The organism is Roseateles sp. GW821-FHT02E12 (genome assembly GCF_059421665.1).
The window spans coordinates 1-109425 of the sequence record NZ_JBWKVK010000001.1 but is presented as its reverse complement, the minus strand read 5'-3'; the positions used below and the strand labels follow the sequence as shown (position 1 = coordinate 109425).

Sequence of the window (109425 nt, the reverse complement as noted above, 5' to 3'; positions counted from 1 at the left end):
GCACCTCGACGGGCCGGCCGGCCACCGAGCTGGCCGTGGCCGTGCGGCGGAATTCCTCGACGACGGCCTCGCTGGCCAGCACGCCGATGCGAAACGGCTCGCCCACGGCGCCCAGCGTCTGCGATGGCCAGTCGATGTAGTTGCCGAACTTGCAGACGAAGGCGGCCTTGACCTGGTATTCGACGAGGCTGTCGTCCTCGCCGGCGTGCACCACCCCCACCGAACCCGTGACGGCCAGCGCCGCGATCAGCAGCGTCCGGCGGGTGAGGGGGGCGGCCGTCATCAGAAGAAGCGCATGCGCACCTGGAGCCTGAGGTTGCGGCTGAACTCGGTGCGGGTCTGGACCGAGGTGAACTCGCCGTGGCTGCCGAACAGGTTCTGGGCCACCAGCGCGAGCTCGACATCGGAGCCGATGCGTCTGCCAAGGCGCAGGTCCACGGCCGTGTAGGCCGGCACATCGGGCGCACTCAGGGCGCCGGCATGGCGCAGCATGACATCCAGCTCGGTATCGCCCGGCAGGTTGAAGGCCGCACGCAGCCGCCACACCTGGCGCGGCATCGCGCCCTCGGCGGCGGTCACGGAGTCGGCGGTGTCGATGCTGCCCGGCTTGAGCTGCAGGCGCGGCTTCAGCAGCGTGACCCCGCCATGCAGGCGCAGCCAGGTGGCGGCCTGCAGGCTGGCCCAGGCCTCCAGGCCGCTGACGCGGCCTTTCATGCCGTTGCCGAAATAGACCGACGTGCCGCTGGGCGCCAGCTCCTGCGTGTGCAGATGGTTGTAGTCGCCATGAAAGGCGGTGGCCGACAGCGTCAGCGCCGGCAACGGCTGGCCCCGGTAACCCAGCTCCAGCACGTTCGCCGTTTCCGAACGGAAGGCCGGCCCGCCGTTGAGGATGAAGGGCGGTTGGGCGGGGATGTAGGCGTCGCGGTCCAGGCGCGTGGGTGCGCGCACCGTGCGTGCGGCCGAGGCCCACCAGAGCTGGCCGGGCGAGGGCTTCCAGGCCAGGCGCAGGTTGGGCAGCAGCTCGTTGCCCGTGTAGTCGTTGCGTTCGATGCGTGCGCCCAGCGTCAGGCGCAGGGCTTCGGTCAGCGCGATCTCGTCCTGGGCATACAGGCTGGTCCAGGCCTGGTTCAGGCGCTCGGGCAGGAAGGCGAACTCCGGCGCGTCGTGGCCGACCCGCTCCTGCGAGCGGCGGTGGTTGGCGCCCAGCACCACGGTGTGGGCCGGCGTGGGCCGCAGCGTGTACTGGACCTCGAAATCGGCAATCTCCAGCGTCTCGTTGAAGGTGGGCGGGTTGGCGCGCACGGTGCGGTCCAGATAACCCTGCACGCTGAGCTCACCGTTGCCGACCGGTCGCTCCCAGCGCGCCAGCAGATTGGCACCGGACACCACGATGGTGTCCAGCGCGAAGTTCACGCCCGTGATGTTGATGCTGCCCGGCAGCGGTTGGCCGTGGTTGCCGCGGTAGGCATTGCCCTGCAGCGTGACGCGGTCGTTGCTGCGGCCCCAGTCGGCGCGAAAGCCACCCCTGAACATGTGGCCCGCGTCCTCGACGCGCGTGCCCGCCGCCGTTTCGGTGCGGTCCTGGGTGGTGTGCTTGACGTACAGCCGCATGTCGCCGTCGTTGCCCAGCGACCAGCCGTGGCGCAGCATGGCCGCGCGCTCCTGGTTGCCGGCGGCAACGGAGGCCAGCGTGCCGCGCGTGCCTGCCGCGCTGCGCGTGATGATGTTGATGACGCCGTTGACGGCGTTGACGCCCCACAGCGTGCTGCCCGGGCCGCTGCTGACCTCGATGCGCTCGACGTCTTCCAGCGCCACGTCCTGCACATCCCAGAACACGCCGGCGAACAGCGGCGTGTAGACCGACCGCCCGTCGATGAGCACGAGCAGCTTGTTGGCGGAGTTGGCGTTGAAGCCGCGCGCGGTGATCGCGTAGGCGCCGGAGTACACCTCGGCCACGTGCAGGTTGGGCGCCAGGCGCAGCGCCTCGGGCAGGCGGGTGACGCCGGAGCGGCGGATGTCGTCGGCCGTGATGACGAAGAGGGAGGCTGCCGCATCGCCCAGGCGCTGCTCGCGCTTGGCGGTGGAGGTGATGGTGACGTTGCCCAGGTCTTCCAGGCTGAGGTCGACGAGGGGGGGCTGCGCCATGGCGGGGCCTACCCATAGCGTGGCGGCCGCAACGCGGCAGGCCTTGCTCGGTGAGATTCCCATGCACCCTCCCACCGGCGACCTGGTTGGCGCACGATAACGCAGCGATCGAGTGGCGGCAACGCAACGCCGGGTGGCGAAGTGCCCAGTGCGTCACGATTGGCGGGTCGGCTGGCGACCCACGAGCGTCATGCGGCGCTCAGGCGCGGCAGGTGGCGCGTGGCCTGGAGCGCATGGCGGCCGCCACGTCGGCCAGCAGCAGGTGCAGGGCGAGCGTGGCGAGCAGGGTGGGCGCCAACTCGGCCTCGGGGCCGGTGACCAACTGCACTGCCGCAGTGGCGTGGGCGCTTTCGGTGATCCACACGCCTGGCGTCCCGGGCCGTGGTCCCGCCGCCGTACCCAGGGCCAGGTAGACGGCGGGCCTGGCCGGCACCAAGTCGCCCGGCAGCAGGGGCCGCGCGGCGATGCCGGCGCGCCACAGCGCCTGCAAGGCCATGTCGCGCAGCGGCGCGTGGGTCGCGTCGGCCAGCACATCGACCTGCTGGGCGCTGGCCAGCGTTTTGGCGGCGAGTGCGAGGGTCGCGCGGTCCAGGCCGCGCAGCGCCTGGGTGCTGCGCGCCAGCAGCGGGTGGCCGACGGGTGCCTCGCTACCGCCGCTGGCCAGACTCTCGGCCAGCGCGCGCTTGAGGCTTTTCACGCCGTCGTAGCCCAGCGCTCGGCAGAAGCGGATGACCTGGGGCTGGCTGACCTGGGCGGCCTCGGCCAGGCGCGCCGTGGCCGTTTCCAGCGCGGCCCGGGGGTTGGCGAGCACGACATCGGCCACGCTGCGCTCGCAGCGCGTCAGCCGGGCGTAGGCGGCGCGGATCTGTGCGCACACGGCCCCCGTGGCGGGGGGCGTGTGCAGGGCCAGGTCCAGCGCGCGGGCGGCGCCCGTCCAGCCGGAGGGGTCTTCCGGCGCTAGGCGAAGCGCACGAGCCCACGGCACCGTGCACAGCGTGGCCAGGCCCAGGCGCTTGCTCAGCGCATCGGCCGCCATTTCGGTGTCGGTCATCAGCACGGCATGGTGCACGGGGCGGTGCAACGAGGCGAGCACGTCGGCCAGTGCAGGCGCCAGTTGAGCCCCGTCGTGGATGGGCTCGTCGTGCGCATGGGCGCGGCGCCCGTCGGCATGCAGCAGCACCGTGCGCAGCCAGCCGTCTTGCCAGCAGGCAAGCAGTCGCGGCCAGGGCTGGGGGTCGTCCATCAACGGTCGAAGAGACGCGTGTTGAGCCAGCCGTAGGCGGCGATGCCGGCATAGCAGAGCGCGGGCGCGCCAAACGACGCCTGCAGGCCGATGACGTCGGCCGCGTGGCCTTGCAGCAGCGGCAGCAGCGCGCCGCCGACGATGGCCATGCACAGCAGGCCCGAGCCCTGCGCCGTCTGCCCGGCCAGTCGATGCACGGCCATGCTGAAGATGGTGGGGAACATGATGGAGTTGCACAGGCCGACGGCCAGCAGCGCCCACATCGCGATGGGGCCCTGGGTGGCCACGCCGACGCCGATCAGCAGCACCGCCAGCGCCGCGTGCACGGCCAGCAGTCGGCCGGGTGCCATGACGCGCATCAGCGCTACGCCGACGAAGCGGCCCACCATCGCGCCGCCCCAGTACAGGCTGAGGTAGGGCGCGGCTTGTGCGGCGGTGAGGCCGCCGGCCTCCTGCATGAAGTTGATGAGCAGGCTGCCGATGCTGACCTCGGCACCGACGTACAGAAAGATCGCGACGACACCCCACAGCAGGTGCGGGTGGGCGCGTGCCACGGCCAGCGCCGACCCGGCGGCGGGCGTGGCCTCGTCGGCGATGCGTGGCAGGCGCGCCAGCGCGAAGAAGCCGGCCAGCGCCAGCAGCGCCAGGGCGAGAGCAAGGTAGGGGCCTTGCACGCTGCCGCTGGCACCCTCGGGCAGGATCAGCACGCCCAAGGCGGGCGCCACGGCCGTGCCCAGCGAGTTGAAGGCCTGCGTCAGCGTGAGCCGGCTGGACGCCGTGCGCGGGTCGCCCAGCGCAGCCACGTAGGGGTTGGCCGCCACCTGCAACACCGTGATGCCGGCGGCCAGCACGAAGAAGGCGAACAGGAAGAGGGCGTAGCCGGCGCTGACCGCGGGCAGGAACAGCAGGCAGCCGGCGGCGGCGACCACGAGGCCGAAGACGGCGCCGCGTTGGTAGCCCAGCCGCTGGATGAGCCGGCCGGCCGGCAGCGAGACAAGGAAGTAGGCGCCGAAGAAGCAGAACTGCACCAGCATGGCCTGCAGGTAGCTCAGCGTGTAGAGCGCCTTCAGGTGCGGGATCAGCACGTCGTTGAGCGCCGTCAGCAGGCCCCACATGAAGAAGAGCAGCGTGACGATGGCGAGCGGTGCGCGGCTGTCGGCCGGCGCAGACACCGGCAGAGCGGAGGAGGGGACAGACATCGGTTTACTTCGGCAAGGGGGTGAAGCGGATCGCCTGGCCGCCACCGGGAGCGAGGCGCAGGGGGAGGGTGTCGGTGGACTGCACGGTGACCTGCTCGGTGACGAGGTCGAAGCGGCGCTTGTCATCGCGGTAGTCGGCGTTGTCGCCGTCGCGGTAGATCTCGGCGCGGTAGCGGCGGCCGGCGTCCAGGAAGGTCAGCGGCAGCGTCAGGCGGCGGCCGTCGCCGTTGGTGATGGCACCCACGTACCAGTCCTCGCTGCGGCGGTCCTTGCGGGCAATCGTCGCCACCTCGCCGAGCTCGCCATGGATGACTTTGGTGATCTCCCAGTCGGTCGGCACGTCCTTGATGAACTGGAAGGCCTTGGGCCAGCGCTCGTAGTGCTCGATGAGGTCCGGCACCATGACGACGGGCGAGTACAGCGCCACGTACAACGCCAGTTGCTTGGCCTGCGTGGAGTTGAGCTTGCGGTCACCGGCGCCGTTCAGGCTCAGCACGCCAGGCGTGTAGTCCATCGGGCCGCTGAGCATGCGCGTGAAGACGAGGTTCACCTCGTGGTCCACCGGGTTGATGGGGTCGCCCCAGGCGTTGAACTCCTGGCCCCGCGCGCCTTCGCGCGAGACCCAGTTCGGGTAGGTGCGGCGCAGGCCCGTGTCCTTCACCGGCTCATGGGTGTCGATGGCTATTCTGTGCTTCGCGGCCTCCTGCACGGCCTTCAGGTAGTGGCGCACGCCTTCCTGTGATTCGGTGAAGCCGAAGTGGGTGCCGTTGCCGTTCGCGTTGGCGAACTGCGCGGTGCCGATGTCGGTCACGTAGCCGGACTTGATGACGTCCACGCCGTGCTTGGCGTAGAGCGCGTAGGCGGCGTCCATCTGCGTCTCGTAGCGGGCGATGTTGCCGCCGGTCTCGTGGTGGCCCACGATGCGCACGCCTTTGGCCTTGGCGTAGGCGGCCACGGCTTCGAGGTCGAAATCGGGCATGGCCTTCGTGTGATCCATCGCCGATTGGCTGCCGACCCAGTTGCCATCCCAGCCGAGGTTCCAGCCTTCGACGAGCACGCCGCGAAAGCCATGGGCCGCCGCGAAGTCGATGTGCCGCTTCGTGTTGGCCGTCGTGGCGCCGTGCTTGGCGCCGCCGGACCAGCTGGACTTGTCCAGGTGCATTTCCCACCACACGCCGGCGAACTTGCCGGGCTGCACCCAGCTCACGTCGCCCAGCTTGTTGGGCTCGTTGAGGTTGAGTTCCAGGTTGGACTCGTAGAGCCCGGCGGCGGAGTCGGCTACGCGCAGCGTGCGCCACGGCGTGGCGAAGGCGCCTTGCTTGAAGACGCTGGCGCCGCTGGCACTCGGCGCCAGTTGCGCGCGCAGCTTCTGGCCGCTGACCTTGCGCACCCACATGGAGGCGTAGTCCACCAGTGCCGCCTCATGCAGCGCCAGGTGCACGCCGCTCTTGGTGCGCATCGTCAGCGGCGTGTTGGCCAGACCCACCTCGGCCAGCGGCGTGCGCTGCGTGACGTACTCCAGCACCAGCGCTTCGCCGGCCGGGATCCACCAGGCCATGGCCGGCTCGGCGATGTCGAACTCGGTCAGCTCGTCGCTGATGCGGGCGATGGGCAGCTGGGCCTGCTGCGGCAGTTCGTAGCGAAAGCCGAAGCCATCGTCGAAGACGCGAAACCGCAGGCCCATGCCGCGGCCGCCCTGGCCGGGCTGCGACAGCTCCACCATCAGCTCGCGGTAGTGGTTGCGCACGCGGCGGCTCTCGCCCCAGGGCTGCTCCCAGGTGTCGTCGTGGTCGGTTGTCCGCTGGCCGACGAGCTTGAAGCCGCCGTCCAACTGGTGGGCGTTGGTCAGCAACAGCCCCAGGCGCGAGGCGTTGACGAGCGGCTTGCCCGCGCGGTCCACGCGGTAGGCCAGGCGACCTTCGCCGGTCAGCTGCAGCGTGACGACGAGCTGCTTGTTGGGCGAGGTGACCGTGGCCAGCGTTTCGTCGGCGTGGGCGGTGGTGCAGAGAACGAACGAGAGGAGCGCGAAGAGTCGACGGGTCAACATGTCTCAAGATCCTTGGCGGCGGCGCAGTGGGCCTGAATGAAGTCCGCATGGCTGGGCATCTTTGCGACGCAACGCTGGATGACGGCCTGGGTGTCGCCGAGATAGTCGCTGATCTCGGCCTCCGACAGCGCCTCGGCCAGCGGGTGATGCCCTTGCGGCTTGATGCCTTGGCCGTGCAGCACCTGCAGCCAGCCCACCTCGGAGAACAGCTCGTCACCGTGGCGCACGATGCGGCCGCTGGCGCGCCAGAGGGCCAGCTTGTCCTGCAGCGTCTGCGGCACGTCCATCGTGCGGACGTGGTCCCAGAAGGCGCTGTCGCTGCGCGTGGTGGCGTGGTAATGCAGGATCAGGAAGTCGCGGATGCGCTCGGTCTCGAAGTCGCTCTGGCGGTTGAACTCGGCGATGTCGGCCGGGTTGAAGCCGTGGTCGGGGAAGAACTGGATCAGCCGCGCGATGGCGGACTGCACGAGGTGGATGGAGGTGGACTCCAGCGGTTCCATGAAGCCGCTGGACAGGCCGATGGCGACGACGTTGCGGTTCCAGACCTTGCGCCGGCGCCCGCTCTCGAAGCGCAGCACGCGGGGCTCGGCCAGCGCTTCGCCATCGAGGTTGCGCATCAGCAAAGCCGCGGCTTCGTCGTCGCTCATGGCCTGGCTGGCATAGACGTGGCCGTTACCGGTGCGGTGCTGCAGGCCGATGCGCCATTGCCAGCCGGCCGGCCGCGCGGTGGCGCGCGTGAAGGGCGGCAGCTCCTTGGCCAACGCGCTGGGCACGACGACGGCGCGGTCGCAGGGCAGCCAGTGGTTCCAGTGCTCGTAGCCGGTCTTCAGCGTCTGCTCGATGAGCAGGCCACGGAAGCCCGAGCAGTCGATGAAGAGGTCGCCCTCGATCGCGGCGCCGCTGGCCAGGCGCACGCTGCGCACATGGCCGTTCTCGTGCAGCTGCGCGTCCAGCACGCGGCCCTCGGTGCGCTGCACACCCAGCTTCTCGGCGTAGCGGCGCAGGTAGCGCGCGTAGAGGCCGGCGTCGATGTGGAAGGCGTGGACGATCTCGGCCAGCGGCGAGTGGCCGAGGCTGGCGTCCGCGCGCATGAAGCGGTGGCCGCGCGCGGCGGCGCCGTTGATGGAGTAGGCCCACAGGTCCGGCGCCCGGCCGGCCTGCTGAATGCGCAGCCAGTAGTGGTGGAAGGGCAGGATGCTGGAGCGATGGCCGATCTGGCCGAAGGCGTGCAGGTAGCGGTCGCCGATCGAGCCCCAGTCGCACAGCTCGATGCCGAGCTTGAACGTGGCCTTTGTCTCGCGCACGAACTCGTTCTCGTCGATGCCGAGCAACTGGTTGAACTGCCGGATCATCGGGATGGTGGACTCGCCCACGCCCACGGTGCCGATCTCCTCGGACTCGACGAGCTTGATCGTCACGCGGCCGTTCGTGACCTTGGCGAGCGCGGCGGCCGCCATCCAGCCGGCGGTGCCGCCGCCGACGATGACGACGGTGTTCAGGTTCTGCTGCATGGACACCTCACTGAACCAGGACGCGCCAGCCCCAGGCGGGCAGGCTGAGCGTGGCGCCGTCGTCGAGCTTGACCTCGGCGCCGCCGTTGAAGTCGAGATAGCGGCCGGCATGGCGCGGGCCTTTCAGCGCCACGTCAACAGGCTTGGCCGAGAGGTTGAACACCGCGACGACCTTGTCTTTGCCGTTGCCGCGCACAAAGCTGAAGACCTGCTTGGGCGCGCTGTTGGCAACGGGCTCCATGACGGCGCCGTCCGCGCCATTCCACAGCGCCGTGTTGCGCTTCTTCAGCGCGATGAGGCGGCGGAAGAGGTCGGCCTCGGGCGCGTCCTTCCAGGCGATGGGGTCACGCTCGAAGAAGGCCAGGCGCTTCCTGTTGCCGGCCTCCTGGCCGTTGTAGATCAAGGGCAGGCCTTCGCTGATGAAGCTCAGCACCGTCACCGCGTCCACCGCGCCGCCGAAGATCTCGTGCTCGGTGCCCTCCCAGGCGTTCTTGTCGTGGTTGGTGGTGTAGAGCAGGCGGTAGGCCTCGCGCGGGAAGAACTTGCGGTTCCACGCGTAGTAGGGGTAGAGCGAGGTTGCGTCGGCGCGGCCCTCGGCGATGAGCTTCATCGCGTCCCACCACGTCCAGGCATAGGTCGCGTCGAAGGCCTTGGCATGCAGGTCGCGGCTTTCCCATTCGGCCAGCAGGAAGACGGGCTTGATGGCGCGCAGCTCCTTGGCCGCCTGTTCCCAGAAGTCCAGCGGCGACAGGCCGGCGGCGTCCACGCGGTAGCCGTCCACGCCCACGTCGCGCACCCAGTACGTCAACGCCTGCGTCATGTAGCGGCGCAGCGCGGGCTTGTCGTAATCGAGATCGATGATGTCGTCCCAGTCGTACCAGGGCGTGGGGGTGAAGCGGCCCTGCTCATCGCGGGCGTACCAGTCGGGGTGGCTCTTGACGAGCACGTTGTCCCAGGCGGTGTGGTTGCCGACCCAGTCGAGGATGACCTTGAGGCCAAGGCCGTGCGCTGTGGCGACGAAGTGCTTGAAGTCGGCCAGCGTGCCGAGCTCGGGGCTCACGGCGAGGTAGTCGCTGACGGCATAGGGGCTGCCGAGGCTGCCCTTGCGGTTCTTCTCGCCGATGGGGTGGATGGGCATCAGCCACAGGATGTCCACGCCGAGGTTCTTCAGCCGCGGCAGCTGGGCCTCGGCAGCGCGGAAGCTGCCCTCGGGCGTGAACTGGCGCGTGTTGATCTGGTAGAGCGTTGCGTTGCGCGCCCAGGCCGGGTGCTGAACGTGCACATAGGGCTTGGGTTGGTAGGCGGCGAGCGGTGCGGCGGCGGCGGGAGCGCAGGCCAGCGCAAGCAGGAGGTGCGCGAGCGCGCGAAGTGAGGAGGTCACGATGAGGCGGATCTGAGCGAAGAAGGCCGCGCCCGACCGTGATCGGCGGGCGCGGCAACGGAGCCGGTTTCAGTACCGGTAATTCAGACCCAGTCGATACGTCTTCCCGTACACCACCTTGTTGGTGATGATGTTGCGGTCCGTCGTGTACTCCTGGAAGGGCGTGTTGGTCATGTTGTGCCCCTGCAGCAGCACGGACAGGCCCTTCAGCCAGCCGTCCTGGAACTCATAGCCCAGCTGCGTGTCGACGATGGTCTCGCCCTTGATGAAGGTGAACTGCGAGTCGCTGCGGTAGTCCAGGATCTGGCCGATGAAGTCCGAGCGCTTGTGCGCGGCCCAGGCGAGCTGGAAGCCGTGCTTCTCGTAGTACAGGCGCAGCGTCGTCACGTTCTTGGACAGGCCGGGCAGGCCGATCTCGCTGACCGAGTCCTTGAACACCGGGCCGTTCTGCGGCGACACGAAGCCGCTCGTCGGCAGCCGGATGGAGCTTGCCGTGTACGAGTGGTTGACCTGCGCGCCGAAGCCGTCCAGCCAGTCCGAGGCCATGCGGCCCGGCAGGTTGATGGCCAGTTCGAAGCCATGCATGTTGCCGCCCTGGCCGTTGACCGGCTGGGTCAGGAAGCCGATGGTCGAGCCCTTGTAGGGGCCCTTGTCCGGCAGCGGCGTGTTGGCGCTGGTGTAGGGCTTGAAGTCGAACTCGCGCGGCGCGTTGATGACGTAGTTGTCCAGCTTCTTGAAGAAGCCCGCCAGGCTGATGTAGCCGTACTTGTCGAAGTACTTCTCGTAGGACACGTCCAGCGCCTTGGCCGCGTAGGGCTTGAGCTTGGGGTTGCCGGAGAAGCCCGTCAGCGCCGGCGACACGGCGGTGGCGTTCTGCACGCCGAAGTCCAGGCTGGCCTTCATGTTGTCGAGGTTGGCGCGCGCCACCTGCTTGCCGGCACCCAGGCGCAGCAGTTGCTGGTTGCCGAGGTCGAAGGTCAGGTTCAGCGACGGCAGCAGATGGTTGTAGCTGGTGCCGTCGGTGCGCAAGACGTACGGGCAGGTGTCGACGGTGATGCCCGTGCACTTGGCCAGGTCCACCTGGTTGCCGGTGGCGTTCTGGTCGGTGTGCACCAGCTGCAGGCCGATGTTGCCGGTGTAGGGGATGCCGCCGAGGTCGCCGCTCAGGTCGGCCTGCGCGTAGGCCGTGGCAACCTTCTCGCCCACCGTCCAGTTGCGTGACAGCACGGTCGCGTCCACCCAGCGGTTGATCGCGTAGATGCTGCCCAGCGAGCCCGTCGGGTCCCAGGACGCGACTTCGATGCCCGAGGAGCCGGCGATCGCCGTGTCGCTGCCGGGGATCTTGGCGCCCGCGTAGCCGTCAGCACCGTTCAGGATGGACAGGCGGCCTTCATCGCCCAGGCGGGACTTGTCGCGCTTGCTCAGGTTGATGCCGAACTTGCCGCCGACGATGGGGCCCCATTCGAGGTCGTGATGGGCCGTCAGGCGCAGGCTGGTCAGCTTGTCGTCGATGGTGGGCAGGGCCGCATAGCCGGCCTGCGGCGTGGCGGGGCCACCGCCCCAGCCGTCCACGTCGGTCAACAGCGCGAAGTTGCGGTCGGCGAAGTTGCCGCTGGTCTTGTACTTCACGTCGGCGAAGTTGCTGCCGTTGAAGCCCGTCCAGCTGATGGTGGCGAGCTGGGCGGCCGGCGTGTTGCCCGGCTGGCCAGCGGTCGTCTCGAAGTTGCTGATGTTCTTCACGCCGTGGGAGCGCGACAGGTCGGCCTCCCAGCGCCAGTCGCCGGTGCGCAGCTCGCTGTTCACGCCCAGGGACAGCAACCGGTCCTTGTTCGAGAACATGTGGTTGCGCACCACGCCCTTGTAGTTGCTCAGCGTGCCGCTGGTGGCCACGCCGTTGCTGATGGTGGCGTTGCTGAGCGCGCCGTTGGGGTCGTAGATGCCGGCGCCGTAGGCGATCGCGCCCTCCAGGCCGGTCTGCTTGGTCTTCTCGGTGCCGGCACCGTAGAAGACGTCGGCCGTCGTCTTGAACTCGCTGTTGGGCTTGTATTGCAGCGTCAGCGTGGCACCGTCACGGGTGCTCTGGCGGCGCTGGGTTTCGTACTTGAAGCCGCCGGGCACGGCGACCTGCTGGCCGTTGACGTCGATCTGCGGTGCCCAACCGCCCCAGCTGTCGAAGCGCTGCTCGCCGCCGTTGTCCTCACGCGCGCGGCTGAGGGCCACGGCCACGCCGAGGGTGCGATTGGCGAACTGGTCGACGTAGACCAGGCTGGTGCGGTGGCCCGAACCCACCTCGACGCCGGAGTCGACGCCGATGCGCTCCTTGCGCACGTTGGCCGCGAGGGTGCGCTTGCCGTAGTCCAGCGGGCGGATGGTGCGCAGGTCGACCGTCGCCGACAGGCCCTGGCCCACCAGGCCGGCGTCAGGCGTCTTGTAGATCAGGATGCTGCTCAGCAACTCGGCGGGGAAGAGGTCGAACTCGGGGCTGCGGGCATCGCTGGTGGAAGCCAGCTCTCGGCCGTTGAACAGCGAGCCGCCGAAGGCGGGCGCCATGCCTCGCACGCTGACGCCGGCGGCCTTGCCGTTGACCTTGCTGCGCTGCACCGCGATGCCGCTGATGCGGCCGAGCGATTCGGCCACCGTCACGTCGGGCAGCTTGCCGATGTCCTCGGCGGAGATGGCCTCGACGATGGAGGAGTTGTTGCGCTTGGTGGCGATGGAGTCCTCGACGCTCTTGCGGATGCCGGTGACGACGACCGTGTCCAGCGTCTGCGGCGTGGCCTGCTGGGCCTGCACGGCTGGGGCGCCGAGCAGCAGCAGGGCGCAGGCCTGTGCGACGGGAAGTGTGGGGTGGAACCTGCGCGCTCGCGGCTGGCGCGGCGCTCGTGCAGCTGGCAGATGAGCCATGGGTTTGCCTCTCGAATGTTGTAGTGGTCGGGTCCGGTTCTGCTGACGGCGACCGGATCGCGAGTCCGATGTGTCCAGCGAACGGTCGCCATGCTCCCGGCCGCGAGGATGTCGCGCAATCCGGAGCGTGAGCCGCTGAAGCTTCCCTATAGACAACTTTCGAACAGCGCTGAAGAAATCCTGAAGATTCGGCGTTTGGCCTTTATCCATCGGCTTTCTGGCCAGTTGATGCGGCCGCCTGCGCGTTTCGCCCAAGCCACAGTCAGGGCATGCGCCGCTAGACTTATCCGCGTGAAGATCTATCTGATTGAAGACGATCTGAACATTGGCCAGGCTCTGCTGACGGTGTTCAAGGACGAGGGCCATGAGGTCGTCTGGGTGCGCATGGCAAACGATGCTGTCGAGCGGCTCCAGGCCGAGGACTTCGACGCGGTGCTGCTCGACCTCGGCCTGCCCGATGGCGACGGCAACGAGTTGCTCAGGCACCTGCGCGCCGCCGGCGTGACCGTGCCCGTCCTCATCATCACAGCGCGCGACGGCCTGCAGGACCGCCTCAAGGGTTTCGACAACGGTGCCGACGACTACCTCATCAAGCCCTTCGAGATCCCCGAGCTGCTGGTGCGCCTGCGTGCCATCCTGCGCCGCAGCGGCGCCCATGGCGAGGCCGAGGCGTTGTGGAACTTCGGCAACCTGGCGCTGGAAGAGAAGCGCATGCGCGTGACGCTGGACGGCTCGGCCATCACGCTGTCCAAGACCGAATACGCGCTGCTGCTGACGCTGATGAAGCAGAGCGACCGCGTGTTGACACGCGCCGAGCTGGAGCGCCGCGTGCTGCCCTTCAGTGACGGCGCGACGCTGGATGTCCACATCTCCAACCTGCGCAAGAAGATCGGTGACGGCCACATCCGCACCGTGCGCGGGGTGGGCTACATGATGCAGCGTGACCGCGTCGCCTGACCAGTCTTCGTCGCTGTTCCGGCGTCTGATGCTGGGCTTCAGCGCCGTCATCCTGTTCGTTGCGCTGGGTGGTTTTCTGTACGTGGCGTGGGAGGCCAAGGCCACGCAGGCCTCACGCACGGCCAGCGAGAACGCGGCGCACACGCGCGAGCTGCTGCTGCACCTGTCCGACATCGCCGACCGGCCCGAGCGCATCCGCCAGACCGCGCGGACGCTGGAGGTCGTGCGCGCCGACATGTTCCGCCAGCTCGACTACCACTCGCGCGTGCGGGTGCGCGTCTGGCAGCGTGGCGCGCTGCTCTACAACTCCCTGCCCGAACTTCCCGATGCGCTGCCGCTGCCCGACAGCCCCGCGGCGCGCGATGCCAACGCCTGGGTGCGGGCCGTGGAGAAGGACGAGCCCACCGGCCTGGTCGTGGAACGCAGCCACGAGGTGGACGACCGCTGGATGCAGAGCTTCTCGGGCGTCAGCTTCCTGCTGCGCTCCACCATCTTCAGCCTGCCGCTGCTGCTGCTGCCGGCCTGGCTCATCGTCGGCATCGGCCTGAAGCCGCTGCGTTCCATCGCGGCGGTCATCGAGAACCGCTCCGACCAGGACCTGACGCCGCTGCCCGTGTCCACCTACCGTGAGCTGTCGCCCCTGGTCGCGTCCATCAACCACCTGATGGCAAGGCTGCGGCGGCGCATCGAGCACGAGCACGAGTTCCTGTCCGACGCCGCCCACGAGTTGAAGACGCCGCTGGCCGCCATCCAGATCAACGCCCATCTGCTGCAGACGCGGGGCGACGACACCAACCGCCATGCCGAAGCCAGCGCCCGGCTGCGCGACGGCGTGGCCCGCGCCAACCACCTGGTGCAGCAGCTGCTGTCGCTGGAGCGGGCGCGCTCCGACGCCGGCGACGACGCGCCCCTGCCACTGCTGTCCCTGGAAACGCTGGTGCGCGACCGCCTGGCCGCCGCTGCACCCCTGGCGGTGCAGCGTGGCATCGAGATCGACTTCCACGCCGAGGGCGGCTGCGACCGCCCGCTGCACCAGGAGACGGTCTGGGCGCTGGTGGACAACCTCATCAGCAACGCGATCAAGTACTCGCCCGAGCACGGCCGCATCGTCGTGCTGCTGAAGCCGGGCGCCGACGGCGGTTGTTCATTGAGCTTCAGCGACCAGGGCCCCGGCATCGCGGAAGGCCTGCGTCAGCACGTCTTCGAGCGCTTCTACCGCATCCCCGGTCAGGCCCAGGGCGGCAGCGGCCTGGGCCTGGCCATTGCCGAGCGGGCCGCCGCGCGCAACGGCGCCAGCATCCGGCTGGATGCCGGGCCGGATGGGCGCGGCCTGCTGGTCACGGTCGCGTTCGTTTGATCTTCCAGATCAGCACGCAGACGATCAGCGTCGTGCCGATCAGCACGTTGCCCACCCAGGGGAAATGCTCCAGCCTGCCGTCGGCGGCAATCGTCACGATGTGACCGGACACCAGCGCCGCGAGGCCGCCGGCGAGCTGCTGCAGGGCCGCGTTGATGGCCGTGAAGGCACCACGCTGCTCGGGCGCCGGGATGCCGGCGACGATGACCTGCCAGGGCACCATGCGCGAGAAGATGCCGGCAAACATGACGACGTTGATGACGATCAGCGTCGTCAGCGATGACGGCCCCAGCCGCGTGTAGATCACCACCATCGCGACGGTGATGGCGCTGCCGGCGTAGAACACCGGCAGCGGGCCGAGGCGGTCGGCCAGTCGCCCCACCAGCGGCGCGACGAACATCGTGCTGATGCCGGTGACGAGGTAGACGATGGGCAGGTGCTCCAGGTCGATGCCGACGTTGTGCACCGAGAAGGCGCTGGCGAACGGCATGATCATGAAGCCACCCGTCGTCAGCAGCGCCGTGATGGCGAAGGCGTGCAAGTGCCGGCGCTGCGCCACGGTGTGCAGCAGGTGGGCGAAGGCGCTGCGGTCGTTCTTCAGCGCGAGGTGGGCGTTGACGGGCTTCATGCGCCAGGCGATCAGCAGGCCGCCCACGGCCCCGAAGCCGGCCAGCGCCAGAAAGGGCACGTGCCAGTTCCACCGCGTGGCGAGCAACAGGCCAAACGGCATGCCGAGCACCTGGCTGGCCGCGAAGCCGCCTTGCAGCAGGCCCATCACACGGCCACGCAGCGCCGGCTCGAAGAGGTCGGCCGCGATGGCCATGACGATGGAGCCGATGACGCCGCCGAACAGGCCCGTCACGATGCGCGCCAGCAGCAGCGATTCGAAGCTCGTGGCCAGGCCGCACCACAGCGTGCCGAGCAGGAAGCCGCTGTAGAAGAACAGCAGCAGCTTCTTGCGGTCGAAGCGGTCGGCGAAGCCGGCCGTCAGCAGGCCGGCGGCGCCAGCGCTGAAGGCATAGGCCGACACGACGAGGCCGAACTGCTGGGCCGTCATCGACATCGCCGGCATGATCATGGCGCCCAGCGGCGACATGATCATGAAGTCCAGGATCACCGCGAACTGCAGCAGCGTCAGCAGCCCGGTCGCGAAGCGCTGGTAGGGCGTGAAGGTGGCCGGCGAGGCGAGAGGTTGGGCGAGGGGTTGGGCGTCGGGCATGGGCGGGGAGTGTGCGTCAGGGTGCGCTCAGATGTGGCAGCAGGGGGTATCGGGGCGCTGGCGGCACCGTCCTACGAGCCGTTGCGCCGCAGGCTCACGGCGCGCAAGCCCGCATGGCGCCAGAGTTGCAGCATCGCTTTCTGCGGAGTTCGCACCATGAACATGACCACGGACTGCCCATCCGAAATGGCGGCAAAAGAGAGGCCGCAACAGGCCAATGTCCTGATCTGTGTCGTCGGCACGGCCGAGGTCATGGAGAGTTCGGAGGACGACCTGGCCGTGCTCGCGATGGACCGGCGCGTGCACCGCGTGAACTGGCGGCTGGATGACGACTTCGGTGAACCGCCCGTTGAGGCGGACTGGGCCGACGGGCTCATCGTGCTGAACTCCGACTCCTGGGCCGCGCCGACAGGCTGCGCCCGGCTGCAGGCCCTGCTGAAGATGGCCTGGCGTTGTGGCCGCACGGTGGCCCTGTGTGGCGACGCGATGAATTCGCTCGGTACGCTGGGTTTTGCGACCGATGTGCCTGCCGAGGCCGAGGGCCTCTTCCTCTGCCCGCAAGGGCCTTGCGTCGGAACGCTGCGCGAGTTTCTCGACGCGGTTCAAGACCAACCTCACCGGAGCCGGTGAGGTTGAAGCCTCTCGGCCAAGGAATACCTTGGCCGGTCTCCCGAGGGGACGGCGATTCTTGACGGCTCGACCGTCAAGAACATCGCCATGCGGGCCGGCTTGGGGCGGCCCGGCGCTCGGCCCAAATGCCAAACACCAAACACCAAAAAAGGCCCTGAGTCATCAGGGCCGTTTTGCTGAGCGGTTGCCGCCTCTATCTGCGGATCAGGCCGACCACCAGGCTGACGATGGCCAGGATGATGAAGCCGTAGAACAGCAGCTGGGCGATGCCCGCGGCGCTGGCGGCGATGCCACCAAATCCGAACAGGGCGGCCACGAGGGCGATGACGAAAAAGATGATGGCGTAACGCAGCATGAGAGGTCTCCTTGAGAGGCTTGGAAATGAGGCTGTTGGCATCGTTAATCTAGGGCGCGGCCTTTGTCCGGTGTGCCGGCCCCGGCCGCGCTGCCGGGTAGGAGGCCGCCGACGCCGCGGGCCTGGCCGCCGGTTCCGTGCGGGGCGCCGCCGCCGTGCCGTCGCAGCTGACGGGCGGCAGGTCTTCGCCGGGGTCGACGAAGGCCAGCAGTGCGGCCGGCGGGGCCAGCGCACCCAGCGCGATGGCGGCCAGGGCCTTGCCGCCCAGCGCACGGCCTTCCAAGGCAACGCGCGGGTCGGCCAGCGTGCCCTGCACGCGCAGTGGCGAGCGCAGCGTCAGCAGCGAGAAGTCCTTGGGGCGGGCCACGAGGCGCAGGTCCAGCGTCTCGTCGGCCAGGTTGATGCGGCCGTCGATGTCGATGCGGCTGTCGCGGTTGTCGACGACGGCCGAGCGCGGCCGCAGCACGCCGGCCTTGAAGCTGCCGTCCAGCTGCGCGCAGTTCATCGCCAGCTTGCGGTCGCCACGCAGCCACACGGCCAGCCCCTGGGCCAGGTCCAGCCCGACCGCTTCGGTCAGCAGATGGGAGATGCTGCCCTTTTCGATCTGCAGGCGCACCGGACCGCTCAGGCTGCCCAGCAGCTCGGCGGTGCTGCGGCCGCGGCCCTGCACGTCGATGTCGGCGCGCAGCCGGCCCGTCACCGGGTCTTCGGCCAGGCTCTTGGACTGGAACTTCAGCCACTGCTCGATGGCCATGTTGCGCACGTCCAGGCCAACCGTCCACAGCGGTGGGCTGTTGCGCGTGTCCAGTTGGGCCGAGCCCGACAGCTCGCCACCCGCGATGCCGGCGTTGATGTTGCTCAGGCTCAGCACGCCGTCTTCCAGCACGAGGCTGGCATTGACCGGCGCCAGCGGCGCGAGGTTGGCGGTACCGAGATCGAGCTGGCTCAGCGCGATGGCGACGCGGGCGTCCATCACCTTCAGCGAGGGGATGTCCAACTGCCGGTCAGGCAGCACGCGGCCCGCGCGGCTGGGCGGGGCATCCGCGCCGACGGCCGGGCCCAGGTCGGCCAGGCGCAGCGGGCCGCCGCGCAGCAGGCCGCTGAGCTGCTTGCGGGCACCCCGCGTGTCGAAGGCGAAGTCGCCGCCCAGCTGGCTCTTGCCCACGCGTGCCTTCGCGCCGGTGAACTGCCAGACGCCCGAGGCATGCTGCAGCCGCCCGCTCAGGTCCACCGGCGGCGTGTTGGGCAGCGTGACGCCGAAGGGCCGGCCCACGTCGGCCAGCGAGTTGCTGCGCACCTGCAGCTGGCCGTCCAGCGCGCGGGCGTCCAGCAGCGAGGCGGCCGTGCCGGCAAAGCTCAGATGGCCGTCGCGCTGTGTCAGCTCTGCGCGCAGTTGCACCGGCGGCAGGCCGGCCTCGGCGGGCGCGAGCAGGGCGAGGCCGGCGCCGGCCTCGGCTTTCAGCGCCAGTTGCTGGCCGCGCAGCAGGCCCTTGAGATCGGCCGTCCAGCGGCCGTCGGCCTGGGTGGCGAACCGGGCATCGCCTTTCAGCAGCAGCGGCACGTCGTCCAGCTGGGCGGCGCCCTGGCGGATGACGAGGTGGTCGATCTGCGGCAGTTCGGCCGGCTCCTGGCTCTTGCCGCCGGGCTGCACGGGCCAGGCGGTGCGGCCGGCGGCGTCGCGCTGCCAGTTCAGCTGCAGCGTGTCGGCCTGCACCAGGCGCAGGCGCAGCGGTGCGCCCTGGCGCCAGGCCCAGATGTCGCCCCACTGCCAGTTCAGCAGCACGCCTTGTGCATCGGCCAGCGGTTCGCCGCCGTGGCCGGTCACGCGCAGCTGCGTCGCTTCGAGGCGGGGCTTCCACAGCAGATGCACGCGCGAGCCGCTGTCGATATCCAGCCCACGTTCGGCGCGGGCGGCCAGCCAGGGCGCGAGGCCGGGCCAGCCGGCCCACTCCATGCCCGCCGCGGCGGCAATGACGGCCAGCACAGCGGCGCCGGTGGCTTTGACGGCGAGTTTCATGAGCCGATGCTGGTGGCCGCCAGGCGTTGGCCGCGTGGGAGGAGCGCGCCCACGCGTGTAGGACTCGGCCTGTGCGCACTCCGCGCGAATGAGGGCGCCTTTGCTTCGCCCGCCGCGGCATGCCGTCCGACAGGAGCCGGCCGCCCGGCTCGCTAGCCTTGCTTACACAACTCACACCTCCTCTCATGGCCGCTCCCGCCTCTGCGCTGAAACGCTTCCTGACCGTGGCCAGGCCTTACTGGATGGGCGACCGGCGGGTGTGGGCCTGGTGCTTCCTGGCCGGCCTCATCGTGCTGATGCTGGCCGAGACCCAGTTCGCCGTGCTGCTGAACAACCAGACCGGCGAGCTGACGTCGGCCCTGGCCGCGCGCGACGAGCCGCGCTTCTGGGCGGCCGTGCACGCCATGCTGTGGATCATGGCCTTCGCGGTGCCGATCTTCGCCATCTACTACTACGCCCGCGACGCCTACGCCAACGACTGGCGCAAGTGGCTGACGCAGCGCTTCTTGGACGGCTATCTGCGCGAGCGGCGCTATTTCCACCTCGCCGCTGACGAGATCGACAACCCCGACCAGCGCATCGCCGAAGACGTCAACACCTTCACCAGCCGCTCGCTGCACTTCCTGCTGATCCTGCTGGGCTCGCTGATGCAGCTGGTGGCCTTCAGCGCCGTGCTGTGGAGCCTGTCGCACATGCTGGTGGGCTTTCTCGTCGCCTATGCGCTGGCCGGCACGCTGTTGTCGCTGGGCCTGTTCGGGCGGCCGCTGATCCGGCTCAACCACTGGCAGCTCAAGCGCGAGGCGGACTTCCGCTTCCGGCTGATGCGGGTGCGCGAGAACGCCGAGTCCATCGCCTTCTACGGCGGCGAAGAGCAGGAGCGCCACCAACTGCAGCAGCGCCTGCGCGCCACGCTGCTGAACACGAGCAAGCTGATCCGCGCGCAGTTCGGGCTCAACCTCTTCCAGCGCGGCTTCAGCCAGCTGAGCCTGCTGGTGCCGGCCGTCGTGCTCGCGGCCGACGTGCTGGGCGGCCGGCTGGAGGTGGGCCAGGCCGTGCAGGCCGGCGGCGCCTTCGCGGCGGTGCTGGGCGCGGTGTCGCTCATCATCGACAACTTCGAGAGCCTCTCCCGCTTCGTCGCCGGCATCGACCGCCTGCACGTGATGACCGAGGTGCTGGACGCCGCGCCGCCCGAGGCCGGCATCGACCGCCAGGAAGGCCGCGACCTCAGCATCAAGAATCTCACCGTGAATGCGCCGGGCAGTGACCGCGTGCTGGTCGAGAAGCTGAGCTTGAGCGTGCCGGAAGGCGGCTCGCTGCTCATCACCGGTGCCAGCGGCTGCGGCAAGAGCTCGCTGCTGCGCGCCATCGCGGGGCTGTGGACACAGGGCAGCGGCCAGGTGTTGCACCCGCCGCGGGAGGATGTCTTCTTCCTGCCGCAGCGGCCCTATCTGCAGGTGGGCACGCTGCGCAGCCAGCTCATTTACCCCAGCACCCAGACCGAGCTGGACGACGACGCGCTGATGAAGGTGCTGGACGAGGTGCAGCTGCGCCACCTGGCCGAAGGCGAGGGCGGGCTGGACCGCAGCCACGACTGGGAGAAGCTGCTCAGCGGTGGCGAGCAGCAGCGCCTGGCCTTTGCGCGGCTGCTGGTGCATGCGCCGCGCCTCGCCATCCTGGACGAAGCCACCAGCGCGCTGGACGATGCCAACCAGAAACGCCTGTACGAGCGGCTGCGCGAACGTGGCACGACGCTGATCAGCATCGCCCACCGTGCCGCGGTGGCGGGCTTTCACCGCCGCGTGCTGAAGCTGACCGGCGGCGGCCGCTGGACGCTGACCAAGACACCGGCCGAAGGCACCGAGAAGCCAGGGGACTGAGTGAGCGAGCGAGACTGGCCGGCGTGACCACTGGGTGAATTACCGACCGCTCGGTCGGCAAACCACCGATACCATGGTGCGCCCTCACCACGCACCGCCATGGACCTCACGATTGCCGCCATCCTCGGCCTCGACGGCCTGACCAACGGAGCCATCTACGCCCTCGTTGCCCTCGCGCTTGTGCTGGTGTTCTCGGTCACCCGGGTCATCTTCATCCCCCAGGGCGAGTTCGTCGCCTTCGGCGCACTGACGCTGGCGTCGCTGCAGATGGGCAAGGTGCCGGGTACGGTGTGGCTGCTGCTGATGCTGGCTGTTGCCGTCGCGGTGCTGGACGTGGTCCAGGCGCTGCGCGAGCGCTGGCGGCCGTCACGCATTTTCTTGAGCCTGCTGGGGACGCTCAGCTTTCCGGCGGCGATGGCCATCGCGATGCCCATGTTCGTGCAGACGTCGCATTCCCTGGTTGTGCAGGTATTCCTGACCCTGGCCATCGTCACCGCCATGGGCCCGCTGCTCTACCGCCTGGCCTACCGCGCCCTCTCCGGCGCCAGCGTGCTGACGCTGCTCATCGTCTCGGTGGGCGTGCACTTCGCGCTGACCGGCATCGGCCTGGTGTTCTTCGGTGCCGAGGGCTACCGCACGCCGGCGTTCTGGGAGGCGCGCTTCGATGTCGGGCCGCTGAGCTTCACCGGGCAGACGCTCATCATCTTCGGCGCGTCCATCGTGCTGCTGCTGGCGATGTTCGTCTTCTTCGAGCGCACGCTGATGGGCAAGGCGTTGCGCGCCACGTCGGTCAACCGCACCGGTGCGCGGCTGATGGGCATCTCTGGCGACGCGGCCGGGAGCTTGAGCTTCACGATGGCCGCCTTCATCGGTGCGCTGTCGGGGCTGCTGATCTCGCCGTCGACGACGATCTATTACGACACCGGCTTCCTGATCGGCCTCAAAGGTTTTGTCGCCGCGGTGTTTGCCGGCCTGGCCAGCTTCCCGATGGCGTTGGCGGGCGCCATTGGTGTCGGGCTCATCGAGAGCTTCGGCTCCTTCTGGGCCAGCGCCTTCAAGGAAGTCATCGTGTTCACGGTGATCCTGCCCATCCTCCTCTGGCGGTCCTTCGTGGACCCGCACCACGAGGAGCATTGAACATGAACCGAACTCATCTGTCGGTTGCGGCCGCCGTCGTGCTGCTGGTGCTCCCCTTCGCCCCGGTGCCCGACTTCTGGATCACCCAGCTCAACTACATCGGCCTGTTCTCCCTCGTCGTGCTTGGCCTCGTGCTGCTGACCGGCGTGGGCGGCCTCACCTCCTTCGGCCAGGCCGCGTTCGCCGGCATCGGCGCCTACGCCACGGGTTATCTGACGACGGTGCTGGGCCTGTCGCCCTGGCTGGGCCTCATTGCCGGCCTGGCCGTCACGCTGGTGCTGGCCCTTGTCATTGGTGCGCTGACGCTGCGCATGTCGGGCCACTACCTGCCGCTGGCCACCATCTGCTGGTGCCTGGCGCTGTACTACCTCGTCGGCAACCTGGAGGCCCTGGGCAAGTACGACGGCCTGCTGGGCCTGCCGGCGCTGGCCATCGGCGACTTCAGCTTCCAGAGCGAGCGCCGCATCTATCTGCTGATCTGGCTGGCGGCCCTGCTCGCGGCCCTGGGAGTCACACGGTTGCTGGACTCGCGGCCGGGCCGCATCATGCGCGCGCTCAACACCAACCGCGGCGGCGGCTCGACCATGCCCGAGGCCATGGGCGCATCGACCTTCCGCTACAAGCTGATCATGTTCGTCGTCGCGGCCCTGCTGGCCTCGGTGTCGGGCTGGCTCTACGCCCACATGCAGCGCAGCGTGAACCCCTCGCCCTTCGGCATCAAGTTCGGCATCGAGTACCTCTTCATGGCTGTGCTGGGCGGCATCGGCACGGTGGGCGGCGCCTTCACCGGCGCGGCGCTGGTGAAGCTGGCCGAGGATCAGCTCAAGGTCGTGCTGCCGCTCGTCTTCGGTGGCTCGGGCAACTACGAAATCATCGTCTTCGGCGTCGTGTTGGTGCTGGTGCTGCGCTTTGCGCCGGATGGCCTGTGGCCGCTGATCGCGCGCTGGCTGCCGGCGCCAGGCAAGCGCGCCGTGGATGAGAGCGTGCCGGCCCTGAGCGCGCGCAGTCACCCGCCGCCAGGCGCTGCGCTGCTCGACGTGCGCAAGATCCGCAAGCAGTTCGGTGGGCTGGTCGCCGTCAACGACATCAGCTTCGCCATCCGCGCCGGCGACATCGTCGGCCTCATCGGCCCCAACGGCGCGGGCAAGAGCACCACCTTCAACCTCGTCTCCGGCGTGCTGCCGCTCACCAGCGGCGAGGTCGAGCTGCTGGGCCAGCGCATGGACGGCCGCGAGAGCCGCGACATCGCGCGTGCCGGGTTGAGCCGCACCTTCCAGCATGTGAAGCTGGTGCCTGACATGACGGTGCTGGAGAACGTCGCGCTGGGTACCTACCTGCGCACCAAGAGCGGCACGCTGAGCGCCATGCTCGGCCTGAACAAGGCCGAGGAGGCGCGGGCGCGCGCCGAGGCCATGCGCCAGTTGCGCCGCATCGGCCTGGCCGAGCAGGCCCATGAACTGGCCGGCAATCTCGCGCTTGGCCCACAGCGCCTCGTCGAGATCGCCCGGGCCCTGGCCAGCGACCCCTCACTGCTGTTGCTGGACGAGCCCGCCGCCGGCCTGCGCCACAAGGAGAAGGAAGCCCTCGCCGAGGTGCTGAAGCAGCTCAAGGCCGAGGGCCTGTCGCTGCTGCTGGTCGAGCACGACATGGACTTCGTCATGAAGCTGACCGACCGCATCGTCGTCATGGAGTTCGGCCGCTACCTGATGGATGGCACGCCCGCCGAAGTGCAGGCCAGCCCGGCCGTGCGTGCCGCCTACCTGGGAGCAGACGAATGAGCGCGCTGCTCGAAGTTACCGATCTCCACGCCGGCTATGGCCGCGCCGAGGTGCTGCATGGGCTGAGCTTCTCGGCACCCGAGAAGAGCGTCGTCACCGTCATCGGCCCCAACGGTGCCGGCAAGTCCACGCTGCTCGGCGCGCTGATGGGCCTGATCCCGTCGCGCAGCAGCACGCTGCGTTTTGCCGGCGAAGACATCGCCAAGCTGACGCTGGAAGAGCGCGTGCTCGCCGGCCTGGCCCTGGTGCCCGAGAAGCGCGAGCTGTTCGGCACGATGACGGTGGAGGACAACCTGCTGCTGGGTGGCTGGCGGCCCAAGAAGCTGGGAGACAAGCGCTGGCGCGATGGCATGGACAGCGTCTACACGCGCTTCCCGCGGCTCAAAGAACGCAGCAAGCAGCAAGCCGGCACGCTGTCCGGCGGCGAACGCCAGATGCTGGCCCTGGGCCGCGCGCTGATGGGCCAACCCAAGCTGCTGATGCTGGACGAGCCCAGTCTGGGTCTCGCGCCGCTGATCGTGCGCGAGATCTTCACCATCGTCGAGGACCTGCGCGCGAGTGGCGTCAGCATCCTGCTGGTCGAGCAGAACGCCCGCGCCGCGCTGCGCGTGGCGGACCATGGGCATGTGCTGGAGACGGGGGAGTTCGGGCTCAGCGGGCCGGCGGATCAGCTGGCGGCGGATCCGCGGGTTATCGAAACCTACCTCGGGGCGGGGCGCAAGGAGTGAGCGTTGGTAGCCAGCCTCAAGGCTGAACGGGCCGACATCACGAAGCTGGCCGTTGATGTCATCGTCAACGCGGCCAACTCGTCGCTGCTGGGTGGCGGTGGCGTGGATGGTGCGATCCATCGTGCGGCTGGGCCGGACCTGGTGCACGAATGCCGCTTGTTGGGCGGCTGCAAGACAGGGGAAGCCAAACTGACGCGCGGCTATCGCCTGCCGGCTCGCCACATCGTCCACACCGTAGGCCCCGTGTGGCGTGGCGGTGCACATGGCGAGGCCGAACTGCTGGCTTCCTGCTACCGGAACAGCCTGAAGCTGGCCGCTTCCCAGCAGGCAGTGACAGTGGCCTTCCCTAGCATCAGCACGGGCATCTTTGGTTACCCGATCGAGCAGGCAGCGCGCGTTGCCATCGAGACCGTGCGCGCAGAGGCCGCCTCGCACGGCAGCATCCAGCAGGTCATTTTTTGCTGCTTCTCGGCAGGCGATCTGCAAGTCTACGAACAGGCATTCGCCTCGCCCTGAGGCCTGATCTCGCAACGACTGGTGAGCCTGCGCGACGAAGAGATGACGGAAGCGACTGGGAGACAGATGAGCCGCTGTGGCGTGCTCGCAGATCAGCCGTTTCGTTCAAGCCAGCGACTCCCTTGGTGAACAGAATTCATTCCACGGACAAGCCAGTCCGCATCTTGTTCACTCAACGGAGTCATTCATGCAACAACCCACCACCGCCTCCTGCCAATGCGTCGACTGCCCTGGCGCCGCCTGCAGCTGCGGCTGCCAGGCCTCGGCAAACCCGCAACAGTCGGCGGCCATGAGCTGCGCCTGCGCAGCCGGCTGCGCTTGCCAATCGGCTCAAGCGGCCTGCCGCTGCAGCAAAGGCTGACGCCGGCGGCACTGGCGCAGAGCAGTCAGATCGGCCGCAGGAAGAGCCCCACCGTCAGCGCCACGCCGAGCGCGACGATGGCGATGCGCAGCGCCTTCTCGTTGACGTGATGCAGCGCCCAGGCGCCCGCCAGCCCGCCCACGACGGCGCTGCCGCCGAGCACCACGGCCTGCAGCCAGTGCACTTCGGGTGACAGCACGAACAAGGCCACGGCCGATGCGTTCATGACGCCGGCCAGCACGTTCTTCGTCGCGCCGGCGTTGCGGGTGGGCATGCCCGCCACCGTCAGCGCGGCCAGCATCAGGAAGCCGATGCCGCCGCCGAAGTAACCGCCGTAGATGGCGATGAGGAACTGCATCACCGCGGTGGTGCGGGCGCTCAGGTGATGGTCGGCCGCCGGTGCCTTGCGCAAAAAGCTGCCCCAGGCGAACACGCTGGTGGCGAACAGCACCAGCCAGGGCACCAGGCGCGCGAACACCGAGGACGGTGTGTTGAGCAGCAGCCAGGCGCCCACCGCGCCGCCGAGCAGGCTGATGATGACCAGGGCACGGAATGACAGCGTCGCCGTGCCGACCACCAGGCGCCTTCCGGCCCAGCCCGAACTGAGCTGGCCCGGGAACAGCGCCACGGTGGAGGTGATGTTGGCCGCCAGCGGCGACATGCCCGACAGGATCAGCGCCGGCAGCGTGACGAAGGAGCCGCCACCGGCCAGCGAGTTCTGCAGGCCGGCCCAGAGGCCGGCGAGCACGAGAAGTCCAAGAAGCATGTCGGGGAGAAGGGATCAGGCGGCGTCGGCACGCGCCCAGGCCAGCAGCATATTGTTGGCCGGCATGGCCAGCGTTTCGCGCAGGCAAAGACCGGCCGCCGCGGCCTGCGTGGCCACGTCCGTCAGGCGGCGCAGGCCCCAGGCGGGGTTGCGCTGGCGCAGGTCGGCGTCGAAGGCGAGGTTGCTCGGCGCCGTCTGCATGTCGTCGAGGATGTAGGGGCCGTAGGTGATCAGCAGGCCTGTAGGCGCCAGATGCCGCGCAGCGCCCTGCATCAGCCCCGCCGTGCAGGCCCAGGGCGCGATGTGGATCATGTTGGCGCAGTAGATCGCATCGACCTGTGCGGGCACGCCGGGCCAGTCGGCATCGAGCACATTCAGCGTGATGGGCGGGCGCACGCGGGCCAGGCCTTCGCACCAGGCGGCAATCGACGGCAGCGACGCTGCATCGAAGTCGCTCGGCTGCCATTGCCAACCGGGCAGGCCCTCGCTGCAGAAGGCGGCGTGCTGGCCCGTGCCGCTGGCGATCTCCAGCAGCAAACCCGTGGGCGGCAGCAGGCGCTGCAGGGCCGCGAGGATGGGCGGGCCGTTGCGTTCGGCGGCGGGGCTGTGGCGGCGAGGGTTGTCCATGGCGGCATCTTGCCCTGGCTTCGCTAACCTTGCCGCCATGGCTTATCTGCACCGTGACGCCATCGCCGACGACCTGCCGCGCATCGTCGACATCTACAACTTCGCCGTCGCCACGCGCACCTGCAGCTGCGACCTCGAACCGACCACCGTGGCCCGGCGCCGCACGTCCTTCGAGCAGCACACGCCCGGCCAGCGGCCGCTGTGGGTGGCCGAGGACAGCGACAAACCCGGCCAGGGTGCCATCGGCTATCTCGGCTTCTTCCACTTCATGAACGAGAGGCCGGGCTACTTCATCACCGCCGACCTGGCCGTCTATCTGCACCCGGACTACCAAGGCAAAGGCCTGGGCAGCTATCTGCTGGCACAGGCCATTGCACGTTCGCCCGCGCTGGGCATCGAGACGCTGACGGCGACCATCTTTGCCTCCAACATCGGCAGCCTGCGCCTGTTCGAAAAGCACGGCTTCGAGCGCTGGGGCTTCATGCCGCGGGTGGCGCGGCTGGAGGGTGTGGAGAAGGACCTGGTGCTGGTGGGGCGCCGGTTGGACTGAAGACTCCCGTCGGCGGCGGAAAGAATGACTTGCGGCGCGCGCCGTTTCGCTGCGGGGTGGCGCTGGGCACAGTGGCGCCATCTGCAACGGAGCCTTCCATGACCCTCAAGCTTTACCGCCACGCCCTGTCCGGCCACGCCCACCGCGCCGAGCTCGCGCTGTCCCTGCTGGGTCTGCCGCATGAACTCGTCGACGTGGACCTCGCGGCCCGCGCGCACAAGACGCCTGAGTTCGTCAGCCGCCATCCCTTCGGCCAGTTGCCGCTGCTGGAGGACGACGGGCACTTCGTCTGGGACAGCACGGCCATCCTCGTCTACCTGGCCGGCAAGTACGACCCCGCCGGCCGCTGGTTGCCGCAGGACGCCGCCGGCCGTGCCGCGGTGCAGGCCTGGCTGTCGGTGGCCTCGGGGCTGATTGCCTTCGGGCCGGCGGCGGCCCGCCTGGTCACGGTGTTCGGCGCGCCTTTCAATGCCGACGAAGTCATCGCCCGTGCCCATGGCCTGTTCAAGGTCATGGAGGCCGAGCTGTCGCGCAGGCCCTTCCTGGTCGGCGATCACGCCACGCTGGCCGACATCGCCGGCTACAGCTACATCGTCAACGCGCCCGAGGGCAATGTGGACCTGGCACCTTACCCCGAGCTGCGTGCCTGGTTGGCCCGGGTCGAAGCGTTGCCGGGCTTCGTAGCTTTCAAGACCACGCCGGCCGGCCTGCGCGCCGCGGCCTGACCGCCATGGACACCGCCCCCTTCCACGCCGGCGAGGTCGCCGTGCAAACGCGCCTCGGCGTGGCCGAGCGCATGGACGAGATCGGCCGCCGCGTCGTGCGCGACCACATGCCCGAGCAGCACCAGCGCTTCTACGAGCAACTGCCGCTGATGCTGGCCGGCAGCGTCGATCCTGCAGGCCGCCCCTGGGCCACGATGTTGGTGGGGCAGCCGGGCTTCGTGCAGGCGCCGGATGCCTGGCATCTGACCTTCGCCGCCACGCCCATCGCGGGCGACCCCGCCGCGGCCGGCATGACGCCGGGTGCGCCGCTGGGCCTGCTGGGCATCGAGCTGCACACGCGCCGGCGCAACCGCGTCAACGGCGAGCTGGTGGCGGTTGGCCCCGAGGGCCTGCGGCTGCACGTGAGCCAGACGGTGGGCAACTGCCCGCAGTACATCCAGGGCCGCGAGGTCGAATGGGTGCGCGATGCGGCGGACACGCGGCCGCGCGCCATCGAGCGCGTGGACAGCCTGGACGGCGACGCGGCCTGGCTGATCGCCGCCGCCGACACCTTGTTCATCGCAACGCATGCGGGCTCGGCCGGGGCGGATGTGTCGCACCGCGGCGGTCCGGCAGGCTTCGCCATGCAAGAGGACGCACGCACGCTGCTGGTGCCCGACTACTCGGGCAACCGCATGTTCATGACCCTGGGCAATCTGCAGCTCGACGGCCGCGCCGGTCTGCTCTTCATCGACTTCGAGCGCGGCGATCTGCTGACGCTGACGGGCCGCGCGGAAATCGTCTGGGACGGCCCGGAACTGGCCGCGCTTGACGACGATGCCGAGCGCGCCTGGCGCTTCCATCTCGACGAGGGCTGGTGGCTGCGCGACACGCTGCCGCTGCGCTGGCGTTTCCGCGACTGGGCCTCGCAGAATCTCCGCGGCTAGCGCAGGGCTGGATTTGCCCTCAGCGTGTCCACCGCGAGGTCCACGAAGGCGCGCACCTTCTGCGTCATGTGCCGGCCCTCGTGATGCACGACGTGGACGGGGATGGTCGCGGGCTCGAAACCCTCCAGCAACGGGATCAGATCGCCGCGGGCCAACGCATCGGCGGCCTGGTAGCTGAGCAGGCGCACGATGCCCAGGCCCGCCAGGGCGAAGGAGCGGGCCGCGTCATTGGTCGTCGTGCGCAGCCGCGGCCGGATGCGCTGCACCAGCGGCCGGCCGCCCTCGGCAAAGCGCCATTCGGGGTAGGGCGCGACCTGCGTGGGCTGGATCAGCACATGCTCGCTCAGGTCCTCGGGCCGTTCCGGGCGGCCATGCGCGGCGAGATAGCCGGGCGAGGCCAGCAGCATGCGTCTGACCTGGCCGACGCCGGCGGCGCGTAGCGAGGAGTCGGGCAGCTCGCCGATACGCACGGCCACGTCCAGGCCCTCGTCGACGAGGTTGACGACGCGGTCGACGAAGACGCATTGCGCGTCGACGTCCGGGTAGCGCCGCAGATAGTCGGTGACGATGGGCGTGACATGCAGATTGCCGAACAGCACCGGCGCCGTGACGCTGAGCAGGCCCTTGAGCTGGCTGCGGCTGCCACTGGTGGCGGCCTCGGAATCGCTGACGTCGGCCAGGATGCGCCGGCAGTCATCGGCATAGCGGGCGCCGGCCTCGGTCACGCGCACGCTGCGGGTGGTGCGTGTCAGCAGGCGCAGGCCGAGCCGCTCTTCCAGCTCGGCCACGGCGCGCGTGACGACGGGGGCCGACAGGTCCAGCTTGCGCGCCGCGCTGGCGAAGCCGCCGCTGTCGACGACGGCGACGAAGACTTCCATGGCTTGCAGGCGATCCATGCCGGGCATTTTGGCCCGGCATGGAGCAGCGATCAGGCGAGTCGGCCCGCCTGGAAGTCGCGCACCGCCTGCACCAATTCGGCCTCGGTGTTCATGACGAAGGGGCCGTACTGTGCGATGGGCTCGCCCAGCGGCTTGCCGGCAATCAGCAGCGCGCGGGTCGGCTTGTCGCCGGCCTGCAGGCGCACGCCGTCGCTGCCGGGCGTGTTGGCCAGGATGGCCATGCGGCCTTCGGGCTGCAGGCAGCCGCTGTCGAACTTCAAGGCGCCTTCGTAGACATAGACGAAGGCATTGAACTCGGGCGGCAGCAGCTGCTCGAAGCGGGCGCCGGGCGCGAAGTGCAGGTCCAGATACAGCGGCTCGGTGTTGTCGCGCTGCACGGCACCGGTCACGCCATGGCTGTCGCCGGCGATGACGCGGGCCTTGACGCCATCGCGTTCGAACTCGGGCACCTCGTTGCTGGCCACGTCGCGATACCAGGGCGCGCGCATCTTGTCCTTGGCCGGCAGGTTCAGCCAGAGCTGGAAGCCGGCCATGCGGCCCGCGTTCTGCTCGGGCGTCTCGCTGTGGATGACGCCGCGGCCGGCGGTCATCCACTGCACGCCGCCATCGCTGATCAGGCCTTCATTGCCGGCCGAGTCGCGGTGGCGCATGCGGCCGTTGAGCATGTAGGTGATGGTCTCGAAGCCGCGGTGCGGGTGGTCGGGAAAGCCGGCGATGTAATCGTCCGGGTTGTCCGTGCCGAAGGCGTCGAGCATCAGGAAGGGGTCCAACCGGCGCTGCAGGTTCTGCGTCAGCACGCGGTTGAGTTTGACACCGGCACCGTCGCTGGTCGGCTGACCGGCGACAAGGCGCTCGACCTCACGCGGTTGGGTCAAAAGGGACGTAGCGACGGTGCTCATGGCTTTCTTTCAGGCTGCGAGGAGTTGGGTGATTTGCGAACGGGCGGCGGCCAGGCCTTGTTCGGCGGCGAAGGCCATGCCCTCGGCGTAGACGAACTCGACGTCGGTCATGCCCAGGAAGGCCAGCACGGTGCGCAGATAGGGCGTCATCTGGTCGCTCGGCTGGTCGCGGTGGATGCCGCCGCGGCTGGTGACGATGAACACCTTCTTGCCGGTCAGCAGGCCGACCGGGCCCTTCTCGCTGTACTTGAAGGTGACGCCGGCGCGGGCGACCGCGTCGATCCAGTTCTTGAACTGGGCGGTGACGTTGAAGTTGTACATCGGCACACCGATGACGACGGTGTCGGCAGCTTGCAGTTCGGCGATCAGCGCATCGTCCAGCGCGACACGGGCGGCTTGCTCGGGGCTGCGCTTGTCGGCCGGCGTGAACAGGGCGCCGAGGGCGGCTTCGTCGAGCACGGGTTGGGGCGTCAGCGTCAGGTCACGCACGGTGACGGTAGCGGCTGTGTTGCCAGCGCGCAGGCCGGCGGTCAGCTCATTGGCCAGGCGGGTCGAGACCGAGCCGTCGTTGTCGGTGGCACGGCGGGCGCTGGCGTTGATTTGCAGGATGTTCATCTGGGGCTCCGAAGGGTGGGGTTGCGATGGGATGAACTCTAGGGTTGCGCAATCAACACCGGAAGCCGTCGATTTGCATAAGATTGTTCCGCCTATGGATCAATGAGGGATGATGAATGGAATCCGATGCCGACGACCTGCTGCTGTTTGCCCGCGTGCTGGAGGCCGGCAGCTTCAGTCGCGCCGCCGAGCGGGTGCACTGGCCCAAAAGCACCGTGTCGCGGCGCATCGCGGCGCTGGAGGCGCGGCTGGGCGAGAAGCTGCTGCAGCGCACGACGCGCAAGCTGACGTTGACGGACTTCGGCGCCGGCGTGCTGGAGCACGCGCGGGCCGTGGCGTCGGAGGTTGACGGCGCGTTGGCGCTGGCCCTGCACCGCCAGCGCAAGCCCAGTGGCCGGCTGCGCGTCAGCATGCCAGCCGACTTCGCCCAGCAGGTGGCCGCCGGCATGCTGGCCGAGTTCGCCCTGGCCTATCCCGAGGTGCAGCTGGAGCTGGACCTGACGCCGCGGCGCGTGGACATCATTGGTGAGGGCTTTGATCTCGCCATCCGCATGGGGCCGCTGGGCGAAGAAAGCCAGCTCACCGCGCGGCGGTTGGCGACGACGCATTGGGGGCTGTATGCGTCGCCGGGCTACCTGGAGCGCGTTGGCGAGCCGCTGCTCCCGCAGGCGCTGGACACGATGCACGGGCTGATGCTGCTGACCCGCACCGGCGAGCCCGTGCCCTGGCATCTGCAGCGCGAGGGTGCGGAGCCCTATGTGGCCCGGCCGGCGCAGCGCACGCTGGCCAATGCACCCAGCCTGCTGGCGCAGCTGGCGGAGGGCGGTGTCGGCATCGCCGGTATCGACCGCCTCATCGTCAGCGACGCGCTGGCCCTGGGCCGGCTGCAGCGCGTGCTGCCGGACTGGCATCTGCCCGGCTCGACCTGCTGGGCGGTGTTCCCGGAGCGGCGGCTGATGCCGCTGCGCACCCGGGTGTTTCTGGAGGCGATGTCAGCCTTGCTGGACACCTGCCCGGCGCCGCCGGCTTGAAGCAGCAACGACGAAGAGGCCGATCGCGAACAGCGCCGCCACGTCGGGCTCAGGCACGGCCGCTGCAAGCACGGCGTTGGCCAATTGCTGGTGCGCCAGCGTGGTCGGGTGGATGCCATCCCAGAACAACGAGGTGTTGACGTCGCAGGCGTTGACCGCCGCGGCGCAGGCATTCGTCCAGTTGCTGAAGCCCGAGGCCGGGCCCGCACCGACGACGCCAGTCATGAAGCTGAACAAGTCGAAGGTCTGCACGCCGGTGCCGGCCAGTGCGCCCGCCAGGGCTGTATCCATCGCGAAGCTCAGGCCCGTGGCAAAGCTGCCAATGCCCATGGCATTGGCCAGCGGCGTCAGGCCAAAGTTGGGCGTGTTCACCACCAGCACATGATGGGCGCCTGCCGTCTTCAGGTCGGCAACCAGGCCGGCCATGTCGGCCGCGTAGCCTGCCACCGTGGCAGCTGCAGTGGCGTTGAGATCCGCGCCGGCTGCAATGGCCTCCAGTGCCACCCGGATGTTGTTGCCGCCGCCGGCCACGATGTAGAGCGCATTCGGGTCGGCCAGATTGCTGGTGGCGCCGAGATAGCTGTTGACCTGGGTGCGCATGCTGAACGGGAAGCCCGGGATGGCCGGAATCTCCGTGCCATCCACGCCGGTCAGTGCGCCACCGAAGGCGAAGTTGGTGCCGCCCGCCAGCGACGGCGCAAACGCGACGCCGAGAGACTGGGCCAGGTATTGCGTCCACACCATGCCGTTGGAGTAGGTGCCGGCGCTGGACGGGATCTGGCTGTAGGTGCCGTCGTTGGCGATATTGACGGGCGGCAGCGGCTGGGTGCCGAAGTTGCTCAGCAGCAGCGCGTTGTTGCCGCTGTCGGAGATGCTGTCGCCGAAGACGACGAGGCCGGAGTAGGGGCCGGCCGAGACCGACAAGGCGGCCGCACAAAAGCCGAAGCCCGCGAGCGCGCGGGCGAGCATACGGATGGACATGGAAACTCCCTGAAGATTGCCGCAGAACTGCTGGCAGCTTAAGGGAGCATCTCCGGCCGCGGCCGCCGCGTCAATACGTGGCGCTCCGAGACTGAAATCAGTCGCTCTCGCTGTTGAAGGCGACTTCGACGGCCGCCTCGCGGGCCTTGCGAATGGGGGCGAAGCGCCATTGGCGAACGGCGTCGATGGCGGCGTTGCCCAGGCGCGAGTGGCTGGCCTTGATGACCGAGGCCTGCTGGACCGAGCCGTCAGGAGAGACGGTGAACTGCACCTGGGCATAGCCGTTGCGCACGGCGCCCTGCTGCAGCTGGCGGGGAATGGTCGGGTCGACCTTGGACAGTAGCTTCAACGGCTCCTCGACCTCTTCCTGGGCGGCGGCCTTGGGAGGAGGTTCCACGGCCTGGGCTGCAGCGGCCATCGGTGCCGCGGGAGTGGGCATCGGCGCTGCGGAGGCGAGCATGACGGGCGCGCGATCGGGCTCGGGCTCCGCGGTCGCAATGACGGGAGGCGGCGCAGCAACGGCGGTGGTTGCGGCGGCAATTGCGGCCGGTGCGGGCGAAGCGCTGGGTGCGGGTGCCGGCCTGGGCGCGGCGGCCACGGGTGCCGGCTTCTTGGGAGCGGGTGCAGGGGCGGGAGCCGGTTGCTGCCGGCTGGCGCCCTTGTCGGCATTCAGCTTGATCCAGTGGAAGACCGCATCGGCGGCCTTCTGCGCGCGCTCGAGGCTATCGGCCTTCGGGGCTTCTTGTTGTGCGCTGGCGGGTTGGGCCAGCATCAGCAGGGCGCCCGCGATGGCGGGCAGGGCGAGCGCCAGGGAGGGGCGCGGTCCGAGTGTCATGACAGCTCCACAAAGACATGTCGGCCAGTGGCAAATGCCACCCCGGTCGAGGGGCGGACTCTAGTCAGACTGTGGGACGGCGTCAGCGGGGTTTGTCCCCCATGCGACGCAATTAGAGGCCTCTCCCGGCAAAGCGTCACGCTTGGCCGACGACTCAGGCCCCCAGCAAGGCTCGGCAGCGCTTCTCGTGCTGCTGGATCTCAGCCAGCGTGACTTCGATGTCGTGGCGCTGTTGTTCGAGCTGGTCACGGTGCTGGGCCAGGATGACCAGGAAGGCGCGCAGCTGCGGCGCGGCGCTGGCCTGGCTGTCGTACATGTCGACGAGCTGCTTGATCTCCTGCAGCGCCAGGCCCAGGCGCTTGCCGCGCAGCGTCAGCTTGAGCCGGGTGCGGTCGCGCGGCGTGTAGACCCGGTTGCGGCCCTTGCGGCCGGGCTCCAGCAGGCCCATGTCCTCGTAGAAGCGGATGGCGCGCGGCGTGATGTCGAACTCCGCGGCGAGTTCCGTGATCGTGAAGGTGGTTTCGGTCGCAGCGGCGACAGGCTTGCGGGAGGGCATGGCTACACTCAATTGACGTTAACGTCAGTCTAAGTCCAGCCGAGCAGCACCATGGCCAACGCACGCGAATCCGAACTTCATTACCCCTTGGGCGAAACCCTGCCCGGCGCCGGCGAGGCGCTGGACCTGGCGCCCGGCGTGCGCTGGGTGCGCATGGGCCTGCCCTTCGCACTGGACCACATCAACCTGTGGCTGCTGCGCGATTCGATCGAAGGCCGCGAGGGCTGGACCATCGTCGACTGCGGCATTGCCAGCGACGAAACCAAAGCGAACTGGGAAAAGGTCTTTGCCGAACGTCTGGACGGCCTGCCGGTGCTGCGCGTCATCGCAACGCACTTCCATCCGGATCATCTGGGCCTGGCTCACTGGCTGACAGAGCGCTGGGCCTGCCGCCTGTGGATGAGCGCCACCGACTTCAACCTCGCCCGCCTGGCCAGCAGCTCGACGGTGGGCATGGGCGGCGCTTCGGCCGCGGCCTTCTTCGGCAGCCATGGGCTGACCGACCCCGAGGCGCTCGAGAAGATCCGCGCCCGCGCCGACTACTACCCCAAGATGGTGCCCGCCGTGCCGTCCGCCTTCCGGCGGCTGATGGACGGCGGCGAAGTCGAGATCGGTGGGCGCGTCTGGCATTGCATCGCCGGCTACGGCCATGCGCCGGAGCACATCAGCCTGTTCTGCGGCAATGACGAGGGGGCCAGCCTGCTGATCAGCGGAGACATGGTGCTGCCGCGCATCTCGACGAACGTGTCGGTCGTCGACGTCGAACCCGAGGCCGACCCGCTGACGCTCTATCTGAACTCACTCGCCCGCTATCTGGCGCTGCCCGCGGACACGCTGGTGCTGCCCTCGCACGGCAAGCCCTTCACCGGCCTGCACCAGCGCATCGACCAACTGCGCGAGCATCACGACGAGCGCCTGGCCGAAGTCGTGGCCGCCTGCGCTGCCGAGCCGACGCATGCGGCCGGCCTGCTGCCGGTGCTGTTCAAGCGCAAGCTCGACCTGCACCAGACCACCTTCGCGATGGGCGAGGCGATTGCCCACCTGCATGCGCTGTGGCTGCAGGGTGACCTGAAGCGCGAACTGGGCGCCGACGGCGTCTACCGCTTCCTGCCCGGCTGATCGGCCTTCGGATCGAACCAGAGCCGGCTGTCGGCCAGCGGCGTCTCGCGCGGCAGCAAGGGGTTGTCCAGCTTCAGCAGCCGCCTCTCGCCGAGGCGCGCGTGCCGGATGGCGTCGCCGTGATAGCGCCAGAAATGCGCATCGAAACTGCCGTCGTCCAGCATCCTGCGCAAGCCCTGCTCGATGCGCTGGGCCAGCGCCGGATCGCGCCGGTTGACGAAGAAGTAGTAGGGCTGCGGGTAGTGGATCAGCAGTGAATCCTCGACGGCCAGCTCGGGCAACTCGGCGGCCCGCGTCGCGACTTCGCCGTAGACCTCGTTGACGCCGCGCGGGAACAGGTCAAAGCGACCGTTGACCAGCATGCGGAACAAGGCCTCGTAGCTACCGGAATGGACCTGGAAACCCAGTTGGCGATACATCTGGGTTTCGGGCCAGTTCGGGCCCTGGCCCAGCGAGTAGGCGCGCAGGTCGTCCAGGGTCCGGATGCGGCGGAATTCGGCCTGCCGCTGTCGGTGGATGAGGGCAATGCGATAGCCGATCAGGCCGCGCCGCAGCGGGATGCGGATGGGCAGCAGGCGCAGTTCCCGGTCCGCCGTCGCCGAGGCCCACACGACATTGGGCAGCAGGCCTTGCTCCATGCTCAGCAACTGGCGGTCCTCGCTGGCCACGGCGGACGCCGGGGCCAATTCGAAGGGGCCGTGGCTGGCTTCGGTGTGTTGCAGGGCGCTCCTGAGCAGGACGACCAGGTCCTCGGAGCGCTTGTCCAGCGCTGACTCAGGCGCCGGATAGACCACCTTCAGCGCCGTGGCGGCCCGGGCCTCGGGCACGGCGAGCAGCGGTGTTTGCAGGAGTAGCCGGCGCTTCACCATGTTGGGCTGCAAGGGGCTGGGTTGGCCCATGAGCGCGAAGATTGTTCGCTGGGGCGGACGATTGTGCGCCCGGCGCCGCATCCTTTTGGTGCAAAGAGAAACGCCGCCGACGATCAATGATCGGCGGCGGCGGTCTGGTCTTGCCTGGTACCTTCACTCCCGCCGGCTGGGCCGGCCCCTGGGTACCTGTGGTGACAGCGTCGAACGGAGTGTTGCTGAACGTGAAGGCGCCCGGGTGACGGCGGCGCGGGAATATTCACAAGCAATCCATTGCAGGCCGGCCAGAGGGGCCGTTCACTGCACGACGATGGATTCCTCGCGCAGCGCCTCGCGCGAGCGCTCGAAGTCGGGCAGCACGGAGCGCACGGTGTCCCAGAAGGCGGGGCTGTGGTTCATCTCGCGCAGGTGGGCCAGTTCGTGGGCGACGACGTAGTCGATGATGGCCGGCGCGAAGTGGACGAGGCGCCAGTTCAGGCGAATCGAGCCGTCGGCGCTGGCGCTGCCCCAGCGGGTTTGGGCCGACGACAGGCGCAATGCCTTCATCGACACGCCCAGCAGTTCGGCAAAGCGCCGGCAGCGCGGCAGGAAGTCCTCGCGGGCGCGCGCCTGCAACCAGGACTGGGTCAGGTCGCGGATCTGCTCGGCCGAAGCGCCGCCGGGCAGCGGCAGGCGCAATTGGCGCGTGGCCTCGTCCCACATCACCTCGCGTTCGGCAGGCGCCAGCACCAGCGTCAGCGGCGCACCCAGATACGGCAAGGTGCCGCCATCCATCCACTCGATGCGCGAGGCCTGGACGCGTTGCTGGCGTTCGCGCTGCTCGACGAGCTTGCGCAGGATCCACTCGCCCTTGTGGTGCAGCGCGCGCTCGATCTCGACCACCGGCACCCAGCGCGGCGCGCTGACGCGCAGGCCCTGCGGCCCGACGACAAAGCCGATGCTGCGCCGGCGGGCGCGCTTGAGCTCGTAGCCGATGCGGTGCTGGCCCAGCCACAGCTCGCGCCGCGAGCGCGGCGTGCCGGGCTCGGCGGGCGTGATCTCCGGCGCCACGTCGAACAGCGACAGCTGGCTGTCCTGCAGGAGTGGGGCCGGGCGCTTGGCGGGCATGCGGGTCAGTGTTGGTTGGCGGTCGGGTTGCCGGGCAGGCCGGCGGGCGGAGGGTTTTGGTAGGCCTCCGGGTCGAGGCGGCGCATCTCGCTCTCGATCCAGTCCTTGACCTCGTTCATCAGCTCGGCCGGCGAGCGACCCTCGGGACGGATCTGCTTGCCAATCGAGATGTCGACGACACCCGGGCGCAGCAGGAAGCTCTTGCGTGGCCAGCAACGCGCCGCGGTCGCCGCAATGGGCACGACGGGCAGGCCGGCCTCGATGGCCAGGCGGGTGCCGCCCGTCTTGTACTCGCCCACCTCACCGCGCGGGATGCGTGTGCCCTCGGGGAACATGATGACCCAGTTGCCCTGGCCACCCAGGCGCTTGCCCTGGCTCAGCACCTTGTTCCAGGCTTCGGTGCGGCGGCCGCGGTCGATGTGGATCATGTCCATGCGCGCCATTGCCCAGCCGAAGAAGGGCACGTAGAGCAGCTCGCGCTTGAAGACATAGGCCAGCGGATGGCTGAGCAGGGCCGGGTAGGCGAAGGTTTCCCAGGTGCTCTGGTGCTTGGACAGCAGCACGACACCGGCGCGGCGGTCCGAGGCCGACGGCAGGTTCTCCATGCCCTGGATGCGCCAGCGGATGCCGCAGATGATGCGCGCGCTCCAGATGGCGACCTTGAGCCAGCCGGCGCAGGCCCAGTAGATCGGGTCACCGCGGCGGAAGATGGACAGGATGACGACGGCCGTGGCCCAGGGGATGACGGTGACGACCAGGACGAGGACAAAGATCAGCGAGCGGATGGCGCTCAGCAAGTTGGACATCAGTTCAGGTCTCCGGCCTGGGTGTCTGGGGTAAGAACCTGGCCGCGCTGCACGGCAACGCGGCGGCGCTCTTCCTGGATGATGGCCTCGGCGAAGCTCATCAGGTCGTCGTGCACGCGGGCCGTAGGCACTTGCACGAGCAGATTGGCCAGTTGCTCGGTGCTGAGGCTGCCGAAGGGGCCGGTCAGCACGAGGTGGGGCATGCAGCCGGCGTTCTGAGCCGTCAGCAGGTCGGTCAGCGATGCACCGACCATGTGGATGGTGGGGAGCTCGACGTCAAAGCGCTCGCCGATCTGCTTGATGAGGCCGGGCAGCGGCTTGCGGCAGTCGCAGCCCTCCTCGGGCGTGTGCGGGCAGAAGAAGGCCGCGTCCAGCCGCCCGCCCTTTTCGGCGAGCAACTGGTTCAGGCGGATGTGCACCGCGTTCAGCGAGGCCATGTCCAGCAGGCCACGGCCGATGCCGGCCTGGTTGGTGGCCAGCACCGTGTGCCAGCCGGCATGGTTGAGGCGGGCGACGGCCTCCAGCGCGCCGGGCAGCGGGTCGAGCTCCTCGGGGGCCTTGACGTGATCGTCGCGGTAGCGATTGATCGTGCCGTCGCGCCCGAGGATGACGAGCTTCATGCCGTGGGCGTGGTCGGCGCGCATCGCGTTTTTCTTCAAGTGGCCAGGCGCGACAGGTCGGCCACTCGGTTCATCGCTGCATGCAGACGGCCCAGCAGCGCCAGCCGGTTGGCGCGGAGTTGCGGGTCTTCGGCATTGACCATCACGTCGTCGAAGAACGCGTCGACGGGCGTCTTCAGCGCGGCCAGGGCCTTCAGCGAGCCGGTGTAGTCGTGCTGCTCGAACAGGCGGTCAGCGGCGGGTTGCACGTCGGCAATCGCGGCGGCCAGGGCCTGCTCGGCGGCTTCCTTCAGCAGCTCGGGGCTGATGACCGTCGGCAGCTCGCCTTCGACCTTCTTCAGGATGTTGCCGACCCGCTTGTTGGCGGCGGCCAGCGACGCGGCTTCGGCCAGCGCAGCGAAGGCGCGCACGGCTTCGAGCCGGCGCGGCACGTCGCCCAGTCGCGTGGGGTTGAGGGCCAGCACTGCGTCCACTTCCTGGGCGCTGTAGCCCTGGTCGCGCAAGGACACCGCGAGACGGTCGGCGAAGAAGGTCAGCAGCGCGCCGCGTGGGTTCTCGATCAGCTCGCCGAAGGCCGGCACGGCCGCGTCGATCAACTCCGGCAGGTCCAGCGGCAGGTTCTTCTCGACCAGGATGCGGATGACGCCCAGAGCGTGACGACGCAGCGCGAACGGGTCCTTGTCGCCGGTGGGCAGCTGGCCGATGCCGAACAGGCCCACCAGCGTCTCCAGCTTGTCGGCCAGCGCCACGACCGTGCCGGTGTGGTTGCGCGGTAGCGCGTCGCCGGCGAAGCGGGGCTTGTAGTGGTCCTCGATGGCGATGGCGACGCCGTCGCGCAGGCCTTCGTGGCGGGCGTAGTAGCCGCCCATGATCCCTTGCAGCTCGGGGAACTCGCCCACCATGTCGGTCAGCAGGTCGCACTTGGCGAGCTGGCTGGCCTGCTGGACCTTGCTGTCCAGCACCTTGAACTCGTCGTCGGCCTCGACCGTGTAGGGCAGCGTCGCCATGCTCAGCTGCTTGACTATGGCATGCGCAATGGAACGCACGCGCTCAGCGCGTTCGCCCTGGCTGCCGAGCTTGCCGTGGTACACGACCTTGGCCAGGCCGGGCAGGCGGTCTTCGAGCTTCTTCTTCCGGTCTTGATCGAAGAAGAACTTGGCGTCGGCCAGGCGCGGGCGCACGACGCGCTCATTGCCTTGCGTGACGGCGCTGGCGTCGGCGGGCGCGATGTTGCTCACCACCAGGAAATGGCGCGTCAGCTTGCCGTGCGAATCGAGCAACGGGAAGTACTTCTGGTTGGCCTTCATCGTCAGGATGAGGCACTCCTGCGGCACGGCCAGGAACTCGGCTTCGAAGGCGCAGCTCAGCACGTTGGGGCGCTCGACGAGGGCGGTGACTTCATCCAGCAACGCTTCGTCGTCGATGGGCGTCAGGCTCAGCGCGTCGGCGGCACCCTTCAGCTGTCGCGAGATCTCGGCGCGACGCTCGGCGAAGCTGGCGATGACGGCGCCTTGCTCACGCAGTTGCGCGGCGTAGCTGTCGGCGGATTCGATGCTGACCGTCGCTTGGAAAGCTTCAAACCGGTGGCCGCTCGTCGTGCGGCCCGAAGTCAGCCCGAGGGCCTGGACGGGCACGACCTCGCTGCCGTGCAACGCGACCAAGCCGTGCGCCGGGCGCACGAACTTCACGTCGCTCCAGCCATCGGCGAGCTGGTAGGTCATGACCTTGGGGATGGGCAGCTTGGCGAGCGTTTCGTCCAGCGCCTTCTGCAGGCCCTGAGCGAGCGTGGCGCCGGGCTGGACGCTGTCCCAGAACAGGGCCTCGGCCTTGCCATCGGGCTGGCGCTTGAGCTGCGACACGACCTCGGGGCCGGCGCCGACGGACGCGAGCTTCTTCAGCAGCGCGGGCGTGGCCTGGCCATCGGCGGTGAGCGCCACGGCAACGGGCATCAGCTTCTGCTGCACGGCCTTGTCGACGGCCTTGGCGGCGACGCCGGCGACGTGCACGCCGAGACGGCGCGGCGACGCGAACGATGTGACGGCGGCGTCGGCAGCGGCCAGGCCCTGAGCCTTCAAGCTGTCGGCCAGCACGTTGGCGAAGGACTCGCCCAGCTTCTTCAGCGCCTTGGGAGGCAGCTCTTCGACAAACAGTTCAACGAGCAGATTCATCAGGCCGCCTTCTTGCTGTTCTTCAGTTCGATCTGCGCGACGACTTCGTCGGCCCAGGCCTTGGGTGCCATTGGGAAGCCGAGCCGTGCGCGGCTGTCGAGATAGCTCTGCGCCACGGCGCGCGCGAGGTTGCGGATGCGGCCGATGTAGGCGGCCCGCTCGGTCACGCTGATGGCGCCGCGCGCATCCAGCAGGTTGAAGCTGTGGCCGGCCTTCAGCAGCTGCTCGTAGGCGGGCAGCGCGAGCTGCTGTTCCATCAGGTTCTTGGACTGCTTCTCATGGGCGGCAAACGCGCCGAGCAAGAAGTCCACATCGCTGTGCTCGAAGTTGTAGGTCGACTGCTCGACCTCGTTCTGGTGGAACACGTCGCCGTACGTCAGGCCGTCGGTGTAGACCAGGTCGTAGACCGATTCCTTGCCCTGCAGATACATCGCCAAGCGTTCCAGCCCGTAGGTGATCTCGCCGGTGATGGGCTTGCAGTCGATGCCGCCGACCTGCTGGAAGTAGGTGAACTGCGTGACCTCCATGCCGTTCAGCCACACCTCCCATCCCAGGCCCCAGCAGCCGAGCGTGGGGTTCTCCCAGTCGTCCTCGACGAAGCGCACGTCGTTCTTCTTCAGGTCGAAGCCCAGCGCCTCCAGCGAGCCGAGGTACAGCTCGAGGATGTTGGCCGGTGCGGGCTTCAACACGACCTGGTACTGGTAGTAGTGCTGCAGCCGATTCGGGTTGTCGCCGTAGCGGCCGTCCTTGGGGCGGCGGCTGGGCTGCACGTAGCCGGCCTTCCAGGGCTCGGGGCCGAGGGCGCGCAGGAAGGTGGCCGTGTGGCTGGTGCCGGCCCCGACTTCCATGTCGTAGGGCTGGAGCAGGGCGCAGCCCTGTTTGGACCAATAGTCCTGAAGCGTCAGGATGATTTGCTGGAAGGTCAGCATGAGTCGGCACGAAAAAGGGGTGGCCGATTCTATGGGGCGGCCCTCTTGAGTCCGATCAGGGTCAACAGCGCGATCGCCCAGAGCGGCCACAGGCCCAGCGCCGCCAGCCAGCGGGCGTAGGGCGTGGCGCCCGCGCGGCCCTCGGCCGTCGCCTCCAGCACGCCGCGCTCCAGCACCGGCATGCGGGCCGTGATGCGGCCGAGGTGGTCGATGACGGCGGTCGCGCCCGTGTTGGTCGAGCGCACGACGGGACGCTGGAATTCCAGCGCCCGCATCTGCGAGAACTGCAGGTGCTGGTCCTGGATCATGACGGTGCCGAACCAGGCCAGGTTGCTGACGTTGACGAAGACCGTGGCCGCATCCGGCCCGACCGCGCTCTGCACGACGTCCTCGCCGAACAGATCCTCGTAGCAGATCAGCGGCCGCAGCCGCTGGCCGGCGACGGCCCAGGCGCGCTGGTGGTCGCCGCGGGCCTGGTCGTCCAGCGGGATGTTCATGGCATGCACGAACCAGGCGAAGCCGGGCGGGATGAATTCGCCGAAGGGCAGCAGGTGGCGCTTGCCGTAGGAATAAGGCGAAGCTGGCGGCGGGCTCTCGAGCGCGAGCAGCGAATTGACGTAGCCCTCCTCCTGGCTGCCCAGGAAGGTGCCGAGCAGGACCGGCTGCCCCGGCCGGGCGAGGTTGTTCACATAGTCGGCCGGCAGTTCGCGCAGCGGAATCGGCACGACGGACTCCGGGGTCACGATGACCTGGCCTTTGGCGGCGTGGATCAGCGCGGTGAGCGCGGCCATGTTGGCCACGTAGCGCTCGGGGTCGAACTTCTGGTCCTGCGGGATGCTGGGCTGCACCAGCGACAGCGCGATCTGGCCGGTCGACGTGGTGAAGTCCTGGGGCAGCAGCGCGCCGGCCAGCGGCAGCAGCAGAGCCGGCGCGGCGAATGCCCAGGCCCTCTCGCGCAGCAACCCCAGGCCAGCGGCCAGCAGCGCGGCCAGTGCTGTGATGCCGTAGACGCCGATCCACGGCGCCCAACCGGCCAGCGGGCCAACCGTGTGTGCGTAACCCGATGCGATCCACGGGAAGCCGCTGAGCCATGTGGCCCGCGCGAGTTCCGCCAGCAGCCAGGCCGGCACGAGGGCCAGCAGCCGCCAGCGCCCCGGGGCGATCCACCGTGCCGTCAGGCCCAGCGCCAGCGCGTAGTAGCTGCAAAGGAAAGCCGCCAGCAGCCCGATGGCCAAGGCGGCCAGCAGCCAGGGAATGCCGCCGAACTGGTGCATGCTGATGTGCAGCCACCACAGGCCCGAGGCCAGCCAGCTCCAGCCGAACAGTGCGCCGCAGAGGGCGGCGACCTTGGGTGTGCTTCGAGCCACGATGCCGAACAGCAATGCCAGCGCCAGGATCTGCGCCCACCAGGCATCGGTTGGCGCGAACGACGCCGTCTGCAGCAGGCCGGCGGCCAGCGCGGCCGCGGCGGCCACCGCCGCCTTCACCGGCCTCACGCCTCGGTCTCTTCTTCGGGGGCGCGCGTGACCTTGAACCAGCGCACCGCGCCGCCGCGGGTCAGCATGACGGCGAAGTTCAGGCCCGCCACCTGCACGGTCTCGCCGCGCCGCGGCACGCGGCCGTGCTCGTGGGCCACGAGGCCGCCGATGGTGTCGAAGTCGTTGTCGGGCAGGGCCAGGCCGAAGGCGCCGTTGACGGCAGCGATCGTCGCGTCGCCGGCCACGCGTTGGCTGCCATCGGCCAGCGTGTAGAGGCCGGATTCGCCGTCCTTGTCGTCGAACTCGTCCTCGATCTCGCCGACGATCTCCTCCAGCACGTCCTCGATGGTGATGAGGCCGGCGGTGTTGCCGAACTCGTCGATGACGATGGCGAGGTGGTTGCGGTTGGAGCGGAAATCGCGCAGCAGCTCGTTCAATCCCTTGCTCTCGGGCACGAAGACGGTCGGCCGCAACAACGCGCGGATGTTGAGCTCGGGGGCGCGCTGCATCTTCAGCAGATCCTTGGCGAGCAGGATGCCGATGATGTTGTCCTTGCTGTCTTCGTAGACAGGGAAACGCGAGTGGCCGGTGTCGATGACGAGACCCAGCAGTTCGTCATAAGGCGCGTCGATGTCCAGCAGGTCCATGCGCGGGGCGGCCACCATGGCGTCGCCGGCCGACAGCTCTGCCATGCGCAGCACGCCTTCCAGCATCTGGCGCGACTCGGGCTCGATCAGCTCACGCTGCTCGGCGTCGGCCAGGGTTTCGATCAGTTCGGACTTGGAGTCTGGGCCGGGGTGCAGGAACTCCAGCATGCGCTCCAGCAGGCCACGCGCCTCGGGCGGTTGTTTGGCGGCCCCGCGACTTGGGGGCCGGCCTGAATGCGGTTCGCTCAAGGGGAGCTGTCAAGGTATTGCGGAAGGGACAGAATAGCCGATTGGTTTGACAAGACCTTGTTTCGGGGCGCCTAGCCCCTATATCTGCTGCCTTCCTTGAAAAACGGCCCCACCATGTCCACTGCTGCCCAAGGCCTCATTCCCGCGACCATCCTGACCGGCTTTCTCGGTGCCGGAAAAACCACGCTGCTCAAGCGGGTGCTGACCGAGGCCCACGGCCAGAAGATCGCCGTCATCGAGAACGAGTTCGGTGAGGAGAACATCGACACCGACATCCTCGTGTCCGACACCAACGAGCAGATCATCCAGATGAACAACGGCTGCGTCTGCTGCACGATCCGCGAGGATCTGCGCACCACGCTGTCCGACCTGGCCGCCAAGCGCCGCAAGGGCGAACTGAGCTTTGACCGCGTCATCATCGAGACCACCGGCCTGGCCGACCCCGGCCCCGTCGCCCAGACCTTCTTCATGGACGACGAGATCGCCGAGAGCTATCTGCTGGATTCCGTGCTGACGCTCGTGGACGCCAAGCATGCCGACGAGCAGCTCAACGCGCGCCAGGAGGCGCGCATGCAGGTGGGCTTTGCCGACCAGATCTTCATCAGCAAGAGCGACCTGGTCGAGCCAGCGGCCGTCGAGGCGCTGGTGCATCGCATCAAGCACATGAACCCGCGTGCGCCCATCCAGAACGCCCATTTCGGCGAAGTGGCGCTCAACAAGGTGTTCGACCTGCGCGGCTTCAACCTGAATGCCAAGCTGGAGATCGACCCCGACTTCCTGAAGGCGGATGCCCACGACCACCATCACCACCATGATCACGATCATGAGCATGGCGAGCACTGCGATCACCCGCACCACCACGCCCATGACGACGATGTGAAGAGCTTCGTGTTCCGCTCCGACAAGCCCTTCAACCCGGCCAAGCTGGAGGATTTCCTCGGGGCCATCGTTCAGGTCTATGGCCCCAAGATGCTGAGATACAAGGGTGTCCTACACATGAAAGGCACCGAGAAGAAGGTCATCTTCCAGGGAGTTCACCAGATGATGGGCTCCGATCTTGGCCCGCGCTGGATGCCGGGCGAGAAAAAGCAGAGCAAGATGGTGTTCATTGGTATCGACCTGCCGAAAGAGGTTTTGATGCAAGGCTTGGAAGGCTGTTTGGCGTGATGTTTTTTCGCCCCCCGGAGCACTGTTTTCGGGGGGTGAGGGCCGATGAATCCCTGTGGCTACAATCCGCCGCGCTCAAAATTGGGCCGCCGGCTGAAAAGCAGTGGGATCAAGGTCTGACACCGCGCCGAAGCAAGCCCTGAGCGAGGAGATGACTGTGAGCAAGACCCCGGCCCCTAAAACCGCCAACGCGACCACCAAGGCTGCAAAAAAAGCCGACGCCGACGCCAACGTCGCGATGTTGGAGGCGCCCGCACCAGCGAATCGCTTCGCCGACCGCTTCGCGCCGCCGAAACCGCCCGCGCGCGGTGCCGGTGTAGTCGACGAAACGCCACGCGTGGCCGCCAAGGGCGACCCCAAGCTGGCCAACGCCTGGAAGAGCAAATCGGGTGCCGAGCTGACTGACGCCGAAGTCCTGGCCATGCCGGACTCGGAGTACATGAACGCCAAGCAGATCGAGTTCTTCCGTGCCAAGCTGACCGAGCTGAAGGACGGCGTGCTGTCCAACGCGGGCGAGACGACGGAGCATCTGCGCGAGGACACGACCATCGTGCCCGACCCGGCAGACCGCGCGACGATCGAGGAAGAACACGCCCTCGAACTGCGCACCCGCGACCGCGAACGCAAGCTGCTGAAGAAGATCGTGCAGTCCATCACGCGACTGGACAGTGGCGACTACGGCTATTGCGACGAGACTGGCGAGCCCATCGGCCTCGGCCGCCTCATCGCCCGCCCGACCGCGACGCTGTCGCTCGAAGCGCAACAGCGCCGCGAGCTCAAGCAGAAGATGTTTGGCGATTAATCTCCACGCAATCCATGTCCGAGTCCAAGCCCGCAGACCCCAAGGAAGGCGACAGCTTCTTCCGCAAGGTTGCGCGCTTCGTGGCCAACCCCACGACGGACTGGGCAGAGATCAATTCGCGCCAGGACGACCCCGAGGGTGACCTCGCCAAGGCCGAACTGCGCGCGATGGTGGAGCGCAAGCGCCGCAACGACTTCGTGCGCAAGCGCGAGCTCGACATGCTGCGCCGCATCCGCCGCGAAGGCCTGACGCCCGAGCAGCTAGCCGCCCTGGCCTCGTCGCCGTCCCGCCTGGGCGACGACGAGCGCATCAGCGAGCCCAATTCCAAGATCGACCTTGGTGTGAAAGCCAAGATCGACGAGATCGAGCAGCAGATGGTGGGCGAGAGCTTTGCGACGACGCAGGCCGTGCCCAAGCAGCAGCCCGGTTTCTTCGACACCAGCACGCGGCCCGTGGCCTTCTCGTCCACCGTTGCCGCGCCGCCGCCATCGGACGCCAATGGCGGCCGCGTCAGCGAGTTCTCCACGCCGCGTGAAGTCCAGCGCCTGCAGGCGCCGACGCCACCGGCGGCCGTGACGATGGGCGCGGCCATTCCGCCGTTGTCGGATTCGCCGCCCAGCCGCCTGCCCGACCTGCCGCCGCTGGACATGCCGCTGTCCTTCACGCTGGCCGAGTCCACGCCCGATGTCGAGGTGCAGGAGGTCGTGCACGACCCCGAACTCGACGAGGCCGTCATCGCCTTCGCCAACGCCGACTACGAGACCAGCGAGCGCGCGCTGACCGAGCTCGTGCGTCCCGGCGGCAGCCGCAATCTGCACGGCGAAACCTGGCTGGTGCTGTTCGACCACTACCGCGCCACCGGTGCCCAGGGCAAGTTCGAGGCGCTGGCCGTCGAGTACGCCCAGCAGTTCGGCCTGTCGGCGCCGCAGTGGTTCTCCATGCCCCGGCTGGTCGCCGAATCAACGCGGCAGTCCAACCGCTCGCCGATGGCCAAGGCCAACCAGGTCAGCTGGACGGCTCCGTCCGCACTGACGGCCGAAGACGTGGCTGTGCTGCAAAAGCGCAGCGAGACGCTGCCCATGCCCTGGGTGTTCGACTGGGGCGCGCTGGATCATGTCGAGATCGATGCGGCCATTCAGATGCGCCAGTTGCTGCGGTCCTGGGCCATGCAGCAGGTCGACCAACGCTGGATCGGCGGCGACCGCTTCCTGAACCAGCTCAAGGAACTCGCGCCCGTCGGCGAGCGCGATACCGACCCGGCGCTGTGGATGCTGCGCCTGGAGGCATTGCGCCTGGCCAACCGGCCCGACCAGTTCGACGAAGCCGCCATCGACTACTGCGTGACCTACGAGGTCTCGCCGCCGTCCTGGGAGCGCGCCAAGTGCCGCGTGCGCATCGGCAGCGATGGCGGGTCGACCAACAGCCCCGCCACGAGCACGATGCAGAGCGAGGCGCAGTCCACCTTCCTGGATACCGGCCTGCCCGAGTCGGCCGGCATGGCCGTCCAGCTCGAACTGATGGGCCAGCTCAATGGCGACATCTCCGACACGCTGCGCGTCATGGCTGCAGAAATCGGCGAGGCCAGCCTCATCAACATCTCCTGCACCAAGCTCATCCGCCTGGATTTCATGGCTGCTGGCGATCTGTTGAACTGGGTCCTGTCGCGCCGCAGCGAGAACCGAGGCGTGGTCTTCACCGACGCGCACCGCCTGGTCGCGCTGTTCTTCGGCGCGATGGGCATCAACGAACACGCGAAGGTCAAGGTGCGGATCAACTGATCTTGCATCGCGGGCCTCCGCCCCAAGCTGGAGCCCCTATGTCTTCCGATTCCTCCTCCGCCGTCTATCACGGCACCACCATCATCTCGGTGCGTCGCCAGACGCCCACCGGCTGGCAGGTCGCCATCGGCGGCGACGGCCAGGTGACCCTCGGCAACACCATCGTCAAGGCCAGCGCGCGCAAGGTGCGCAAGCTCTACCGCGACCAGGTGCTGGCGGGCTTTGCCGGCGCCACGGCCGACGCGTTCACGCTGTTCGAGCGCTTCGAGGCCAAGCTGGAGAAGCACCAGGGCCACCTGGTGCGCGCTGCCGTCGAGCTGACGCGCGACTGGCGCACCGACCGCGTGCTGCGCCGCCTGGAAGCCATGCTGGCCGTTGCCGACAAGACGGCCTCCCTCATCATCACCGGCAACGGTGACGTGCTGGAGCCCGAGCAGGGCATCGTCGCCATCGGTTCCGGCGGCGCCTTCGCCCAGGCCGCGGCCAAGGCGCTGCTGAACCACACCGAGCTGAGTGCCGCCGACATCGTCAAGCGGTCCCTCGAGATCGCCGGCGAGATCTGTATCTACACCAACCAGAACCACACGCTGGAGGTTCTGGAATGAGCAGCATGACCCCCCAGGAAATCGTCTCCGAGCTGGATCGCCACATCGTCGGCCAGCAGGCCGCCAAGCGGGCGGTCGCCATCGCGATGCGCAACCGCTGGCGCCGCCAGCAGGTCGATGAAAAGCTGCGCGGCGAGATCACGCCCAAGAACATCCTGATGATCGGCCCGACCGGCGTCGGCAAGACCGAGATCGCGCGCCGCCTGGCCCGGCTGGCCGGGGCGCCCTTCATCAAGGTCGAGGCCACCAAGTTCACCGAGGTTGGCTACGTCGGCAAGGATGTGGACTCCATCATCCGCGACCTGATCGAAGTCGCCGTCAAGCAGGAGCGCGAGGTGGCCGTGCGCCGCTGCCAGACGCGCGCCGAGGACGCCGCGGAGGACCGCATCCTGAGCGTGCTGTTGCCGGGCAGCGAGCCCGACAACGCGACCCGCCAGACCATGCGCAAGCGCCTGCGCGAGGGGCAGCTCGACGACAAGGACATCGAGCTCGACCTGCTCGCTCCCAAGCCGACGATGGAAGTGCTCGGCCCCTTCGGCAACCAGCCGGGTATGGAGGACATGGCCGAACAGCTCAAGGGCATGTTCAGCCAGTTCGGCGGCACGCAGAAGAAGACCCGCAAGCTCAAGATCGCCGACGCGATGAAGCTGCTCGTCGACGAGGAGGCCGCCAAGCTCGTCAACGAGGAAGAGATCCGCGCCGCAGCATTGAGCAATGCGCAGGAGATGGGCATCGTCTTCATCGACGAGATCGACAAGGTGGCCTCGCGCAACGAACACGGCGGCGCCGAGGTGTCGCGCCAAGGCGTCCAGCGCGACCTGTTGCCGCTGGTGGAGGGCACGACGGTGTCCACCAAGTACGGCCTCGTGAGGACCGATCACATCCTCTTCATCGCCAGCGGGGCCTTCCACCTCGCCAAGCCCAGCGACCTCATCCCCGAGCTGCAGGGCCGCCTGCCCATCCGCGTCGAGCTGGACTCGCTGTCCGTCGCCGACTTCGAGGCCATCCTGACGAGCACGCACGCCAGCCTCGTGAAGCAATACCAGGCGCTGCTCGCGACCGAAGGCGTTACGCTGGATCTGCAGCCCGACGCCATCCGCCGCCTGGCGGAGATTGCCTTCGAGGTCAACGAGCGCACCGAGAACATCGGCGCGCGGCGGCTGGCGACGGTGATAGAGCGCCTGCTCGACGAGATCAGCTTCGACGCGCCGCGCAATGCGGGTCAGACGGTGTCGCTGGATGCGGCGGCGGTGGATGCCAAGCTGGCGGCGTTGGCGGCCAACGAAGATCTGAGCCGATTCATTCTCTGAAGCCCGGCGGGGTGGGCGCTGTCAGCGGATGGCCGTCGCCCACCGGTCGAGCCTTGGCGTCATCCGCCACCCGTCCTCGCCCAGCCAGTCTGCCGCCACGAGGATGTGGTGCGCGCGCCCGATGAGCTTCTCCCTCGGCACGGTGCCGATGAAGCGCGAGTCCTCGCTGTTGTCGCGGTTGTCGCCGAGCAGGAAGTACTGGCCCGCCGGCACGGTGATCTCGGCGAAGTCGCGCCGCGCCCGCAGCGTGGGCAGGAACTGCACGGTATGCGGCCGGCCGGCCAGGTCTTCGGTGGCGCGCACGGCGTCCACCACCCAGCCGGGCGCGATGCTCTCGCCGCGCGTCTGGTTGTCGCTGTAGCCCAGCGGCTGGCCGTTCAGGATCAGCACGTTGCCCTGCATCGCGATGCGGTCGCCCGGCAGGCCGACGATGCGCTTGATGAGCCGCGTGCCGCCGGCCGGCGAGCTGAGCGTGACGACGTCGCCGCGCTGTGGTTCGCTCAATGGCAGCAGCACGACGTCGGTCAGCGGCAGCTTGAGGTCGTAGGCCAGGCGGTTGACGAGCACGACATCGCCTTCCAGCAGCGTCGGCCGCATCGAGCCCGAGGGGATGGGGTTCCAGTCGGCCACCGCGGTGCGCAGCAGCGCGAAGCTGAACAGGAAGAGGATGAAGCCGCGGTTGTCGCGCAGGGTGTGTCGGAGGTTCATGCCGGCCATGCTGCCCGCCAGGCCCGGCGGCTGGCCACCCGAGCGGGCGAACGGCCGGCCCGATGACATGAATGGCGTGAACGGCGGCTTCAGCCGTCCAGCGGCACCGGCAGCGCCAGCCCGCGCTTGAGCACGCTCATCGCGACGCTCGTCGTGTAGCGCTTCACGTTGGGGTTGTCGGCCAGCAGGCTGGCCATCAGCGCCTCGTAGGCCTCGGCATCGGCGGCGGTAACGACGAGGATGAAGTCGGCCTCGCCGGTCACGTAGAAGGCCTGCTGCACCTGGGGCTGGCCGGCGATCCAGGCGCGCAGCCCGGCCATCTGGTCAGCGCGCTCGCTGTCCAGCTGCACCGAGGCGATGAAAGACATGGGCCGGCCGACCTGGGCGGGGTCGAGCACGGCAACCTGGCGCGTGATGACACCTTGCTCGCGCAGGCGCTTGAGCCGGCGCTGGATGGCCGACGGCGACAGGCTGACCTGCTCGGCCAGCTGCTCGGCGGTCAGGGCGGCGTCCTGCTGCACGAGGTTCAGCAACTGGCGGTCGAAGCGGTCGAGCTCGGGCATGGGAAGCGAGGATCAAATTGCGGCCGAACGGCGTGCGGGCGGCGCATCTTGCCGCAAATCGTCGCGGTGGGCTGCCTAGCATGGGCGCTCTGGACCTGGAGCCCCTTTCGATGATCGACCATGTTTCCCTGGGCACGCAGCGCTATGCCGACGCGGTGACCTTCTACAGCCGCGTGCTTGCGCCGCTGGGCTTGCAACTGCTGCGCGACACCGGCGCCGAAGCCGCCTTCGGTACGCCCGAGCGGTGGTGCTTCTTCCTCTACCCCGTGCCCGAGGGCGAGACCGTGGCCGCGCGCGGCGCGCACGTGGCGATGGGCGCACCCGGGCGCGACGCGGTGGCGGCGATGCACGAGGCCGCGCTGGCGGCGAGCGCACGCGACATCTTCTCGCCCCGGCTGCGGCCCGACATCAGCGACACCTATTTCGGCGCGATGTTCCACGACCTGGACGGCCACAGGATCGAGGTGCTGACGAACGCGAGCTGATACCCGGCGGCGGGTTCCACCCGTTGCCGACGCGATCCTGGCTCTCGCCCGGCCATTCAGGCCGGAGGATCCTTGGCCCGCGTGCGGGACACCGCCATCATGATGCCGATGCCAGCCACGATGAGGCAGGCGATGGCGACGTAGGTGACGGCGAGGCCCGCCGTGATCAAGGCCCACGCAATGCCGCCCAGCAGCACGGCGAGCCCGAGGATGTAGAGCGCGAACGACATGGTGTCTCCTGGCGTCGATGGAGCGCCAAGCCCCATCCTGTCGGATCACTCTAGTGGCGCGGCTTGCCGCGGGCGGTCGGACGCCGGTCAGGGTGACGGTAGGCGGCCTCCTACCGGCTTTGCGGGCTTGCGCCGGCGCCAGATGCGCGGCCGGCCCGGCTATCGTCACGGCAACCCCCACGCCGGAGACAAGGCCATGCAGCTGTCCCACCGCTCCACGCCGCAGCAGGCCCTCGCGCTGCTGGCCTGGCTGGCCGTCGTGTTCATTGCCGCCGCGCTGGGGGCCGCCGCCACCAGCAACGCGCCCACTTTCTATGGCCAGCTCGCCAAGCCGGCCTGGGCGCCGCCAGCGGCTGTGTTCGGACCGGTCTGGTCGGTGCTTTATCTGCTGATGGCCGTTGCGGCCTGGCTGGTGTGGCGCGAGCAGGGCGCCGCGGAGCGGGGCAAGGCGCTGGGCCTTTTCCTGCTGCAGCTCGGGGCGAATGCGTTGTGGTCCTGGCTGTTCTTCGCCTGGCACGACGGCGCGCTGGCCTTCATCGGCGTGCTGGCGCTGCTCGCCCTCGTCGTCATGACGGCCGCTGCCTTCTGGCCCATCCGCCGCGCGGCGAGCGTGCTGCTGCTGCCCTACATCGCCTGGGTGGGCTTCGCATCGGCGCTGACCTGGGCGGTCTGGCGGGGCAACCCGCAGCTGCTGTAGGCCCTGGTTTGCGCGGGGCGCAGAGAATCCCCGCATGACCATCTCCTCCCCCAGCGTTTACATCAAGGACACCGGCACCTCCAAAGGCCGCGGTGCCTACGCCTCGCGCGCGCACGCTTCAGGGGAGACCGTCGAGGCCTGTCCCGTCGTGCTGTTCTCCGGGACCCACGCTTCGGTGCCCGAGGAGGTCCGCAAGCTGCTCTTCAACTGGGGCGTGCTTGCCAACACCACGAGCGGCCACTGCCTCGCGTTGGGCTACGGCAGCATGTACAACCACGAGAACCCGGCCAACATGCGCTACGAGGCGGATGCCGAGGCCCGGGTGCTGCGCTTCGTGGCCATCCGCGACATCGCCGCGGATGAAGAGCTGACGGTGAACTACAACGCCGTCGGCGGCGGGCACGAGTCGGAGCGCGACACCTGGTTCACCAACATGGGCATCGAGCCCTACGCGGCCTGATCGCGCTTGTTGCGCCTATTGCGCCGCCTTGGCTTCCGGCGCGTCCTGCGCCACCCAGCGCAGCAGCGCGTCCAGCACGCCGCGGGCGCCTTGAGCCTGCGGGTGGTTGATCACCGCCACCAGCACCCAGCGCTTGCCCGACGGGGCATCGACGATGCCGGCCAGCGCGACGACGTCGCGCAGCGAGCCAGTCTTGAGATGCGCGCGCCCCGCCGCCGCGCCGAAGCGCCCCGGCTGGCGTGACAGCGTGCCGTCCAGCCCCGCCACCGGCAGCGAGGCCAGCAGCTCGGGCATCCACGGCTGGCCCCAGCCCCAGCGCAGCAGTGCAGCCAGTTGGCCCGGGCTGAGCCGCGTCTCGCGGGCCAGGCCCGAGCCGTTGACGACGCGGGTTGGCGGCGCGGTGCCGGCATGCGCGTCCAGCCAGGCCTGCAGCCAGACCGCGGCCGTGTCGGGTGAGGGCGCGGGCACGCCGCCTGCGCGGGCGGTGCTGAGCAACACCTGCTGGGCGATCAGGTTGCTGCTGAACTTGTTCATGTCGCGCAGCGCCTCGGCCAGCGTCGGGCCAGGCCAGAACAGCGTCGGCGCGGCGAGCGGGGGTGGGGCATCGACTGTTGTTTCGCCGCGCCAGGTGATGCCGGCGTCGCGCAGCAGCAGCGTCAGCAGCCGGGCCGGGTAGGTGGCCGGGTCGGGGTCGGCCAGCGTCCAGGTCTGCTCGCCGCAGGCCGCGGGAAAGTTGCCTGTAAAGCGCGGGCGCTGGCCCGGCGCCCACAGCAGCTTCAGTGCACCGCGCCAGTCGCCGCAGGGGGCGGAGGTCGTCGGCACGGTCTGGGGCGGGTCCAGAGGCGGGTCGGCGGTGATGCGGGCCTGCACGCCCTCGATGCGGATCGTGTAGCTCACCGCCTTGGCATTCAGCAGCAAGGCCTCGGGCTGGGCGTTGCCGACGCGCCAGGGCTCGCCGTCGAAGTCGCCGGGCTCGGCGGCACCGGGCGTGAAGGCGCTGCGGTCCAGGCGCAGCGGGCCGCGCAGCTCTGTCACGCCCAGCCGCCTGAGCCCGGCCCACAGGCGCTCGGTGGACAGCCGCGGGTCGCCGCTGCCCTGCAGGGCCAGGCCACCGTCCTCGGTCAGCCACACCGGCGTCTGCCATTGCCAGGCCGGGCCCAGCGTGTCCAGCGCGGCCATGCTGGTGACGAGCTTGGTCAGCGAGGCCGGGTTCAGCGGCGTGGTGGCCTGCCAGGCCAGGCGCGGGCGGGGTTCGTCCAGTGCCTGCACGACGACGCCGAGGGCCGTCGGCGGCAACTGGGCCTGCCGTAACGCGACCTGCACCGACAGGGGCAGCACGTCCGCGCCCGCTCCCGAAATCAGCCCCGCCAACAGCAGTCCCACAGCCCTTTTGCTCATGACCCGAAAGTTACACTGGTCCGATGCCCTCTCTCCTGGCTCTCGACAGCTCGACCGACACGATGGCCCTGGCCATCGTGACATCCGGGCAGACGAAAGTTTTCGAGGCCGCGGGCGGCGCCCAGGCCTCGGCGCGCATGCTGCCCGAGGTCAAGGCCTTGCTGGCCGGCGCCGGCCTCGCCATGGACGATCTGGACGCCATCGCCTTCGGCCAGGGCCCCGGCGCCTTCACCGGCCTGCGCACGGCCTGTGCCGTCGCTCAAGGTCTGGCCTTCGGCCTGTCCAAGCCCGTGCTGGCCATCGACAGCCTGATGCTGGTGGCCGAGGACGCGCGCGCTCAAGGCGCGGGTGACGACGTCTGGGTGGCCATGGATGCGCGCATCGGCGAGATCTATGCGGCCCACTACCGCTGGGCGGCTGGCGGTTGGCAAGTCGTCGAGGCGCCGGCGCTCTACGCGCCCGAGGCCCTGGCCGCCCACTGGGGCGAACCGGTCGCCGCGGCCGGCACGGCGCTGACCGAGTACGCCGCGGCGCTGGGCACCTTGCCGCGCGCCTGGCCCCAGGCGCGCTCGCGCGCCGAGGCACTGGGTGCGCTGGCCCTGGCGGCGTGGCAACGCAGCGAGACGCGCGATGCCGCCGAAGCCCTGCCCGTCTACGTGCGCGACAAGGTGGCGCTGACAACAGCCGAGCGGGAGCTGAAGAAATGAGCGCCCTGCTGGAACGCAGCCTGCCGCCCTTCGAGGCCGCGCCGATGCGGGTGCCCGACGTGACCGAGATCATCGCGGTCGAGCGCCAGGCCTACCCGGTGCCGTGGACGCACGGCAACTTCGTCGACTCGCTGGCAGCGGCCTACCCGGCCGAGGTGCTGCGCGGGTCGCGTGCCGAGCTGCTGGGCTACTGGCTGGCCATGCCGGGCGTGGACGAGATGCATCTGCTCAATATCACCGTCGTGCCGGCCTGGCAGGGGCGGGGCCTGGCCGTCGCCATGCTGGACCGGCTGGTGATCGAATGCCGCCGCCGTGGCCTGACCCAGCTGTGGCTGGAGGTGCGCGTCGGCAACGAACGTGCTCGCGAGGTCTACCGCCGCTACGGCTTTACCGAGGTCGGCAAGCGCCGCGCCTATTACCCGGTGCAGCAGGGGCCGCGTGAAGACGCCGTCCTGATGAGCCTGATGGTCGATCTATGAGCTGGGATGCGCGCCAACGGGCCATGCTGGCCGAGATGGGGTTCCGGCTTCCGGCTGCGACTGTGGTGGCTGCCGAGGCAGCTGCTGATGTCATCGAGGCCGAGCCCGAACCCATCGTCGTCGCCGCACCGCCGCCGGTTGTCGTGCGCGTGGTGGCACCTGTGGCGCCGTCGGGCTTCTCGGGCCTCGGCTTCCCCGCGCTGCGCGAGGCCGTGTCCACCTGCCGCGCCTGCGGGCTGTGCGAGCAGCGCCGCAATGCCGTCTTCGGCAACGGTGCGCTGCGGCAAGCGCAGTGGCTGGTCGTCACCGACCCGCCGGACGAGGCCGACGACACGGCCGGCGAGGCCCTCGTTGGCGACGCGGGCCGCCTGCTGGACCGCATGCTGCTCGCCGCCGGCCAGCGCCGCACGGGTGACGAGGCCACCGCCTTCGTGACGCCCATCGTCAAGTGCCGCCCGCCGCGCGGCCGGGCACCGCAACCGGCCGAGTTCGATGCCTGCGAGGCCGTGCTGGCCCGGCAGGTCGAGCTGCTGCAACCCCGCCTCGTGCTGGCCATGGGCCTGCAGGCGGCACGCCGATTGATCGGCCAGCCGGGGCTGGCCGAGCCGCTGGGCAAGCTGCGCGGGCGCGTGCACACCTGGCGCGGCCTGCCCGTCGTGGTGACCTACCCGCCGGCCTACCTGCTGCGTTCACCCACCGACAAGGCGGGCGCCTGGGACGATCTGTGCCTGGCCCGCAGGACGGCAGGAACATGACCGCACCTGTCGACATCACGGGGTATGCGACCGAGGCCGCGCGCTTCAAGCTGCTGGCCGACTACCTGCCGGCCTGGATCGCTCTCTACGACGCCAAGACCCAGGTCTGCCTGTTCGCCAACCGCGGCTATGCCGAGGCCTTCGGGCTGACCGAAGCCGGCATCCTCGGCAAGACCTTTGCCGAGATCATCGGCCCCGAGGCGGTGGCGCTGATCCAGCCCTCGGTCGACCGCGTGCTGTCCGAGCGCGTGGCCGTCAGCTACGAGCGCGAGCTGCCCCAGCCGGACGGCACGCCCCGCTGGATCGAGGTCCACCTCATCCCCCAGCTCGGCGCCGATGGCGAGCCGGTGGCGAGCTGCGTGCTCATCAACGACATCACCAAGTACCGCCTGGCCGAGCGCCAGGTGCGTGAGTCGCAGGCGCGGCTGGACAAGTTCATGCAGGCCACGGTGGAGGGCATCCTGTTCCACAAGGACGGCATCACCACCGACGTGAACCCGCCCTGCTGCGAGCTGGTGGGCTACACGCTGGAGGAGATGGTCGGCCGGCATGTGCTGTCCTTCATCGCCGAGGACGAGCTGCCCAAGGTCAAGGAAGTCATGCGCCTGGGCCGCGAGGTGCGCTACGAGACGGCCGTCATGCACAAGGACGGCACGCGCATCCCGGTCGAGTTCATCGTGCGCACGCTGGAGCGCGACGGCGAGAAGCTGCGCATGACCATCGTGCGCGACATCCGCGACCGCCTCGCCAGCGAGGCCCGCATCCAGCACCTCGCCCACCACGACGGCCTGACCGGCCTGCTCAATCGCCCGGCCTTCATGGACCGCATGGCGCTGCTGATGAAGCGCGCCGAGCGCAAGGGCGAGATGCTGGCCCTGCTGTTCATCGACCTGGACAACTTCAAGCGTGTCAACGACTCGCTGGGTCATCTCGAAGGCGACCAGGTGCTGACGACGGTGTCCGAGCGGCTCGTCGGCGCGCTGCGCGGCAGCGACCTGGTGGGCCGTTTCGGCGGCGACGAGTTCGTCGTGCTGCTGAGCGACCTGGAGAGCCGCGCCGACATCGTCGTCGTGCTGGAGGCGCTGCTGTCGGTCGTCGAGGTGCCCGTCAAGGCCGACGGCCGCGCGCTGTCCGTCACGCCGTCCATCGGTGTAGCCGTGTACCCGGACGATGGCCGGCTGGCGGAAGACCTCATCCAGCACGCCGACACGGCCATGTACCGCGCGAAAGCGCGCGGACGCGCGACCTATCAGTTCTTCGAGCCGGCGCTGGCCGAGACGGCCCTGCGCGACCTCGTGCTGGAGGACGAGCTGGCGCAGGCCCTGACGCGCAACGAGTTCGAGCTCTTCTTCCAGCCCCAGGTCGAGGCGACGACCGGCCAGCTCTCCGGCGCCGAGGCCCTGCTGCGCTGGCGCCACCCGCAGCGTGGCCTGCTAGCGCCGGATGCCTTCATCTTTGTGGCCGAGCGGCACCGCCTGATGCTCGCGCTGGGTGAGTGGGTGATGCGCGAGGCGGCCGCCACGGCGCGGCGCTGGCGCGAGAAGGGGCTGACCCAGGGCCACGGCCCGATGCGCATCGCCGTCAACCTGTCGCGCATGCAGTTCAACCTCGACGGCTTTGCCGACACGGTCAAGCGCGTGCTGGCCGACTCCGGCGCCAAGGGGCAGTGGCTGGAGCTGGAGCTGACCGAGCGCATGCTCATCGAAGACATCGAGCACGCGCCGGCCACGCTGGCCCAGCTGCGCGCCTTGGGGCTGACGGTGTCGGTGGACGACTTCGGCACCGGCTACACCTCGCTGGCTCATCTCACCGAACTGCCGCTGGACAAGCTCAAGATCGACCAGAGCTTTGTTGCCCGCCTGCCCGACGACGTCGGCGCCCAGGCCATCACGCGGGCCATCGTGCAGATGGCGGTGGGGCTGGGCCTCACGGTGACGGCGGAAGGCGTGCGCAGCGCCGCGCAGTGGCAGCTGCTGGCGGGCTGGGGTTGCCAGCAGTTCCAGGGCGAACTGGTCGGCGCGCCGATGCCGGTGGCCGAGTTCGAAGCCTGGGTCAAGGCCCGATGAGCGCACGATGAGCCTTGTCGAAAAGATCCACGCCGAGATCGGCGGCAACGGCGGCTGGCTGCCGTTCGACCGCTTCATGAGCATGGCGTTGTACGCGCCGGGTCTGGGCTATTACGCCGGCGGCCGGCGCAAGTTCGGCCAGATGCCCAGCGAAGGCTCCGACTTCGTCACGGCGCCGGAAATGTCGCCGCTGTTCGGCCGTGCGCTGGCGCGCCAGCTCAAGCAGGCCATGGACGCCAGCGGCTGCCGCGACGTCATCGAGTTCGGCGCCGGCTCGGGCGCGCTGGCCGCCCAGCTCATCGCCGAGCTGGATGCGCTGGACGCCGGCCTGGCGCGCTACCGCATCGTCGAGCTCTCGGCCGACCTGCGCGAACGCCAGCGCGAGCGGCTCGCGCACTGGGGTGATCGCGTCGAATGGCTGGACGCACTGCCGCCCGAGCTGGAAGCCGTCGTCATCGGCAACGAGGTGCTGGATGCGATGCCGGTGCAGCTGGTCGCCTTCGACGGCCAGGTCTGGCGCGAGCGCGGCGTCATTTCGGCAGGCGAGGGCTTCGTCTTCGAAGACCGCGACACCATGCTGCGCCCGCCGCTGGAGACGGGCCTGGTGCCCGGCACCGTCACCGAGATCCACCCGCAGGCCGAAGCCTTCATCGCCACGTTGGCCCGCACGCTCAAGCGCGGCGCGGCCTTCTTCATCGACTACGGTTTCCCCGAGGCCGAGTACTACCACCCGCAGCGCCGCGGCGGCACGCTGATGTGCCACCAGGCGCACATGGCCGACGCCGATCCGCTGGTGGCGGTGGGCGACAAGGACATCACCGCCCACATCAATTTCACCGGCATCGCATTGGCCGGCCAGGACGCGGGCCTTGTCGTGCTGGGCTATACCAGCCAGGCCAATTTCCTGCTCAACTGCGGCATCGCCGATCTGCTGGGCGGCGCGAGTCTCGGTGAGCGCGCCATGGCCCACCGCCTGCTGGCCGAGCACGAGATGGGCGAGCTGTTCAAGGTGATCGGCTTCGCGCCGCTGAACGCGCCTTTTGACGCGCTGGGGTTTGAACGCGGAGACCGCTCGCACAAGCTCTGAGGAGTTGTCGATGAAGGCCTGGTTTCTGCTGCTGCTCTGCGCGCCCGCGTTGGCACAAGACCTCAACGTCGGCCGCAGCCTCGCGGCCACCTGCGCGAACTGCCACGGCACCAACGGCCGCCCGCGCGGCCAGGTGATGCCGCCGCTGGCCGGCATGAAGGCCGAGGTCATGCTGGAACTGCTGGCCGATTACCGCAGCGGCCGCCAGCCGGGCACCGTCATGCCGCAGATCGCCAAGGGCTACACCGAGGAGCAGCTGCGCCTCGTTGCGGCCTACTTTGCCGCGCAGGCCAAGCCATGATCGCGCGGCGCCAGTTGATCGCGGCCAGTGGCCTTGCGCTTGCGGGCTGCGCGACGCCGCCGCCCGCGCTGGGCCGCGTCGTCGTCGTGGGTGGCGGCTTTGGTGGGGCGACGGCGGCGCGCTACCTGAAGCTCTGGGGCGGCGCGGCCATCGACGTGACGCTGGTGGAGCGCAACGAAGGCTTCATCTCCTGCCCGATGTCCAACCTCGTCATTGCCGGCGCGCGTGACGCGATGAGCATCGGCCACGGCTATGCGGGCCTGGAGGCGCAGGGCGTGAAGCGCGTGCGCGGCGAGGTCGTGGGCATCGACCCCGCGGCCAAGACGCTGCGCCTGGCTGACCGCAGCACGATGGCCTGGGATCGCCTCATCCTCGCGCCCGGTATCGACTTCATGCTCGACGCCATCCCCGGCCTTGCCGCCGCCTTCGACAGCGGCCGCGCCGTGCATGCCTGGAAGGCCGGCGCGCAGACGCTGGCGCTGCGCCGCCAATTGCAGGACATGCCGGACGGCGGCGTCGTGCTGATGAGCATTCCCAAGTCGCCCTACCGCTGCCCGCCGGGGCCCTACGAGCGCGCCTGCCTGATCGCGTCCTACCTGCGCCGCACCAAGCCGCGCGCCAAGCTGCTGGTGCTGGACGCCAACCCCGAGATCCAGAGCAAGAAGGCGCTGTTCGAGCGGGCCTTTGCGCAACACCACGCGGGCGTGCTGGAGTACCGGCCGAATGCCGAGCTCAAGGAAGTGGCGGGCGGCGTGGCGCGCTTCGAGTTCGAGAACGTGAAGGCCGACGTGCTCAACCTGATCCCGCCGCAGCGCGCCGGTGACCTCGCACGCGACTTCGCCAACGTGAACGGCCGCTGGGTCGGCATCGACTGGCTGACGATGCAGGCTCAAGGCCAGCCGGGCGTGCACGTCGTCGGCGACGCGATCTTCTCGGCGCCGGGCATGCCCAAGTCGGGCCATCTCGCCAACCAGCAGGCCAAGCTCGCCGCGGCGGCCGTGCTGCAGTTGCTGAAGGGCGAGGCCGTGAACCCGACGCCGGTGGTGATGAACACCTGCTACAGCTTCGTCACGCCGGCCGAGGCCATGCATGTCGCGTCCGTCCACCGGTACGACGCGGTGGAGAAGACGATGAAGACGGTGCCCGGCGCGGGCGGTGTGTCCCCCACCGCGAGTGCCGCCGAGGGCACGATCGCGCTGGCCTGGGCCGAGAACATCTGGGCCGACACCCTGGCTCTGTGGAGTTAGGGAGTTGGGGAGCTAGGGCAGCAACCCGCCCAGGTTGCCCAGCGTTGGCGCCGGCGCGCCCGGCCCACGCGCGGCGGCCAGTGGCGCCCAGGCGGCGCGCACGGCCGGATCGTCGTCGCGGCCGGCGGTGAGGCGGGCCTGCAGCCAGCGGGTGACGAGGTCGAGTGGGTGGCCGTCGGGCAGGTTGGTGGGCCGCACCTGGCGAGCCTGGGCCAGCAGGTTGGCGGCCTCGGGCGAGCCCTGCAGCACCGCGGTTAGCGTGGCGTCGATGCGGTATGCCCACGCGTGCACGCGGCCGATGCCGCGCACCTGGCCCAGCAGTTCGGCGCTGCGGCCCAGGTCGCCCTGGGCGCGGGCCAGCCGGCCTTCGACCCTGGCGAGCCGGCTGCCGGGCATGGCGAGTGAGGCCGACAGGGGCTTGGCGCGCACATGCTGCACGGCTTCGGCGGCCAGGCCGAGGTGGCCCGCTGCCAGGGCGGCATCGGCCACCAGCAACAGGCAGCGGCCGCGCGGGCCGCCGTCAAGCGCGGCAGCCTCGGCCACCAGGGCGCGCATGCCGGCCAGGTCAGGCCTGCCGATGCGCGCCTGGGCGAACAGCAGCTCGGCACGGTAGTTCAGCAGCGAGTCCGGCGCCAGGCCGTCGGCGCGGGCGCCATCCAGCAACGCCTGCCGGGTGCGCACCTCGTCGGCGTGCCGGCCCTGGAGCTGCAGCGCCTCCGCCCAGCCGTTGGCGGCTTGCAGGCCGAGGTCGTTGCCGGGGCCGAGCTTGCTGCGGATGTCGGCCAGCAGCGGGCCGGCGCGTGCATCGATGCCGTCGAACAGCGCGTTCAGCGTCAGCATGGAAATCTCGCTGTGGCGCAGCACCAGCACGGGCAGGGTCAGCCGCGGGTCGGTGCTGGTCCACAGCGGCTGGGTCTGGCGCGTCAGCTCCAGCGCTTCGGCCAGGCGGCCCTGGCGCTGGCGCAGCACGCCGAGGTTCTGCGCGTAGTCGGCCCGTTCGTAGTCGTCGCCAGGGTGGAGCTTGTCGGTCAGCACGCGCACGCGCTCCAGGGCTCGTTCGGCATCGTCCAGGCGCCGGGTGTGCATGTAGTCGGCCGCGAGGCTGTACTGCTGCAGGCGCACCTCCTCGCTGTCGGGCCCGAAATGACGCGCGAGCGGCGCCGCGATGGGCTCCAGCAGTGCGATGGCCTCGTCGTCGTTGCCCATGATCTGGTGCACCTGGCCCAGGCTCAGCCGGGCCTGCAGCACGGGGGCGGCGTCCTCGCCATGCTGCTGGCGGGCCAGGGCCAGCCATTGCTCGCCAAGCGGCAGCGCGTGGTCGAACCGGTTCAGGGCCATGTAGGTGCGCGACAGCACCTCCAGCAGCCGCTGGCGTGTGGCGGGGTCGTCGGCGAACTGGCCGAGCTTGCCGCTGCTGTCGTCCAGCAGTTCCAGCACCGTGGGCGCGGGGCCGCGGCGCGGGCGGCTGCCGTCGGCGAGCAGTTCGGTGACGAAGCGGGTGACGCTGTCGCTGCGCTGGCGTGCGGCTTCGGCCTCGCGCCACTGCCAGCGGCTGGCGACGATGCCGGCCGTCAGGCTGGCCAGCACCACGGCGCCCAGGCTGAAGGGCAGCGCATGGCGGCGCAGCAGCAGCACGCCTCGGTGGCGCAAGCCACGGTCGCGCCGGGCCGCAACGGGGCGTTGCTGCTGCCAGCGCCGCAGGTCTTCGATGAGGGCATGCACGCTGACGTAGCGCTCGGCCGGCAGCTTGCTCAGGGCCTTGGCGGCGATGGCTTCCAGGTCGCCCCGGGCGCGGCGGGCGTCGCGCGGGCGGCCGGGGCCGAGTTCGTCGGCCGGGGCGGCCAGCAGGGCCGAGAAGCGCCGCGGCGGCTGGTGCAGCACGGCGTGCTCCATCCCCACGCGGCTGTCGTCGCGGTGGCCGAAGGGCAGGCTGCCCGTCATCAGCTCGAACAGCATGACGCCCAGCGCAAACACGTCGACGCCCGTGCCGGTGTCGTCGTCAGTGATGAGCTCGGGCGCGGCATAGCCCGGCGTCAGCCCGGCGCGGGCGCCGAGCATGTCTTCGCCCGGCGATGCGGCGAGGCCGAAGTCCAGCAGCTTGGGCACGCCCGCTGCTGTGACCATCACGTTGGCGGGCTTGAGGTCGCGGTGGACGACGAGGCGGCCGTGGGCGTATTCGACCGCCTCGGCCACGCTCAGCAGCAGGGCCACGCGTGCGGCCACGTCGAGGCTGCGCGCATGCTCGGCCAGCAGCCGGCCCTCGACGAGCTCCAGCACGAGATAGGCGTGCGGCGGCTGCACGCCGGCGTCGAGCAGGGCGGCGATGCCGGTGTGCGTGAGGCGGCCCAGCGCTGCCCGCTCGCGCATGAAGCGCCGCGCGATGGCCGGCGTGGCGCTGTCGCCATGCAAGAGCTTGATGGCGGCGCTGGCCTGGTAGAGCCCGTCGTCGCGCTCGGCTTCCCAGACGTCGCCCAGGCCACCGCTGCCGATGCGGCGCCACAGCACCCAGGCGCCCAGCCGCAGGCCGGTCAGCGCTGCGGGGTCGTTGTCGTCGTCGGCCTGCGCCATGCAGGCAGGATTACCAGCTGCCGGTGTTGGGCATGGACGCCCAGGGTTCGGCGGGCGCCAGTGCAGGGCCGGCCTGCAGCAGCTCGATGGAGATGCCGTCCGGCGAGCGCACGAAGGCCATGCGACCGTCGCGCGGCGGGCGGTTGATCGTCACGCCGTGGTCCGCCAGCTTCTGGCAGGCGGCGTAGATGTCTTCCACCGCGTAGGCCAGGTGGCCGAAGTTGCGGCCACCGGTGTAGGCCTCGGCCTTGCCGTCGGCATCGGGCCAGTTGTAGGTCAGCTCGACCTGGGCGTCGTCGTCGCCAGGTGCGGCGAGGTAGATCAGCGTGAAGCGGCCGGCGGCGCTTTCCGAGCGCTTGACCTCGTGCAGGCCGAGGGCGTCGCGGTAGAAGCGCATCGAGGCGTCGACGTTCTCGACGCGGACCATGGTGTGCAGGTATTTCATGGCCGCGATTGTTCGTCAAACCGGCCTGGCCGTCTCCGCATTGGCCTTCATCGCGCGCAGTCCGTCTTCGATCATGCCGGCGACGGCCGGGGCCAGCGCGTGCGGCAGCAGGTCGGCGATCCAGACGACGCGGCAGCGCGTGCCACCTTCGTCAAAGATTTGCGTCGAGGCGTTGTGATGCGTCAGCCGCCCGCCCGCAGCCGACCAGGCGACGCGACGGGCCTGGTCATCGATGTCGACGATGACTTCGCGTGCCGTCAGCCCGTTGGCGAAGCGGATCTGGCGCGCGTCGGCGCCGTCCATCGTGCAGTCTGCGATGAAGCCGGGCGCGAGGCGGGTGTGCAGGGCGCCGACGTCGCGCATCGCGTCCCAGAGGGCGGCGGCGGGTGCTTCGACGACGGTTTCGCGGTGGATGGAGGCCATGGCTGTTCCTGGGAGTGATGGCCCATTCTGGCCAGCACGCCTTGCGCGCACCGGCCGGATTCGGACATCTCCAACCGCGTGGCGACCGCGGTCAGCGCGGCGGCCAGGTTGGTGCGGTGCGAGAGGCGGGCAGGCGCAGCGAGCGCGAACGCATCTCATGGACCCAGGCCGGGCATTGGCCGTCTCCGGAGCCGGCGAAGCCGCCCGAGGGGGCGCAGATGAAGCGGCCCTCGCCGTCGTAGAGCCGGTTGAACTGGTCGCAGCAGTCCGAGATGAAAAGGTAGACGGGCTGGCCATCAGGTGCCGCGAAGGAGAGCAGGTTGACGTTGAACCGGCCGGTGCCCGCCTCGAAGGTGCGGATGTGTTCGCGGATGGCCGGGTTGGGCGCGGCGAGGGACAGTGGCGCGACGACTTCGTTGGCGAGGCTGGCCATGGTGGCCAGGCCGCCCAGCAGCAGCACGCCGGCAGTGACGGCGACGGCGGCGTACCCGCGAGCGGATGGCGTGGGCTTGAAGCTGGGCATGGCGGTTCAGTATCGATGCGGTCGTCAGTAGTCCAGCCACTCCATCGGCGCGACGAGCGCCCCACCGCGGATGCGTTCCAGCGTGCCGGTCAGCACGTCGATGTTGTTGTCGAAGCTGCCATGGCCGGCGTCGATCTGGTCGCCGGCCTTGGTGATGCGGACCTTGGGCGAGGTGACGCGGTTGAGCAGGGCGCCGGCGGGCCAGAGCTTGAGCCAGGCGGCGACGTCGGCATTGGGTGGGCCAACCCACTGGTCGTCCACCCAGGCCGGGTCGGGCTTCACCAGCGCGCGCTCCATGCCGAGCAGCGGCTGCTTGCGCACGTCGTCCAACGCCCGCGACACGAGGTAGAGCAGGGACTTGCCGTAGATGTCGCGCCGGGCATCGGGCAGCCCGTCGCAGCGCTCGTTGGCGTCGGTCAGCACGTGCAGGCGCAGCGTGTTGAGCGACAAGACGCCGGCCTTGTCGGCTGCGCCGTAGTGCTGCACGGCAAAGCCGCTGGAGCAGGCGGCGGCGTAGAGCTCGCAGCTGGCGGCGGGCACGATGTTGGCGCCACCGAGCCGGCCGAGCAGGTGGCCGATCAGGATGGAGCCGGCGGAGTGGCCGACGAGGTGGACCTCCAGCGTCTTGCCGCTCTTGGCCAGCGTGTCGCGCAGTTCGCGCAGCATGCGGGCGGTGAGGTCGAGGACATGGTCGGCCGTGGCGCCGCCCTCGGCGTTCTCGCGCATCTCGCTCCAGATGCCGCGCGCGAACTGGCGGCCCATGGCCTCGATGGCGCGGTCCTTGGCCTCGGCAGCCACTTCTCGCATGCGGTCCAGCCAGCCCGCGCTGCGGTCGGCGCCGTCGACGATGCGGTGCTTGAGGTCCTCCAGCATGTCGTTCAGCGTCTCGCCGGGGCCGGTCTTCCAGGTGAAGAACAGCGGGTAGATGCCGTTGGCGAGGAAGTAGGGCGCCAGCACGCGGATGCGCTGGACGGAGCCGATCTCGTTGTTCAGGCCACCGTGGGCGTAGAGGACAAGCTTGACGGTCTTGTCCTTGCTGGCCTTGAACCAGGCCGCGGGGCGTTCGACCACGATTTCTCGAGCCAGGCCTTCGCGGTCGTTGCGGGCGCGGGTGAAGTCGGTGGACATCAGCTGGCCGTCGTTGCCCGACACCAGCGTGTGGGTGTAGGCCTCCTCGGTGCGCAGCGGCTGGTAGGGCTTGTGCGCGAAGACGTGGTTGAAGGGCCAGGGGTCGTCGCGCGGGTTGTCGTCCTGGCGCAGCGTGGCGCCCACGTCCGACAGGCCGCGGCCGGCCATGACGCGAAAGCCGCCGGCCACGCGTGCGGCCTTCGCCGCCTTGCCGCCCTTGGCCGCCGGGGGCTGGCGTCCCTTGATGTCCGACAGGTCCTGCGGCACGCCCAGGGCCACGGCCCAGGCGTCGGTGCCGTTGGTGATCCAGTCCTCGTAGCTGAGGATGGCGAAGCCGCTCGCCCCCCAGCCAGTGCCCCAGCTGTTCTGCACGACGAAGCCGCGTTCGTTGTAGCCCACCAGCGCAAACGCGTGGCCGCCGGTCTTCTTGGCCATGCGCTCGATGCGCGGCAGTTTGTCGTGGCTGGCAGGCATGTCCGATTCATCGAGCGTCCAGCCGTCGTGCACGTCGCCCGACACGTAGATGGCGCCGATCTCGTAGATGGCGGCCTGCATGTCGACGACGCTGCGCTTGTCGACGCGGTAGTAGACGCCCAGCGCCCGGGTCGTCGCGTCATCGTCCCAGCCCGCGCCGGGGCGTTCGAAGACGCCGTTGCCGTCGCGGTCGAGCGGGTAGGGCCACAGCGTGGACGAGCACACGCCGTGCTTGTGCCAGCCCTTGAGCGCGCCGCGGCAGGAGGAGCCCTCGTAGTCCTGGCCGGGCCATTCGTCGTAGAGCTTGGCCAGCTCGTAGAACATGCGCGGGCTGACGGTCTCGGGCGGCGTGCGGCCGCGCGGCGTGGCGATGTGACGCAGCCAGTAGAGGTAGTTGGTCACGCAGGCCAGGCCGAAGCCCGTGCAGGCGCCTTCGTTGCCCTGGTTGAGGATGCGGCCAGCCTTCACGTAGGCGGGCAGCAGGCGCTTGAGGTCGGCATCCTGCGGCCAGCGGGCGGGGAGCGAGCGCAGCGGCGCGCGGTAGACCAGGTCGCGCAGGTCCAGGCGATCGGGGCGGGCGTCCAGCTTGGGCGCGGGCACGGCGTTGGCGGCGGCTTTGGTGGCAGCCGTCTGCTTTGCGGCGGGCTTGCGGGTCTTGGTGGCCATGGCGTCTCCTGGACTGTCTTCGTGACAACGGCGGATGATGGCCGCGCGCCTGCGCCGCGACAAGCGCGCAGGTGAGACTGACCCCCATGATTAAGGTCGGCGTCGTCGGCCTGGGGCCTCAATAGGGCAGCTTGCCCGCGTGCCGCTTCCAGTGGCGCGCCACGTCACCCTTGCGCATGGCCTCGGCGAAGGCGGCATCCAGGCGCGGCAGCAACTCAGCTGCCGCACTGCCGCGCGCGGCGACCAGATGGAAGGCCGGTGGCGGCACGTCGGGCAGCGGCGCGTGGGCCAGCCCCGGCGTGGCCAGGTGATCGACCTTGCCGAGCTCCCATTGCGCGATGACTTCGAGCTCTTCGACGAAGTAGTCGCAGCGGCCGAGCAGCAGTTTCTCGATCAGCTGCTGGTAGTTGCGCGCGCCCTGGTCCAGGTCGTTCGGGCCCAGCCCGTAGTGCGCGTAGGTCGACCCGTTCTTTCCGCAGCCGCGCCAGCGCTTCAGCCCGGCGCGGTCGGCGATCTTCAGCGGCTGCGCCGCACGGAAGAAGACCTGGGGCGTGAAGGTCTTGTAGGGCTTGGAGAAGGCCAGCGTCTTGGCGCGCTCATCGTCGTAGTAGGCCGCGAGCGCGAAATCGATCTCGCCGGATTCGACCGCGCGCAGGCAGCGCTTGAAGGGCAGGTCACCGATCAACTTGAGCTCGACACCGAGCTTGGCGAACAGCGGCGGCCAGAGATCGACGAGGAAGCCGCTCAACGGCTGCGTTTGATCCGGCGTGCGGTACAGCCAGGGCGGCCCGACGCCGGGTTCGCCACAGGCGGTGAGGGGCTTGGCCTGGGCGCCGGTGGCCGCGGCCACCGCGCCTGCTAGCCAGGCCATTGAGCGCACCCAGCGGCCGCACAGGATACGAGAGGGACGAATCATCAGCGTGCGAGTCTATGCCCGCCGCTAACGGGATTCATGGCCTGACACGCGCCCAGCGTTCGTGATCGCGCCAGCGCCCGGCGATCTTCAGATACCTGGGCGAATAACCCTCAAGCGCGAAGCCGCAGCGCCGGGCGAGCGCAAGGGACGCCAGGTTGCCAGGCTGGATATTGGCCTCGACGCGGTGCAGGCCGAGGTCCTTGAAGGCCAGGCGAACGACGGCGTTCAGGCCCTGGGTCATCAGCCCGCGGCCCTCGAAGCCCTGGAAGGCGAAATAGCCCAGGTAGCCGCTGCGGAAGGCGCCGAGCACGATGTTCGTCAGGTTGATGGCGCCGGCCAGTTCGCCATCCGCCTCGACGACAAAGCCGTGGTGGGCGTGGCCATCGAAGCGGGCCAGATAGCGCTCGAAGGCCGCGCCGTCGCAGGGCGCCGTGGCCCAGGGGCGGTGCAGCGTGCGACTGCGGCGCGCGGCGGCGGTGAAGGCCTCGGCATCCGCCGCGGTAACCCGCCGGATCACCGGCCGAGCGGCGCGATGCCCAGCCACGCGGCGTGCGCCCAGAACGCGAAGAACGCCCAAAGGGCCACGCCGACGACGACCGTGGCCGCAGTCCCTGCGACGGTGCCAGGCGCCGCTGCCGGCCCTGGGCGGCGGCGTGCCGCGCGGAACACGAGGATGGACCAGACGAGGAAGCTGCCGAACAGCATGACGTCGGCCAGCGTGTTGTTGGCAATCAGGTGGGCGAAGGCCCAGACCTTGACCGACAGCGTCATCGGGTGCTGCAGCTTGGCCTTGAAGTGGTTGCGCGGCACGTAGGCCGCGGCCATCAGGATCATGGCGACAAGCACCAGCAGCGAGGCGAGGTGGTTCATGCCGCGGATGGACGGCCACAGCACGACGGGCTCGAGCCTTGCGCGCGAGAAGCCCCACAAGATCAGGCCGAAGCCGACGATGGAGACGACGGTGTACAGCCCCTTCCAGGCCTTGTCGCCGAGCCGGGCGATCTGCGCGTCGCGCCATTGCGGCGCCAGCGCACGCGCCAGGTGGATGCCGAGGAAGAGGGTGAGGCCGAGGGCAAGCCAGATCATGGAAGTCTCCCGTTCAGGTTTGTCTGTCGACGCGCAGTGCCAGCACGACCGAGCTGTTGGTGCGCAGCACACCGTCGATGTCGCCGATCTCGTCGAGCAGCGCGTCGAGCCGGGCCGTAGTGTCGGCGCGCAGGAGCGCCATGTAATCGAACTCACCACTGACGGACGCGAGCTGGCGCAGCTCGGGCAGTTCTGATAAGCGCTTGACGACCTCGCGCCCGGCCTTGGGGCTGACGGTGATGCCGACAAAAGCCTGCACGCTGCGGCCGGCCTCGTCGCCACCCAGCCGCGCCGTGTAGCCCACGATGCGGCCGCTGGCCTCCAGCCGGGCGAGGCGTGCGACGACGGTGGTGCGCGCCACGCCCAGCTTGCGCGCCAGCGTGGCCGTGCTCTCCCGCGCGTTGGCCTGCAGCAGCAGGATCAGGCGGCGGTCGAGGTCGTCGGGTGAGGCGATCGGGTTTACCCGTAATTCATCCATAACGACGAATCATCGCGACGAATCGTCGAAACAGCAATTGCTTTCGTCGGAGTAGTGCTTTCTTTCGTCATCACCCCTGCCTAGAGTTCGGCCCAACGCAAACACCTGCCTGGAGCTCCTCATGAAGATCGCCCTGCTCGGCGCCGGCCACATCGGCCAGACCATCGCCCGCCTGCTGCACGCCACCGGCGACTATCAAGTGACAGTGCTGGACAAGAACCCCGGCTACCTGAAAGTGCTGGCTGCCGAGGGCATCGCCACGGCCGAAGTCGACAGCGACAACCGCGCCGCCCTGGCCGCCCAGTTGCGTGGCAAGGATGCCGTCGTCAACGCGCTGCCCTACCACCTGGCCATCACCGCCGCCGAGCTGGCGCTGGAATGCGGCTGCCACTATTTCGACCTGACCGAGGACGTGGCCGCCACCAAGGCCATCATGAAGATGGCCGAAGGCGCCAAGACCGCCTTCATGCCGCAGTGCGGCCTGGCGCCGGGTTTCATCGGCATCGTGGCCCACCACCTGTCCAGCGGCTTCGACTCGGTGCGCGACGTGCAGATGCGCGTCGGCGCCCTGCCGGCCTTCCCGACCAATGCGCTGAAGTACAACCTGACCTGGTCGGTCGACGGCCTCATCAACGAGTACTGCCACCCCTGCGAAGCCGTCCACGAAGGCGAGACCATCTCTGCGCTGCCGCTGGAAGGCCTGGAGCACTTCAGCCTGGACGGCACCGAGTACGAGGCCTTCAATACCTCCGGCGGCCTGGGCACGCTGTGCGAGACCTGGGCGGGCAAGGTGCGCAACCTCGACTACAAGACCGTGCGCTACCCCGGCCACCGCGACCTGATGCAGTTCTTGCTGGGCGACCTGGGCCTGAAGGGCGACCAGAACCTGCTGAAGGACATCATGCGCAAGAGCATGCCCGCCACGATGCAGGACGTGGTGCTGGTGTTCGTGACCGTGTCCGGCCAGAAGAATGGCGTGCTGCTGCAGGAAGTCTTCGCCCGCAAGATCTTCGCCACGCGTGATGGCGCCCAGCCGCTGTCGGCCATCCAGATCACGACCGCCGCCGGCATCTGCGCCGCCGTCGACCTGTTCCGCGAAGGCAAGCTGCCGCAGAAGGGCTTTGTCCGCCAGGAAGAGGTCAAGCTGCCCGACTTCCTTGCCAACCGCTTCGGCTCGGCGTATCAACAGTCCCGTCAAGTCGAATCGATCTCTTGAGGACAATGTTCGTCATGAAGCAACAAACCCTTTCCGTCCTCGACGCCCTCGGCGTCCACCTGCCGGGTTCCGGTGACCTGACCGTGCGCTCGCCCATCGACGGCAGCGTGCTGACCCAATTGCCCACCGCCAGCGCGGCCGACATGAAGGCGGCCGTCGGCCGTGCGCATGAGGCCTTCAAGGCCTGGCGCGTCGTGCCGGCCCCGAAGCGTGGCGAGCTGATCCGCCTGTTTGGCGAAGAACTGCGTGCCCACAAGGCGCAACTGGCCCAGTTGGTTTCCATCGAGGCCGGCAAGGTGACGAGCGAAGGCCTGGGCGAAGTCCAGGAAATGATCGACATCTGCGAGTTCGCCGTCGGTCTGTCGCGCCAGCTGCATGGCCTGACCATCGCCAGCGAGCGCCCCGGCCATCGCATGATGGAACAGTGGCTGCCGCTGGGCGTCGTCGGCATCATTTCGGCCTTTAACTTCCCCGTGGCCGTTTGGGCCTGGAACTCGGCGCTCGCGCTGGTCTGCGGCGATGCCTGCGTCTGGAAGCCGTCCGAGAAGACGCCGCTGACCGCGCTGGCCACGCAAGCCCTGTTCGAACGCGCGCTGAAGGCTTATCGCGCTGCTGGCAACACCGCGCCTGACGGCCTGTCCGAGCTGATCATCGGCCGCGCCGATGTGGGCGAAGCGATGGTGGACGACACCCGCGTGGCTCTCGTCAGCGCCACCGGCTCCACCCGCATGGGCCGCGCTGTCGGCCCGCGCGTTGCGGCGCGCTTCGGCCGCTCGCTGCTGGAGCTGGGTGGCAACAACGCCATCATCGTCACGCCCAGCGCCGACCTGGACCTGGCCGTGCGCGGCATCCTGTTCGGCGCCTACGGCACGGCCGGCCAGCGCTGCACGACGACGCGCCGCGTCATCGTCCACGAGAGCATCCATGACGCACTCGTCGACCGCCTGGACCGCGCCCGCGCGCAGCTGCCCATCGGTTCGCCGGTGGAGCCCGGCACGCTGATCGGTCCACTGATCGATGCCCAAGCCTTCGACGCGATGCAATTCGCGCTGAGCGCCGCACGTGAGCAAGGCGGCTTGGTGAGCGGTGGCGAACGTGCGTTGACCGACCGTTTCCCCGAGGCCTACTACGCCGCACCGGCGCTGGTGCGGATGCCGTCGCAGACCGAAGTGGTGTGCCACGAGACCTTCGCGCCCATCCTGTACACGCTGAAGTACAAGACGCTGGAAGAAGCCATCGAGCTGCAGAACGGCGTGCCGCAAGGCCTGTCGTCGGCCATCTTCACGACCGACCTGCGCGAGGCCGAGCGCTTCATGAGCGCGTCGGGTAGCGACTGCGGCATCGCCAACGTCAACATCGGCACGTCCGGTGCGGAAATTGGTGGCGCGTTCGGTGGCGAGAAGGAAACGGGCGGCGGCCGCGAGAGCGGGTCCGACGCGTGGCGCGCCTACATGCGCCGCACGACCAACACGGTGAATTACTCGAGCGAGTTGCCTCTTGCTCAGGGAGTGAAGTTCGACATCTGAGTCGACTTCGTCAGCGGGGGCTGAGAACTGGGCTATAGTCCGGCCTCCCTGAAAGCCCAGGTGGCGGAATTGGTAGACGCACTAGTTTCAGGTACTAGCGGGTAACTCCGTGGAGGTTCGAGTCCTCTCCTGGGCACCAAACAAAGAAAAAGGCCAGCACGCAAGTGCTGGCCTTTTTGCTTTGGTGCCCAGGAGAGGACTCGAAAGGCGTGTCGTCGTGGACCGAGGACAAGCCCTGCGGCTTGTCCGACGCCTCGGTGAAGGCTTCGCGCCTCTGGCGCGTTGCCGGCCGCCGGGGGCGCCGGAGGTGACCGAGTCCCCGCTAAGGTGCCCTCGATGGGCGCCTTAGCGAGTGGTGGCGGAAACCGAGCCCGCATCGGTGGCGCCAAACCACCGCTCCTCAAACTTCGCCGCCGGCACGCCCTTCCCAAACCACCACCCCTGCCCCCAGTCGCAGCCCATCTCCCGCAGCGCCGCCATCTGCGCCTCGGTCTCCACGCCTTCGGCCACCACGTCCATTCCCAGCTCATGCGCCATCGTCACGATGGCCCGGCACAGCGCCAGCGCCTTGCCACCGCCCTCGAGCCCGGCAACGAAGCTGCGGTCGATCTTGACGGTGTCGATGTCGTGATGCTGCAGATAGCTCAACGATGAATAGCCGGTGCCGAAGTCGTCCAGCGAGATGGCCATGCCCGCTTCGCGCAGCGCACGCAGCCGCTCGGCCACGGCTTCGTCGCGCTCCAGCAGCAGGCCCTCGGTGATCTCCACCGCCAGCGCGTCGCCCGGTAGTCCCATCCCGCGCAGATGCGTGACCCAGTCCGGCGGCATGCGGTGGCTGCGTTCGCTGAGGAACTGCACCGGCGACTTGTTGATGCTGATCTGGAATCCGTCATGCCCCGCGGCGCGCCAGGCCTGCGCTTGCGCCGCGGCTTCGCGGAACACCCAGTCGCCGATGTCGACGATGAGGCCGCTGGTTTCCGCCAGCGGAATGAACTGGGCGGGGCTGACTTCGCCCAGCGTCGGATGGGTCCATCGCAACAGCGCCTCGGCCTTGCGCGGCGGGGCCGTCGTATCGCGCAGCGACAGGATGGGCTGGTAGACGAGGCTGAACTGCCCGGCCGGCAGGGCTTCGCGCAATTCGCTGGCCAGGCGGGCGCGGCGCTGCGCGGCCTCCTGCAGGGCCGGCGTGAACAGGCTCATGCGGTTGCGGCCGGCGCCTTTGGCCTCGTACAGCGCCTGGTCGGCATGCTTGAACAGCGCCTCGATCTCGACACTGTCGCGCGGCGCGAGGCTGACGCCGATGCTGGCCGATACATAGACTCGCTCGCCCCCGACGTCGAAGGCCGCCGACAACGCCTCCAGCAACTCCTGCCCGACCCGCGCGGCGGCCGACGCCGCGTTCGCGGTGGCCAGCAGCACGGTGAACTCGTCGCCGCCCATGCGTGCCACCACGCCGGTCGTTGCGCCGCCCGAGGGCATGCAGTCTTGCAGCCGGCCGGCCACCTGCACCAGCAGCGCATCGCCCACGTCGTGGCCCAGCGAGTCGTTCACTTCCTTGAAGTGATCGAGGTCGACGAACATGACGGCCAACTCCTCGCCGCGCATCGCGCGCAGGGCCAGTGCGCGTTCGATGCGTTCGCGCAGCGAGCGGCGGTTGGGCAGGCCGGTCAGCGTGTCGACCCGGGCCTGCTGCCAGACGACAGCCTCCTGGCGTTTGCGGTCGGTGATGTCGGTGTGCGTGCCCACCATGCGCAGCGGCTTGCCCGCCGCGTCGCGTGCAATCACCATGCCGCGGCTGAGGATCCATTTCCAGGTGCCGTCCTTGGCCAGCACGCGGTGCTCGTTGCGGTAGATGGCGTTGCGGCCGGCGAAGTGGTCCTCGCGGTCCCTGTCCATCTGGGCCAGGTCGTCCGGGTGGGTGCGGGCATCGAACGCCTCGGGCGTCGCGGCCACATCGCCGGGCTCGAAGCCGTGCAGGCGCAGATAGCGCTCGGAGAAGTGCTCGATACCCTGCTGCACATGCCAGTCCCAGACGCCGTCGCCGCTGCTTTCCAGGGCCAGCTTCCAGACCTCGTCGGACTCGCGCAGCCGCACCTCCGCGGCGCGCCGCGCGGCGATGTCGGTGTGCGTGCCCAGCCACAGCGGCGAGTCCGGCAGGCGCTGGGCCTGGGCCAGCACCCAGTTCGCGCCGAGCCGGTATTCCATCTCGAAGCGGCCCGTGGCCTGGGCTGCGGCCCAACGCGCGGTGAAGGCGGTGCGGTCGTCCTCGTGGAGCCACTGGGCCAGCGGCGTCGGCAGCGCGGGGCGATGCAGTGCTTCGGCGAGCCGCGCATTCATCCACAGCAGGCGGCCCTGCGCATCTGACTTCCAGACCTGTTGAGGCAGGGCGTCGAGCAGTGAGGCAAAGTGCACAGGCGGCGGCATCGTCGATGGATTGGGGACTCTGCGGACTGTATGCCCGTCGCCATGCGCCACAATCTCGCCCGCCCGAGCCGTTCGGGCGCGTTTTTTGGATGAGACCCCCCGCATGAACAAGACCGATCTGATCGAACACCTGGCCGCCAAGCATGAGCTGAGCAAGGCCGAAGCCGGCCGCATCCTCGAGACCCTGCTGGACGCCGTCGTCACCACCGTGAAAAAGGGTGGCGCCGTGTCGATCCCGGGCTTCGGCTCCTTCAAGCAGCACGCCCGCGCTGCACGCAACGGCGTGAACCCCAGCACCGGCGCCAAGATCAAGATCGCCGCCGCCAAGCTGCCCAAGTTCACCGCCGGCGCTGGCTTCAAGGCTGCTGTCGACCCCAAGGCTGCCGCCAAGAAGGCTGCTGCCAAGCCGGCCGCAAAGCCCGCAGCAAAGCCGGCCGCCAAGGCCAAGAAGAAGTAATTCTTCGCCATCGTGAGCTCACGCAGCGGCAGTCCCACCATCGTCGACGTCGCCCGCGAAGCGGGCGTGTCGATCAAGACCGTATCGCGTGTGCTCAACCATGAGCCCGGCGTGCATGAAAGCACCCGGGATCAGGTGCTCAAGGTAGTGGAGGCGCTGCGCTACCGGCCCAAGCAGTCGGCACGCAGCCTCGCAGGTGGACGGTCTTTCCTGATCGGCCTGCTCTATTACGACCCCAGCGCGATCTTCGTCGGCAGCGTGCAGCAAGGTGCCACGCTGCGATGCCGCGAGCTGGGTTATCACCTCGTCGTCGAGTCGCTGCACAACGACGCGCCCGACCTGCGTCAGCAGATCGACCGCATGGTGATGGCGCTGCGGCCCGACGGCATGATCCTGACGCCGCCGCTGTGCGACAACCCCGAGGTGCTCGCCGCGCTTCGCGAAAGCGGCACGCCCTGCGTGCTGATGTCGCCCGAGCGCGATCTGCGCGGCGTGCCTTCCGTGCGCATGGACGACGTGCATGCGGCCGAAGAGATCACCAACCTGCTGCTCAGCCTCGGCCACACGCGCATCGCCTTCATCAAGGGCCCGCCGGACCAGTCGGCCAGCGCGGCGCGCTACCAGGGCTTCGTCAATGCGCTGCGTGCGCATGGCCTGGAGCCCGATCCCGAGCTGATCCAGCCCGGCACGTTCACCTTCGCCAGCGGCCGCGATGCCGCTCACCAGTTGCTCAGCCGCCGCCAGCGCCCGACGGCCGTGTTCGCGAGCAACGACGACATGGCCCTCGGCGTGCTCGCTGCGGCCCAGCGCCTGGGGCTGCCGGTGCCGAACGATCTGTCGGTTGCCGGCTTCGACGATTCGCCGACGGCAGCCCTCGTCTGGCCGCCGCTGACCACCGTGCGCCAGCCAGTCGCCGAGATGGCGCGCGCGGCTGTCGAGATGCTCGTGTCGGTGCAGCGGCCCGACATGGCCGCGCCCGCCGAGGAGGCGGATCTGCACAAGGTACTGCCGCACGAGCTCGTCGTGCGCGACTCCACGCGAGCCCGCTGAGCCGGTCTCGGCGCCTAGGCGCCAGGCGGTGGCGGGCTCGTCCGCATGCTGGCGCTCCGACGATCTCCGCCGCACTTCCCCGCAGTTCCTCATGACGCCGCGCGACGCTCCAGGTATCGCTATCAGCGCGTATTGACAACGCTGTCAGTGATCGGCAAGATGAGCTCACTGGATCGGCAAATCCAGTGCATCGGCACCTACCGACTCTCCACGGAAGTCCCGACGCCTGCTGAGCTCCGGCTCGGTCTGCGCGCCCCGCCGCCACGTCTATCCCACGCCGTTGCCCGGCCTGCCCGCTCACCATGAATCTCCCCGATACCGCTCGCATCGACCCCGCCACCCTCGCCCAGTCTTTTCCGCCCGATTTCCTCTGGGGCGTGGCCACCAGTGCCGCCCAGATCGAGGGCGCCGCCTTCGAAGACGGCAAGGGCGCGTCCATCTGGGATGCGTTCTGCCGCCAGCCCGGCCGCATCAAGGACGACTCCAACATCGACGTCGCCTGCGACCACTACCACCGCTTCCGCGATGACGTCGCGCTGATGAAGGGCCTGGGCCTGGACTGCTACCGCTTCAGCTTCTCCTGGCCGCGCGTGCAGCCGCTGGGGCAGGGCGCCTGGAACGAAGCGGGCTTCGCCTTCTACGACCGCCTCATCGACGCCCTGCTGGAAGCCGGCATCCAGCCTCACGGCACGCTGTACCACTGGGATCTGCCGCAAGCGCTGGAGGAGAGCATCGGCGGCTGGCTGTCGCGCGACATCGTCGGCCGCTTCGCGGACTACGGCGCCGAGATCGCGCGCCGCTTCGGTGACCGCCTGGCCAGCATCGCGACACACAACGAACCCTGGTGCACGGCCACCCTCGGCTACGAGACCGCCCAGTTCGCGCCCGGCCGCACCAGCCGTGCCGAAAGCCTGCAGGTGGCCCACCACCTGATGCTGTCGCATGGCGACGCCATCCAGGCGATGCGCGCCGTCACCAAGACCAAGCTCGGCATCGTCCTCAACCACACACCGTCCTTCCCGGCCACGCCCAACGAGGCCGACCGCCGCGCTGCGCGCATCGACGACGGGCTGAATGTGCGCTGGTACATGGACCCGATCTTTCGCGGCGCCTATCCCGCCGACGCCTTCGAGCACGTCGGTGCCGACGCGCCCAAGATCGAGCCCGGCGACCTGGACCGCATCCGCCGGCCGCTGGACTTCCTCGGCATCAACTTCTACACGCGCAGCCTGTTCGACGCCGAGGGCAACACGGTCAAGGGCCCCGGCAAGCGCGGCTTCACCGACATGGGCTGGGAGATCGTGCCCGAGGTCTTCGCCCAGCATCTGGTGCGCCTGGCCCGCGAGTACTCGCCGCCACCGATGTTCATCACCGAGAACGGCATGGCCAATGCGGATCGCATCGTCGACGGCCCCGAGCCCCATGTGCCCGACGCCGAGCGCATCGCCTACCTGTCCAGCCACCTGCAGGCCCTGGCCACGGCCATGAGCCTGGGCGCCGACGTACGCGGCTATTTCTACTGGAGCCTGCTCGACAACTTCGAGTGGAACTCCGGCTACGACAAGCGCTTCGGCCTCGTCCACGTCGACTACGCGAGCCAGCAGCGCCTGCTCAAGGACAGCGCCCACTGGTACAGCGACCTCGTCGCCCGCCACCACGCGCGACGCTGAGGCCGTGCGCCAGCCCGACGTCGATGACGTCGTGGCTCACTGCACCCTCAGGCCCCTGAGAGCCCTTGCAATGCGTTGCAAGGGTCACGGGTCATGCATTCCTCCGCGTTTGCCCCGACAAAGGCACGGAAATTCGGTCACGATCAGGCGCTAAGCTCCGAGTTGCGTTTTGCTAGGGGATTTTTCCCGGATAGCGGCAAGCGCAATAGGCCAAATTGAAGTACAGACGGAGGCCGGCTCAAGGACTGTGGCGCGGTTGCCGTAGCTTGGGTCGTGTCGAGGAGTGCCCGGCGTATGGGTTCTGAGTGAATGCAGGATAGAACAAGCGATCCTCTGATTGATGTCAGCCAATTGACTGTCGGGATGTTCATTCATCTGGACCTCGGCTGGATGTCGCATCCGTTTCCTTTGTCGAGCTTCAAGATCGCCTCCAGCGATCAGCTCCTCATCCTGCGTCGCCTGGGCCTGACCCAGGTGCGCTGGAGCCCGGCCAAGAGCGACCTGACGCTGCCGTCCTCCGGCACCGATATCCCGCTGCCCACCGATGCGGCCGCCGCCGCCGCCGCTGCGGCTGCCGGCACGCCCGCTGAACCTACGCCCGAGGAACTCGCCCGCGAAGCCCATCGCCGCGCGCTGGCCGCTCAGCGCGAGGCCTTGCGCCTGTGCGAAGAACAGTACGGCGAGGCCGCCGATGGCTTTCGCAGCGTCATGGACAAGGTCCAGTCCGATCCCCACGAGGCGCGCACCCAGGCCGAGAGCCTGACCGCCGCCCTGCTCGACAAGATGTTGGTCGAGGGTGATCTCAATATGCGCCTCCTCAACGAGGCAGCCGGCGACCGCAGCACGGCGCACGCGTTGAACGTCTGCATCATTGCTCTGCTGCTCGGCCGCGCCTTCGGCCTGGGCCGCGACGAGATGATGGATCTCGGCGTCGGTTCGCTGCTGCACGACGTCGGCAAGCTCGAGGTGGCGGCGCGCCTGCGCCACCGCGATGAGAGCTTCACCGCCGCCGAGACCCAGGCCTACCAGCAGCACGTCGTCAAGGGTGTGGCCATCGCCCAGACCATGGGCCTGGCGCCCGGCCCGTTGCTCATCGTCGCCCAGCATCACGAGCATGCCGATGGCAGCGGCTTCCCGCAGCGCATCAACATGGACCGCATGAGCACCGGCGCGCGCATCGTCGCGCTGGTCAACCGCTTCGACGGCCTGTGCAACCCGCTGATCACTTCCAAGGCGATGACGCCTCACGAGGCGCTGTCGCTGATGTTTGCGCAGGGGCGCAACCGCTTCGACGCGACCATGCTGAACGCCTTCATCCGCATGATGGGCGTCTACCCGCCGGGCTCCACTGTGCAGCTGACCGACGACCGCTACGCCCTCGTCGTGTCCGTCAACTCGGCGCGGCCGCTGAAGCCCCGCGTCATGGTCCATGACATCAAGGTGCTCAAGGAAGAGGCCCTCATCCTCAATCTTGAAGAGATGCCCGACCTGGGCATCCGTCGTAGCCTCAAGCCCCAATTCCTGCCGCGGGCGTCACTGGACTATCTGAGCCCCCGAGCGCGCATCGCCTACTTCTTCGATGCGGTCGCCACAGGTCCAGGGGAGCTGGCGGCGTGAACGCCAGCCGCGAGGCGCAGTCGTCACTGCCTCGCAATCCCGAGGCGCCATCCGTGATCGGCGTGTTGCTGGAAGGCCTGCCCGAGCCGGCCTGGCTGGTGGATGGCGACAGCCTCACCGTCAGCGTCATCAACCGCGCCGCGCTGCGCCTGCTCGGCCTCAAGCCCGAGCGCGCCTTTGGCCAGCCGCCGGCGGCGCTGTGCGGGTCACTTGAAGACGAGGCCTTCTGGCAGGGCGCTGCACGCGACCCCTTCGCGCGCATCCGCTCCGACACCGTACTGACCCACAGCGACGGCCAGCCGCGCTGGGTCAGCCGCAGCATCAGCCCCATCCATACGCCCGAAGGTGGACGCTACTGGCTGGTGCTGCTGCACGACCAGACGCGCCGCCGCCGCGCCGAGGCCGAGCGCGAGACGCTGCTGGCCGAACTGCGCGCCACGCTCGAATCCACGGCCGACGGCATCCTTGTCGTCGACCTGGGCGGTCGCGTGCGCAGCTTCAACCGCCGCTTCGCCAAGCTCTGGGGCCTGGCCGGCGGCCTGCTGCACGAGCCCGGCGACGCGGGCCTGTGGCTGAGCCTGCAGCGCGTCATGCGCGACGGCGAGCAGTACCGGCTGCGCATCGAGGCGCTGCTGGACGCGCCGCTGATGCGCTCGAGTGACATGCTGCGCCTGGCCGACGGCCGTGTGCTGGAGCAGGTCTCGCTGCCGCAGATGAGCCGCGGCGAGCCCATCGGGCGAGTCTTTTCATTCCGCGACCTGAGCGAAAAGCTCGCCGCCCACCAGCGCATCGAGGAACTCGGCCGCTCTGACGTGCTGACCGGCGCACCCAACCGCCGTGCGCTGGCCGACCGCATCGTGCAGCAGATGGCAGCCGTCAACACCGGCGAACCGGCGCCTGCCTTTGCGCTGTTGCACCTCGACCTCGACCGCTTCAAGCAGATCAACGACACGCTGGGCCACAGCTACGGCGACCGTGTGCTGCGTGACGTCGTCGAGCGCCTGCGCGGCGCCGTCGGCACCAACGACACGCTGGCCCGCCTCGGCGGCGACGAGTTCGCGCTGCTCATCGACGGCGCCCAGATGTTCGAGGCCGAGGTCGCCGCCCGCCGCGTGCAGCAGTTGTTGGCCCAGCCCTTCAGCTTCGACACGCTGAGCTTCACCGTCACGGCCAGCTGCGGCATCGCGCTGTACCCGGGCGATGGCAACAGCCCCGACGAGCTGATGGCCAGCGCCGAGCGAGCCATGCACTGGGTCAAGGAAAGCGGCCGCGCGGGCTTCCGCTTCCACGTGCCGCGCAAGGAAGTCGACCTGCTGTCGCGCATGCGCCTGGACCACGACATGCGCCAGGCCCTCGCCGAGGGGCGCTTCCGCCTGCACTACCAACCCCAGGTCGAACTGGGCAGCGACCGCGTCATCGGCGCCGAGGCGCTGATCCGCTGGCGCGACCCGCAGCGCGGCGACATCTCGCCGGGCGAATTCATCCCGCTGGCCGAGGAGAGCGGTTTCGTCGTCGCCATCGGCGACTGGGTGCTGCGCGAGGCTGTCGCGCAGGCCGCCCACTGGCTCAGCCGCGGCTTGCGCATGCCGGTGGCCGTCAACGTGTCGGCCCTGCAGTTCCAGCAGGCCCGGTTCGTCGAGACCGTCGCCGAGGCGCTGCGCGAGGCCATGTTGCCGGCCAGCATGCTGGAGCTGGAGCTGACCGAGAGCGTGCTGCTTGGCGACGCCGAGGAAGGCCTGCGCCGCATGCGCTCGCTCGCGGCGCTCGGCGTCACGCTGTCCATCGACGACTTCGGTACCGGTTATTCGTCGCTCGCCTACCTGAAGCGCTTCCCCATCCAGCGCCTCAAGATCGACCGCAGCTTTGTGCAAGGCTTGCCGGGCGACGCCAGCGACGTCGGCATCGCCAACGCCATCGTGCAGATGGGCCGGGCACTGGGCCTGCAGGTCATCGCCGAGGGCGTCGAGACCGAGGCGCAGCGTGACTTCCTGGCCCAGGCCGGCTGCCACGAGTTCCAGGGCTATCTGTTTGCCAAGCCGCTGCCGCCGGATGAGTTCGAGCGGCGTGTGCGCCCGCGCCGCCACGTCGTCGACGCGCCGGTGTCCGGCTGGCTGGGGCTGGCCAGCGGCTAGTAGCCCGCAGGCGCCTGGCCCGCGGCCGCGCGCACAATGCGGCCATGCTCTACCGCTTCAAATCCAAGGCTGGCGCCGACGTCATCATGATGGCCGACTCGGCCGACGCCGTGCTGCGCCTGATGGGGCGCGAACCTGCGCCGAAAGGCATCCTCGAAGCCGCATCGCTGCCCGGGCTGATGCAGGCGCTGGAGGCCGGCGTGGCCGCCGATGACGCGCAATTCCAGCGCGCCGTCGACGATGCCAAGGCTGCTGGGCAGGCCGTTCCGCGCCGCCAGGGCGTGTCGTTGCGCCAGCGCGCCTGGCCGTTGCACGAATTGATGCAGCGCAGCGCGAAAGAGAACGCCGACGTCGTCTGGGGCGTCTAGTGCTGGAAGAGGTCACCCGGCTCGTCCTGATTCGCCATGGCGAGACGGCCTGGAACCGCGCGACGCGCATCCAGGGCCACACCGACATCCCGCTCAGCGCCCTCGGCCTTGCCCAGGCCGAGCGGCTGGCCGAAGCCCTGGCCGACGAGACTTTCGCCGCCATCTATTCCAGTGACCTCAGCCGTGCGCGCCAAACCGCCGAGGCGCTGGCTGCCGCACGGGGCCTGCCGATCCACTTCGACGCCGCGCTGCGCGAGCGCGCCTTCGGGCGCTTCGAAGGCCTGAGCTGGCAGGAAATAGATCAGGGTTATCCCGATGATGCGGCGCGCTGGCGGCGTCGTGAACCCGACTTCGTTGTTGGCGGCGGCGAGAGCCTGACCGTCTTCAGTGCCCGCTGCCTTGAGGCGGCACGCCGCGCCGCCGCCGCGCATCCGGGTCAAAGCATCGCCCTGGTCGCCCATGGCGGCGTGCTGGACTGCCTTTATCGCGCCGCGACCCGGGTTGCGCTGGACGCACCGCGCAGCTGGCAGTTGGGCAACGCCACCATCAACCGTCTGCTGGCGACGCCCGACGGCTTCACGCTGATTGGCTGGAACGACGACCGCCATCTGGCGGGCCTGAGCGCGGACGACATCGCCGCTTGAGGGCGGCGCGCGCAATTCAAGGCCCTAGTGCCACTGTTGCATCCACGCGTCGGTCGTATCGGGTGCGGCAAAAGCCGCTTCTATACTGGTTGTCACTTGTCCTTCTAGGCAGGGCCTAGGCCCCGTCCAACCTCTCTGTAAAGGCAAACGATGAAGAAGATTGCACTCGTCGCCGCTCTGGCCGCTACCGCCGCCGCTCCGGCTTTCGCACAAAGCGTGACCCTCTGGGGTCGCCTCAACACCACCGTCGAAAGCCAGAAGTTCGGCACGCAAGACCGCAAGGTCGTCGTGCAAAACAACTCTTCGCGCCTTGGCTTCAAGGGCAGCGAAGACCTCGGCGGCGGCCTGAAGGCCTCCTTCGCGCTGGAACACGGCGTGAACAGCGACACCGGCGTTGCCACCGGCGGCACCACGTTCTGGAACCGTCAGTCGTCCGTCGAACTGAGCGGCGCCTTCGGTGCTGTGCGTCTGGGCAAGTGGTTCCCTGGCTCGTACTACGCTACGGCCGACTACGTCAGCAACCACAACCACGATACCGGCACGTCTTCTGACGCGCTGTACGCCACCCAGTTCCAGACCAACAACAAGGTCTCGTACTTCACGCCCAAGGCTGGTGGTTTCTCGGCCGAGCTGTCGGTGAGTGCTGGTGAAGGCGCAACGACCCGTGCCACGGACGTCGCCGTCAACTACGACGTGGGCCCGGCCCACGCTGGCTTCGGCTACGAAAAGAAGGGTGACTTCACCCAGTTCGCCGTCCGCGGTCTGTACGAATTTGGCCCGCTGATCGTTGGTGGTTACATCCAACGTGCTGAGAACACCTTCGGTGCGAACGGCAAGAAGAACTGGAACGTGTTCCGCGTCTCCGGCATGTACGTCATGGGCCAGTCGGAGTTCCACCTGAACTACGGCAAGGCTGACGACATCCTGGTCGACGACGGTGCCAAGCAGCTGACGGTTGGCTACAACTACAACCTGAGCAAGCGCACCAAGGTGTACGGCTTCTGGACGAAGACCGACAACCAGTCCAAGGGCAACTACTTCACCGGCGTTGCTGGTCAAGACTTCTCTTCGCTGGCCGCTGGTATCCGCCACAACTTCTGATCCTTCGGGACCGGAAAGAAAAAGGCGCCCTCAGGGCGCCTTTTTTCGTCGCACGTATGCCATGCGGCAAACAAGAAAGCGCCCCGCGGGGCGCTTTTTTCATTGGCGACTTCGGTCGCCGGCTTACGCCCGAATCACTCCCCAAAGAGGTCGGGTGAGCCTTTGCCGCCCGGCGGCGTCAGGCCAAGGTGGCGCCAGGCCGCCAGCGTCGCAACGCGGCCGCGCGGCGTGCGTTGCAGAAAGCCCTGCTGGATCAGATAGGGTTCGATGACGTCCTCGATGGTGCCCGCCTCCTCGCCGATGGCTGCGGCGACGTTCTCCAGGCCAACCGGCCCGCCGTCGAAGCGGTGCACGATGGCCTCAAGCAGCTTGCGGTCCATCAGGTCGAAGCCCTGCGGGTCGACGTCCAGCATGATCAGCGCCTTGTCGGCGATGCCGGCGACGATGCGGCCGTCTGCCTTGACCTCGGCGTAGTCACGCACGCGGCGCAGCAACCGGTTGGCGATGCGGGGCGTGCCACGCGAGCGGCGGGCGATCTCCAGCGCGCCGTCGGCGTCGATCGGCGCACCCAGCAGGCCGGCCGAGCGGGTCACGATGCGTTGCAGTTCGGCCGGCGTGTAGAACTCCAGCCGGGCAACGATGCCGAAGCGGTCGCGCAGCGGGTTGGTCAGCATGCCGGCGCGCGTCGTGGCGCCCACCAGCGTGAAGGGCTGCAGGTCCAGCTTGATCGACCGGGCGGCCGGGCCTTCGCCGATCATGATGTCGATCTGGTAATCCTCCAGCGCCGGGTAGAGGATTTCCTCGACGACCGGGCTCAGGCGGTGGATCTCATCGATGAAAAGAACATCGTTCTTCTCGAGGTTGGTGAGGATGGCCGCCAGGTCCTTGGGCTTCTCCAGCACCGGGCCCGAGGTCTGGCGCAGGTTGACGCCCAGTTCGGCCGCGATGATGTGGGACAGCGTCGTCTTGCCCAGGCCCGGCGGGCCGAACAGCAGCACGTGATCCAGCGCCTCGTGACGCTTGCGGGCGGCACCGATGAAGATCTCGAGCTGCTCGCGGGCCTTGATCTGGCCGACGTAGTCGTCGAGCAGCTTGGGGCGCAGCGCGCGCTCCATCGCCTCCTCGCGGCTGGATTCCGGCGCGGCGCTGATCAGCCGCGGCGCTGGGGCGAAGTCGTCGGTCTGGATGCTCATGAGAGCTTCTTGAGTGCGAGCTTGATGCCGTCGCTGACGCCGACGTCAGGCGGCAACACCTTGAGCGCCGCAGCCGCGTCCTTCTCGCTGTAGCCCAGCGCGATCAGTGCCTGCAGGATGTCGGCCTGCGCGTCGTTCGCGATGGTGGCGGGCAGCGCCAGATCGGCGCCGAGCTTGCCCTTGAGTTCCAGCAGCAGTCGCTCGGCCGTCTTCTTGCCAATGCCGGGCACCTTGGTGAGGCGGCCGGCTTCCTGGCGCGACACGGCCTGAGCCAGTTCCGCAACGGACAGGCCGGACAGCAGCCCCAGCGCCATCTTCGGGCCGACACCGCTGATCTTGATGAGCATGCGGAAGGTGGCGCGCTCCTCGTGCGTGAGGAAGCCGAACAGCTGGTGCGCGTCCTCGCGCACGGTCAGGTGGGTCAGCAGCACTGCCCGCTCGCCCAGGCCGCCGAGGTTGAAGAAGGTGCTCATCGGCACGTCGACCTCGTAGCCCACGCCCGCCACGTCGATGACGACCTGCGGGGGCGATTTCTCGGCGATGACGCCGCTGAGTCTTCCAATCATCGGCCCATTATCCGGGCCGGTTCAGGCTCAGTTACGACCGAACAAACCCAGGCGCTGCGCTTCGAGAGCCGCTTCCGCACGCGAGCTCACATTGAGCTTGCGGTAGATCTGCTTCACGTAGTCCGCAATCGTGTGGCGGGAGAGGCCCAACTGCACGCCAATCTCCGGCAGCGTATAGCCCTTGGCCACGCGCAGCAGCACTTCGGTCTCGCGATCGGTCAGCGACACCTCATGCAGCAGGGCCTGCGAGCTGGGTTTCTTTTGAGCCGCGAAGTAGGCAATGACCTTGCGCGCGATGGACGGCGACAGCGGGGGCTCGCCGCCGCTCATGCGCTGCAGCTGCTCCACCAGCAGCTCGCGGGACTGTTCCTTCAGCAGATAGCCGAAGGCGCCGGCCTGCAGCGCGGGGAAGAGATGTTCGTCGTCGTCGTGAATGGTGACGATGACCGACTGCACCTCGGGCTGCTTCTCGCGCAGCGCGGCGATGACCTCGACGCCCGAGCCATCCGGCAGCCCCAGGTCCAGCAGGGCCAGCGTGAAGCGCTGGCCGTTGACCAGCGACAACGCGTCCTGCACCCGCGAACACTCCGTGATCTGGGCGTTGGCGAACACCTGCTTGACCAGCGCCTTCAGCCAGGCACGGATCTCGGGGATGTCTTCGAGCAGCAGGATGTGGTTCATGGCGGGCCTCGGAATCAGAGCGAAATTACAGCGGGATGGTCAGACGAATGACAGTACCCCAGCCAGGGCCGGATTCCACCAAACACTGGCCATGCATCTGCTTGGCGCGTGATTTCATGCTCGCCATGCCGTGGCCTCTGTCCAGGCGACCATCCAGTTCGGTCGGGATGCCCTGGCCGTTGTCCTGGATGGTCAGGATGAAATCACCATCCTGTACGGCGCTGGAGATGGTCGCATTCGTGGCGCCGCTGTGCTTGATGATGTTGGACACCGACTCGCGCAGGATGCGCGTCGTCTGCACGTAGGAACGGGCCTGGAAGGTGTGTTCGATCTCCTCGGCAGGGCTCTTCCACTCGGCCAGGATGTTGGCCTGGCCCAGGCGCATCACGACCTCGGCGCGCCAGTCGCCCAAGGCGTCGATCAGGTGCACCGGCTTGCCGGTCAGCCCCCGCACCGACAGGCGCATCTCCTCGAGCGCCTCGCGGGCCAGCGTGGAGATGCGGTCGGACTCGCTGGTGTGCACGATGGTCAGCAGCTTGGCCCCCAGGTCGTCGTGCAGGTCGGCGGCGATGCGCTTGCGCTCGCGCTCGGTGACCTGTTCGAGCTTCTGCTCGGCCAGCTGGCTGTGGCTGCGTTCGACCTCGGCGATGCGCTCGGCCATGCGCTGCTCGATGTTGGCGATGCGCTTCTCCGCGTCCACGCGGGCATGCGCAACGCTGTTCACCAACTGCAGGCCCAGGGCCAGCATCAGCACCGGCAACATCAGGCCCAGCCAGGGCGAGGCCGTCCACCACAGCGATTCGCTGGTGGCTGCCAGCACCATCTCGGCAACCAGGGCCACCATGGTCGGCAGCAGCAGCACCGCCATCAGGCTGAAATCGCGGGCCTGGGCCGCATCGGCGCCGGCTTGCAGGCGCAGGCGGCGCAGCCACAGCGCCCATCCCATGGCGGCGACGAGCTCCAGGCTCAGCACCGCATGCCAGACCGTGCCGAGGATGGCGACCTGGCCGCCCGTCAGCAGCAGGCTGGCGGGGACCACGAGGCACTGGATCAACAGCGCATGGTCGATCCAGCTGCGCTTCCAGTTCATCTGCCGCAGCAGGTATTGCACGCCGCACAGCACCAGCAGCGTCATCAGCAGCGGCCTGAGGCCCGCTGCGCCTGGCGCGGTCGCGGCGCGCAGCACCACCCAGCTCAGCATCATGCCGATGAGGAAGCTGGCCGGCCGCTCGCGGTGGTGCAGGCCCGACACCAGGCCGACGACAGTTGCCATCAAGGCCAGCATGGCGGCCACCCAGCCGTGCAGCGTGGCAGCCCAGTACAGGCCCGTCGGCACCTGGGCCTGCGCGGCCAGGGGGCAGAGCAGGACCAAGGCGAGCAGAAGAGAAAGGGGCAGGCGCCGAGCCACGAGGGCCTTCGGCGCAATGGGAGACGTCATGGGGCGGCATTGTGCGGGAGCGCCCGCTGGGCGTGCGCCGGGGAATGCACCAGCGATCCGCGTCTTGCAAAGAGCCAGCGACAATTCCCATCCACTCTTTTCAGCCTATCGTGATCCTGCGCTTCGCCCTGGAACCCGCCGACAACACCCGCCTGGCTCGCGTCTGCGGCAGCCTGGACGTCCATCTGCGCGAGATCGAGGCCGCCCTCAGCGTCAAGCTGAGCCGGCGCGACGCCGAGTTCCGCGTCGATGGCCCCAAGGCGGCGGTGGAGCGGGCCAGAAGCCTGCTGGAGGCGCTCTACGAGCGTGCCCGCAGGCCCATGGCAGCCGAGACGATGCAGCTCGCGCTGGTCGAGGCCAAGGGGCCGTCAGCAGCGCCGCCGGTCGGTGAGGAGGGGGGGCTGGTGCTGCGCACCCGCCGCACCGACCTGTCTGCGCGCACGCCGCGCCAGCACCAGTATCTGCAGCAGATCCTGTCGCACGACATCACGTTGGGCCTCGGCCCCGCCGGCACGGGCAAGACCTTCCTGGCCGTTGCCTGCGCCGTCGACGCGCTGGAGCGCGCCAGCGTGCAGCGGATCATCCTGACCCGTCCTGCCGTCGAGGCCGGCGAGCGACTGGGCTTCCTGCCCGGCGACCTGACGCAGAAGGTCGACCCCTATCTGCGCCCGCTCTACGACGCGCTGTACGACCTGCTCGGTTTCGACCGCGTGACCAAGGCCTTCGAGAAGGGCCAGCTCGAAGTCGCGCCGCTGGCCTTCATGCGTGGCCGCACGCTGAATCACGCCTTCGTCATCCTCGACGAAGCGCAGAACACCACGCCCGAGCAGATGAAGATGTTCCTGACGCGCATCGGCTTCGGCAGCCGCTGCGTCGTCACCGGCGACACCAGCCAGATCGATCTGCCGCGCGGCCAGCAGTCCGGCCTCATCGACGCAGAACACGTGCTGGCCAAGGTCAAGGGCATCGCGATGACGCGCTTCACCAGCGCCGACGTCGTGCGCCACCCGCTGGTGGCCCGCATCGTCGAGGCCTACGAGGCCCGCGCCAAACGTGAGGCGAGAGAAGTATGAGCAGACCCGAGCTGAGCCTGTCGCTGCAATTCGCCGACCCGCGCCACCGTGCGCTGCTGCCGCGCCACAAGGTGCAGCGCTTCATCCGTGCGGCACTGGAGCTGCCGGGCGAGATCGCCGTGCGCATCGTCGGCGCCGAGGAAGGCCGCGCGCTGAACCGCGAGTACCGGGGCAAGGACTACGCGACCAATGTGCTGACCTTCGACTACGCCCGCGAGCCGGTCGTCGGAGCCGACCTGGTCATCTGCGCCGAGGTTGTCGAACTTGAAGCGGCCGAGATGGGCATCCCGCTGCTGGATCACTACGCCCACATGCTGGTGCACGGCACCCTGCACGCCCAGGGCTATGACCACGAGGAAGACGACGAGGCCGAGTGCATGGAGGCGCGGGAGACCGAAATCCTTGCGGCAATCGGCGTGCCCAACCCCTACCGGCGCGAGGGTTAAGCCCACGTTCTTGGGGAGAAATAGCGACCTAGGGGTGGGCAGGCGTAGACACCGAAGAGGCAGGCGAGTAATTTCCAGCAGTCGCGCAACCTCCTTCTCGCCAGGAGCTTCCCATGATTCGAGTTCTGCGTCGTATTTCAGTCGCTGCGGCTCTGGTGGCCAGCGGTATGGCCAATGCCGTCGTCGTCAGCGGCGTCGATCTGCCGATCGGCTCGGTGTTTGCAGTGGCCCAGACCTACCAGAACAGCGTGACCGGTCTCGGCGACGTGCTCAGCGGCTACGGCAAGATCGACTCCATCAACTCTATCGCCGTGTCCAGCCTGTGCTCCGGCTGCGAACTGACCTACGTCTTCGGCGGCTACACCGTGTCTTCCCTGAGCGCCACCGAAGTCCGGTTCAGCGGCGGCTGGCTGAACGTCTACCTGGGCACCGGCGCGACCAACGACTTCAACACGGGTAATGCGGGCGGCTCGGCCGGCGACCTGGTCGAGGCCAGCAACGGCGCGCTGTTCGTGGCCATGAAGGGCCATGCCATCGACGCAGCCGGCAACACGCTGGTCGGCACCGGCGTGGGGATAGGCACCACCAGCCCGGTGGGCTTCAGCTCGGGCCTGCTGGACGTGGACACCACCGCCGGCGGCGCGGCCAACGGCAACTTCAACACCAATGCGCTCGCCGCCCTCTTCGGCGGCCCTGCGGACTTGCAGATCAGCTCGTCCTTCACGGCATTCGGCCCGCTCTATCCGGGCGAATGCCCGGGCGGCGCCGCCTGCGTTCGGGGCAGTTCCACGGTCATCGCCACGGTCGTGCCGGAACCGGGGATGGCCGCGCTGCTGCTCGGCGGTTTGGGCGTCATCCTGACGGTGGCACGCCGCCGCCTGCGCTGAACTCTCGCAGCCTCTTGTCTGGGCGGCCGGCCTAGCGCCCGCTGCCCAAGTAGCGTTTGCGGCGGAACAGGAACCACAACCCGAAGGCCACGGCCAGCATCAGCAGGGCCGCGTCCCAGAAGCCGCCGGCGTTGTGGATCAGCGGCATGGCATCGAAGTTCATGCCGAAGACGCCGGTGATCAGGTTCAGCGGCAGGAAGATGGCGGTCAGCACCGTGAGGGTGCGCATGATGCCGTTGGTGCGGTGACCCAGGGCACTGAAATGCATCTGCACGGCCGACTCGGCCGAAGACTCCAGCCGGCGCACATGCGTCAGCACGCGCTCCACATGCTCCAGCACGTCGCGTGAACGCACGCGCAGCAGCTCGCGCTCGCGGGTGACGACCTGGTCGCCATCGGCCGGCCATTCGTCCAGTGCGTCTATCCATTCCTGGATGGCGGCGCGCTGGTCCTCGCAGGTGTCCTCCAGCCGGTGCAGCGCGTCGCGGCTTTCCAGCAGCAGCGGCCAGTCGTCGAACTCGCTGTTCTGGTCCAGCAGCACTCGCTGCAGCGTGCCGAGCTGGCGCGTCAGCAGGCGGCGCAGCTCCAGATAGCTGTCCACCATGTGGTTGACCATGCGCAGCATCAGGTCGGCCGGGCTGGCTGGCAGGCGGGCACCGCCGCGCGCATCGCGCTTCTCGCGGCCTTCGGTCAGCCGGTCGAGCTTCTGCGCGAAGAACTCACGCACCTGGCAGTCGGTCGGGTGCACCGTGACCAGCACGCGGTCGAACACGGCGAAGCCGACCGGGCTGGTGTCGATGGCGCGCAGCGCACGCTGGGCCGAGGCCAGCGTGCCATGCTCGTCGTCAACGAAGAGGTCCTGGCTGCCTGGTGCCGCGGCCAGGCGGCGGAACACCAGCATGTCGTACCAGGACGTGTAGTCGAAGTGCGAGGGCAACTGGTTGTTGATGAGGTCGGACACATGCAGGTCGACGATGTTGCCGCAGCCCCAGCGCACCAGCGCTTGCTGCGCCGCCGCCTCGCCCACCTCGAACTCACGCCGGCCGTAGCCCAGCCACAGGAAACCGCGCTCGGGCAGGGCGTCGGGCAGGGCCGCCAGCTCGCGGAAGCTGTCAGTCTCGATGTGGAAGACCCGCATGGGTTCACGCCTTTTTCAGCAGCCGCGCGGCGTCGAGCGCGAAATAACTCAGCACGCCGTCGGCGCCCGCGCGCTTGAAGGCCAGCAGCGACTCCATCATGACGGCGTCATGGTCCAGCCAGCCGTTGGCCGCGGCGGCCTTGAGCATCGCGTATTCGCCGCTGACCTGGTAGGCAAAGGTCGGCACGCCGAACTCGTCCTTCACGCGGCGCACGATGTCGAGGTAAGGCATACCGGGCTTGACCATCACCATGTCCGCGCCTTCGGCCAGGTCGGCCGCCACCTCGCGCAGCGCCTCGTCGCTGTTGCCCGGGTCGACGTAGTAGGTCTTCTTGTCGGCTTTTCCCAGGGCCGATCGCGAGCCCACGGCATCGCGGAACGGGCCGTAGAAGCTGCTCGCGTACTTCACGCTGTAGGCCATGATGCGCGTGTGGATATGCCCTGCGCCTTCGAAGGCCGTGCGGATAGCGCCAATGCGGCCGTCCATCATGTCGCTGGGGCCCACCATGTCCGCACCGGCCTCGGCCTGGGTCAGCGCCTGGCGCACCAGCAGCTCGACGGTCGCGTCGTTGAGCAGATAGCCGGTCTCGTCGGGCAGCCCGTCCTGGCCATGGCTGGTGTAGGGGTCCAGGGCCACGTCGGTGAGCACGCCCAGTTCCGGGAAGCGCGACTTGAGGGCCCGCACGGCGCGCGGGATCAGGCCCTGCGGGTTGAAGGCCTCGGCGCCATCGGGCGTCTTCAGTGAGGGGTCGATGGCCGGGAAGAGGGCGATCACGGGAATGCCCAGCTCCAGGCATTGCTCAGCTGTGCGCAGCAGGTGATCCAGGCTCTGGCGCGATACGCCGGGCATGGAGGCTACGGGTTGGAGCAGGTTCTCGCCTTCGTGGATGAAGACCGGCAGGATGAGGTCGCTGGCCAGCAGCGTGTTTTCACGTACCAAGGCCCGCGTGAAGGCGTCGCGGCGCAGGCGGCGCGGGCGTGCGGCTGGGAAGGCGGACGGGGTGAAAACGGAGCGGGTCACGTCGAATCCTCGGGCTGTGCAGGCAGATGAGAGGGCTGCGGCCCGGCGCGTGATGGATGGCACATCCAGACATCATTTATTCGTGACGTCGCCGCTCAAGCGCGCTAAACTTGTGCGCGAATGATAGCCGCAAGGTGGTCGTTCCCTGCTTTTCCTCCCTGAGCAGGAGCCTTGACGTGATGACAGCGAAAAGGCTTTCTCGCCCCGGTCTTGAACCGGGGCTTTTTTTTGTCGGTCACGGGGCATGCGCCTCGCGATGCGAGTCGCTTGGCGCTGGCGCGCCGGGGCCTGCGGCCCCATGCCACGAGGCCCGTCCGCGCCACCTAGGGTGGCGCGAGGCCGGACAGTTCGTTGACTGTAGGCACTGCCCATAATGACACCATGCTCTGGGTCAAAGCCTTCCACATCGTCTTCGTCGCCGCCTGGTTCGCCGGCCTGTTCTATCTGCCGCGCATCTTCGTGAACCTGGCCATGGTGCCCGCTGACAGCCATGCCGAACGTGAGCGCCTGCTCTTGATGGCGCACAAGCTGCATCGCTTCACCAGCATCTTGATGGGCGCCGCCCTGCTGCTGGGCCTGTGGGTCTGGCTGGGCTTTGGTGCCGGGCGCTTTTCCGGCAGCTACTGGCTGCACGCCAAGCTGCTGCTCGTCGTCGGCGTCGTCGGGTACCACCACATGAACCGTCGCCTGCTGCGCAGCTTCGAGGAGCTGTCCAACCGCCGCAGCCACCGCTGGTTCCGCATCTACAACGAGACGGCCGTGCTGCTGTTCGCCGCCATCGTCGTGCTGGTGACGGTCAAGCCCTTCTGAAGCCATGAAGCAGCCCCCACGCGTGCTTCGCACACTGCCCCCCGAGGGGGCACCAGCGCCCTTGGGGCGGCCCGGCGGGCGCTGAGCATGCGCCGCCGCCAAAGCTCCGCTACCTGGCTGCTGTTGGCCCAGCTCGGCCTGGTCGTCTACGCCAGCCTTTACCCCTTCTGGCCGTTGCGGGTGCCGCCGGGCCTGGGCCTTCCTTGGCTGTTTGGCCTGCCCTGGCCGCCGCGCTTCTGGGCCTTCGATGTCGAGGCCAATCTGCTCGGCTATATCCCGCTGGGCCTGCTGGGTTTTGCCGCGGCGATGCGCTCGGGCTGGGGCCTGCGCGGCGGCCTGCTGCTGGGCTTGCTGCCCGGGCCGGCGCTGTCCTTCCTGATGGAGACGCTGCAGTTCTACGTGCCGGGCCGCGTCCCTTCGCTGTCGGACTGGGCGTTGAACTGCGCTGGCAGCACGCTGGGCGCGGCGCTGGGTCTGTTGCTCAGCGCCCTTGGCGGGTTGGAGCGCTGGGAGGACGTACGCGACCACTGGTTCGGTGCCAGCAGCGCGCCGGCCCTGGCCCTGCTTGCGCTGTGGCCGCTGGCCCTGCTTTACCCGACGCCGCTCCCCTTCGGCCTCGGCCAGTGGCTGCCCTGGTGGCGCGAATCACTGGTCGACGCCCTCGCCGGCACGCCCTGGGCGCTGGAGTGGGGCGATGCCGTCACTGTCGAGCACGAGTTGCCGCCGGGCCTGGAGGCGCTGTCGATCGGGCTGGGGCTGCTCGCACCCGTGCTGCTGATGATCACCGTCGCCCGCCCCGGCCTGCGCCGCCTGGCCTTGGCCGGGGGCGCCGTGCTGCTGGGCCTGCTGGGCACGGCCACCGCGACGGCCATGGCCTTCGGGCCCGACCACGCCTGGGCCTGGCTCAGCGACGCCACGCGGCCTGGCGTCGGCCTCGGCGTCGGGCTGGCGCTGCTGGCCTGCCTGCTGCCGTCGCGCGTGGCGGCGGCCCTGGGCCTCTTCGTGCTGTGCGCCCTCATCGGGCTCATCAGCATCGCGCCCAGCGACCCCTATTTGACGCTGAACATGCAGGCCTGGGAGCATGGCCGCTTCGTCAACCTTTACGGCCTGACGCGCTGGCTGGCGTGGACATGGCCTTTCGTTGCACTCGTCTGGCTCGCCGCGCGCCTCGTGCAGAAACCCGAGTGAGAGAATCTCTGGCGATGAGTTACTACGAGCGCCACGTCTTCTTCTGCCTCAACCAGCGCACCAACGGCGAGTCCAGCTGCGCTGACCACGACGCGCAGGCCGGCTTCGATCACTGCAAGTCCCGCGTGAAGCAACTCGGCCTGGCTGGCAAGGGTGGCGTCCGCGTCAACAAGGCTGGTTGCCTGGACCGCTGTGCGGGCGGCCCCGTCGCCGTCGTCTACCCGGAAGCCGTCTGGTATTCCTGGGTCGACAAGAGCGACCTGGACGAGATCGTCGACAGCCATCTGCGTGATGGTCGGGTCGTCGAACGCCTGGTGCTGCCGGACAACGTCGGCCGATGAATTCGCAGACTGAAAAACGCCTCGTGCCCGGCCCGGCCGGCCAGATCGAGGTGGCGATCGACCTCCCGCCCGAGGGAGTCACGCCCGTCGGCACGGCCCTCATCTGCCACCCTAACCCCACGCAGGGCGGCACGATGGACAACAAGGTCGTGCAGACACTGGCACGCGCCTTCATCCAGCTCGGCTGGCGTGCTGTGCGCTTCAACTTCCGCGGCATCGGCAAATCCGAAGGTGGCTGGGACGAAGGCCGCGGCGAAGTCGATGACGCGCTGGCCGTGCTCGACGCCGTTCGCACGCCCGGTGAGGCCTTGATCCTGTCCGGCTTCTCCTTCGGCGGCTACGTCGCCTCGCGGGCGGCTGTCGCGCTCAGCGAGCCTGCGCAGCGCCTCGTCCTCGTCGGCCCCGCAACCAGCCGTTTCGACACCGCCCCCGTGCCGGCCGATACCGTGGTCATCCACGGCGAGGTCGACGACGTGGTGCCCCTGTCCGCCGTGCTCGAGTGGGCGCGGCCGCAGAGCCTGCCGGTCACTGTGGTGCCTGGCGTCGGCCATTTCTTCCATGGGCAGCTGCCGCTGCTCAAGTCCCTGGTGGTGCGTGCCTTCGATCCCACGAAGATCTGAGGCCGTGCCTGACCTGATCCGATGAAACGAATTCTTGCCTCACTTTTCGCCACGCTCGCGCTCGCCGCGCAAGCGCAGGCCCCGCAACCGCCCGAGATCGCCGCACGCAACTACGTGCTGATCGACCTGACCACGCACAAGACGCTCGCCGAACGCGAAGCCGACGCGTCTCAGGACCCCGCCTCGCTGACCAAGCTGATGACGGCCTATGTCGCCTTCGGTGCGCTGCGCGACAAGAAGCTGACGCTGGAGCAGACCCTGCCCGTGTCCAAGCGCGCCTGGGACGAGCGCAAGGGCGACCCGTCGCTCATGTTCATCGACACGACGATGACGCCCAAGGTCGACGAGCTGCTGCGCGGCCTCATCATCCCGAGCGGCAACGACGCTGCCGTGGCGCTGGCCGAGGGCGTGGGCGGCACGGTCGAGAACTTCGTGCAGCTGATGAACCGCCAGGCCCAGGCCTGGGGCCTGAAGAACACCGAGTTCAAGAACGTGACCGGCATGACCGAGCCTGGCCACAGGAGCAGCGCCCGCGACATGGCCATCGTGGCGTCGCACATCATCACGGACTACCCCGAGTACTACGCCTACTACTCGCAGCGCGACTACACCTTCAACAAGATCCGCCAGGACAACCGCAACCTGCTGTTGCGCCGCGACCCGACGGTGGACGGCATGAAGACGGGCTTCACCGACGCGGCCGGCTACTGCCTCGTGGCCAGCGCCAACCGCGAATTTCCCAACGGCAAGCGCCGCCTGCTGAGCGTCGTCATGGGCACCTCCTCCAAGGAAGCCCGTGCCAGCGAGAGCCAGAAGCTGCTGAACTGGGGCTACACGGCCTTCGACGCGGTCAAGGTCTTCGACGCCGGCAAGGTCATCGCGACCGTGCCCGTCTGGAAGGGCGAGGCCAAGGAGGTCAAGCTCGGCGCCGCCGATGCGATCTTCGTGGCCGTGCCGCGCGGCGACGGCAGCAAACTGCAGACCCAGGTCGAGCGCACCGACCCGCTGGTGGCGCCGCTGAACAAGGGCCAGCGCGTCGGCACGCTGCGCGTGACGACGACGGCCGGCGCGCCGGTGGCCGAGGTGCCGCTGATCGTGCAGGAAGCCGTGCCGGTCGCCGGCCTCTTCGGCCGCGCCTTCGACTCCATCCGCCTCTGGATCAAGTAGAAAAGCTGTGAACGAATTCCGCACGCCCGCTCGTCCCGCTGCAGAACTGCCACTCGGCGTTGCAAATGCTCGCCGCAGCACACGCTGCGACTGTGCTTTGCGCCTTGATTGGCAGCCCCGCAGCGGCCCGCTCGAACGCGCTGAATCCATCCACAGCTTCTGAGCGAGGACGCCATGAACCTGCCTCCCGATTTGCCTGAACTGCCCGAAGTGCCGCCCGAGCGGTCCCTCATCGAATACCCGTCGCAGTTCCCGATCAAGGTCATGGGCGCGCAGGTTGATGGCTTCGTCGAAGCCATCGCCCACGTCGCCCGGCAGTTCGACCCGGGCTTTGATGCATCGACCATCGAGCAGCGTCCGAGCAAGGGCGGTAACTACCTGGGTCTGACCATCACCATCACGGCGACCAGCCGTGAGCAGCTCGACGAGATCTACCGCACGCTGACCACGCATCCGATGGTCAAGGTCGTGCTGTAGGCCACGGTTTTGGCGCCCATCGCCGGGCGCAGCCAGGTCCTGGCTCTTAGAGTCTCGGCGCCCCAGAGAGGGGCGGCGACCGCCTGAAGGCGGCAGACGGAGGGCAGAAATGGACATCCATACGCTGGCGGTGGTGACTTGCCTGAGCGCCCTGGTCATGGGCCTGGGGATGGGCGCCTTTTACGCGGCGAGCCCCCAGGACCGTTGCCTCAGGGACTGGTCGATGGCCGGCCTGCTGTTTGTCTGGAACAGCGTGACGGCCTTTCTGTTCTCGCAAGCCAAGGCCGGGCCTGTGCTGATCGCACTGGCGAATGCCAGCGTGCTGGCCGGTCATGTCTTCATCCTGTCGGGCTTCCGGCGCCACGTCGGGCTGCCGCCGCTGACCGGCCTGGCGCTCTTCGTGGGCGCCGGCATGCTCGGCTTGCACGCGCTGCCAGCGTTGCAGGGCTCGGTCGAATCCCGCTGGCTGGTGGTCCTGCCGATTCACGCCGCCATCAACCTCTTTGGCGTCTGGATCATCTGGCGCTCACCAGGATTTCGCTGGCGTTCGCCTGCGACGCTGTTGCTGGCCCTGGAGGCCATCTATGTGCTCCAACTGGGCACGCGCTTCGCGGCGGTCACGGCCAGCCCCGGCTCGACGCTGCAGTTGCTGGGCAGCGACTTCGTCCAGACCTCCGGCCGATTGGCGCTTTTCCTCTTCACCTTGCTGGCATCGACGGCCTGCGCGCTGCTCGTGATCCGCAGCAAGGCGCTGGCCCTGCAGCAACTGGCTGAAATCGACCCGATGACCGGTTGGTTCAACCGACGCTCCATGTCGCGCCGGCTGGCCGCCGAGTTCGATCGCGCACGCCGGACCGCGGCGGGCTTTCATCTGCTCATCTTCGACATCGACCACTTCAAGTCGATCAATGACCGCCACGGTCACGCGGTCGGCGACCAGGCCATCCAGCACGTCACGTCGGTGGTGGCCCGTGAGCTGCGCGGGTATGACGAGCGCTTCCGCATCGGCGGCGAGGAGTTCGCCGTCTGCGTGCCGGGCGCGCAGGCGCAGTCGCTGGCAGAGCGTCTGCGCGCGCGAGTGGCGGACAGCCCGCTGTTGACCGAGCGCGGCCCGCTGGCGATCACGGTCAGCGTGGGCTACAGCGGCAGCGAAGCCGCTGACGCGGACTGGGAGGCCGTGCTGAACCGCGCCGACCAAGCCCTCTACCGCGCCAAGCGTGGCGGGCGCAACCGGATCGAAGGCCCGGCAGCGACGCCCTCAGACCTGGTCCTTGCCTGAGGCCTCGTTGGCCTGCAGGGCCTTGAGCTTGGCCTTGGCCGCGTCGTCGCCGTTCCTGGCCGCCACGTCGTACCAGTAGCGCGCCAGCCGCTCGTCTGCTTCCACGCCCGAGCCCGTCTCGAACATCGACGCGACGATGTACTGCGCGCCGACGTCGCCGGCCTTGGCGGCTTCCAGATACCAGCGGTGAGCCTGGGCCATGTCCTGACCGCGGCCACGGCCCAGGAAGTAGCAGGTCGCCGTGGCCAGCGCGCCGTCGCCGCTGCCGTGCTCCGCCGCGCGCTCGAACCAGCCGCAGGCGGCCTTGGCGTCGGGCTTGCCATGGCGGCCCTGCTCGATCATTTCGCCCAGCGCGTTCTCGGCCAGTGCGTGCTGCTGGGCGGCCGCGCGCTGCAGCCACTGCCAGGCCTTGGCGTCGCTGGCGCCGGGCAGTTCGCGGCGCAGATTCATCATAGCGAGATTGAACTGGCCCAATGCCTCGCCGCGCTTGGCGGATTCGGCAAAGCCCTTGGCGGCCACTTTGAGGTTGCCCTCGTCGTAGGCGGTCAGCGCGTCGGACAGCGGGGCGGCCCGCGCCAGCGAGGTGGCGAGCAGCAGGGCGGTGATCAGCAGGGTTTTCTTCATCAGGGCGAGTCGGCTCAGGCGCGCCGGGGCTTACAGCGCCTGCCTATGATGCCCGCATGATCGTCAAGACTCTCGGGCGGGTCGAATACCTGCCCACGCTGGAGGCCATGCGTGCCTTCACGGCGGCGCGCGTCGCCCCGGATGCCGATGACGTGCCGGACGAGCTCTGGCTGTGCGAGCACGCGCCCACTTTCACGCAAGGCCTTGCCGGCAAGCCGGAGCACCTGCTGCTACCCGGCGACATCCCCGTCGTCGCCACCGAGCGCGGCGGCCAGGTGACGTATCACGGCCCTGGTCAAGTGACGGCCTATCCGCTGGTCGACCTGCGGCGGCTGGGCATCTTCGTCAAGGAATACGTCTTCCGCCTGGAGACGGCCATCATCCAGACGCTCGACAGCTACGGTGTGACCGGCCTGCGCGTTGGCGGCGCGCCAGGCATCTATGTGCGCCCGGCCGACCCTGGCAGCCACGCGGCGCTGGCCGGGCCGAGTGACCCGAGCGACCCGTTCAAGGGGCTCGCCAAGGTCGCCGCGCTGGGCATCAAGGTCAGTCGCCACTGCACGTATCACGGCCTCGCGCTCAATGTCGCGATGGACCTGGAACCCTTCCAGCGCATCAACCCTTGCGGATACGAAGGGCTGGAAACCACATCCCTCGATAAACTCGGGGTTTTCACCGACTGGCCGACCGCGGCCGGGCGGCTCGCCGAGCGGCTCTCGGCACAATTTGAAGTCTCGACGCTTTGACCATGTCCGACACGACGACCACCTACGACCCGACGATCAAGCAAAAGGCCGAGGCCAAGACCTCGCGCATCCCGATCAAGATCGTGCCGGCCGAGGTGCTGAAGAAGCCCGACTGGATCCGCGTCAAGGCCGGCTCGCCGAGCACGCGCTTCTACGAGATCAAGCAGATCCTGCGCGAGCACAAGCTGCACACGGTCTGCGAGGAAGCCAGCTGCCCCAACATCGGCGAATGCTTCGGCAAGGGCACGGCCACTTTCATGATCATGGGTGACAAGTGCACCCGCCGCTGCCCGTTCTGCGACGTCGGCCATGGCCGGCCGGACCCGCTGGACGTGGACGAGCCGCTGAACCTGGCCAAGACGATTGCCGCGCTGAAGCTCAAGTACGTGGTCATCACCAGCGTCGACCGTGACGACCTGAAGGACGGCGGCGCCGGCCACTTCGCCGAATGCATCACCAAGGTCCGTGAGCTCAGCCCGACGACGCAGATCGAGGTGCTGGTGCCCGACTTCCGCGGCCGTGCCGACCGTGCGCTGAACATCCTGAAGGCCGCGCCGCCGGACGTGATGAACCACAACCTCGAAACCGCGCCGCGCCTGTACAAGGAAGCGCGCCCGGGGTCGGACTACGAGTTCAGCCTGAACCTGCTGAAGCGCTTCAAGGAAGAAGTGCCGGGCGTGCCGACCAAGAGCGGCATCATGGTCGGCCTGGGCGAGACGGACGACGAGATCCGCCAGGTCATGCGCGACATGCGTGCGCACAACATCGACATGATCACCATCGGCCAGTACCTGGCACCCTCGGGCCACCACCTGCCGGTGCGTCGCTACGTGACGCCGGACCAGTTCAAGCAGTTCGAGAAGGAAGCCTACGAACTGGGCTTCACGCACGCGGCCGTGGGTGCGATGGTGCGCTCCAGCTACCACGCGGACGAGCAAGCCCACGCGGCGCTGAACCCCACCGCCGTCTGATCAGAACGGCCGCGCGGGCCGGGGCTGCGGTGCCATCGGCGGCACTTGCGGCGACTCGTTCAGGCGCAGGAACTTGAAGCCCGCCAGCTGCGCCTTGTTCTGCCCGGCCTGGCGCGCATCGCGTTCGGCCATGCGGGCAATGAAGCCCTGCAACGTTTCCTCGCGCACTTGAGGTTCGGCCGAGTGCAGCAGGCGGCGCGACCCATCCGCGCCGGTGACGATGAGGCCGACATGCGAGGCCCACGAATCGCGGCCGCGGCTGGAGATCACGTTGACGAAATCGCCGTCCTGCAGCTGGGCCTCGATGGCCGCCACGTCCTGCTTGGCGACGTAGACATCGTCGAAGGGCTGGACCGGAATCTCGCGGTTGATCTTGAACTGCTTGAGCAGGAAGGCCTTGCGGTCGATGACCTGGCGGTAGGCCTGGGTCGGCACGCCCAGCGAGCGGGTGATGTCCTGCACCAGCCAGCCGTTGGCGATGTTCCAGTCGGCCTCCGTGTAGTGGTTGCGCGTGGCCGTGCCGATGACGCCGTCGCGGTAGCGGATGCGTTGCAGCATCCAGAAGAACTCCTCCCACGAGGCGCTCAGCGCCATCGCGTAGACATGCTCGGCGAAGACGACGCAGTCGCTTCTGCTCAGGTCGAACAGCGGCTGGCTGTCGTAGGTCTCGTAGGGGAACTCGCCGAGCAGGAACAGCTCGTACGGCTGGCCGATGTTCTTGCGTGCCAGGGCGGCGATGCGCTGGCGCAGCGCCGGCTGATCCAGCTGCTGCCAGGCCAGGAAGCGGCCCAACTCGGCGGGCTGCATCTGGAACAGCGGCTTGTTGAGCATGGCGCCCAGCTGCGCGGCGTCCAGGCCGACGCGGCGGGCCGCGTCGAGCTGGGCGGCCGTGGCTTCGATGCGCGGCGGCGGTGCAGGTTGCGGTGAGTGCGCGCAGCCGGCCAGCAGCAACGCGAGGGCCAGGGGTGCAAGGGTCTTGTGCATCGCCGCAGTGTCAGCCAGCGGCCTGGGTTGCGGTCATGAGAGCTTGTGGGCCACCCATAACGCCCTGACGGCAGGGGCCGCTCAGGCTTCGGCCAGCAACTTCTCGATGAGCCCGTGCAGCGCTGCGAAGTCGGGCTCGCCGACGTAGCGCTTGACGATCTCGCCGCGCTTGTTGATGAGGAAGGTCGTCGGCGTCATCTGCACCGGGCCGAAGGCCTGGGCGACGCTGCCGGTGTTGTCGATGGCCACGCCGAAGGGGAGCTTGCGCGTGTCGGCGAACCGGGACACGAAGGCCGGCGGGTCGTAGCTCATCGCGACGGCCAGCGTGTCCAGGCCGCGGGCCTTGTACTTGTCGTGGGTGGCAACGATCTGCGGCATCTCTTTCACGCAGGTCGCGCAGCTGGTGGCCCAGAAGTTCACCAGCATGACCTTGCCGGCCCATTGCTGCGAACTCGCCTTCTCGCCGTTCAGCAGCACGTAGTCGACGGCGGGCGCTTGTTCGCGGGCGCAGCCCGACAACGCGGCGGCGCAGATCAGCGCGAGGGCGGGAGCGAGGGTGCGGCGGGACAGCATGGGCCGGATTTTAGGCGCCGGCCCAATGCCCTCTGGTCTCTCAAGGCCGCTTGGCCAGCTCGAACATCAGCAGCGACGGCAGCGCGTCCGGCAGGTTGCGGCGCGAGATGCGCGCGACGCCGTCTCGGGTGGCCGTGGACAGCTGGGTGCGGTGCTCGCCGTCGAACATCTCGACGAAGCTGAAGTCCGGCGCATCGCGCCCTACGCCGGCGATCAGCTGCAGCAGGGGTTCGCTCATCAGCGCCGCGTCGAAAAGCAGTGCGTGGGGCAGGCCCTCGCGGCAGAACTGCTCGGCCTCGGCCACGTTGCCCACGGTGTCGATCAGCATGCCCATATGCCGCACCGCGGCCTGGGCCTCGGCGCGCAGCTCGCGGTTGGCCGACAAGATGAGCAACTGGCAGCCCGCCAGCGGGCGCGAGTTGCCGCCCATGCGCTCGGCCTCGGCTTCCAACTGGGCGTGCGTGCTGTCGGGCGCGGGCGGTGCCTCGTCGGGCGCGAGTTGGTTGAACTCCAGCGTCAGCAGCGTGATGCCCGACTCCTGCTCGCGCAGCGGCAGCACACCCAGCGTGATGGCCGTCTGCTCCAGCAGACGCCAAGCCAGGGAATCCAGCCCCGGCGTCGATGCGTGCGGGTCGGCGTCATCGCTGAGCAGTTCCAGCGAACGGTGGGCGAAGCGGCAGCTCAGGCGGGCCTTGACCGGCCAGGGCGTCAGGTCCAGCCGCAAATCAACGGAGGAATGCGTGTTGGCCAATGCCCAGTCCATCAGCGCGTTCAGCAGCGCGAAGAGCAGGGCGCCATCGGCCCAGATCTCGACGGGCTTCAGCGACTGGCGCACCTGCACGCCGCGCGCCTGGGTTTCGCGGCTGCGCTGGGCCAGCACGCTGCGCAGCATCTGCGTGAGGTGCTGGCGTTCCCGGTTCAGGCGCAAGCGGCCGGAGGCCAGCCGGGCCAGCTGCTGGCCGAGCATGCCTGCGGTGCGCGCGTCGTCCACACTGCGGCGCAGCAGGCGCAGGCCACGGCGGTCGATCTGGCCGGTGGTGGCGAGGTTCTGGATCTGTTCCAGCGCCGCGCTCAACGGCCCCGCGATCTCGGCGCCGAGCTGTTGGACGATATCCGCCCACTGGACCGGCGTCGGCTCAGGCATGACATCGTTGGCGGCACTAGCAGGTGCGGAAGAAGGCGGTGTGGACATGACCCCGGAAGACGAAACCGCGGCGGATGGTTCTAGGTTGTTGGCCCGCCGCGGTGTGAAAGCGCATGCTGAGGACAGGACGGCCCCGCCTCCATCCCCTGGGCAGGGGGAAACCCTTGGTTCAGGGGTGGGTTAGCCCTCAGGCAATAACACCGGCGGCGCGCCAAGTTGTGATTTCCTCCACAGAACAGCCGGCTTCTCGCAGCAACTCGTCGCTGTGCTGGCCCAACAGCGGCGGGGGGTGTCGATACGCCACCGGCGTGGCGGACAGCTTCATCGGGCTGGCGATGAGGCGCAGGTCGGGTGTCAGGGGGTGGGGCAGGGCAACCACGGCACCGCGAGCTTGCGCCTGCGGGTCGGCCAGCGCCTCACCAATAGAGTTGATCGAGCCACAGGGCACCTTGGCGGCTTCCAGCGCGGCCAGCCAGTCGGCCCGGGGGCGCTGGCGCATCGCCTCTTCCAGCTGCGGCACGAGGATGGCGCGGTGGCGCACGCGCTCGGAGTTGGTCGCGAAGCGCGGGTCGACTGCCCAGTCCCGCCGGCCGGCGATCTCGCAGAATTTGGCGAATTGGCGGTCGTTGCCGACAGCCAGGATCAGATAGCCATCGCTGGCCTCGAACACCTGGTAGGGCACGATGTTCTGGTGGGCATTGCCCATGCGGCCGGGCGCCTGGCCGCTGCACAGGTAGTTGCTGCCCAGGTTGGCCAGCATGGCGAGCTGGGTGTCCAGCAGGGCCATGTCGATGACCTGGCCCTGCCCGGTGGCGTCGCGGTGGCGCAGCGCGGCGAGGATGGCGACGGTGGCATACATGCCGGTGAACAGGTCGGCCACGGCCACGCCAACCTTCTGCGGCCCGCCGCCGGGCAGGTCGTCGCGCTCGCCGGTGACGCTCATCAGCCCGCCCATGCCCTGCACGGCGTAGTCGTAGCCGGCGCGCTCGGCGTAGGGGCCAGTCTGGCCGAAGCCGGTGATGGAGCAGATGACGAGGCCGGGGTGCTCGGCCAGCAGGCTTTGGGCGTCCAGCCCGTAGCGGGCCAGGTCGCCGACCTTGAAGTTCTCGACCAGCACGTCGACCTGGCCCGCGAGCCTGCGCACGATGGCCTGGCCCTCGGCAGTAGCCAGGTCAACAGCCAGTGAGCGCTTGTTGCGGTTGGCGCCGAGGAAGTAGGCGGCCTCCGAGGTGTCCTGGCCGTCGGCGTCCTTCAGATAGGGCGGGCCCCAGGCGCGGGTGTCGTCGCCGCTGCCAGGGCGTTCGATCTTGATGACGTCGGCGCCCAGGTCGGCCAGGGTCTGCGTGCACCAAGGGCCGGCCAGCACGCGGGACAGGTCCAGCACGCGCACGCCGGCCAGGGCTTGAGGAAGGGGCTTGTCTTGCATTGCGGAATTGTCGGCGGCCGGCTGTCGATAATTCGGCCATGCACCCGAGGACGACCGCCGGATTTGCCCTAATGCTGACCCTGCTGGCGGCCTGTCAGCCCGCGCTGAATTGGCGGGAAACCCGGCCGGCCGGGTCGGGTGCGGTGGCCCTTTTCCCCTGCAAGCCCGAGGTCGAGCAGCGCAAGGACATGGGGCTGGCCCAGTGCGAGGCGGCGGGCAAGCGCTTTTCGGTGTCCTGGGCCGACGTGCCCGATCCCACCCAGGTGGGCGCAGCACTGAAGGCCATGCCCCAGGCGTTGGCCGGCAAGCTCGGCCAGGCGCTGCCACCAGCCGCCGCCCTGCAGGTACCGGGCATGACGCCGATGCCCGAGGCCGCGGAGTACCGGCTGACCGGCGCCACCGGCGTCACGCGAATTGCCGTGTTTGCCCATGGCGTGCGGGTCTACCAGGCGCTGATGACGGCGGAGCGGGACGACGCGCCGGCCTGGGAGAGTTTTCGCGCCGGGCTGGGCATCGAGACCGCCCGCTAACATCCCTCCCCATGCCCAACTTGCTCGTGATCGCCCACGCGCCGCTGGCCTCTGCGCTGCGGCAGGTGGCCGAGCACACCTTTCCGGACTGCGCACCGACGCTGACCGTGCTGGATGTCCACCCCGGCATGTGCGCCGAGGACGTGGAGGCAGCCGCTCGAACGCTGATGGCGCAGGCCGGCCAGCCTGACTGGCTGGTGCTGACCGATGTCTTCGGCGCGACGCCCAGCAACGGCGCCCAGCGGCTGGCGGGGGAGCAGGTGCAGGTGCTCAGCGGTGTCAGCGTGCCCATGTTGTGGCGCACGCTCTGCTACGCCAGCCAGAAACCTCTGACCGAACTGGCCCGGCGCGCCATGCAGGGCTCGATCAGCGGCATCGTTGCCACGCCTCCCTTGCCTCCCGAAGAATGATCACCTCCACCCTCACCATCAGCAACAAGCTGGGTCTCCACGCGCGCGCCTCGGCCAAGCTGACCAAGCTGGCCGGCAGTTTCAAGTGCGAGGTCTACATGACCCGCAACGGCCGGCGCGTGAACGCCAAAAGCATCATGGGCGTCATGATGCTGGCCGCCGGCATCGGCGCGACGGTCGAGCTGGAGACCGACGGCGAGGACGAACAGGCGGCGCAGGGCGCGATCACCGCCCTCGTCAACGACAAGTTCGGCGAAGGCCAGTAAGTCCCGGCTCAGCCGGTGATGCGGCGAAAGCGCGCGGGCAGGTCGGCCGTGCGCAGCAGCAGTGGCAGGTCGGCGGTATTGAAGTCCGGATCCCAGGCGGGCTCGCCCAGCAGCTTGGCGCCGCAGCGCAGGTAGCCGCGGATCAAGGCCGGGGGCTCCACCACCAGGTCCTGGCGCAGGTGCGCGATCGGCAGCGGCAGGCGAGGGCGCACCTGGTAGTCGATGGGGGCGAGGTGGTCGGCGGCGATTTGCTTCCACAGGCTGGCCGCGAAATGGCCGCCATCCCGCATGCTGACGCTGGCGCAGCCGATGACGGTGTCCAGCCCGTTGCGGGCCATGAACTCCGCCAGCGCGCCCCACAGGGCAATGATGGCGCCGCCGCTGCGGTGGTCGGCATGCACGCAGGAGCGGCCGATCTCGGCCACGCGGGCGCGCATGCCGCGCAGTCGGGTCAGGTCGAACTCGGTGTCGCTGTAGAGGCCGCCGGCGCGCTTGGCGGCCGCAGGCGTCAGCACGCGGTAGGTGCCGACTACGGGGCCGGGCTCGCCGTCCTCGTGGCTGGCGCGCACGAGCACATGCTCGCAGTAGGCGTCGAAGAGATCGACGTCCAGGCAGGCCGGCGTACCTTTGGGTGGGGCCAGCCGTGCGCCCATCTCGACGGCGAAGACCTGGTAGCGCAGCGCCTGGGCTTCGCGCACCTCGGATTCGCTGCGGGCCCAGCTGACGCTGAGGCGGGTGGAAGAGGCGCGCGCCGGGCGCGGCAGGGCGAGGGCATGCGACGGCGCATGCATGATGACTTGACTGCGGTTCATGGCCGCCATGCTGAGTTGGCGGTTTGACGCGGCGGTGAAACCCTCATGAAAAAACCATGACTTGAGGGGGTCGCGCGACGCGCTACATTGGCCCCTCGATCTGCGGGGAGCGCTGATGAGTTTTCAGGTGTTCGGCATTGCGGTCTCTCGCGGCGTGGCCATCGGCCGTGCCGTGCTGGTGGCCTCCAGCCGCGTCGACGTGGCCCACTATTTCGTCTCGCCGGCCGAGATCCAGGGCGAGGTCGAGCGTTTGCTGCGCGCTCGCGACGCTGTCGCGCTGGAATTGACCACTCTCAAGGACGAACTGCCCGACGACGCGCCGCATGAGCTAGCCGCGCTGCTCGATGTGCATCTGATGCTGCTGCACGACGAGGCCTTCACCGGTGGCGCCAGCCACTGGATCGTCGAGCGGCACTACAACGCGGAATGGGCGCTGTCTGCCCACCTCGAAGTGCTGGCCCGCCAGTTCGACGAGATGGAGGACGACTACCTGCGCGAGCGCAAGGCCGATCTGGAGCAGGTCGTCGAGCGTGTGCTGCGCGCGCTGGCCGAGGAGCAGGGCGACACGCCCACGCCCGTCACGCCGCGGGACTTCGCGGGGGAGGACCCGCTGCTGCTCGTCGCCGCCGACATCGCGCCGGCCGACATGATCCAGTTCAAGCGCAGCGTCTTCCGCGGCTTCATCACCGACATCGGCGGCAAGACCTCGCACACGGCCATCGTCGCGCGCAGCCTGGACATTCCGGCGGTGGTGGGCACCCGTGAGGCTTCGCGCCTCATCAGGCAGGACGACTGGGTCATCATCGACGGCGACGCCGGCACCGTCATCGTCAACCCCTCGCCCATCGTGCTGGAGGAGTACCGCTTCCGCCAGCGTCAGAGCGAACTGGAGCGCGCTCGCCTGGGCCGCCTGCGCCACACGCCGGCCGTTACGCTGGACGGCGAGCACATCGAGCTGCACGCCAATATCGAGATGCCTGCGGATGCCGAGGCCGCCGTTCTGGCCGGTGCGACGGGTGTCGGCCTCTTTCGCAGCGAATTCCTGTTCATGAACCGGGACGGTGAGCTGCCGAGCGAGGACGAGCAGTTCGCGGCCTACAAGGCTGCCGTCGTGGCGATGAAGGGCATGCCGGTCACGATACGCACCGTCGACGTTGGCGCCGACAAGCCACTGGATCGGCTGACCGTCAACGAACTGCGCCACGAGCATGTGCTCAACCCGGCCATGGGCCTGCGCGCCATTCGTTGGAGCCTGGCCGAACCCAGCATGTTCCGCCAGCAGCTGCGTGCTATCTATAGAGCGAGCGCTTTCGGCAAGGTCAAGCTGTTGATTCCGATGGTCGCCCATCTGTCAGAGGTCAGGCAGATCCTCGAAACCGTGCGCAAGGTGCAGCAGCAGCTTACCGACGCTGGCCACGCATACACGCGCGTCGAGCTGGGCGTCATGATCGAGATCCCCGCAGCCGCCGTCATGCTGCCGCTCCTGCTGCGGCATGTGGACTTCGTGTCCATCGGAACCAATGACCTGATCCAGTACACGCTGGCCATCGACCGCGCCGACGAGGCCGTGGCCCATCTTTACGATCCCTGGCATCCGGCAGTGCTGCAACTGCTCAGCCAATCCATTTCCCAGGCGCGCTTGGCCGGCAAGGGTGTCAGCGTTTGCGGCGAGATGGCCGGCGACCCGGTCTTCACTGAACTCTTGCTGGCGATGGGGCTGCGGAGCTTCTCCATGCATCCCTCACAGATCCCAGCGGTGAAGCAGCGCGTGTTGCGCGCTGATATGCAACGCCTGGCTGCTGCACTGCCGGCCATTCTCGAGAGCGAGGATCCGCAGACCGTGGCTGACAAAGAGCTGGCTACCGCCAGAAGCGGGGCTGCTGCGGTGCACTGAGCGTGGTGGACGCAATGAGCAGCGTCTTGCGCTTATCTATATAGGTAGTGGTGAGCCTCGGGCGAGACTGAGGCCTGGCGCGGCGCGCCCTCGCCATCAATTCGCCGAACTTCTTGCGCTGCCTTAAATTCCTGTGCTACAGTCGTGGGCTTCGCTGCTGACAAAGCGCGGCGCTGACCGGAGACGGTAAGTGCGGCGGGTT

107 protein-coding genes and 1 tRNA gene (1 of these 108 only partly in view) are annotated in these 109425 nt (G+C 68.8%); 55 read left to right on the top strand and 53 right to left on the bottom strand.

The window, feature by feature from the left end; genetic code table 11:
* The 8 genes from AC07V5_RS00540 to AC07V5_RS00505 form a co-directional block, all read right to left on the bottom strand.
* On the bottom strand, positions 1–283 hold the 5' portion of the coding sequence (locus AC07V5_RS00540) for a TOL_0243 family YfiR-like periplasmic protein (RefSeq protein ID WP_495113520.1). 278 nt of this gene lie to the left of the window's left edge; 283 of the gene's 561 nt are visible here — the first part of the coding sequence; it begins with the start codon at positions 281–283; its stop codon lies off the left edge, out of view.
* On the bottom strand, positions 283–2145 hold the full coding sequence (locus tag AC07V5_RS00535) for a TOL_0244 family TonB-dependent receptor (protein WP_495113519.1): 1863 nt from the start codon (positions 2143–2145) through the stop codon (positions 283–285). The genes AC07V5_RS00540 and AC07V5_RS00535 overlap by 1 nt, the downstream gene beginning before the upstream one ends.
* A gap of 199 nt (positions 2146–2344) precedes the next feature.
* Positions 2345–3388 (bottom strand): MurR/RpiR family transcriptional regulator, encoded by a 1044-nt coding sequence (locus AC07V5_RS00530; protein WP_495113518.1) that lies wholly within the window; start codon positions 3386–3388, stop codon positions 2345–2347.
* Positions 3388–4587 (bottom strand): sugar MFS transporter, encoded by a 1200-nt coding sequence (locus AC07V5_RS00525; RefSeq protein WP_495113517.1) that lies wholly within the window; start codon positions 4585–4587, stop codon positions 3388–3390. Before AC07V5_RS00525 ends, AC07V5_RS00530 begins: the two co-directional genes overlap by 1 nt.
* 4 nt (positions 4588–4591) lie before the next feature.
* Positions 4592–6634 carry a glycoside hydrolase family 97 protein gene (locus tag AC07V5_RS00520; RefSeq protein ID WP_495113516.1) on the bottom strand — a complete coding sequence of 681 codons (2043 nt, stop codon included), beginning with the start codon at positions 6632–6634 and terminating at the stop codon, positions 4592–4594.
* On the bottom strand, positions 6628–8145 hold the full coding sequence (locus AC07V5_RS00515) for a tryptophan halogenase family protein (RefSeq protein ID WP_495113515.1): 1518 nt from the start codon (positions 8143–8145) through the stop codon (positions 6628–6630). Before AC07V5_RS00515 ends, AC07V5_RS00520 begins: the two co-directional genes overlap by 7 nt.
* A 7-nt stretch (positions 8146–8152) precedes the next feature.
* A complete protein-coding gene (locus AC07V5_RS00510; RefSeq protein ID WP_495113514.1) occupies positions 8153–9526 on the bottom strand; it encodes an alpha-amylase family glycosyl hydrolase in 1374 nt (457 codons plus the stop codon).
* Positions 9527–9595: 69 nt separating this feature from the next.
* Complete coding sequence (locus AC07V5_RS00505; protein ID WP_495113513.1) at positions 9596–12430, bottom strand: TonB-dependent receptor; 2835 nt, start codon at positions 12428–12430, stop codon at positions 9596–9598.
* A 291-nt stretch (positions 12431–12721) separates the two neighbouring features.
* Between AC07V5_RS00505 and AC07V5_RS00500 the strand changes: the two genes are divergently transcribed.
* Complete coding sequence (locus AC07V5_RS00500) at positions 12722–13387, top strand: response regulator transcription factor (protein ID WP_495113512.1); 666 nt, start codon at positions 12722–12724, stop codon at positions 13385–13387.
* On the top strand, positions 13371–14744 hold the full coding sequence (locus tag AC07V5_RS00495) for an ATP-binding protein (RefSeq protein WP_495113511.1): 1374 nt from the start codon (positions 13371–13373) through the stop codon (positions 14742–14744). The genes AC07V5_RS00500 and AC07V5_RS00495 overlap by 17 nt, the downstream gene beginning before the upstream one ends.
* Here AC07V5_RS00495 and AC07V5_RS00490 read toward each other — a convergent pair.
* Positions 14725–15963, bottom strand: coding sequence for an MFS transporter (locus AC07V5_RS00490; RefSeq protein WP_495113510.1), 1239 nt, complete (start codon positions 15961–15963; stop codon positions 14725–14727). The two genes, AC07V5_RS00495 and AC07V5_RS00490, sit on opposite strands and share 20 nt — an antisense overlap.
* A 156-nt stretch (positions 15964–16119) precedes the next feature.
* Here AC07V5_RS00490 and AC07V5_RS00485 point away from each other — a divergent pair, with 156 nt between their 5' ends.
* On the top strand, positions 16120–16593 hold the full coding sequence (locus AC07V5_RS00485) for a hypothetical protein (RefSeq protein ID WP_495113509.1): 474 nt from the start codon (positions 16120–16122) through the stop codon (positions 16591–16593).
* Positions 16594–16786: 193 nt separating this feature from the next.
* Here the strand turns inward: AC07V5_RS00485 and AC07V5_RS00480 are convergent, their stop codons facing one another.
* Complete coding sequence (locus AC07V5_RS00480; RefSeq protein WP_495113508.1) at positions 16787–16948, bottom strand: DUF1328 domain-containing protein; 162 nt, start codon at positions 16946–16948, stop codon at positions 16787–16789.
* A 49-nt stretch (positions 16949–16997) separates the two neighbouring features.
* Positions 16998–18965 (bottom strand): AsmA family protein, encoded by a 1968-nt coding sequence (locus tag AC07V5_RS00475; RefSeq protein WP_495113507.1) that lies wholly within the window; start codon positions 18963–18965, stop codon positions 16998–17000.
* A 185-nt stretch (positions 18966–19150) separates the two neighbouring features.
* Between AC07V5_RS00475 and AC07V5_RS00470 the strand changes: the two genes are divergently transcribed.
* From AC07V5_RS00470 to AC07V5_RS00450, 5 genes are all read left to right on the top strand, one after another.
* Positions 19151–20842: an ABC transporter ATP-binding protein/permease gene (locus tag AC07V5_RS00470; protein WP_495113506.1), complete on the top strand. Its 1692-nt coding sequence runs from the start codon at positions 19151–19153 to the stop codon at positions 20840–20842.
* A gap of 99 nt (positions 20843–20941) precedes the next feature.
* Positions 20942–21979 (top strand): branched-chain amino acid ABC transporter permease, encoded by a 1038-nt coding sequence (locus tag AC07V5_RS00465; protein ID WP_495113505.1) that lies wholly within the window; start codon positions 20942–20944, stop codon positions 21977–21979.
* 2 nt (positions 21980–21981) lie between these two features.
* Positions 21982–23757, top strand: a complete 1776-nt coding sequence (locus AC07V5_RS00460) for a branched-chain amino acid ABC transporter ATP-binding protein/permease (protein WP_495113504.1) — start codon at positions 21982–21984, stop codon at positions 23755–23757.
* Positions 23754–24485 carry an ABC transporter ATP-binding protein gene (locus AC07V5_RS00455; protein WP_495113503.1) on the top strand — a complete coding sequence of 244 codons (732 nt, stop codon included), beginning with the start codon at positions 23754–23756 and terminating at the stop codon, positions 24483–24485. Before AC07V5_RS00460 ends, AC07V5_RS00455 begins: the two co-directional genes overlap by 4 nt.
* A gap of 3 nt (positions 24486–24488) precedes the next feature.
* Positions 24489–25001: an O-acetyl-ADP-ribose deacetylase gene (locus tag AC07V5_RS00450; protein ID WP_495113502.1), complete on the top strand. Its 513-nt coding sequence runs from the start codon at positions 24489–24491 to the stop codon at positions 24999–25001.
* Between the two features lie 386 nt (positions 25002–25387).
* Here AC07V5_RS00450 and AC07V5_RS00445 read toward each other — a convergent pair whose 3' ends face one another.
* Positions 25388–26128: a sulfite exporter TauE/SafE family protein gene (locus AC07V5_RS00445; RefSeq protein WP_495113501.1), complete on the bottom strand. Its 741-nt coding sequence runs from the start codon at positions 26126–26128 to the stop codon at positions 25388–25390.
* A 15-nt stretch (positions 26129–26143) separates the two neighbouring features.
* Positions 26144–26755, bottom strand: a complete 612-nt coding sequence (locus AC07V5_RS00440) for a DUF938 domain-containing protein (RefSeq protein ID WP_495113500.1) — start codon at positions 26753–26755, stop codon at positions 26144–26146.
* 37 nt (positions 26756–26792) lie between these two features.
* Between AC07V5_RS00440 and AC07V5_RS00435 the strand changes: the two genes are divergently transcribed.
* The 3 genes from AC07V5_RS00435 to AC07V5_RS00425 all read left to right on the top strand — a co-directional run bounded on the left by AC07V5_RS00435 (position 26793) and on the right by AC07V5_RS00425 (position 28956).
* Positions 26793–27305 carry a GNAT family N-acetyltransferase gene (locus AC07V5_RS00435; protein WP_495113499.1) on the top strand — a complete coding sequence of 171 codons (513 nt, stop codon included), beginning with the start codon at positions 26793–26795 and terminating at the stop codon, positions 27303–27305.
* A gap of 98 nt (positions 27306–27403) precedes the next feature.
* Positions 27404–28030: a glutathione S-transferase family protein gene (locus tag AC07V5_RS00430; RefSeq protein WP_495113498.1), complete on the top strand. Its 627-nt coding sequence runs from the start codon at positions 27404–27406 to the stop codon at positions 28028–28030.
* Positions 28031–28035: 5 nt separating this feature from the next.
* Complete coding sequence (locus AC07V5_RS00425) at positions 28036–28956, top strand: pyridoxamine 5'-phosphate oxidase family protein (RefSeq protein WP_495113497.1); 921 nt, start codon at positions 28036–28038, stop codon at positions 28954–28956.
* Here AC07V5_RS00425 and AC07V5_RS00420 read toward each other — a convergent pair.
* Genes AC07V5_RS00420 through AC07V5_RS00410 form a run of 3 tightly spaced genes read right to left on the bottom strand, consistent with a single transcriptional unit; the run spans position 28953 to position 31369 of the window.
* On the bottom strand, positions 28953–29852 hold the full coding sequence (locus AC07V5_RS00420) for a LysR family transcriptional regulator (protein WP_495113496.1): 900 nt from the start codon (positions 29850–29852) through the stop codon (positions 28953–28955). The two genes, AC07V5_RS00425 and AC07V5_RS00420, sit on opposite strands and share 4 nt — an antisense overlap.
* Positions 29853–29884: 32 nt before the next feature.
* On the bottom strand, positions 29885–30754 hold the full coding sequence (locus AC07V5_RS00415; RefSeq protein ID WP_495113495.1) for a pirin family protein: 870 nt from the start codon (positions 30752–30754) through the stop codon (positions 29885–29887).
* Between the two features lie 9 nt (positions 30755–30763).
* Complete coding sequence (locus tag AC07V5_RS00410; protein WP_495113494.1) at positions 30764–31369, bottom strand: FMN-dependent NADH-azoreductase; 606 nt, start codon at positions 31367–31369, stop codon at positions 30764–30766.
* Between the two features lie 116 nt (positions 31370–31485).
* Between AC07V5_RS00410 and AC07V5_RS00405 the strand changes: the two genes are divergently transcribed.
* Positions 31486–32400: a LysR family transcriptional regulator gene (locus tag AC07V5_RS00405; protein ID WP_495113493.1), complete on the top strand. Its 915-nt coding sequence runs from the start codon at positions 31486–31488 to the stop codon at positions 32398–32400.
* Here the strand turns inward: AC07V5_RS00405 and AC07V5_RS00400 are convergent.
* The 3 genes from AC07V5_RS00400 to AC07V5_RS00390 all read right to left on the bottom strand — a co-directional run bounded on the left by AC07V5_RS00400 (position 32362) and on the right by AC07V5_RS00390 (position 34772).
* Positions 32362–33381 (bottom strand): SGNH/GDSL hydrolase family protein, encoded by a 1020-nt coding sequence (locus AC07V5_RS00400; protein WP_495113492.1) that lies wholly within the window; start codon positions 33379–33381, stop codon positions 32362–32364. The two genes, AC07V5_RS00405 and AC07V5_RS00400, sit on opposite strands and share 39 nt — an antisense overlap.
* 97 nt (positions 33382–33478) lie before the next feature.
* The gene (locus tag AC07V5_RS00395; protein ID WP_495113491.1) at positions 33479–34216 is read right to left on the bottom strand and encodes a TonB family protein; all 738 of its coding nucleotides are present in this window, start codon (positions 34214–34216) and stop codon (positions 33479–33481) included.
* Between the two features lie 154 nt (positions 34217–34370).
* Complete coding sequence (locus AC07V5_RS00390; RefSeq protein WP_495113490.1) at positions 34371–34772, bottom strand: MerR family transcriptional regulator; 402 nt, start codon at positions 34770–34772, stop codon at positions 34371–34373.
* A gap of 51 nt (positions 34773–34823) precedes the next feature.
* Between AC07V5_RS00390 and AC07V5_RS00385 the strand changes: the two genes are divergently transcribed.
* Positions 34824–35891, top strand: coding sequence for an MBL fold metallo-hydrolase (locus AC07V5_RS00385; RefSeq protein ID WP_495113489.1), 1068 nt, complete (start codon positions 34824–34826; stop codon positions 35889–35891).
* On the opposite strand, the gene AC07V5_RS00380 is transcribed toward AC07V5_RS00385, so the two are convergent.
* From AC07V5_RS00380 to AC07V5_RS00345, 8 genes are all read right to left on the bottom strand, one after another.
* Positions 35870–36790, bottom strand: coding sequence for a substrate-binding periplasmic protein (locus AC07V5_RS00380; protein ID WP_495113488.1), 921 nt, complete (start codon positions 36788–36790; stop codon positions 35870–35872). The genes AC07V5_RS00385 and AC07V5_RS00380 overlap by 22 nt on opposite strands.
* Positions 36791–37054: 264 nt before the next feature.
* The gene (locus tag AC07V5_RS00375; RefSeq protein WP_495113487.1) at positions 37055–37864 is read right to left on the bottom strand and encodes a M48 family metallopeptidase; all 810 of its coding nucleotides are present in this window, start codon (positions 37862–37864) and stop codon (positions 37055–37057) included.
* Positions 37865–37869: 5 nt separating this feature from the next.
* Positions 37870–38670 carry a lysophospholipid acyltransferase family protein gene (locus AC07V5_RS00370; RefSeq protein WP_495113486.1) on the bottom strand — a complete coding sequence of 267 codons (801 nt, stop codon included), beginning with the start codon at positions 38668–38670 and terminating at the stop codon, positions 37870–37872.
* Complete coding sequence (gene gmhB, locus AC07V5_RS00365; protein ID WP_495113485.1) at positions 38670–39314, bottom strand: D-glycero-beta-D-manno-heptose 1,7-bisphosphate 7-phosphatase; 645 nt, start codon at positions 39312–39314, stop codon at positions 38670–38672. The genes AC07V5_RS00370 and gmhB overlap by 1 nt, the downstream gene beginning before the upstream one ends.
* An 11-nt stretch (positions 39315–39325) precedes the next feature.
* Positions 39326–41458: a glycine--tRNA ligase subunit beta gene (glyS, locus tag AC07V5_RS00360; RefSeq protein ID WP_495113484.1), complete on the bottom strand. Its 2133-nt coding sequence runs from the start codon at positions 41456–41458 to the stop codon at positions 39326–39328.
* Positions 41458–42387, bottom strand: a complete 930-nt coding sequence (gene glyQ / locus AC07V5_RS00355; protein WP_495113483.1) for a glycine--tRNA ligase subunit alpha — start codon at positions 42385–42387, stop codon at positions 41458–41460. Before glyQ ends, glyS begins: the two co-directional genes overlap by 1 nt.
* Positions 42388–42416: 29 nt before the next feature.
* On the bottom strand, positions 42417–43883 hold the full coding sequence (lnt, locus tag AC07V5_RS00350; protein ID WP_495113482.1) for an apolipoprotein N-acyltransferase: 1467 nt from the start codon (positions 43881–43883) through the stop codon (positions 42417–42419).
* Positions 43880–44761 carry a CorC family transporter gene (locus AC07V5_RS00345; RefSeq protein WP_495113481.1) on the bottom strand — a complete coding sequence of 294 codons (882 nt, stop codon included), beginning with the start codon at positions 44759–44761 and terminating at the stop codon, positions 43880–43882. Before AC07V5_RS00345 ends, lnt begins: the two co-directional genes overlap by 4 nt.
* Before the next feature lie 114 nt (positions 44762–44875).
* On the opposite strand from AC07V5_RS00345, the gene AC07V5_RS00340 reads away from it, so the two are divergent.
* From AC07V5_RS00340 to hslU, 5 genes are all read left to right on the top strand, one after another.
* On the top strand, positions 44876–45928 hold the full coding sequence (locus AC07V5_RS00340) for a CobW family GTP-binding protein (RefSeq protein WP_495113480.1): 1053 nt from the start codon (positions 44876–44878) through the stop codon (positions 45926–45928).
* Positions 45929–46079: 151 nt separating this feature from the next.
* Complete coding sequence (gene dksA / locus AC07V5_RS00335; RefSeq protein WP_495113479.1) at positions 46080–46730, top strand: RNA polymerase-binding protein DksA; 651 nt, start codon at positions 46080–46082, stop codon at positions 46728–46730.
* Between the two features lie 14 nt (positions 46731–46744).
* Positions 46745–48508 (top strand): hypothetical protein, encoded by a 1764-nt coding sequence (locus tag AC07V5_RS00330; RefSeq protein ID WP_495113478.1) that lies wholly within the window; start codon positions 46745–46747, stop codon positions 48506–48508.
* Between the two features lie 38 nt (positions 48509–48546).
* Entirely contained in the window at positions 48547–49113 is a 567-nt protein-coding gene (hslV, locus tag AC07V5_RS00325; RefSeq protein ID WP_495113477.1) for an ATP-dependent protease subunit HslV, read from the top strand.
* Positions 49110–50423, top strand: a complete 1314-nt coding sequence (gene hslU, locus AC07V5_RS00320) for an ATP-dependent protease ATPase subunit HslU (protein WP_495113476.1) — start codon at positions 49110–49112, stop codon at positions 50421–50423. Before hslV ends, hslU begins: the two co-directional genes overlap by 4 nt.
* A 21-nt stretch (positions 50424–50444) precedes the next feature.
* Here the strand turns inward: hslU and lepB are convergent, their stop codons facing one another.
* Both lepB and AC07V5_RS00310 read right to left on the bottom strand, forming a co-directional pair.
* Positions 50445–51131 carry a signal peptidase I gene (gene lepB, locus AC07V5_RS00315; RefSeq protein ID WP_495113475.1) on the bottom strand — a complete coding sequence of 229 codons (687 nt, stop codon included), beginning with the start codon at positions 51129–51131 and terminating at the stop codon, positions 50445–50447.
* Between the two features lie 89 nt (positions 51132–51220).
* Positions 51221–51694 carry an Lrp/AsnC family transcriptional regulator gene (locus AC07V5_RS00310; RefSeq protein ID WP_495113474.1) on the bottom strand — a complete coding sequence of 158 codons (474 nt, stop codon included), beginning with the start codon at positions 51692–51694 and terminating at the stop codon, positions 51221–51223.
* A gap of 110 nt (positions 51695–51804) precedes the next feature.
* On the opposite strand from AC07V5_RS00310, the gene AC07V5_RS00305 reads away from it, so the two are divergent.
* Positions 51805–52179, top strand: coding sequence for a VOC family protein (locus AC07V5_RS00305; protein ID WP_495113473.1), 375 nt, complete (start codon positions 51805–51807; stop codon positions 52177–52179).
* 56 nt (positions 52180–52235) lie between these two features.
* Here the strand turns inward: AC07V5_RS00305 and AC07V5_RS00300 are convergent, their stop codons facing one another.
* The gene (locus AC07V5_RS00300; protein ID WP_495113472.1) at positions 52236–52409 is read right to left on the bottom strand and encodes a hypothetical protein; all 174 of its coding nucleotides are present in this window, start codon (positions 52407–52409) and stop codon (positions 52236–52238) included.
* A gap of 196 nt (positions 52410–52605) precedes the next feature.
* Here AC07V5_RS00300 and AC07V5_RS00295 point away from each other — a divergent pair, with 196 nt between their 5' ends.
* On the top strand, positions 52606–53106 hold the full coding sequence (locus tag AC07V5_RS00295) for a TspO/MBR family protein (protein ID WP_495113471.1): 501 nt from the start codon (positions 52606–52608) through the stop codon (positions 53104–53106).
* A gap of 34 nt (positions 53107–53140) precedes the next feature.
* Positions 53141–53566: an SET domain-containing protein-lysine N-methyltransferase gene (locus AC07V5_RS00290; RefSeq protein WP_495113470.1), complete on the top strand. Its 426-nt coding sequence runs from the start codon at positions 53141–53143 to the stop codon at positions 53564–53566.
* Between the two features lie 15 nt (positions 53567–53581).
* Here AC07V5_RS00290 and dacB read toward each other — a convergent pair whose 3' ends face one another.
* Entirely contained in the window at positions 53582–54949 is a 1368-nt protein-coding gene (dacB, locus tag AC07V5_RS00285; RefSeq protein WP_495113469.1) for a D-alanyl-D-alanine carboxypeptidase/D-alanyl-D-alanine endopeptidase, read from the bottom strand.
* A 38-nt stretch (positions 54950–54987) separates the two neighbouring features.
* Between dacB and tsaB the strand changes: the two genes are divergently transcribed.
* The 7 genes from tsaB to AC07V5_RS00250 are packed head-to-tail and all read left to right on the top strand — an operon-like array spanning position 54988 to position 61606.
* On the top strand, positions 54988–55671 hold the full coding sequence (tsaB, locus tag AC07V5_RS00280; RefSeq protein WP_495113468.1) for a tRNA (adenosine(37)-N6)-threonylcarbamoyltransferase complex dimerization subunit type 1 TsaB: 684 nt from the start codon (positions 54988–54990) through the stop codon (positions 55669–55671).
* A complete protein-coding gene (gene rimI, locus AC07V5_RS00275; RefSeq protein ID WP_495113467.1) occupies positions 55668–56150 on the top strand; it encodes a ribosomal protein S18-alanine N-acetyltransferase in 483 nt (160 codons plus the stop codon). Before tsaB ends, rimI begins: the two co-directional genes overlap by 4 nt.
* Entirely contained in the window at positions 56147–56905 is a 759-nt protein-coding gene (locus tag AC07V5_RS00270) for a uracil-DNA glycosylase (protein WP_495113466.1), read from the top strand. The genes rimI and AC07V5_RS00270 overlap by 4 nt, the downstream gene beginning before the upstream one ends.
* On the top strand, positions 56902–58971 hold the full coding sequence (locus tag AC07V5_RS00265) for a putative bifunctional diguanylate cyclase/phosphodiesterase (protein WP_495113465.1): 2070 nt from the start codon (positions 56902–56904) through the stop codon (positions 58969–58971). The genes AC07V5_RS00270 and AC07V5_RS00265 overlap by 4 nt, the downstream gene beginning before the upstream one ends.
* Positions 58972–58978: 7 nt before the next feature.
* The gene (locus AC07V5_RS00260) at positions 58979–60058 is read left to right on the top strand and encodes a class I SAM-dependent methyltransferase (protein ID WP_495113464.1); all 1080 of its coding nucleotides are present in this window, start codon (positions 58979–58981) and stop codon (positions 60056–60058) included.
* Between the two features lie 10 nt (positions 60059–60068).
* Positions 60069–60359 (top strand): c-type cytochrome, encoded by a 291-nt coding sequence (locus tag AC07V5_RS00255; RefSeq protein WP_495113463.1) that lies wholly within the window; start codon positions 60069–60071, stop codon positions 60357–60359.
* Entirely contained in the window at positions 60356–61606 is a 1251-nt protein-coding gene (locus AC07V5_RS00250; RefSeq protein ID WP_495113462.1) for an FCSD flavin-binding domain-containing protein, read from the top strand. The genes AC07V5_RS00255 and AC07V5_RS00250 overlap by 4 nt, the downstream gene beginning before the upstream one ends.
* A gap of 12 nt (positions 61607–61618) precedes the next feature.
* Here AC07V5_RS00250 and AC07V5_RS00245 read toward each other — a convergent pair whose 3' ends face one another.
* The 9 genes from AC07V5_RS00245 to AC07V5_RS00205 all read right to left on the bottom strand — a co-directional run bounded on the left by AC07V5_RS00245 (position 61619) and on the right by AC07V5_RS00205 (position 70313).
* Entirely contained in the window at positions 61619–64174 is a 2556-nt protein-coding gene (locus AC07V5_RS00245) for a serine/threonine-protein kinase (protein ID WP_495113461.1), read from the bottom strand.
* Positions 64175–64184: 10 nt separating this feature from the next.
* Positions 64185–64619: a VOC family protein gene (locus AC07V5_RS00240; RefSeq protein WP_495113460.1), complete on the bottom strand. Its 435-nt coding sequence runs from the start codon at positions 64617–64619 to the stop codon at positions 64185–64187.
* Between the two features lie 15 nt (positions 64620–64634).
* The gene (locus AC07V5_RS00235) at positions 64635–65042 is read right to left on the bottom strand and encodes an SRPBCC family protein (RefSeq protein ID WP_495113459.1); all 408 of its coding nucleotides are present in this window, start codon (positions 65040–65042) and stop codon (positions 64635–64637) included.
* A 91-nt stretch (positions 65043–65133) separates the two neighbouring features.
* Entirely contained in the window at positions 65134–65565 is a 432-nt protein-coding gene (locus tag AC07V5_RS00230; protein ID WP_495113458.1) for a DUF6970 domain-containing protein, read from the bottom strand.
* A 24-nt stretch (positions 65566–65589) separates the two neighbouring features.
* Positions 65590–67833 carry a C1 family peptidase gene (locus tag AC07V5_RS00225; protein WP_495113457.1) on the bottom strand — a complete coding sequence of 748 codons (2244 nt, stop codon included), beginning with the start codon at positions 67831–67833 and terminating at the stop codon, positions 65590–65592.
* Between the two features lie 118 nt (positions 67834–67951).
* Complete coding sequence (locus AC07V5_RS00220) at positions 67952–68704, bottom strand: substrate-binding periplasmic protein (RefSeq protein ID WP_495113456.1); 753 nt, start codon at positions 68702–68704, stop codon at positions 67952–67954.
* A gap of 79 nt (positions 68705–68783) precedes the next feature.
* A complete protein-coding gene (locus tag AC07V5_RS00215) occupies positions 68784–69266 on the bottom strand; it encodes a GNAT family N-acetyltransferase (RefSeq protein WP_495113455.1) in 483 nt (160 codons plus the stop codon).
* Positions 69263–69835 (bottom strand): NnrU family protein, encoded by a 573-nt coding sequence (locus tag AC07V5_RS00210; RefSeq protein WP_495113454.1) that lies wholly within the window; start codon positions 69833–69835, stop codon positions 69263–69265. Before AC07V5_RS00210 ends, AC07V5_RS00215 begins: the two co-directional genes overlap by 4 nt.
* A gap of 13 nt (positions 69836–69848) precedes the next feature.
* Entirely contained in the window at positions 69849–70313 is a 465-nt protein-coding gene (locus tag AC07V5_RS00205) for an Lrp/AsnC family transcriptional regulator (protein WP_495113453.1), read from the bottom strand.
* Positions 70314–70434: 121 nt separating this feature from the next.
* Between AC07V5_RS00205 and AC07V5_RS00200 the strand changes: the two genes are divergently transcribed.
* The 3 genes from AC07V5_RS00200 to AC07V5_RS00190 all read left to right on the top strand — a co-directional run bounded on the left by AC07V5_RS00200 (position 70435) and on the right by AC07V5_RS00190 (position 73194).
* Positions 70435–71529: a saccharopine dehydrogenase family protein gene (locus AC07V5_RS00200; RefSeq protein WP_495113452.1), complete on the top strand. Its 1095-nt coding sequence runs from the start codon at positions 70435–70437 to the stop codon at positions 71527–71529.
* A 14-nt stretch (positions 71530–71543) separates the two neighbouring features.
* Entirely contained in the window at positions 71544–73055 is a 1512-nt protein-coding gene (gene amaB, locus AC07V5_RS00195; RefSeq protein ID WP_495113451.1) for an L-piperidine-6-carboxylate dehydrogenase, read from the top strand.
* A 54-nt stretch (positions 73056–73109) separates the two neighbouring features.
* Positions 73110–73194: transfer RNA gene (locus AC07V5_RS00190), tRNA-Leu, on the top strand.
* A gap of 206 nt (positions 73195–73400) precedes the next feature.
* On the opposite strand, the gene AC07V5_RS00185 is transcribed toward AC07V5_RS00190, so the two are convergent.
* On the bottom strand, positions 73401–75479 hold the full coding sequence (locus tag AC07V5_RS00185) for a putative bifunctional diguanylate cyclase/phosphodiesterase (RefSeq protein ID WP_495113450.1): 2079 nt from the start codon (positions 75477–75479) through the stop codon (positions 73401–73403).
* A 103-nt stretch (positions 75480–75582) separates the two neighbouring features.
* Here AC07V5_RS00185 and AC07V5_RS00180 point away from each other — a divergent pair, with 103 nt between their 5' ends.
* The 8 genes from AC07V5_RS00180 to AC07V5_RS00145 all read left to right on the top strand — a co-directional run bounded on the left by AC07V5_RS00180 (position 75583) and on the right by AC07V5_RS00145 (position 84518).
* Positions 75583–75936: an HU family DNA-binding protein gene (locus tag AC07V5_RS00180; protein ID WP_495113449.1), complete on the top strand. Its 354-nt coding sequence runs from the start codon at positions 75583–75585 to the stop codon at positions 75934–75936.
* A 12-nt stretch (positions 75937–75948) separates the two neighbouring features.
* The gene (locus AC07V5_RS00175) at positions 75949–76986 is read left to right on the top strand and encodes a LacI family DNA-binding transcriptional regulator (RefSeq protein ID WP_495113448.1); all 1038 of its coding nucleotides are present in this window, start codon (positions 75949–75951) and stop codon (positions 76984–76986) included.
* Between the two features lie 302 nt (positions 76987–77288).
* Positions 77289–78656, top strand: a complete 1368-nt coding sequence (locus AC07V5_RS00170) for a GH1 family beta-glucosidase (protein ID WP_495113447.1) — start codon at positions 77289–77291, stop codon at positions 78654–78656.
* A 309-nt stretch (positions 78657–78965) separates the two neighbouring features.
* On the top strand, positions 78966–80273 hold the full coding sequence (locus tag AC07V5_RS00165; RefSeq protein WP_495113446.1) for a cyclic di-GMP phosphodiesterase: 1308 nt from the start codon (positions 78966–78968) through the stop codon (positions 80271–80273).
* Entirely contained in the window at positions 80270–82405 is a 2136-nt protein-coding gene (locus AC07V5_RS00160; RefSeq protein ID WP_495113445.1) for a putative bifunctional diguanylate cyclase/phosphodiesterase, read from the top strand. The genes AC07V5_RS00165 and AC07V5_RS00160 overlap by 4 nt, the downstream gene beginning before the upstream one ends.
* Before the next feature lie 44 nt (positions 82406–82449).
* Positions 82450–82773, top strand: a complete 324-nt coding sequence (locus AC07V5_RS00155) for a DUF1840 domain-containing protein (protein ID WP_495113444.1) — start codon at positions 82450–82452, stop codon at positions 82771–82773.
* Between the two features lie 2 nt (positions 82774–82775).
* The gene (locus AC07V5_RS00150) at positions 82776–83417 is read left to right on the top strand and encodes a histidine phosphatase family protein (RefSeq protein WP_495115644.1); all 642 of its coding nucleotides are present in this window, start codon (positions 82776–82778) and stop codon (positions 83415–83417) included.
* Between the two features lie 150 nt (positions 83418–83567).
* Complete coding sequence (locus AC07V5_RS00145; RefSeq protein ID WP_495113443.1) at positions 83568–84518, top strand: porin; 951 nt, start codon at positions 83568–83570, stop codon at positions 84516–84518.
* Between the two features lie 134 nt (positions 84519–84652).
* Here the strand turns inward: AC07V5_RS00145 and ruvB are convergent, their stop codons facing one another.
* Genes ruvB through AC07V5_RS00125 form a run of 4 tightly spaced genes read right to left on the bottom strand, consistent with a single transcriptional unit; the run spans position 84653 to position 88396 of the window.
* Positions 84653–85711 carry a Holliday junction branch migration DNA helicase RuvB gene (gene ruvB, locus AC07V5_RS00140; protein ID WP_495113442.1) on the bottom strand — a complete coding sequence of 353 codons (1059 nt, stop codon included), beginning with the start codon at positions 85709–85711 and terminating at the stop codon, positions 84653–84655.
* On the bottom strand, positions 85708–86277 hold the full coding sequence (gene ruvA, locus AC07V5_RS00135; protein WP_495113441.1) for a Holliday junction branch migration protein RuvA: 570 nt from the start codon (positions 86275–86277) through the stop codon (positions 85708–85710). The genes ruvB and ruvA overlap by 4 nt, the downstream gene beginning before the upstream one ends.
* A gap of 27 nt (positions 86278–86304) precedes the next feature.
* Positions 86305–86958 (bottom strand): response regulator, encoded by a 654-nt coding sequence (locus AC07V5_RS00130; RefSeq protein WP_495113440.1) that lies wholly within the window; start codon positions 86956–86958, stop codon positions 86305–86307.
* A 25-nt stretch (positions 86959–86983) separates the two neighbouring features.
* The gene (locus AC07V5_RS00125) at positions 86984–88396 is read right to left on the bottom strand and encodes a sensor histidine kinase (protein ID WP_495113439.1); all 1413 of its coding nucleotides are present in this window, start codon (positions 88394–88396) and stop codon (positions 86984–86986) included.
* A gap of 110 nt (positions 88397–88506) precedes the next feature.
* Between AC07V5_RS00125 and AC07V5_RS00120 the strand changes: the two genes are divergently transcribed.
* The 3 genes from AC07V5_RS00120 to AC07V5_RS00110 all read left to right on the top strand — a co-directional run bounded on the left by AC07V5_RS00120 (position 88507) and on the right by AC07V5_RS00110 (position 90802).
* The gene (locus AC07V5_RS00120; RefSeq protein WP_495113438.1) at positions 88507–89469 is read left to right on the top strand and encodes a PhoH family protein; all 963 of its coding nucleotides are present in this window, start codon (positions 88507–88509) and stop codon (positions 89467–89469) included.
* Positions 89466–89915 carry an rRNA maturation RNase YbeY gene (gene ybeY, locus AC07V5_RS00115; protein ID WP_495113437.1) on the top strand — a complete coding sequence of 150 codons (450 nt, stop codon included), beginning with the start codon at positions 89466–89468 and terminating at the stop codon, positions 89913–89915. The genes AC07V5_RS00120 and ybeY overlap by 4 nt, the downstream gene beginning before the upstream one ends.
* 113 nt (positions 89916–90028) lie before the next feature.
* A complete protein-coding gene (locus tag AC07V5_RS00110) occupies positions 90029–90802 on the top strand; it encodes a PEP-CTERM sorting domain-containing protein (protein ID WP_495113436.1) in 774 nt (257 codons plus the stop codon).
* A 31-nt stretch (positions 90803–90833) separates the two neighbouring features.
* Here AC07V5_RS00110 and AC07V5_RS00105 read toward each other — a convergent pair whose 3' ends face one another.
* The gene (locus AC07V5_RS00105; RefSeq protein WP_495113435.1) at positions 90834–91940 is read right to left on the bottom strand and encodes a magnesium transporter CorA family protein; all 1107 of its coding nucleotides are present in this window, start codon (positions 91938–91940) and stop codon (positions 90834–90836) included.
* A gap of 4 nt (positions 91941–91944) precedes the next feature.
* Positions 91945–92961: a porphobilinogen synthase gene (hemB, locus tag AC07V5_RS00100; RefSeq protein WP_495113434.1), complete on the bottom strand. Its 1017-nt coding sequence runs from the start codon at positions 92959–92961 to the stop codon at positions 91945–91947.
* A gap of 381 nt (positions 92962–93342) precedes the next feature.
* Here hemB and AC07V5_RS00095 point away from each other — a divergent pair, with 381 nt between their 5' ends.
* From AC07V5_RS00095 to AC07V5_RS00065, 7 genes are all read left to right on the top strand, one after another.
* Entirely contained in the window at positions 93343–93771 is a 429-nt protein-coding gene (locus AC07V5_RS00095) for a CopD family protein (protein ID WP_495113433.1), read from the top strand.
* A gap of 87 nt (positions 93772–93858) precedes the next feature.
* The gene (locus AC07V5_RS00090; RefSeq protein WP_495113432.1) at positions 93859–94959 is read left to right on the top strand and encodes a VanZ family protein; all 1101 of its coding nucleotides are present in this window, start codon (positions 93859–93861) and stop codon (positions 94957–94959) included.
* 14 nt (positions 94960–94973) lie between these two features.
* Positions 94974–95300, top strand: coding sequence for a (2Fe-2S) ferredoxin domain-containing protein (locus AC07V5_RS00085; RefSeq protein WP_495113431.1), 327 nt, complete (start codon positions 94974–94976; stop codon positions 95298–95300).
* On the top strand, positions 95297–95920 hold the full coding sequence (locus AC07V5_RS00080) for an alpha/beta hydrolase (RefSeq protein ID WP_495113430.1): 624 nt from the start codon (positions 95297–95299) through the stop codon (positions 95918–95920). Before AC07V5_RS00085 ends, AC07V5_RS00080 begins: the two co-directional genes overlap by 4 nt.
* A 21-nt stretch (positions 95921–95941) precedes the next feature.
* The gene (locus tag AC07V5_RS00075; RefSeq protein WP_495113429.1) at positions 95942–97087 is read left to right on the top strand and encodes a D-alanyl-D-alanine carboxypeptidase family protein; all 1146 of its coding nucleotides are present in this window, start codon (positions 95942–95944) and stop codon (positions 97085–97087) included.
* A 174-nt stretch (positions 97088–97261) separates the two neighbouring features.
* Entirely contained in the window at positions 97262–97564 is a 303-nt protein-coding gene (locus AC07V5_RS00070; protein ID WP_495113428.1) for a DUF493 family protein, read from the top strand.
* 109 nt (positions 97565–97673) lie between these two features.
* Positions 97674–98843: a GGDEF domain-containing protein gene (locus tag AC07V5_RS00065; RefSeq protein ID WP_495113427.1), complete on the top strand. Its 1170-nt coding sequence runs from the start codon at positions 97674–97676 to the stop codon at positions 98841–98843.
* Here AC07V5_RS00065 and AC07V5_RS00060 read toward each other — a convergent pair.
* Entirely contained in the window at positions 98823–99467 is a 645-nt protein-coding gene (locus AC07V5_RS00060) for a tetratricopeptide repeat protein (protein ID WP_495113426.1), read from the bottom strand. The genes AC07V5_RS00065 and AC07V5_RS00060 overlap by 21 nt on opposite strands.
* 56 nt (positions 99468–99523) lie before the next feature.
* Here AC07V5_RS00060 and lipB point away from each other — a divergent pair, with 56 nt between their 5' ends.
* Both lipB and lipA read left to right on the top strand, forming a co-directional pair.
* Positions 99524–100213: a lipoyl(octanoyl) transferase LipB gene (gene lipB / locus AC07V5_RS00055; protein WP_495113425.1), complete on the top strand. Its 690-nt coding sequence runs from the start codon at positions 99524–99526 to the stop codon at positions 100211–100213.
* Between the two features lie 2 nt (positions 100214–100215).
* Positions 100216–101184: a lipoyl synthase gene (gene lipA / locus AC07V5_RS00050; RefSeq protein ID WP_495113424.1), complete on the top strand. Its 969-nt coding sequence runs from the start codon at positions 100216–100218 to the stop codon at positions 101182–101184.
* Here the strand turns inward: lipA and AC07V5_RS00045 are convergent, their stop codons facing one another.
* From AC07V5_RS00045 to AC07V5_RS00030, 4 genes are all read right to left on the bottom strand, one after another.
* On the bottom strand, positions 101185–102168 hold the full coding sequence (locus AC07V5_RS00045; protein ID WP_495113423.1) for an N-acetylmuramoyl-L-alanine amidase-like domain-containing protein: 984 nt from the start codon (positions 102166–102168) through the stop codon (positions 101185–101187).
* Positions 102169–102249: 81 nt separating this feature from the next.
* Positions 102250–102741: a TlpA family protein disulfide reductase gene (locus tag AC07V5_RS00040; RefSeq protein WP_495113422.1), complete on the bottom strand. Its 492-nt coding sequence runs from the start codon at positions 102739–102741 to the stop codon at positions 102250–102252.
* Positions 102742–102781: 40 nt separating this feature from the next.
* A complete protein-coding gene (locus AC07V5_RS00035) occupies positions 102782–103885 on the bottom strand; it encodes a hypothetical protein (RefSeq protein ID WP_495113421.1) in 1104 nt (367 codons plus the stop codon).
* Between the two features lie 187 nt (positions 103886–104072).
* Positions 104073–105311 (bottom strand): CaiB/BaiF CoA transferase family protein, encoded by a 1239-nt coding sequence (locus tag AC07V5_RS00030; RefSeq protein ID WP_495113420.1) that lies wholly within the window; start codon positions 105309–105311, stop codon positions 104073–104075.
* A gap of 71 nt (positions 105312–105382) precedes the next feature.
* Here AC07V5_RS00030 and AC07V5_RS00025 point away from each other — a divergent pair, with 71 nt between their 5' ends.
* The 3 genes from AC07V5_RS00025 to AC07V5_RS00015 are packed head-to-tail and all read left to right on the top strand — an operon-like array spanning position 105383 to position 106517.
* A complete protein-coding gene (locus AC07V5_RS00025) occupies positions 105383–105841 on the top strand; it encodes a hypothetical protein (RefSeq protein WP_495113419.1) in 459 nt (152 codons plus the stop codon).
* 11 nt (positions 105842–105852) lie between these two features.
* Positions 105853–106251, top strand: a complete 399-nt coding sequence (locus AC07V5_RS00020; RefSeq protein ID WP_495113418.1) for a PTS sugar transporter subunit IIA — start codon at positions 105853–105855, stop codon at positions 106249–106251.
* On the top strand, positions 106248–106517 hold the full coding sequence (locus tag AC07V5_RS00015) for an HPr family phosphocarrier protein (protein ID WP_495113417.1): 270 nt from the start codon (positions 106248–106250) through the stop codon (positions 106515–106517). The genes AC07V5_RS00020 and AC07V5_RS00015 overlap by 4 nt, the downstream gene beginning before the upstream one ends.
* A gap of 8 nt (positions 106518–106525) precedes the next feature.
* Here AC07V5_RS00015 and AC07V5_RS00010 read toward each other — a convergent pair whose 3' ends face one another.
* A complete protein-coding gene (locus tag AC07V5_RS00010; RefSeq protein ID WP_495113416.1) occupies positions 106526–107329 on the bottom strand; it encodes a GNAT family N-acetyltransferase in 804 nt (267 codons plus the stop codon).
* 115 nt (positions 107330–107444) lie between these two features.
* Here AC07V5_RS00010 and ptsP point away from each other — a divergent pair, with 115 nt between their 5' ends.
* Positions 107445–109223, top strand: coding sequence for a phosphoenolpyruvate--protein phosphotransferase (ptsP, locus tag AC07V5_RS00005; RefSeq protein WP_495113415.1), 1779 nt, complete (start codon positions 107445–107447; stop codon positions 109221–109223).
* Positions 109224–109425: the final 202 nt, after the last annotated feature.

Bases quoted from the DNA above. Each gene is read 5' to 3' on its own strand.
- AC07V5_RS00075 (WP_495113429.1), top strand. From the start codon at position 95,942: ATGAAACGAATTCTTGCCTCACTTTTCGCCACGCTCGCGCTCGCCGCG.
- AC07V5_RS00230 (WP_495113458.1), bottom strand. From the start codon at position 65,565: ATGCCCAGCTTCAAGCCCACGCCATCCGCTCGCGGGTACGCCGCCGTC.
- AC07V5_RS00260 (WP_495113464.1), top strand. From the start codon at position 58,979: ATGAGCCTTGTCGAAAAGATCCACGCCGAGATCGGCGGCAACGGCGGC.
- AC07V5_RS00400 (WP_495113492.1), bottom strand. From the start codon at position 33,381: ATGTCCATCCGTATGCTCGCCCGCGCGCTCGCGGGCTTCGGCTTTTGT.
- AC07V5_RS00295 (WP_495113471.1), top strand. From the start codon at position 52,606: ATGCAGCTGTCCCACCGCTCCACGCCGCAGCAGGCCCTCGCGCTGCTG.
- AC07V5_RS00410 (WP_495113494.1), bottom strand. From the start codon at position 31,369: ATGAACATCCTGCAAATCAACGCCAGCGCCCGCCGTGCCACCGACAAC.
- AC07V5_RS00380 (WP_495113488.1), bottom strand. From the start codon at position 36,790: ATGGGCCAACCCAGCCCCTTGCAGCCCAACATGGTGAAGCGCCGGCTA.
- tsaB (WP_495113468.1), top strand. From the start codon at position 54,988: ATGCCCTCTCTCCTGGCTCTCGACAGCTCGACCGACACGATGGCCCTG.
- amaB (WP_495113451.1), top strand. From the start codon at position 71,544: ATGAAGCAACAAACCCTTTCCGTCCTCGACGCCCTCGGCGTCCACCTG.
- AC07V5_RS00455 (WP_495113503.1), top strand. From the start codon at position 23,754: ATGAGCGCGCTGCTCGAAGTTACCGATCTCCACGCCGGCTATGGCCGC.
- AC07V5_RS00085 (WP_495113431.1), top strand. From the start codon at position 94,974: ATGAGTTACTACGAGCGCCACGTCTTCTTCTGCCTCAACCAGCGCACC.
- AC07V5_RS00125 (WP_495113439.1), bottom strand. From the start codon at position 88,396: ATGACGTCTCCCATTGCGCCGAAGGCCCTCGTGGCTCGGCGCCTGCCC.
- AC07V5_RS00145 (WP_495113443.1), top strand. From the start codon at position 83,568: ATGAAGAAGATTGCACTCGTCGCCGCTCTGGCCGCTACCGCCGCCGCT.
- AC07V5_RS00340 (WP_495113480.1), top strand. From the start codon at position 44,876: ATGTCCACTGCTGCCCAAGGCCTCATTCCCGCGACCATCCTGACCGGC.
- AC07V5_RS00525 (WP_495113517.1), bottom strand. From the start codon at position 4,587: ATGTCTGTCCCCTCCTCCGCTCTGCCGGTGTCTGCGCCGGCCGACAGC.
- AC07V5_RS00475 (WP_495113507.1), bottom strand. From the start codon at position 18,965: ATGAAACTCGCCGTCAAAGCCACCGGCGCCGCTGTGCTGGCCGTCATT.
- AC07V5_RS00045 (WP_495113423.1), bottom strand. From the start codon at position 102,168: ATGCACAAGACCCTTGCACCCCTGGCCCTCGCGTTGCTGCTGGCCGGC.
- gmhB (WP_495113485.1), bottom strand. From the start codon at position 39,314: ATGCGCGCCGACCACGCCCACGGCATGAAGCTCGTCATCCTCGGGCGC.
- AC07V5_RS00505 (WP_495113513.1), bottom strand. From the start codon at position 12,430: ATGGCTCATCTGCCAGCTGCACGAGCGCCGCGCCAGCCGCGAGCGCGC.
- AC07V5_RS00255 (WP_495113463.1), top strand. From the start codon at position 60,069: ATGAAGGCCTGGTTTCTGCTGCTGCTCTGCGCGCCCGCGTTGGCACAA.
- AC07V5_RS00220 (WP_495113456.1), bottom strand. From the start codon at position 68,704: ATGGCCTGGCTAGCAGGCGCGGTGGCCGCGGCCACCGGCGCCCAGGCC.
- AC07V5_RS00430 (WP_495113498.1), top strand. From the start codon at position 27,404: ATGACCCTCAAGCTTTACCGCCACGCCCTGTCCGGCCACGCCCACCGC.
- AC07V5_RS00070 (WP_495113428.1), top strand. From the start codon at position 97,262: ATGAACCTGCCTCCCGATTTGCCTGAACTGCCCGAAGTGCCGCCCGAG.
- AC07V5_RS00170 (WP_495113447.1), top strand. From the start codon at position 77,289: ATGAATCTCCCCGATACCGCTCGCATCGACCCCGCCACCCTCGCCCAG.
- AC07V5_RS00445 (WP_495113501.1), bottom strand. From the start codon at position 26,128: ATGCTTCTTGGACTTCTCGTGCTCGCCGGCCTCTGGGCCGGCCTGCAG.
- ruvB (WP_495113442.1), bottom strand. From the start codon at position 85,711: ATGAGCATCCAGACCGACGACTTCGCCCCAGCGCCGCGGCTGATCAGC.
- AC07V5_RS00015 (WP_495113417.1), top strand. From the start codon at position 106,248: ATGATCACCTCCACCCTCACCATCAGCAACAAGCTGGGTCTCCACGCG.
- AC07V5_RS00330 (WP_495113478.1), top strand. From the start codon at position 46,745: ATGTCCGAGTCCAAGCCCGCAGACCCCAAGGAAGGCGACAGCTTCTTC.
- AC07V5_RS00065 (WP_495113427.1), top strand. From the start codon at position 97,674: ATGGACATCCATACGCTGGCGGTGGTGACTTGCCTGAGCGCCCTGGTC.
- AC07V5_RS00020 (WP_495113418.1), top strand. From the start codon at position 105,853: ATGCCCAACTTGCTCGTGATCGCCCACGCGCCGCTGGCCTCTGCGCTG.
- AC07V5_RS00205 (WP_495113453.1), bottom strand. From the start codon at position 70,313: ATGGATGAATTACGGGTAAACCCGATCGCCTCACCCGACGACCTCGAC.
- AC07V5_RS00240 (WP_495113460.1), bottom strand. From the start codon at position 64,619: ATGAAATACCTGCACACCATGGTCCGCGTCGAGAACGTCGACGCCTCG.
- AC07V5_RS00310 (WP_495113474.1), bottom strand. From the start codon at position 51,694: ATGCCCGAGCTCGACCGCTTCGACCGCCAGTTGCTGAACCTCGTGCAG.
- rimI (WP_495113467.1), top strand. From the start codon at position 55,668: ATGAGCGCCCTGCTGGAACGCAGCCTGCCGCCCTTCGAGGCCGCGCCG.
- AC07V5_RS00535 (WP_495113519.1), bottom strand. From the start codon at position 2,145: ATGGCGCAGCCCCCCCTCGTCGACCTCAGCCTGGAAGACCTGGGCAAC.
- AC07V5_RS00385 (WP_495113489.1), top strand. From the start codon at position 34,824: ATGGCCAACGCACGCGAATCCGAACTTCATTACCCCTTGGGCGAAACC.
- AC07V5_RS00490 (WP_495113510.1), bottom strand. From the start codon at position 15,963: ATGCCCGACGCCCAACCCCTCGCCCAACCTCTCGCCTCGCCGGCCACC.
- AC07V5_RS00035 (WP_495113421.1), bottom strand. From the start codon at position 103,885: ATGCCTGAGCCGACGCCGGTCCAGTGGGCGGATATCGTCCAACAGCTC.
- AC07V5_RS00080 (WP_495113430.1), top strand. From the start codon at position 95,297: ATGAATTCGCAGACTGAAAAACGCCTCGTGCCCGGCCCGGCCGGCCAG.
- lepB (WP_495113475.1), bottom strand. From the start codon at position 51,131: ATGAACCTCCGACACACCCTGCGCGACAACCGCGGCTTCATCCTCTTC.
- AC07V5_RS00465 (WP_495113505.1), top strand. From the start codon at position 20,942: ATGGACCTCACGATTGCCGCCATCCTCGGCCTCGACGGCCTGACCAAC.
- AC07V5_RS00520 (WP_495113516.1), bottom strand. From the start codon at position 6,634: ATGTTGACCCGTCGACTCTTCGCGCTCCTCTCGTTCGTTCTCTGCACC.
- AC07V5_RS00105 (WP_495113435.1), bottom strand. From the start codon at position 91,940: ATGCGGGTCTTCCACATCGAGACTGACAGCTTCCGCGAGCTGGCGGCC.
- AC07V5_RS00180 (WP_495113449.1), top strand. From the start codon at position 75,583: ATGAACAAGACCGATCTGATCGAACACCTGGCCGCCAAGCATGAGCTG.
- AC07V5_RS00185 (WP_495113450.1), bottom strand. From the start codon at position 75,479: ATGCCGCCGCCTGTGCACTTTGCCTCACTGCTCGACGCCCTGCCTCAA.
- AC07V5_RS00165 (WP_495113446.1), top strand. From the start codon at position 78,966: ATGCAGGATAGAACAAGCGATCCTCTGATTGATGTCAGCCAATTGACT.
- AC07V5_RS00235 (WP_495113459.1), bottom strand. From the start codon at position 65,042: ATGGCCTCCATCCACCGCGAAACCGTCGTCGAAGCACCCGCCGCCGCC.
- AC07V5_RS00225 (WP_495113457.1), bottom strand. From the start codon at position 67,833: ATGGCCACCAAGACCCGCAAGCCCGCCGCAAAGCAGACGGCTGCCACC.
- ybeY (WP_495113437.1), top strand. From the start codon at position 89,466: ATGAGCAGACCCGAGCTGAGCCTGTCGCTGCAATTCGCCGACCCGCGC.
- AC07V5_RS00110 (WP_495113436.1), top strand. From the start codon at position 90,029: ATGATTCGAGTTCTGCGTCGTATTTCAGTCGCTGCGGCTCTGGTGGCC.
- AC07V5_RS00440 (WP_495113500.1), bottom strand. From the start codon at position 26,755: ATGGACAACCCTCGCCGCCACAGCCCCGCCGCCGAACGCAACGGCCCG.
- AC07V5_RS00030 (WP_495113420.1), bottom strand. From the start codon at position 105,311: ATGCAAGACAAGCCCCTTCCTCAAGCCCTGGCCGGCGTGCGCGTGCTG.
- lipB (WP_495113425.1), top strand. From the start codon at position 99,524: ATGATCGTCAAGACTCTCGGGCGGGTCGAATACCTGCCCACGCTGGAG.
- AC07V5_RS00395 (WP_495113491.1), bottom strand. From the start codon at position 34,216: ATGACACTCGGACCGCGCCCCTCCCTGGCGCTCGCCCTGCCCGCCATC.
- AC07V5_RS00405 (WP_495113493.1), top strand. From the start codon at position 31,486: ATGGAATCCGATGCCGACGACCTGCTGCTGTTTGCCCGCGTGCTGGAG.
- AC07V5_RS00270 (WP_495113466.1), top strand. From the start codon at position 56,147: ATGAGCTGGGATGCGCGCCAACGGGCCATGCTGGCCGAGATGGGGTTC.
- AC07V5_RS00250 (WP_495113462.1), top strand. From the start codon at position 60,356: ATGATCGCGCGGCGCCAGTTGATCGCGGCCAGTGGCCTTGCGCTTGCG.
- AC07V5_RS00155 (WP_495113444.1), top strand. From the start codon at position 82,450: ATGCTCTACCGCTTCAAATCCAAGGCTGGCGCCGACGTCATCATGATG.
- AC07V5_RS00485 (WP_495113509.1), top strand. From the start codon at position 16,120: ATGAACATGACCACGGACTGCCCATCCGAAATGGCGGCAAAAGAGAGG.
- AC07V5_RS00435 (WP_495113499.1), top strand. From the start codon at position 26,793: ATGGCTTATCTGCACCGTGACGCCATCGCCGACGACCTGCCGCGCATC.
- ruvA (WP_495113441.1), bottom strand. From the start codon at position 86,277: ATGATTGGAAGACTCAGCGGCGTCATCGCCGAGAAATCGCCCCCGCAG.
- ptsP (WP_495113415.1), top strand. From the start codon at position 107,445: ATGAGTTTTCAGGTGTTCGGCATTGCGGTCTCTCGCGGCGTGGCCATC.
- AC07V5_RS00515 (WP_495113515.1), bottom strand. From the start codon at position 8,145: ATGCAGCAGAACCTGAACACCGTCGTCATCGTCGGCGGCGGCACCGCC.
- AC07V5_RS00370 (WP_495113486.1), bottom strand. From the start codon at position 38,670: ATGTCCAACTTGCTGAGCGCCATCCGCTCGCTGATCTTTGTCCTCGTC.
- AC07V5_RS00470 (WP_495113506.1), top strand. From the start codon at position 19,151: ATGGCCGCTCCCGCCTCTGCGCTGAAACGCTTCCTGACCGTGGCCAGG.
- AC07V5_RS00095 (WP_495113433.1), top strand. From the start codon at position 93,343: ATGCTCTGGGTCAAAGCCTTCCACATCGTCTTCGTCGCCGCCTGGTTC.
- hslU (WP_495113476.1), top strand. From the start codon at position 49,110: ATGAGCAGCATGACCCCCCAGGAAATCGTCTCCGAGCTGGATCGCCAC.
- AC07V5_RS00025 (WP_495113419.1), top strand. From the start codon at position 105,383: ATGCTGACCCTGCTGGCGGCCTGTCAGCCCGCGCTGAATTGGCGGGAA.
- AC07V5_RS00265 (WP_495113465.1), top strand. From the start codon at position 56,902: ATGACCGCACCTGTCGACATCACGGGGTATGCGACCGAGGCCGCGCGC.
- AC07V5_RS00300 (WP_495113472.1), bottom strand. From the start codon at position 52,409: ATGTCGTTCGCGCTCTACATCCTCGGGCTCGCCGTGCTGCTGGGCGGC.
- AC07V5_RS00200 (WP_495113452.1), top strand. From the start codon at position 70,435: ATGAAGATCGCCCTGCTCGGCGCCGGCCACATCGGCCAGACCATCGCC.
- AC07V5_RS00375 (WP_495113487.1), bottom strand. From the start codon at position 37,864: ATGCCCGCCAAGCGCCCGGCCCCACTCCTGCAGGACAGCCAGCTGTCG.
- AC07V5_RS00305 (WP_495113473.1), top strand. From the start codon at position 51,805: ATGATCGACCATGTTTCCCTGGGCACGCAGCGCTATGCCGACGCGGTG.
- lipA (WP_495113424.1), top strand. From the start codon at position 100,216: ATGTCCGACACGACGACCACCTACGACCCGACGATCAAGCAAAAGGCC.
- AC07V5_RS00130 (WP_495113440.1), bottom strand. From the start codon at position 86,958: ATGAACCACATCCTGCTGCTCGAAGACATCCCCGAGATCCGTGCCTGG.
- AC07V5_RS00245 (WP_495113461.1), bottom strand. From the start codon at position 64,174: ATGGCGCAGGCCGACGACGACAACGACCCCGCAGCGCTGACCGGCCTG.
- AC07V5_RS00415 (WP_495113495.1), bottom strand. From the start codon at position 30,754: ATGAGCACCGTCGCTACGTCCCTTTTGACCCAACCGCGTGAGGTCGAG.
- AC07V5_RS00480 (WP_495113508.1), bottom strand. From the start codon at position 16,948: ATGCTGCGTTACGCCATCATCTTTTTCGTCATCGCCCTCGTGGCCGCC.
- AC07V5_RS00090 (WP_495113432.1), top strand. From the start codon at position 93,859: ATGCGCCGCCGCCAAAGCTCCGCTACCTGGCTGCTGTTGGCCCAGCTC.
- dksA (WP_495113479.1), top strand. From the start codon at position 46,080: ATGACTGTGAGCAAGACCCCGGCCCCTAAAACCGCCAACGCGACCACC.
- AC07V5_RS00060 (WP_495113426.1), bottom strand. From the start codon at position 99,467: ATGAAGAAAACCCTGCTGATCACCGCCCTGCTGCTCGCCACCTCGCTG.
- hslV (WP_495113477.1), top strand. From the start codon at position 48,547: ATGTCTTCCGATTCCTCCTCCGCCGTCTATCACGGCACCACCATCATC.
- glyQ (WP_495113483.1), bottom strand. From the start codon at position 42,387: ATGCTGACCTTCCAGCAAATCATCCTGACGCTTCAGGACTATTGGTCC.
- AC07V5_RS00010 (WP_495113416.1), bottom strand. From the start codon at position 107,329: ATGAACCGCAGTCAAGTCATCATGCATGCGCCGTCGCATGCCCTCGCC.
- glyS (WP_495113484.1), bottom strand. From the start codon at position 41,458: ATGAATCTGCTCGTTGAACTGTTTGTCGAAGAGCTGCCTCCCAAGGCG.
- AC07V5_RS00530 (WP_495113518.1), bottom strand. From the start codon at position 3,388: ATGGACGACCCCCAGCCCTGGCCGCGACTGCTTGCCTGCTGGCAAGAC.
- AC07V5_RS00425 (WP_495113497.1), top strand. From the start codon at position 28,036: ATGGACACCGCCCCCTTCCACGCCGGCGAGGTCGCCGTGCAAACGCGC.
- AC07V5_RS00420 (WP_495113496.1), bottom strand. From the start codon at position 29,852: ATGGATCGCCTGCAAGCCATGGAAGTCTTCGTCGCCGTCGTCGACAGC.
- AC07V5_RS00390 (WP_495113490.1), bottom strand. From the start codon at position 34,772: ATGCCCTCCCGCAAGCCTGTCGCCGCTGCGACCGAAACCACCTTCACG.
- AC07V5_RS00210 (WP_495113454.1), bottom strand. From the start codon at position 69,835: ATGATCTGGCTTGCCCTCGGCCTCACCCTCTTCCTCGGCATCCACCTG.
- AC07V5_RS00040 (WP_495113422.1), bottom strand. From the start codon at position 102,741: ATGCTGTCCCGCCGCACCCTCGCTCCCGCCCTCGCGCTGATCTGCGCC.
- AC07V5_RS00460 (WP_495113504.1), top strand. From the start codon at position 21,982: ATGAACCGAACTCATCTGTCGGTTGCGGCCGCCGTCGTGCTGCTGGTG.
- AC07V5_RS00290 (WP_495113470.1), top strand. From the start codon at position 53,141: ATGACCATCTCCTCCCCCAGCGTTTACATCAAGGACACCGGCACCTCC.